The organism is Pseudoscardovia suis (assembly GCF_002797875.1).
GTDB lineage: Bacteria > Actinomycetota > Actinomycetes > Actinomycetales > Bifidobacteriaceae > Pseudoscardovia > Pseudoscardovia suis.
In genome coordinates this window covers 1-115,343 of record NZ_PGFC01000001.1, presented here as the reverse complement: position 1 = coordinate 115,343, position 115,343 = coordinate 1, and the positions used below count along the sequence as shown (strand labels likewise).

The window sequence follows — 115,343 nt, the reverse complement described above, 5'->3', positions numbered from 1 at the left end:
ACACGGAGGTGTTCACTTCATCGACGGCCTGCTCGGCGGCATTGGCGTCCTTCTGTTCGACGATGCGCAACACCTGTCCGTTTTCGTCGCGGATCACACGGCCATAGCCGAAGGGTTCGGCGAGTTTCGTGGTGAGCACGGTGGCAGCATTGTGCTGCTGGGCATGGTACGCGGCAAGTCCGCGCAACGTCGCGGCGTCCAGCAACGGCATGTCAGACGCCGCGATAAGCACGCTTCCCTCGAAACGCCCCTGCGCGCGCAACTGCTGCACCGCGCATTGCACGGCGCGACCGGTGCCGGGCTTGTCATCCTGGTTGATGACGACCACGGATTCGTCATAGTCGCGCGCCGCCGCGGCGACACGATCCGCCTGGTAGTGCACGACGACGGCGGTCGTGGCGGGTTCCAAGGCATCGACGGATGCCATGACACGCTGGAGGAACGTCTTTCCCGCGAAATCGTGAAGCACCTTAGGCGTGGAGGATTTCATGCGCGTGCCTTCGCCGGCGGCAAGGATGATGGCGACATCAAGGCGGGACGCCACCGAGGATGTTGATTCTTGAGATTGCGCTTGTGAGATTTCGCTCATCGTTTCGGTTCTTCCCCGAATCCGCGAGGATTCGAATATGACATTGTCTGCAGCGGCCCATCGTCGGTATCACGTTGTCTGATGCGACCGGGTCTGAGCACAAAAGCGGCCCGTGCGACCGGCTCCGGCGATAGCCGGAATCGACCGCGCGGGCCGCGGCAATTCCTCCAGCCGACTCGCATCACTCACGCTCGCCCTACCCTGTGATCACGGCGGACCGCAAGGCTGGGATTCAGCGGACTGATTGAGTCAGGTCGGACGGATTGAAGTCGTTCTCTGCTAGAAATTGTAACAGCGGGAGCCGGACATGGCAGCCTGTGTCATATCCGTGTGCGAATCGGCCACCTTCCCCAATCTCGTCCAGACAATAAGCGTCACCAGCCAACTTCGGCAAGCCGCCAGATATGAGTACGGGTCTCGCAATTGACTCGCGAGACCCGTTTCGAAGTTCCCCCACCTGGACTCGAACCAAGACAAAGGGTTCCAAAGACCCGTGTGCTGCCATTACACCATGGGGGAAGAGCGCTCGGTAAATCTCCGAGCACACAATTTTTATATTGTACACCATCCCGTGCCCTACCGCATACCACACAGGGCAGGCCACGGGATGGCACGTTCACCGTAAAGAACGCACCGCCATCAGACGGAGAAGAAACATCAGGCGAAGAGGAAACCCTGGCCGTGATGCGTCGGATAGGTGTCGAACAGTTCCGCGACAGAACCGTCGTTGAACACCGCCTGGATGGCGCTTGCCAACAACGGAGCGATGGACAGAACGGTGAGGCCGTCCCAACGCTTCTCCTGCGGAATCGGCACGGTGTCGGTGACGACGACCTCGCGGGCGCCGCAATTCTTGAGGCGCTCGACGGCCGGGCCGGAGAACACGCCGTGCGTGGCGACAACGGTGATGGACTTGGCGCCAGCTGCGCGCAGCACCTTGCATGCCTCGGCGATCGTGCCGCCGGTATCGATGAGGTCATCAACCAGCACGCAGTCCTTGCCTTCCACCTCGCCGACGACGCGGTTGGCGACCGCCTTGTTCGGGCGGGTGATGTCGCGCGTCTTGTGCACGAATGCGAGCGGGCCGCCACCCAGGCGCTGCGCCCACTGCTCGGCGACGCGAATACGACCGGCATCCGGGGAGACAACCGCGACATTCGACAGGTCGAGGCGATCGCGCACATAGTCAACGAGCACCGGCATGGCGATGAGATGGTCGACCGGACCATCGAAGAAGCCCTGGGACTGCGCGGCGTGCAGGTCGACGGACATGATGCGGTCCGCGCCAGCGGCCTTGAGAAGGTCGAACATGAGGCGGCAGGAGATTGGCTCGCGGCCGCGGTGCTTCTTGTCCTGGCGGGAGTATCCCAGCAGAGGGCACACGGCGGTGATGGAGCGGGCGGACGCACGCTTGGCGGCGTCAATCATGATGAGCTGCTCCATGATGAACTTGTTGATCGTCTCACCTGCATGGGTCTGCAGCACGAACACGTCCGCGCCTCGCACCGACTCCGTGTAACGCACATACATCTCGCCATTGGCGAAATCGTATTCCGTGGTCTCCAGTACGTCGATTCCCAATTGTTTCGCCACATCGGCGGCAAGCTTCGGATGGCACCTGCCGGTTACGAGTATGAGGTTTTTATCAGGTTTTCCTGCGAGGACTGCGCTCACCGTATCTCCAAACTTGTAGATTGAAGCTGACCTAATTCATAGTAGCGAGCCTCGCTGACAGCACACCGACACCCGCCAATACCGCCGTTCACACGGCCACGATCTCCCGGGATTCGTCGGTTCCGCGGGGGTGGTACAGACCATGCTTCGAGATGTATTGCACAACGCCGTCCGGCACGAGGTACCACACGGGTTCGCCCGCTTGGGCACGCCGCCGCACGTCGGTGGACGAAATGGCCAGTGCAGGGATCTCGATGACGTCCACGCTGCGCAGCGGCACACCCGCCTTGCGCAGGTTCACCTCATAACCGGGGCGCGAAACGCCGACGAAATGCGCGATGTCCCACATTTCGTCGGCATCCTTCCACCGCATGAGCTGGGGTATCACGTCGGCGCCGGTGATGAAGAACAGTTCGGCGTCCGGATACAACGCCCGGAAGTCACGCAGCGTGTCGATCGTGTAGGTGATGCCGGGGCGGTCGATGTCAGCACGGGAGACGACGAAGTTCGGGTTCGACGCCGTGGCGATGACGGTCATCAGATAGCGGTCCTCGGCGTTCGTCACGTCGCGGTCGAGCTTGAACACCGGCCTGCCGGTGGGCACGAAGATGACCTTGTCGAGGTCATAGACCCAGGCGACTTCCGACGCAGCGACCAGATGGCCGTTGTGGATGGGGTCGAAGGTGCCGCCCATGATGCCGATGCGCGGCACGTCATGGTAGTTGCCTCGCGCCGAACGGCGGCGCGCCAAGTGAATCTGAGCGCCTTTGCGCACGGGTGCCTCCATGCGGCTCAGCGCTCCGCTCCGCCCTTGGCGGGGTCTGCGTCATGCGACGGATCCTCGTGGCTGCGGATGTCGGAATCCGCATCGTCGTCCGCGGCGTCATCCGAAGCGACATGCGGATGCGCCTCTTTGTTCTCGGCCTCGATGCGGTCCATGTCTTCGTTCCACTCGTCTTCGACCACGCGTCGGATCTCGGCGAAGGTGGGCAGCAGGAACTCGGGCTGGTATGCCTTGCGAATGGCGGCGATGCAATCGGCTATCGACACGAGGCTGTCGGCCATGTCAGAGGTTTTGTCGTCGTGCTCCCACTTGCGAAATTGCGCGATGCGTTCCTCGCCCCAGTCGAACTGCTGGCTGATGTAGTCGTATTGCCGTTCCGGCGGGGTGACGACATCCGGCGCGTCCTCCTCCGGCCATCCGATGAGGATGGCGTCGGCGTATTCCAAGGCGGCGCGTTCGATGGCCGAGGGAATGCCGTCTTCGATGTGCACCAGGAACACGTAGCGCACCGTGCTCAACCGGGCCGACGACAGCCTCAGGGGCGCCTTGGGGTCGTCATCCATCATGTGGCGCATATCGCCGATCGTGTATGTCATTACTTTCTCACCTGTCCGTTGCCGTAGGCAATCCACTTCGTGGTCGTGAGCTCCTCAAGTCCCATCGGGCCGCGCGCGTGCAACTTCTGCGTGGAGATTCCCAGTTCTGCGCCCAGGCCGAACATGCCACCGTCCGTGAAGCGCGTCGAGGCATTGACCATGACGACCGCGGAATCCACGCGCGCCGTGAACTCTTCGATGGCGGCGTAATCCTCGGAGATGATGGCCTCCGTATGCCCGGTGGAATGCGCCGTGATGTGGCGTATCGCCTCGTCGAGGCTGCCGACGACCTTGATGCCGATCTGGTAATCCAAGTATTCCGTGTCCCAGTCCTCGTCGGTGGCAGGCACCACGTCGTCGCCCATGAGGCCGGCGTCGCCAAGAATGCGGCGGGTCTCGTCATCGGCATGCATGAGCACATGGTGTTCGCGCAATGCAGTGGCCGCGAGCGGCAGCTCCTCGGACGCCACGTCCTTGTGCACGAGCAGCTTCTCCGCCGCATTGCACACGCCCACGCGTTGCGTCTTGGCGTTGATGAGAATCGGGATGGTCTTACCGAGGTCCGCCGCCTTGTCGACGTAGATATGGCAGTTGCCCGAACCGGTTTCGATCGTGGGCACCTTGGAGTTCTCCACGACCGCCTTGATGAGGCCCGCGCCGCCACGGGGCACCAGCACGTCGATGGAACCGCGCGCCTGCATCATCGCGGTGGCGCCGGGACGGCCGATGTGGTCGACGCTTTGCACAAGCGCCGGGTCGAAGCCCTGTTCCGCAAGCGTCCTGCCAATCACGTCGAGGGTGGCTTCGTTCGTATGCAGCGCCGCATGGCCTCCACGCAGAATCACCGCATTGCCGGACTTGAGGCACAGAGCGGCAACGTCAATCGTGACGTTCGGACGCGCCTCGTAGATCATGCCCACGACGCCCATCGGCACGCGCACCTGCGTGAGCCGGATGCCATTGGGAAGGTTGTTGCCGCGCACGACGCGTCCCACCGGGTCCGGCAGCGCCGCGACATTGCGCACCCCCTGCGCCGTGGATTCCACACGCGCCTCATCGAAGCGAAGCCTGTCGAGCAACCCTTGCGACATGCCGGATTCCTGCGCCGCGGCATAATCCGCATCATTGGCCTCACGGATGGCAGTGGCATTGGCCACCAAGGCATCGGCGATGGCCAGCAACAGCGCGTTCTTCCTGTCCGTCGAGGCACGCGCAAGGTCATGCTGGGCGTCCTTCGCCTGGGCAGCCATGCGCCGCACGGTCACCAAGGCATCGGCCACGGCATTGCTATCATCCATATCGAACCTCCCGGATCCAAAATTTCGCATGTCGGCGCCCTGACGCCACGCATTCGCGCGACATCACACGACGTTGAAGAAAACACAGGAACGCAAGGCGGCACACGCCACGCACCCGCTACGTGTATCTACCACATCATGCCACCACCACCCAACCTCATGCGAATCCGGCAACGACGAACCGGCGTCGCGGCAGCGCTACCGCCAACAGGCATATACGACGGGTATATACATGGTCGCATATAAACTGAGATGCGTTGATTCTCCATTCCTCCGAGACAAGGATTCGTCGTGGAACTCTTTCACAGCACCCGAAGCACCGCAAGCCAGGTAACGAGCAAGCAAGCGATCCGCAAGGGAATCGCATCCGACGGAGGGCTGTTCGTCACTGATTCCCTCGGAGACAAGCCCGTGGACGTTGCTGCGCTCGCAGGCAAGTCCTACCAGCAGATTGCCCGCACCGTGCTTGCCTCGCTGCTGCCTGATTACACGGACGCCGAGCTTGCCGACTGCGTTGCCGGCGCTTACGGCGACCAGTGGGACGATGCCGCGATCACCCCGCTCAAGCCGCTGGGCGATGATTTCATCCTCGAACTGTTCCACGGCCCCACGAGCGCGTTCAAGGACGTTGCACTGCAAATCCTCCCCCGCTTCATGGCCAAGACCACGGCGGCCGCAACGGATCCGAATGCCGCGAACGAACGCATCATGATTCTCACCGCCACCTCCGGCGACACGGGCAAGGCGGCGCTGGCCGGTTTCGCAGACGTGCCGGGAACCGGCATCACCGTGTTCTACCCCGATGGCAAGGTTTCGGAGGTGCAGCACCTGCAGATGGCCACGCAGAAGGGCCAGAACGTGCAGGTGTGCGCGGTGCGCGGCAATTTCGATGACGCGCAGAGCGCCGTGAAGGCCATCTTCGGCGACGGCGAGCTCGCCTGGGATCTGGCGAACAACGCACACACGGTGCTGTCTTCGGCCAACTCCATCAACGTCGGCCGCCTCGTGCCGCAGGTCGTCTACTACTTCGCTGCATACGCCCAGCTGCTGGAACGCCAGGAGATCAATGCGGGCGACGAAGTGGAGTTCTGCGTGCCCACCGGCAACTTCGGCGACATCCTCGCCGGATACTACGCCAAGCGCCTGGGCCTTCCCGTCGCCAAGCTCATCGTCGCATCCGACAAAAACAACGTGCTCTACGACTTCCTCACCACCGGCACGTATGACCGCAACCGCCCGTTCTTCACGACGATTTCGCCAAGCATGGACATACTCATCAGCTCCAACCTCGAGCGCATGCTCTACTACTTCGCCGACGGCGACACGAAGCTCATCGCGTCTCTCATGGATTCCCTCGCCAACAACGGCCGCTATGACGTGCCGGCCGACCTGCTGGCAAAAATCCAGGCGGTCTTCGGCGCCGGCTGGGCGGATGAGGATCAGATCCGCGCATCCATCAAGGATTGCTGGGACAAGAACCACTATGTGATCGACCCGCACACGGCATGCGGTTACCACACGCTGGCCAACACCCCGCGCACGCCCGGCGTGCCGCGCGTGCTGCTGAGCACCGCAAGCCCCTACAAGTTCCCGCGCGCTGTGCTTGAGGCGCTGGGCGAGCCGGCTCCCGCCAGCGATTTCGCCTGCATGGATGCCCTCGCCACGCTTTCCGGCACTCCGGCCCCCGAAGCTCTGCGCGGCTTGGAAAAGGCGCAGGTGCGCTTCACCGATGTGATTGACGTGCCCGACATGACCAATTACGTGCGCACCACCGCCACCCGCTTGGCTCAGTAGCGAAAGCCAAGGCAGAAGCGCACTAGATGCACGGCAGGGCTGGTAGGGCCAATTAATATCTGTTGACCCTACCAGCCCTGCAATCTGTTTTGCTCAACTAATGTGCGCAACTAATTGTCCCCGGTGCCGTGACTGACACCGGGGACAATTTCATACTTCTGCACCTCTGCGGCTCCACACCTCTGCGGCTCCACACCTCTGCGTCATGGCACAGGGCGCGGCTACAGAAGCTCTACAGAATCGCTACAGAATCTGCGGGGCGGTGGTGAAATCACGCAGCGTACCATCGGCGGCAGCGGCAAGCCCCTCCCACTGCGAACGCGAGGAATCGTCGAGCATGGCGAGCGCTTTCATGCCAATGCGTTTGGCGGTGCGCACGCCGATCACAATGTCTTCGAACACCGTGCACTCCCCCGGCTCCACGCCCATGCGGTCAGCGACGAGCATATACAGGTCCGGATGGTCTTTGTTAAGACCGCCGACCTCCTCGATGCCGCACACCGCATCGAACAAGCCATCGACACCGAGATGAGCGAGCGTGGGATCGCGCAGGCTGGGCATGAGCGTGCTTGCCACGCCGAGTTTGGCGCCAGTGGCGTGCAAATGCTCAAGGTAGTCGCGAGCACCGGGCTTCAAGCGCACTTTCGTCGTGTATTCCTCGAAGGCGAGGTCATTCCACTCCTGCATGATCGCTTGAGGGGTTTCGTTGAGGTTGAAACGACGGATCGTGTAATCCGCGATGTCAGGGAACGCCATGGGGCTGACAGCCTGTTGGTAATCGTCGGGCACATCGATGCCTCGTCGGCTGAAGAAAATCTCATCCACATCATCCCACACGCCCAACGAGTCGAGCAGCGTGCCGTCGAGATCGAATATGGCTCCTTTGCCTGCGTTGGGTGTGTTGCTACTCATGGCCTGTATGCCTCCTGTGGTGCGCACGATTGCCGGTTGTCTCATTCATCAGGTTGATGCGTATTCATCAGGGTAATGCGTTCGGGTTCCGTCTCAGATGCCTGTGGGTTCGATGATCGCTGCCAATCCCAACAGCACGACGAGGAACAGAACGTTCACCCCCGTGTATGTGAGCAAGTACTTGCCTTTTTCACGCCTGTAAGTGCGTGTCACGGACTTGTATGAGATCAGCGACGCCATTGACGCGATGAGCGTTCCCATGCCACCAAGGTTCGTGCCGATGATGAGAGGACGCCACGCGTCAGAGAAGCCGGACAACAGCAGCGTCGTGGGCACGTTCGAGATAAGTTGGCTGAAGCCCACACCGAGGCTGATCGGATGGCTGCCCACGAGGGATGCCGCGATGGTGTAGAACTGCGGCACGCGGCGCATGTTGCCGATGAACACGAAGAACGCCGAGAACGTCAGCGGCAGGAAGTAATCGACATGGCGCAGCGTACGGTGGTCGCAGACGATCATTACGACGATCACCAGGGCCAGCATGAGCCATTTGTCGACGATGCCGTCCACGCCGAGGAGGCAGATCACGAACAGCACGCCGTACACCCATGTGCGCCAACCGCCAAAGCCCATGGTGCGCACTTCGTCCGGCTGCATGTCGGCGCTAGGAGCGAGCACCGAGCGTTCGATGTCATTGGAGTCCACGGTATCGAAATTCGTCAGCTTGCGATTGCCGAACACCACGCACACGATGAGGGTGAGAAGCACGGCGGCGGTGAAGGAATACGGCAGCATGATGCCCATGAACGCCGCCGTTGACAATCCGGACAGCTGATGCAGATACAGGTTGTGGGCATTGCCAACCGGGGTGAGCATGGATCCGACGTTGGCGCCGATGGTCATGAGCGTCACCACAAGGCAGGTGTGCTGGCGCATGTTCGCCATTGTCAGAACGGAGATGGCAAACGGCACGAAGGTGACGAGCGCCACGTCGTTGGTGATGAGCATCGCCGAGAAAAACGTGAGCGAAATGAGGGTGAGCACGAGGCCGCGCTCGGTGTGCGAACGCCCCAGGAGCTTGGAACCGATGATGTGGAACAGCCCCACGCGCTGCCATCCGCACACGACGATCATGAGAGCCAGCAGCTGCACGATGGTGTTCATGTGAATGTACGTGGCGTACTGGGCGTCCGGGTGCACGATGAAGCATGAGGCTAGTGCAAGCACGAGGGCGACGGCGAACACCGTCTCGTCCTTGAGCCAGTCGGCAATCTTGCGTCGCATTCCTCTCCTTTTTGCAGGCCAATAGGCACTATGATATCGCGCCCTCCGCAGTGGGTCCGACCACTGTGGAGGGCGCATGAGCCCTACGGCGGCCTCGAAAAAGCCGACCACCATTCCCTGATCGCTAGGTGAACGCACGGTTAACTGACCGACCGAACGAGTGGTCGGACAGTCATCACAATTCGCTGGATTTCAACAATTCCTTGGCGTGTTTCAGCGATGCCGCGGACTCACTTCCCGACAGCATGCGAGCGATTTCACGTACCCTGTCGTCGCCGGTGACCTTCGCGACCCCGGTGGTGACCTGTCCGTCCGCGTCCTTGGATTTCGCGACCACGTATTGCGCCGACGCCCACGAGGCGACCTGCGCCAAATGAGTGACCACAATCACTTGGGCGCCCTGTGCCAGGCGGGCGAGGCGTTTGCCCAGTTCGGCGGCGGATTTGCCGCCCACACCCGCATCCACTTCATCGAACACGAACGTGGGCAGCGCTTGCTCGGTGCCGTTAGTGCCTTTGGTACCCTTGCCGGCGCCCTGGCCACGCTCAGCGCGCGCATCCGCCGCCGCCAATTCCATGGAAAGCATGAGCCGGCTCAGTTCGCCACCGGATGCCGATTTGCCCAATGGCAGCCTGCCCGCGCCTGGGAACGGCGTGAAAAGGAACTCCACGGCATCCCCACCATGCGCGGCAAGCTCTTCGCACGCCTTCACCTCGGCTTCGAAACGAGCGTCCGGCATGGCCAGCGACGACAATTCGCCGTTGACCTGCTCCGTCAGGTGCCGCGCTTGTTCCTGCCGAACGTCATGCAATGCGTCAGCCGCGTCGTGGGTAGCCTGCAGGGCTTCGTCGCGGTCGGCTTCCAATCTCTTGATGCGCTCGGGGGAATCATCAAGGTCTTCAAGTTCCAGCCCCGCTGTGCGGCGCCATTCGATGACATCCGCGAGAGATGGCCCCCAACGGCTCATCAGGTCTTCCAAGTCGTGGATGCGGCTGTTGATTGCGTCAAGGTCCGCTTCCTCACCGTCGTCATCAACCATCGACGACAGTTGGAACACGATGTCATCGACTTCCGCCGCGGTTGATTCCAGACGGGAAATGATGTCGTCGAACACGTCGACACCCCGCACGGCACGCAGCGCGTCCACCGCCTGGCGAAGGGCTTCCTGAGCGCCACTGGCATCCGTGGCGTCCACCAGCTGCGATGGGTCAAGAGCTGACAGGGCGACGCCTATCCCCCGGGCGATGTCGGCGGCGTGCTCCAGACGGTCGCGCTGCTGACGAAGCTGGTCGTATTCGCCATCCACGGGCGCGACACCATCGATGCGGGCGATGGATTCACGCAGGTAATCAGCACGGGCGCGAGCCTGTGCCTGCTGGTTACCCACGGCGTCGAGGCGGTCTTGGGCGGTGCGATAGGCATCCCATGCCTGTTCGTATGCTGCCAGCTGCTCGCCATCGCCGGCGTAGGCGTCGAGGAATTCACGCTGCCGGGCTGCCGATGCAATGCGCAGCTGGTCCGCCTGACCATGGATGGTGATGAGCTCGCCGGCGAGCGCAGAGAGCACGCTGCGCGGCACCCCGTGCCCGGAGAGCACGCACCGGGAACGCCCTGAGGCGGGAACGGACCGCGAGATGAACAATTCCCCGTCCTGCACGTCGCAGCCTGCGTCCTGCGCGATGGCGCGAGCGGCGGGATTGTCAAGCACGGTGAACACCGCCTGAGCCCACGTCGCATCCGCTCCTGCGGACACCGCTTCGCTTCTCGCAGCGCCTCCGGACACAAGCCGCAAGGCATTGAGCAGCATGGATTTGCCGGCGCCGGTCTCGCCGGTGATTGCCGTCATGCCTGCCGCCGGGGTCACGAGCGCGTGGCGAATGGGGCCGAGGTTGCGTATTTCGAGTTCCTCAAGCATGGCGCTCCTTCAGGGACGGGTCACGCAGCGCCGAAGGCTCGGACGTGGACGGTTCGGACACGGACAGTTCGTGGGTTGGGGATTCACGGGATGGGGATTGGGGCGCGGCATGAGCGTCAGATTGCGCGAGCAGGATTTTTTCGTCGCACGATGGTTTCTTGGGACCGGCTTCGTTCCACCGGTTGTGGGCGGCGCGTTTGCCTTGCTCTCGCCAGCCGATGACAGGAAGGTTGAATTTGCTCACGAGTCGCCGGGTGAACGGCACGTTTTCCAATCGAGCCAGGCGCAGGCGCTCCTGTGCTGCGTGCACAACGATGCGCGTGCCATTGGGCACCATGCCTTGGCGGCGCCCGTCGCAGCAAATCCACGCGCCTGATGAATCGGCCGATGATCGCAGCACTTCGATGCCGAAGGTGGAATCAGACCCGATGATGAGCGGTCGGGCGAACAGCGCATGCGCTGCAAGAGGTGTCAGTTCCAGCGCCTCCACACCCGGCCACACGACGGGGCCACCGGCGGAGAATGCGTATGCGGTGGAGCCCGTGGGCGTGGATACGATGACGCCATCGCAACCAAACGAGCTCATGGCAACGCCATCCACGTCGATTCCCACTTCGATCATGCTGCCGCGGTCGGTGTGTTCCAGCACCACGTCGTTGAGCGCCCAATCATGCAAAGGCTCGGATGCGTGCGGCTGCCAGATCTGCACGTCGGCAATCATGCGTTCGTCAATCGTGTAATCGCGGCTTGCAATACGCTTGACGGCTTCGTGGAGTTCAAAACTTTCGAATTCTGCGAGGAACCCCACATGCCCCAGGTTCACGCCCAGCACAGGCACGCGCGTGCCTTTGACAAGCTCGGCAGCCCGCAATATCGTGCCGTCGCCGCCCAGCACGACGACGATTTCCGTGTCAGGATCGACGGTGGCGGTGGATTTTCCCACGGGGATGGAATCGATCTTATCGATGAGACGCACGTCGAAGCCGCGTTGCTGCAGTGCGTTGATGGTTTGCGCCACGACAGGAGAGCCTGAAGCCAATCCGGGGTGTGTGACGACCACGGCTTTGCGAATGCCGGTGCCATCCAACGCACTGCGCCGGCCGGCATCGTTCGCAGTGGTGCCGTTTGCGTCGCTATACGAATCCATGCGTTCTCCTTCTACGTTCATCCGCGCCTATGCCCAGCCTATGCACAATCACCGGCGTGACCCGCAGCTCATGCGCTTCGGATTGCACACCGGTGGTTGTTGGTTCCTGATGCCATCTTAAACTCGACCTTCAGGCTGCGGATCGGAGCGATCGAGCACGCCCGGCCATTGGAGCCACAGTAGGAATTCCTCATTGCCGTGCGTGCCTTCGATGGGCGATGGTGCGAGGCCACGTTGCGAAAAGCCGTGTCGGCGTGCGCATTCGCACACCGTGTCGATGGCCTTGCGTCGCAGCTGCGGATTGTGAACGATGCCATTCTTGCCAAGGTTGCCCTTGCCGACTTCGAATTGCGGCTTGATGAGCAGTATGACCGTCGCCGGTTGGCGGGAAGGCGCCAGAATCCTTGCAATGACGGGTATGACGTATGTCAGCGAAATGAAGGACACGTCGGAAACGATCCACGAGGGAATGTATGGCAGGTCGTCTGCGGTGACGTCGCGGATGTTGGTGCCACTCATGTCGATGACACGCGGGTCATGTGCGACGCTCGGCGCGAGTTGCCCGTGCCCGACGTCAAGCGCTATGACCTGGCTGGCTCCCCGCTGCAGCAGCACTTGGGTGAAACCGCCGGTGGATGCGCCGATGTCAAGGCACGGGGCGCCATCAACGGACGGCAAGTCGAATGTGTCGAACGCGCCAACGAGTTTCCATGCCCCGCGTGACACATATCCGTCGTCATTGACCACGCGCAGATCATCTTCAGCGGTGACTTTGACGGACGGCTTGCCCACCACCGCACCATTGAGCAGCACGCTTCCGGCATCGATGAGCGCCTGCGCGCGCGTGCGAGACGAGGCCAGACCGCGCTCCACGAGAGCCATGTCGCAACGACGCGACGCGACCTGCGAAGATTTCATGGCATCGGAAATCCGATGTCTGCGCAGCCCATCGTTCATCAATGATGCTTCTTCCCGTGCTTGTTGTGGTTGCCGTGCTGAGCGTATTGGTCGCGTGGGGATTGGTTCCAGTCTGATTGCGGGGCTGTATGGGTTTCGGAATCGTCTTTCAGCTGGTCGAGCTGCGCGGTGAGCTGCGCGAGCACATCCCGGTATGCCTCGATCTGCTGGTCGTAGGTTCCCTCATCCGCTGCAGCAAGATGGGGAAAGCGTGAATCCAAGGACTCCTGTGCGGTTGGCTCCGCTGCCTCGTCGTTCACTTGACGCTGTCCCCGTCCGTGACATCCCCAGCCGCCGTGTTCCCGGCTGCGGTGTCGCAGCCGCGCAATTGCTGAGGGAAATCAGGAAGCGACACCTGTGAGGCGTCCACTCCCTCGACATCCACCGCATGCCACATGCAGGTGCATGCGGCGCGCAATGCGTCCAGCGTGTCAGGCGCGGGGGTGTCCACGCCGTCGATTGCCACGGTCAGTTCGCCCGTGCCATCGCCGCGCATGGTGAGCGTGGCAACAGCCGCATTGCACTGGTACGTTCCGTCGGCACGGCGCGTGACAGCAGGTTGAGGCATGTTGAGGCCGCGCAAATCCGTCGTCACATATGTCGGCCGGTGAATCGGGTCAGCGCATATGATCTGCTGCGGCGTCGCAACGCCGGTGAGCACCACCAAGGAGTCGTATCCTCCCCTGTTCGCCGCCTCGATGTCAGTGTCCAAACGGTCGCCGCAAGGCAGCGACAGCTCCACAGGCACCAGATCGTCGGTAAGCGAAAACAGCATGCGGGATTCGTCATACATCGCGGCTTCCGGCTTGCCAGCGCTGGCTTCGGGTGTCACGCCCGTGGCGACAGTGACTGGAATCTGCATGGCGCCGTTCCCCGGAGCGATGCCGCCTTCGCGTGGAATCGTCAGGTCCTTGTTGGTCACGAAATACCGTGCACCCGCATGGATGGCATACGATGCCTCGGCCAATTCCGCCCAGCTGAGATCCTGATGCCACGATTGGATGACGGCATCCGGTTTGTCAGCCGCCTTGTGCACGACGCGCAGGCCGTTCTTTTCGATTTCCTCACACAGATGCTCGCGGCCCACCACAAGAACCTTCGACCCCTGTGGCAATGCGGCCGCCAGCATGCGTGCCGCCACAATCGCGGATGTGATGACCTGATTGTCGGCAACCGTGAGGCCGAAGCCCTCGAGCTGCTCGGCAACGGTGTGGGGATAACGGGATGGGTTGTTCGTCGTGTATGAGATTTTCATCCCCAGCCGCTCGGCATTGCGAATGCCCTCAGCAGCGTGTTCCACGGGGTCCTTGCCCCGGTACACCACACCGTCGAGGTCAAGCAGCGCGAGTTTGTATAGCTGGCTGAGCGGCGCGCTCGTGGATTTGAGCGCGCCGGGACCGCCAAGCACCGGTTCAGTTGACCGGTTTGCGCGAATGTCACTCATGGGAGTCTTCAGAATCGTTCGAATCGGAAGCGTCAGAGGCGGAATCATCAGAGCCAGAATCATCCGAATCGGCAGAATCATTGTCCTGTGCCGCGGTGGAGTCTGCGGTATCGGAGGCACCTGCCTCGGGCGCCGGTTCGGCCGCGTCCTCCGCAGCGGGATCCTCATCTGCAGCGACAGCAGCATCCTCGGCTGCAACTTGGGCAGCGGCGGGATCTTCCACGTCGGCAGCAGCTTCCTGCGATTCGTCGGCATCCGTCACGTCATCATCGGTCGGCTGAGGCATCTGGGATGCGGATTCGTCAACGGTGGTGTCCGCGTCGCCGTTGGCCGCCGGGAATTCGTCGGCGTCTGCATCGGCATCGGCGTCCTCAGCGTCATCAGCCGCCGGGAACTGATCAGCGCCAGTCTCTGAGGCATCAGAATCATCTGAGCCCTCGGCATCTTCGGTGTCTTCGGAATCTTCGGAATTGCGCGCAGCATATTCAGCTTCGCGCTGTGCACGACGCTCCTCAGCCTCGCGCTCCTCTTCCTCCTGCGCCTCGAGGATGTCCTCGGCGGTCACAATGCCCGTGCGCTGCATCTCCTCATCGTTCAGGATCTGCAGATCATTGTCGATGAACGTGTCGTCGGCAATTTCCTCATCATCGGCATCCGCGTACTCATCCTCGAACGTCTCGACCGTGTCTTCCAGGTCCTGGGCTTCCTGCTCGCGACCAGCTTGCTCCAACAGGTTCTGCTCAGCCTGCAGAGCACGCATGCGGTACGGGCCAGGAAGTCCGCGAGAACGAGACAGACGGCGGATGACCTCGATGGCCTTGTCCCACTGGCCGAGATCGCCCAACGCACCGGCATACACGATGAACATCTCCGCCTTCGAATCGGCGACGAGGTTCTTGGCGTCCTCGCTCATCGCCAGTTCGATGGCCTTCTCCGGATGGCCCAAGGCACGTTCGCAATCAGCCATGAACGGCAGATAGTCGGGGTAACGGTTCATGCGGTAGGCAGTGCGGAATTCGCGCAACGCCGTCTCATACTCACCCACGCGGTATGCCACCAAGGCATACGTTTCACGGGCGAAATCCACTCGGGATGCCTGGTGGGCAGCCCACTTGGCGTGTTCGAGAGCGAGCTTGGGATCGGATTCCACGAGGGAATCCGCAGCGAGGATGTGCAGGCCGATGTTCTCGGCATGCTCCTTCGACAGGCCGCGCAGACGCTCGCGCTCGTCCTCCGACAGCATGTTCCACATCATGCCTTCCGGCATCTTCGGCTCACCGGGACGAGGAGCCTTGTACGGGTTCTGCGAAGGATACGACACGCTGCCATCGGAATTGCGACGGCCGAAACGGTAGTTGGAATCCGAATCGCGACGATAGCGGTGCTCGCGCTGGAAGTCACGGCTGTCACCGCGTCCCTTCTCGTAGGAATCACCGTTCGAACGCTCGCCACGGTCATCGCGGCGGAAACCACCACGGCGGTCATCGCGATGGAAGTCACGGCCACCCTTGTGGAAATCGCGACGGTCACCGCGGTCGTCACGGCGGAAACCACCGCGACGGTCATCCCGGCGATCATCACGGCGGAAGTCACGACGGGAATCCTGCGAATACCGCGGATTGCCGCCCTCTCCACGGTCGCCGCGCTGATTGTCGCGACGGTCATCACGGCGGAAACCACCACGGCGATCATCCCTGCGATCATCACGGTCGCGGAACGAGCGACGGCGATCGAAATCACGACCACCGCGGCCGCCACGATCATTGCGGTCGAAACCACGGCGATCGTCACGGTGGAAGTCGCGACGCCCCTCGCCGTCCCGGCGATCATCCCTACGGTCGCCGCGGAAGCCTTCGGAACGGTCATCGCGATGGAAATCACGCCTGTCGTCATCACGGCGGAAACCACGCCCGCCACGATCGCCACGGTCGGAACGGCCACCGAACTTGCCGCGGCCACCGCGGAACCCATCCTTGTGGAAGTCGCGACCGGAATGGAAGTCCCTGCGTTCGCGACGCTCGGAACCTTCGCCTTGGCCTTCGCGTGCGCCATCGGAACGGGCATCATCGAAGCGGCGCGCACCATTCTTGCGATCGCCATAGGACTTATGGAAACCGCCGCGGCCACCGCGATCTCCACGACCGCCGCGATCGAAGCCTCCACGGCCACCGCGGTTGAAACCACCGCGGCCACCGCCGCGTCCGCCCTTATGGAATCCACCGCGGCCTGCCCCGCTGTGACCGTATTCACCATTGCCGCGATCATTGCTGTTTTCGCTCATAAAATCCTCTTGTCTTGTCGTCAAATTGCTTGTTCGTTATGTATGAATTGTTGCTGCACCGGGCTGTGCCCGTCCCCATCGTGGAACGTGAGGAAGCCCGGTTGTCTGGACACCCAGGGCTTCTGAAACCCAAAGGCATCTGGAAAGTATCTGGCAGTCTTTCGATATGCCGTGATGCATATCGCGATGTTTCGATGTTTCTCGGGCTCCGTCTTGCTCGAGCGCGGACTGTGGCGACCACACCATGATTACACACCATGATGAAGTGGCTCCACAGTCCACACGAGAACGGAGCGCGAATCGTGCTAACGGATCGGTATCAAAATGAATCAGTACCTGCCGGCCGATCGTTGCCGGCTGGCAGGCGTGGATCTCAATCGTTGTCGAGTTCCACTGCGCCGAGGGCTCGCTTACCGCGACGCACGACCGCAAAGCGGCCTGACAGGAAATCCTCCTCTTTCAGCTCAGCGTCGATGTCTTCGACGCGCTCGTTGTTCACATACACTCCGCCTGCCTTGATGGTCTTGCGGGCGTCGGAAATCGACTTGAACAGGCCAGCGCGCATACCGGCCTCGGCGACACGGATGCCAGGCTTCGCGGTGGCGAACACCGCATTGCCATCGGAATCCTTGACCTTGACGCCTTCAAGTGCGCTTTCCAAAGTGGAAGCACCAATCTTGGAAAGGTCACCATGGCCGAACAACGCGCCTGCAGCGTCGATTGCCTGCTGCGTTGCGTCCTCGCCATGCACGAAGCTGGTGACTTCCCACGCCAGCGTGCGCTGCGCCTCGCGAGCGCCCGGGTTCGTCTCGACTTCGCCGGCAAGGCGTTCAATCTCATCCTTGGGCAGGAACGTGAAGACCTTGAGCAGCTTCACGACCTGGTCATCGGGCTGGTTGAACCAGAACTGGTAGAACTTGTAGGGGCTCAGCATCGTCGGATCAAGCCACATGGCATTGCCTTCGGACTTGCCGAATTTCTTGCCTTGGGAATCAGTGATGATGGGGCTGGTCATCACGTTCACGGACGCTCCCCTCACCTTGCGGATCAGGTCGAGGCCGGACGTGAGGTTGCCCCACTGGTCAGCACCGCCGGTCTCCAGCACCACGCCGTATTCGTCGTACAGGTGCAGGAAGTCGTTGCCTTGCAGCACCTGGTAGCTGAACTCGGTGAACGAGATGCCTTCCTCGGAGTTGAGTCGGCGGGCGACGGTCTCCTTGCTGAGCATGGTGCCCATACGGAAGTTCTTGCCCACATCGCGAAGGAAGTCAATCACCGACATGTTCGCGGTCCAGTCGTAGTTGTTGACGAAACGCACGGCATTGTCGCCCTCGGTGTCGAGGAAACGCGAGATCTGCGTGCGCAGACGCTCAACCCATCCAGCGACGATCTCCTTGGGGTTGAGGGTTCGCTCACCGCTTTGGCGCGGATCGCCGATAAGGCCCGTCGCGCCGCCGACCAGCGCGTATGGCTGGTGACCGTCCGCCTGAAGGTGGCGCATGACGATGAGCTGCACGAGATTGCCGATGTGGAGCGATGGCGCCGTGGGGTCAAAGCCGCAATAGTAAGAAATGGGATTCCCGTTGAGAGCGGCTGCAAGCTGCTCCTTGTCGGTGGACTGGTTGATGAGTCCGCGCCACTCCAGCTCCTCCATAGGTGTGGAGAAGCCGGCGTCCCTGTAATTCCTTACCTGGGCCATGATGCTCCCTCTGTTGTTGTCATGCAATGCCGTGCCGGCACGTACCGCGATGCCGTCGCACAGACATACTCAATCTTCATTATTGTGCCAGCTCATGCCGACAGCGGCGCGGCATGCAATCTGGGCTGATGCCCCATTGCTGACCGGGTGACGCCAGAGGGTCATGTAACAACAGGCACACAGTCGCACCGTTATGTGCCAGCCGCCAGCCGCACACAACCGCCCGGGCCAGCACCAGCCCCACAATGCGTGAGCCACCACTCACACATAACGAGCCAACCAGCACTCCCATGACACAGCAACCGCAGAAAACAGCCAATCCCTGATACACCACCGACAACACACCCCGCCACCCGCCATATGTGCCAGTCACCACTCACACATAACGAGCCAACCAGCACTCCCACAACACAACAACCGCACAAAACAGCCAATCCCTGATACACCACCGGCAACACGCACCCCGCCACCCACCATATGTGCCAGCCGCCGCTCACATACAACCGCCCGGGCCAGCACCAGCACCACAATGTGCCAGCCACCACTGTCACATAACGCGCCAGCCAACACTCCCACAACACAACAACCGCACAAAACAGCCAATCCCTGATACACCACCGGCAACACGCACCCCGTCACCCACCATATGTGCCAGCCGCCGCTCGCACATAGTGCCCCAAGCCGGCAACAGCCCCACAATGTGTGAGTCACCACTCGCACACAACGCCCACCAACCGGAAATCACACCGCGATGCGCCAGCAGTCACTCACACACAGCGCCCAAAACCGGCACAAGCCCCACAATGCGTCAGCAGCCACCACACAACAGACAGTCCTGTATGGGCAGCCCATCACAAGCCGCCCACCACAGGCCGCCAATAGCAAAGAGCCCATTGCACGAAGCCAATCGTGCAATGGGCTCTAGAGATACGCTCTCAGGTCACGCCATGCCGGGGAAGTACACGCCCTTGAGCTTGTAGATGCTCTTCTTGGTGGACTTCTTCTTGGCGATTTCCACAAGAGTCTTGCGATCCTTGCGAGATGTGCCGAATTCGCCGTCTTCGACGTGCGCGTCGTTAGATGAAGGATCCTCTGCGCTCTCGGATTGATCACTCTTGGCGGCGTTGGCGACGACTGGAGTCGCAGGCTTCGGCAGTGGCGTTACAAATGCCGAGTGCATGGCATCAACCTTGCCACGCAATGCCGGCGGGATGAATACTTGGCCAGGCGCCGTGCCGAACAACGGATCAGAGACAACCGGGGCAGGTTCTTTCTCGGCGATTGGTTGTACCGAGGATTCCTGAGGATTAGGTGTAGCAAACGCAGAGGCATCAGGAACCGAAGGCACAGATGTTGACGACACTGCTGCTGATGCTGCGGGCATCGGTGACACGACTTCCGCCGTCTGCAAGATTGGTGTCCGGACCGACATGGGAGATGTGGAGAATGCAGGTGTTGGAACCGCGTTGCCAGCACCAGACGCATTGGCACCAGATGCATTGACAGGAAGTTTTCCAAACTCCTCGCCATGCTGCACGAGATGCTGTTCCTCCCGCCCCCACATTGCTGATGCCTCGCTCATCAACGGAGTGGCTTGAGCAGCCGCAGACTCAGAAGAAGGCGCAGCGATCTGCATGGGCTGAGCAGCAGACGCAGGTGAAGGCGTCACAGCAGTCACGGGTTGGGGGGCAGGCACAGGCGACGACACCGCAACAGTCACGGGTTGAGCAGCAGACGCAGGTGACGACGCCGCAACAGCAAACACGGGCTCAGCGGCAGGCTGTTGCGAGGCAGACAGCACTGGCGCAGATGGTGAATCGGACGTGTGCGCAACAGATGGAGCCGCTGCTTGGGAGAATGTTGCCGGGGGTACTGGGACCGGAGGCGTCGCAACTGGAGACGAAAGGACCGGAGGTGTCGCAACCGCAGATGCAGATGCCTGTGCCGCGGAAGCGCTGGGTTGTGCAACTGCGGGCGCAGCGGGATGCGCCTGCGCGACAGGGTGCGACGGGACTGCGGGAACCGCAATTGGAGCTGGAGCCGCCTGCATTGTCAGAATGGGCGCTGACAATACAGGTGCCTGCGCTTGCGGCGCAGAGAATGTCTGAGATCCACCAAATGCTTGCGCGGGCATCGTGGCCTGATGCTGTGTGGAAACCACGGGGGCCTGCGCAAAAACCGGCGCGGAAGCCAAGCTAGGCGCGGAAGCCAAGCTGGGTGCAGAAGAAGCAACCGGAGCTGCAGCAACAGGGACACTCTGTGAAGAGACTGGGGCAGAAATAGAGATTGGGGCAGGAACCTCAATCGGTGCGGAATGCGCGGGAACGGCCTGTGCCGCTGCGGTTTCAGCATGCGCTGTTGGGGCAGGACCAGCTGCAGCAGGCACTGCATGAGCTGCGGTCTCCATCGCAGCGGCATCACCAGCAACGACTTGTGCTGGAGCCAACTGTGCAGGAGCGGACTGTGCAGGAACTGCCGACGTCTGGGCGGACTGTACCGAAGACTGAGCCTGATCCTGAATGGCGTGGATAGGAGCTTCCTGTGCCGCAATCACATGTGTAGGAGCAGTCTGCGCTGGATTGACCTGTACCGGGGCAACCTGTGCAGGAGCAGGCTGTGTCGGAGTGACCTGTACTGGAGCGGCCTGTGCAGGAGCAGGCTGTACCGGAGTGACCTGCACTGGGGCAGCCTGTGCAGGAACGGCCTGAACGGTAGCAGCCTGCGGCTGAACAACCGGCGCTGGCATTGTCTGCATCGGTGCAGGTTGTGCAGCAGCAACAGGAGCGGCAGCCGCATAGGAGGCCGGCAGGAATTCCCGCGAGGGAGCAAAGGCATTGGCACTGGCATTGGTATGCGCTTGTGCCAATTCCGCGGAATCCACAGAGATACCGGTGGCGGCATTGCTCAACGTGTAGCTGTCCTTGCCTTCCGCCCGCTTTCGAGCAAGATCGGTGCCTTGCTCAAGCAACACAGGATCGGGAAGGAACTCTTCGCCTACGGTCATCAACGGAGAATCCGACAGGGGGCGCAACCCCTGAGTCGCCATGTATTGTTGGCGCTGCACAGCAGTGGAATCGTTCACTTCGGGGGCGAACTGACGATTGCCAACGAAATCCCCCGTGTCTTCGAAGGTATTCACAGCGCGAGCCTGATAGATATCCGCACGCTGAGCACCGCTTGCGCTGGCACGACGCACAATCTTCAGCACGACCACCACGAGCAATGCCACAAGCACTACCGCGAGCACTGCCCTGGCTGCACGTTCAGCAACGGACTGTTCGAATCCCATGCTGCTCAGCAACGTATCAACCTGATCGGAACTGCCAGTGACAGCGCCAATCACCATCGTGGTGTCTTCCACCGCCACATACACGACGATTCCGCTTCCCGAGTATTCGGTGATTGTCGCGGAGCCTGAACGCTTCTCTGACTTGATGTTCGCGGAACCCTTGGAAGCCCATGTAGTAAGAAGTGCATTAGCCCCCGACTGGGACGCAGTCAAATCGGACTTCGAATCAAATTGCAAGAAAACCGCCGCATTCCCGCCATTCGCCTGTATGGCCATTGCGGAGGAACGGACCCCTTTCATTCCGGACGTATCGGCGTTTGACTGCACGGTATAGCCATTGTCCGCCATGACATCGTTGAACGCGGATTGGGAAGGAACTTTGCTCAGACCGGGCACCGGAATCGATTCAAAAGAGGCGACGATTGACTGAAGCGGAGACTGCGAGTCTGAACCACCAGCGGCCGACATCACCGTCCCCTCGTCCAGCGGTTGTGCCTGAGCGGGAACGACGAATAGTGATGAGCACAGAAGGACCAACGAAGCCATCGCCACCACAAAGCATCCAAACAACACGTACGAGTGTCGCATCACTTCTCCCTCCCGTGGTTACCTCTTCTGGAGTCGCCTGCACTCTGCCCGCCTGCCAATACGGACACGATCACAGACGCTTCTGCTGCGCAAGCCCAAGGGAACCCCCTGCGTTCTCTGCCGCCCATACGTCATGAAGCGAACGCTGCCCATCGCACTGTCGAAATCGAATCCCATCAGGAATCCAGCACAACAGCACTCAGCCTCGAACGCTCGAAACATCCACGTCTGTCAATCTCACCTTTGCGCAGTCTTGGCAGGAAATCTCACCTTCGGTTGCGCATAGAGAATTGGAAGCACATGAATCCAGGCATCTTAGCCTTGTAGCTTCAGGAACACTCCCGCATCCCTACACCTATGAGAAATAATAGTCCACGATTGGCTCCACGGAAAACACATGCCCATGTTCCGCCAGAGATGCCTATCGAATCTTGCTGAATGTCGAACATTGTTCGATACCAATCCGCGCGGGTAACTTACCCACGCGTAATGCGCGACACGCAGAAAAATGCACAGTTATTTTTTCACTGTGCGTGTCGCGCCCACACCAAGCATCGTATCAGTCACTGTCCGGCATGGGGACATGGCGCCGTTCGGGAGGTATAGGACGCCGCTTGGCAGTGAACACATCTACGTCGATGCGCCACACCATGACCGAACGCACCTGCTGGTCGGTGAAGGTCGCCGTAGGTGCGCCCGCCCCATCGGCCATGCCAGCCTCATGCGCCATGAGCAGCGAAAGCCCATGCGCCGCCTCGCGCACATCATTTACGATCGTCGCCGTGCCCGTGCCGACCACGGATGCGTATGCCCTGCCCCAATTGCACAGCGTCCTGCCGGGAATGGTTTGCGAACCATCCGCAATGAGGTCGAAACTCACGTCTAGGCCGCGTTCGCCAGCAGCGCGCAAAGCATCCGCCTTGCGCCCAATCGGCGACGAATGCAGATACATCACCAGCCGGGGCTGGGCGATTGATGCAGCGTTAGCATCAGCGAGGCGCGCAGGCTCCGACCATTCATAGCCGAAATCGACAGGCACCACTGTCAACCCCTCGGCATCGCTATAAGCGACATTGGCAACATGGGCTGCATCGATAATGCTGTGAATCTCTTGTAGATCCGTCACTTCCCTGTCGGCACGTCGCATGCGCCTGTGGGATCCTGCAATGGTGCGTTCGTCGTTTCGTCGTGTGCCTGTATTCATGCTGACCAATCTACCGCGCATTGGGTTACGCATGTGTGCAGGGTGTTACCGTGGAGCACGCCCCCATGGCATGCCCACCGATGGCATGCCCACTCCGGCACACCCACCCTGGCTGTCCCTGACTAACATCCTGGCTGTACACCCATAGCATGACGCCCGGTGGACGGACACCTCGACGAATCACTGCAAACATGTGATTCGCGAAAAGCCATCGTCAACCGGGCGTCATGTGGATGGAACCGCTCCATCCGAGCAGTTTGTCAGTTCAATGAACCTTCGGGCTTGTATGCCGTGCCGTCAGAGACCGATGCGGCGAACTCCTTCGCAGGCTCCAGCTGCTTGCTGGCCTCGGCAATCTGCTCACTGACACGGTCGAATGCCGTGCCGCCCTTGCCCCGGCGGGAATCGACGGAACCTTGGGTGCTGAGGACCTCGCGCACCTGTGGCGCCTTGTCGGCCGGCAGGAAGTCGGCGAAGACCTTGGCGAAATCATCATCGGCAAGATCCCACAATTCCACTCCCCTGCTTTCAGCGATTTTGACGCAGGCGCCGGAGAGTTCATGCGCATGGCGGAACGGCACACCGTTCTTGACGAGCCATTCGGCGATATCGGTGGCAAGTGCGAAACCGGTCGGCGCTTCTTCTTCCAAGCGATCCTTATCGAAACGCATCGTGGCGACCATGCCAGTGAAAGCCGGAAGGATAACTTCAAGCTGACCAACCTGATCGAACACGGCCTCCTTGTCTTCCTGCAAGTCGCGCGCATAAGCGGTGGGAAGCCCCTTGAGCGTGGCGAGCAGACCGGTAAGGTCGCCAATCAAACGACCGGCCTTGCCGCGGGTAAGCTCGGCGATATCCGGGTTCTTCTTCTGAGGCATGATGGAGGACCCAGTGGAATACGCGTCATCGAGCTTGACGAAAGCGAACTCCTGGGTATTCCAGATGATGATTTCTTCCGAGAGCCGAGACAGGTCTACGCCGATCATGGCGGCGATGAAGGCGAATTCCGCCACGACGTCACGCGATGATGTGCCGTCGATGGAGTTGTCGGTCACACGGGAGAAGCCAAGTTCCTTGGCGACCGCCTCGGGATCCAAACCAAGGGTGTTGCCTGCAAGCGCTCCAGAACCGTAGGGGCTGGCGTCGGCACGCTTGTCCCAGTCTGACAGACGCTGGATGTCGCGCAGCAACGGCCAGGCATGGGCCATGAGCTGATGGGCAAGCAGCACGGGCTGAGCATGCTGCATGTGCGTGCGGCCAGGCATGGCGGTGTGACCGGCTGCCTTCGCCTGATCGATAAGGGCCTGGATGAGGCCGATAAGCAGCGAAGCAATCGTGCGGGAGTGACGGCGCAGCCACATGCGAATCAAGCAGGCAATCTGGTCGTTGCGGGAACGTCCTGCACGCAGCTTGCCGCCGAGTTCGTCACCGGCGATTTCAAGGAGACCACGTTCCAATGCCGTGGCTTCGTCCTCGTCTTCTTCAATGGGAGCGAATTCACCGGAATCCACGCGACGCTGCAATTCGTCCAACGCTTCTTCCATATGCTTCAACTCATCGTCGGAGAGCAATCCCGCCCTGCCCAGAGCACGCGCATGGGCACGTGACCCGGCAATGTCATCATCCGCAAGAATCCAATCGAACTGGGTTGATTTGCTCAATCGTGCAAGGGCCGGGGACGGACCAGAGCTGAAACGCCCTCCCCACAGCGCGATTCCCTCATGGGGCTCATTGCCTTCGGAACGGGACGCATCAGTGGTCCCGCTGGCATTGGTCAGTGTCATTCTTCCTCCAGATCGGTTGTGCTCGGCATTTGCTATGTTGCCCTGCGGCGTGAGGAATCCACGCCGCAGGGCAACTCATCAGCATGTGTTTATTCGACAGTGTTTTCGGGAACTTCGATGGCGTTGCCGAACTTCACGTCGCGTGCCGCGGCGACCTTGCTCGGCAGGCCGTAGATCTCGATGAAGCCCACGGATGCATGCTGGTCGAAGGTGTCACCAGAATCATAGGTGGCGAGCTTGTAGTCGTACAGGGAGGCGTCGGAACGACGACCCGTCACGACGGCGCGGCCGCCATGGAGCGTCATGCGAATCTCGCCGGAGACGTAACGCTGCGTGTCTTCGATGAAGGCATTGAGCGAATGCACGGCGGGCGAATACCACTGCGCATCGTACACAAGCTCGCCCCAACGCTTGTCGATGTCGCGCTTGATGCGGTGCTGCTCGCGCTCCAAGCAGCAGTTCTCGAGCTCCTGATGGGCGGTGATAAGCGCCACGGCGCCCGGAGCTTCATAAAGCTCACGGGACTTGATGCCCACGAGACGGTCTTCGATGAGATCGATGCGGCCGATGCCCTGTGCGCCAGCACGACGGTTCATCTCTTCGATGGCCTGGAGAGGCGTGACGTCCTTGCCGTCGATCTTGACCGGAACGCCCCGCTTGAATTCGATGGTGACTTCATCTTCGACCGGCGGGAAGGAAGGATCATCCGTGTAGGAATAGACGTCCTTGGTCGGAGCATTCCACGGATCCTCGAGGTAACCGGTCTCAATGGCACGGCCCCACACATTCTGGTCGATGGAGTACGGCGACTTCTCGGTCTGCTCGATCGGAAGCTTGTGATCCTGCGCGTACTTGATCTCGATGTCGCGAGTCAGCTGCAGATCGCGAATCGGGCTGATGGCCTTGAGCGTCGGGTCGATGGACTGAATCGACACTTCGAAACGCACCTGGTCGTTGCCCTTGCCGGTGCAACCGTGTGCGATGGTGTCGGCGCCGAACTGATGGGCAGCACGCACCAGATGCTTGGTGATAAGCGGACGGGAGATGGCGGAGACGAGCGGGTACACGCCTTCATACATGGCGTTCGCCTTGAGCGCGAGCATGCAGTACTCGTCGGCGAACTCGTTGCGAGCATCCACGACGTATGCTTCGACGGCACCGCACGCGAGGGCGCGTTCCTTCACCGTTTCAAGGCTTTCGCCACCCTGGCCCACATCAAGGGAGACAGCCACGACATCCTTGCCGGTGCGCTCCTTGAGGTAGGGGATGGCGACGGAGGTGTCGAGACCTCCCGAATACGCCAGGACAATGCGGTTCTTGTCTGCCATGTTGTGCCTTTCGGTTCTCATTCCCGAAGGAATGTGTTGTTTATTGTGTTATGCGTGCTATGCGCTGAAGTTAATGGTATGCCTTATTTGCCTCAACGGTCGGTCGGAGCGTCTGATGCGCCAGCGCTGCGTTGGTCAACCGCGAGGCTGAGCAAGCGTTGCGCCGTGCGCTGGGCGCCATCGGCGTCGCTGGTCACGATCATGACTGTATCGTCCCCAGCGATTGTACCGAGCACAGAATCCAAGTTCGCCCTGTCCAGCACACTGCCCAGGTATTGCGCAGCCCCGGAAGGAGTGTGCAGGACGACGATGTTTCCCGCCGCTGCGACGGAGAGCACCATGCCGGTGAGTGTTTTCGACAGCAGCGGATCTTCTTTTGCAGGTGCAAACAGGGTATCGCTGCCGGATGCATCGGTAGCGGAGGAAGTATGCGTGTGCGGTGGCAGCGGGAGCTCATATGCCACGCTGCCATCGGCCTTCCGCGTCTTGACGGCATGGAGCTCATCAAGATCGCGGCTCAACGTGCTCTGCGTTACATCGAGTCCCTGCTCGGCGAGCATGATCAGCAACTGCTGCTGGGACGTGACGATGTGCTTGAGCAAAACATCCTCGATGACGCTCAGGCGTGCGGCCTTGGTCATGGGACGTTTCATGTTGAGTACAGGCCTTTCGCTCATGCGCACTCCCCCAACAGCGACGGATCCTCACGTTGCCAAGCGATGAGCCAGGTCATGAGGGCTTTCTGCGCGTGCAGTCGGTTCTCCGCCTCGTCCCACACGACGGACTGCGGCCCGTCGATGACGGATGGCGTCACTTCCTTGCCGCGATATGCGGGCAGGCAGTGCTGGAACAATGCATCCGGCTTGGCATAGCTCATGAGCTTGTCGTTGACCTGATAATCCCAGAACGGCTTGGAACGAATCGCATATTCGGCTTCCTCGCCCATCGACACCCACGTATCGGTGAACACGCAGTCAGCGCCATCAACCGCTTCACGCGGATCAGTGGTGACGAGGATGCTACCGCCATTCTGCTCAGCGATGCGCTTGGCATCGTCGACGATGTCCTTGCGGGGCAGGAAGCCTTGCGGCCCCGCCACGCGCACATCCATGCCAGCCACAGCACCTGCGAGAAGGTATGAGTTGGACATGTTGTTGGCTGCATCTCCGACGTAGGCGATGGTCTTGTTGTGCAGCTCGTCCACACCGCCGCGGAACTGCGCGATGGTGAGGAAGTCGGCGAGCACCTGGCAGGGATGGAAATCATCGGTCAGAGCATTGATGACCGGCACCGTGGAATACTTCGCCATTTCTTCGACACGGTCCTGTCCGTAAGTGCGCCACACGATGGTGTATGCCATGCGCGTGAGCACTCGTGCGGTGTCAGCGACCGGCTCGCCACGGCCCAGCTGGGAGCTGGACTTGTCGATGACCAGCGGGTAGCCGCCCAGCTCGGCAACGCCGATGGAGAAGCTGGAGCGAGTGCGAGTGCTGTTTTTGTCGAAAAGCACAGCCACAGCCTGCGGGCCGGCAAACGGCTGGGAATAGAAACGGTTTTCGCGGAACTTCATGCCCAGTTTGAGGATTTGCTTCTGCTCTTCATGGGTGATGTCGTCATCGCGAAGCATGTGACGCAGCTGATGTGTCATGAGTCTTCCTTCTTCCGATGATTCCGCGCCTCTGCGGGGTGGCGCCGGCAATGCGGCTGCAGTTACCCAGCAGAGAGGCGCGGATGTTACGTACCAAGATTAATAGTTGTGTGACGGGCTCTGTGCTTCGGCTCAGTCATCCAGCGGATTCAGTCATCCGGCAGATCAGAGGGGACCTTGGCCAGAATGCTCACGGCCTCGTCCACATCGCTTTCCGACACGACGAGCGGCGGTGCCATGCGAAGGGCGTGAGGCGCCACCGGATTGACGATAAGACCGTGTTCCAACGCCCAATTCGCAGCCGCATGCGCGCACGGATGCGCGAGCACGACAGCATTGAGCAATCCCCTGCCGCGAGACTGCGTGAACAACGGGTTGCCGCATGAGGCGAGACCGTCACGCAACTGCTTGCCACGTTCCTCTGCGTTGGCGAGCAATCCCTCGGATTCGATTGTGTCGATGGTCGCCACGCCGCATGCACAGCCCAAGGGGTTGCCTGCGAAAGTCGACCCATGGGAACCGGGAGTGAACAGGGATGAATTGCGCTTGCCGAATGCGATAAGCCCGCCCATGGGGAAGCCACCAGCGACGCCCTTGGCGAATGTCACGGCGTCAGGGATGATGCCGCCGGAGAGGTCTTCGCGCTGGAAAGCGAACCATTTGCCGGTGCGTCCGATGCCGGTCTGCACTTCGTCGATGATGAGCAGTGCGCCGTGTTCGGTGCACAGCTGGCGTGCGGCCTTCACAAACTCGGCGCCCACCGGGAGCACGCCCGCTTCGCCTTGGATGAGTTCCATGATGACCGCGGCGACGGGCCCCTGCTCATCGCTGGCGTCAAAAGCATCCTGCAGCGCCTGCACGTTGCCGGCCTCGACGAACTGTGCGCCAGGCACGAGCGGCTCGAACTGTTCGCGAATCACCGGTTTCCACGTGATGGACAATGCGCCGAGGGTGCGGCCATGGAACGCATGGGTCAGGGCGATGATGCGCGCTGGTTTGCCTGTATTGTTGGGAAGCGTATTGCCATGCAGCTTAGCGAGTTTCATCGCGGCTTCGTTCGCCTCGGCGCCGGAATTGCCGAAATACACGAGGGAGCCTTCGGGTGCGCCCGCCTTCTCAATCAGCTTGGAGGCCAAGGTGATCTGAGGCACGGTGGCGAAATAGTTCGACGTGTGCGCAACCTTGTTGGCCTGCTCGGTGAGCGCCTTGATCCATGCAGGATGCCCATAGCCCAGCGAGTTCACTGCGATACCGCCAAGGAAGTCGAGGTATTCGTTACCGTCAACATCCCAGATGCGGGTGCCTTGCGCGTGGTCCATGACGCGCAGCGGCGTGCCAAACACGTTCATGTGAACATCGCTGTATTGCTGAAGCAATGCGGCGTCTTTAGGACCGAGCTGCTCCAACGTGGTGTCGTCAGATTGTGCCATATTGGCTCCTCATTTCCATTCCTTCTCCAGGCACGACCATTGTGCCGATGCCATCCCGTGTGAAGATTTCGTTCAGCAGCGAATGCGGGCGTCGCCCATCAATCACGTGGGCTTCCTCCACTCCGCCGTCGACTGCGCGGATGCACGCCTCCATCTTGGGACGCATGCCGCTCTCCAATTCGCCCATCATGTCTTGCAGTGTGGAAGAACCGATGCGGCCAACGAGGGAATCCTTGTCAGGCCAGTCCGCGTACAGGCCTTCGACATCCGTAAGAATGACGAGTTTGCGAGCGCCCACGGCTGTTGCCAATGCGGCTGCCGCAGAATCGGCGTTCACGTTAAGCACCTGCGTGACGTCCTCCTCGTCCGGCGCCACGGAGCTCACCACAGGAATACGTCCTGCTGCGATGAGATCTTCCACCGCGGATGCATCCACACTGATCACGTCACCCACCAAGCCGATGTCAGTGGGCTTGCCGTCGATGACGGGCTTGCGCTTGACAGCGGTGAACAATCCGCCGTCTTCGCCGCTCATGCCGATGGCAAGGGGGCGATGGGAATTGATCAGGTCGACGAGTTCACGCGACACTTTGCCGGTAAGCACCATGCGCACGACGTCCATGGCCTCGGGCGTGGTCACGCGCAGACCACCCTTGAACTCCGACTTGATGCCCAATGCCGCAAGCATCTTGGAAATCTGGGGGCCGCCTCCATGCACGACGATGGGATGCATGCCGACTTGGTGAAGAAACACCATGTCTTCGGCGAACGCCTGCTTGAGGCGTTCGTTGACCATTGCATTGCCGCCGTACTTGATGACGACCCTTTGTCCGGAGAATTCCTCAAGCCATGGCAACGCCTCGATGAGGACCTCTGCCTTCTGGTCGGCCGTCAGATCGGCGTGGACGTCGATGTGGTATCCCGGGCCTTTCAATTCGCTCATGTAACTTCTTTTCGTTTGTTTGGCTGTACCGACGCAAGCGGACTGACTGCCAATCCGGCAATCGTCCGCTGTGCGCCCGGCTCAGGATTCGTAATCCGCGTTGATGTGAACGTACTCGTGCGTGAGGTCGTCCGTCCACACCGTGGCCTCGCCGGTGGAACCGGTGTTGAGGTCGATGTCGATGTGCACTTCGCGTTCCTCCATGTGGACGAGGTCGCGGGGCTGCCCCGGCTTGCCGCCGTCGCACACCCGCACGCCATTGACGTCCACGGTCACATCGTTGGGGTCATAAGGCGCCACGTCTTCTGGCACGATGCCCAGTGAGCTGACGACGCGGCCCCAGTTCGGGTCATTGCCGCAGATGGCGCACTTGAGCAGGTTGCTTGCCGCCACTGCGCGTGCACATGCGAGCGCCGCGTCTTCGCTTGTGGCGCCGGTGACCTTCACTCGGATGTCATGCGACGATCCTTCGCCATCGCCCACGATCTGACGGGCGAGGCTTGCGGTGGCCTTGGCGATGTTCTGTGCGAACTCCTCGGGGTCGGGGGTGACTCCGGAGGCGCCGGATGCGAGGAGCAGCACAGTGTCGTTCGTGGACATGCAACCGTCCACGTCGATGCGGTTGAAGCTGTATTCGGCGCCATGCTCCAATGCCGCATGCATCTGTTCCGGTGTCACGACAGCATCGGTGGTGATGACGCAGATCATCGTCGCCAGCTGCGGCGCAATCATGCCCGAGCCCTTGACCATGCCGCCGATGCGATACCCTGCGGCTTCGATCTCGACGGTCTTGGGATGAGTGTCGGTCGTGAGGATGGCGACGGATGATTCATGGCCTGCCTCAGGCGTGCTGGCAAGCGTAGGGTATGCAGCCTTCATGCCGTTGAGCAGATTGTCGAGCGGCAGCAGGTCACCGATCATGCCTGTGGAGCACACCGCGACGTCAGAAGACTTCGGGAATCCAGCCAAGGATGCGAGGGTCTCGGCTTCCTTGGCCGCCTGGTCGTAACCTGCCTGCCCGGTGCATGCGTTTGCGCAGCCGGAGTTGATGACGACGCCGCGCAGATGCCCATCAGCGATGGCCTTGCGGGACCACTGCACGGGAGCAGCGCAGAAACGGTTCGATGTGAAGACGCCAGCGGCAGCATCAAGCGGTCCATTGTTGACGACCAGCGCGAGGTCTTTCTTGCCTTTGACGGCAGAGATGCCCGCTGCGATGGATGCAGTGCTGAAACCTTTGGGGAATACGACGCTCACGGTGCTACTCCAATCTTGGTGAGGCCGGTGGACTCGTCGAGCCCAAGGGCGATGTTGAGTGATTCGATTGCTTGACCAGCAGTGCCACGGTTGAGGTTGTCGATGGCGCTGAACGCATAGAGCCTCTGGGAATTGCGATCGACCGCCACTTGGATGTGCGCGGCGTTCGAGCCGAGTACATTCGCCGAGGCAGGCAGCATGCCTTCGGGCAGTACGCAGATGAACTGCTGGCCTTCATAGGCGTGGAGCCACACGTCGCGGATCTGTGCGTCCGACAGATCCTTGGCCTTGTCGGTCAGCGGTGCGCTGACCGTTGCCAGGATGCCACGCGACATGGGTGCGAGGATTGGTGTGAAACCAAGCGTGAAGCGATCCGCGTCGGCTGCGGAAAGCCCTGCGGCGTGCGCGAAGTTCTGCAAGATCTCGGGAATGTGGCGGTGCTTGCCTGCCACGGAATATGGCAGAGCGGATTGCAATGCTTCGGACGCCAGAAGATACGGCTTCTTGAGACTCTTGCCGGCGCCGGAGTAGCCGACGACCAGATCCGCGACGATGCCTTTGGGGTCCACAAGCCCTTCAGCGATACCCGGCTGCATGGCGAGCGTGGTCGCCGTCACGTTGCAACCAGGCCCCGCAATGCGCTTGACACCGGGAATGCACTCGCGCTGACGCTTGTAGGAGCCATCGGGGTTCTTGCCGATGATGAGCTCGGGCATGCCATACGTCCAGTGCTCGTAGAAATCGCCACCGTAGAAGGCATCCCACGCGCTCTTTTCCTCAAGGCGGTGATCAGCCCCGAGGTCGATGACAATGCTGTCAGGGTCGAGCTGCGCAGCGAGCGCACCCGATGCCCCATGCGGAAGGGCGAGGATGATGACATCGTGCCCATTGAGATTCTCCGGCGTGGAATCCTGCACCGTAAGGCCAGCAAGCTGCGGGATATACGGCGCGAACGGGGCAAAGCTCTGCCCCGCGGAGGAATGCCCCGCCACGCATGTCACTTCAAAATTAGGGTGCTGCGCAAGGATGCGCAAGGCCTCTCCACCTGCGTACCCTGTAGCGCCAGCCACTGCTACCGTGAGCTTTCCCACAGCCGCTCCTTCCATTCCATCTGGCTGCGGCACCGTGCGTGCCGCTCGCCGGCCACCGCATCGCATAAAGAATATGTGAATATATGCATAATTATGCATATGATTTGCGTGAATTCAAAATCGCGACACGCCATCGTGCCACACACACGCACATACGATGGAGGCAGCTGACACATGAGGCTGGTGCGCGCCACGGCGCGTATGGCCCGCGCCTCCTGGCGCAGCCGCACCGATACCGTCCACAGGTGCGGCGGGCGGCTGACACGGCGACTCCCAACGAAACGATGGGGGCAGTGGCCTGTCCGATACGGTAACCGGTCAGGCCACTGCCCCATGGGTCTTGTAGCGTTACTGCTGCCTGCAGCACAGGGGCTGGTATCCGATCATGCTTTCGCAATGCCCCGGACGGCGTGATGGTCACGGCCCTTTCGCCCGCCGCGCCATCAGGGTCGATAATCAGGTTGGACTGGTTCGAGAACGACGGGGAACCATACGCCGCCGACTAGGGCGCCATCAGGGTCGATGATCAGGTTGGACTGCTTCACCTTATCGGGCAAGGCATTCGAGGGGAGTTCCGGCCATCCGCCGTCGGGGATGTCGGATTGCGGCCGTTCGACCAAGGATCCAGCGCGCGACGCCACGCCCACCAGCATGATGTTCACTGCGTAAATGGCGACGGCGATACCAAGGACACGCACCGTGACGCCAGAGGGGCCGATATCGGCCGTGACGGGGTGCGACGGGAAGATGCCGCAGTACAGCTCTATCGTCAGCAGGGCGAGGCTCGCAACACCGCACCCCGTATACGAGAGCACCGCGGCAAGACCCGCATGCCGCCGGCAGTCCGAATACCGCCATCCTCTGCCAGCTATGCCAGTGTATCTGCCCCGGCACAGCACGCACGCGGCCAGGGGCTGCAGGGGGCCCGACGGCCCTTGACACGTGGTACCCCCGTCACCCAGCAGGTAGAAGGATGCCGTAAGCTCGTAAAAGTTCCAGCCAATCAGCGGCCAGAACATCTCACGCCCGCTCCTCACTGTGTTGATCCCGCCGGCATCGAAACCCTCGCAATTGAGCTCGATACACCACCCGGCAAGCGCGCACGCCACCACGATAATCACGAACCGGGCGTAGACCAGGGCGCGCAGCGTCTTGGCGGTCTTCAACGACTCGCCCACCCGACGGCATTCGATCACCGCTTGATCAGCGACATCACCGTCACGGACGGCTGTGTTCCACGGCAGTGACGCACCCGTCCGCACCGGAGGATGGTCGTCAAAACAGCATGACGGGCAGGCGAGCTCGCACGCCTGATACCACTTGCGGCACCATGGGCACCGGACGTACGGTCCGAAACCCGTGTCGTTCAACCGACGGGACCAGTGCGTCAACACAACCGCCGCCACCAGCCATATGACATTCGCCGTCAATACCATGTCAATACCACGCCTCTCACCCTTTCGCCCCGGTCGCATTCGCAGGCAATGATGTCACGACAGCGCAGCAGACGACAGCGAGGACAGCGACGACGAGCCTGGCCGCGGAACGCATTCCCGATGCGCGGTTCCGCACTCCAAAATAAGGATGCTGCGCAAAAATAAGGGTGCCGCGTAAGGATGCGCAAGGCCTCTCCACCTGCGTACCCTGTAGCGCCAGCCACTGTTATCGTGAGCTTTCCCGCAGACTCCCCCCTTCCGTTCCATCTGGCTGCGGCACCGTGCATGCCGCTCGCCGGCCACCGCATCGCATAAAGAATATGTGAATATATGCATAATTATGCATATGATTTGCGTGAATTCAAAATCGCGACACGCCATCGTGTCACACCCACGCACATACGATGGGGTTAAAAAACCTCAAAAACCTCAACGAAGAAGCAATCGGCATCTGGCAACAGCGCCATGCTGCAAGCCACCCTGCCAACATCATCGAGACGCTGCGACCACCGGCAGTCAGACGCCCGCAGCACCCGATGCCCAGCCAACTGCAGCCAAATACAGCCCCGCAGCCGGCCGCAGCCAACCGCAACTGACCACAGTCAACCGCAGCCGGCCGCAGCCGATCACAATCAACCGCAACCAACCCAACCAACCGACCCGACCAACCGATCTCAAAGGAGAGCACGGCAATGACGCACATGACCATCACCCACGCGCACGCCGCCGACGGCACCGCACTCACCGCAGCATACGCCGAGAACACCTCCGCCAACGTTGCATTCGCACTCGTCTTCCCCGGGCATGACCTTCCGCGTTTCGTTCACTGGGGACGCCCATTGCCCCACCCGGAAACCGTCGCGGCCCTCTATGACGCGCTGCATCCGCAACGCGTGTCCGGGGCTTTGGACAACACCGCATGGCCAAGCATTATCCCCACGCAATCGGAATCATGGATCGGCGCCCCTCGCATCGACATCCGCCGAGACGGCACCGAAGCATTCTGCAACTTCAGCGTCACCGCCATCCGCCCGTCCAACACCGACATCCACCCGTCCGACACCGACACCATCCGCCCGTCCGACACCGACACCATCCGCCCCTCCGACAGCCCCGTCCGCACATCCGTTCCCTCAGCGTCCGCATCCCCATCCCTCAGCGTCGACGCCGAAGACAGCGAGCAGCACATCGGCCTGCACTGGGACTGCGAACTGACCGACTCGGGCCTGATTCGTCAACGCGCCACCATCACCAACCTCGGCGAAGGCGCGCTTGACGTCAATGGCATCGAGCTGGGCTACCCGCTGCCCCAGCAGGCAACCGAGATACTCACCACCACAGGCCACCATTTGCACGAACGCTCACCCCAGCGCCAGCCGCTCACCATCGGCCGCTTCGAAAGACTGTCGATGGCCGGGCGCCCCGACTTCGACGCATCCCTGCTGCTGACCGCCGGCACGCCCGGATTCGGTTTCGAACGCGGCGACGTGTATTCAGTGCATGTCGGCTGGAGCGGCAACAGCGTGCTGTCCGCGGAACGCCTGCCCTACGCCCAAGGCGTGATTGGCGGAGGCGAGAAGCTGTTCGGCGGCGAAATCACGCTCGCGCGCGGCGAGCATTACACCACGCCGTGGGTGTATGGAGCGTTCGGCACCGGGCTGGATGAGGTCGCGCACCGCTTCCATGGATTCGTGCGCGCACAGCACCCGAATCTGACACGCAAGCCGCGTCCGGTCATCCTCAATACGTGGGAGGCCGTGTACTTCCAGCATGATTACGACACGCTCGCCCGACTTGCCGACAAGGCAGCGGACAGCGGCGTGGAACGGTTCGTCGTGGATGACGGATGGTTCGGTTCAAGGCGAGACGACACTTCGGGCTTGGGCGACTGGTGGGTTTCGCAGGACGTCTGGCCTGACGGCCCCAACAGTCTCAAGTCGCTGGCGGATTACGTGCATCGCAAGGGCATGGAGTTCGGCCTGTGGTTCGAGCCGGAGATGGTGAATCCGGATTCCGAAATGTTTCGAAAGCATCCGGATTGGGTGCTGCGCCCCACCCCCGCACGCCTGCCGTTGCAAGGGCGCTCCCAGCAGGTCGTCGACCTGACGAATCCGGATGCCTACGACTATGTGTTCGGCGCCATGGACCGCTTGGTTGGCGAACTGGGCATCGACTACATCAAATGGGACCATAACAGGCTGGTCACCGAAGCTGTGTCGCCGCGCACCGGCCGTCCCGCGGTGCACGGGCAGACGCTTGCCGTGTATCGAATCTTCCATGACCTGAAATTCGCGCACCCACGGCTCGAGATTGAAAGCTGCGCGTCCGGCGGGGCTCGCGTGGATTTGGGAATCCTGCGCTACGCCGACCGCATCTGGACCTCCGATTGCGTCGATCCGGTGGAGCGCGCCGACATTCAGCGCTACACGTCGCTTCTGGTGCCGCCCGAGATGATGGGCGAGCATGTGGGGGCAAGCCCGGCGCATTCGACGCATCGTGCGACAAGCCAGGACCTGCGCATGGCAATGGCGTTCTTCGGCCACCTGGGCATCGAATGGAATTTGCTCAAGGAGCCGCCCGAGAATCTGCATAGGCTCGCCACATGGGTGGAGGCTTACAAGAAGCGCCGCCGCACGTTTGCTACGGGAACGGTTGTGCATGCCGACACCGCCGATCCAGCGGTGCGGTTGGATGGCATCGTCAGCGCCGACCGGTCATACGCCGTGTACCGCTTCACCCAGCTCACCACATCGCAGACATACCCTGCCGCACCGGTCAATCTTCCAGGGCTTGCCCGCGATGCCGTTTACCAAATCAAGCCGCTGCCTGTCAGCGCGGACCTCGACGCCACCGGCATCGGCAACGGGCAATCGTCACTTGGTTGGTGGACGTCCCACGGAGTGCTCCTGCCTGCGGTCGCCTTGGAAACATACGGCCTTCGACCGCCGAGCCTGCACCCCGCCCAGGCTGTGTTGTTCGAAGCCGTGCGGATGTGACCGCCCGTTATGAAAGTGGCTTCGAACAGACCATGCCGTTCGAAGCCATGCTGTTCGAAGCCATATGAAAAGCGACGCTGTGACATGAGGCTGTGCGCACTGTCACAGCGTCCACAGCGGCAAGACAATGACGCGGCTGTCCGCCGCGTCCACCGTCTGCCCCGCCGTACTACGCCGAATACACGCTTGCGGAGGCGCTGGATGAGCTGCTGGCGCTTGTGCTGGGTGCCGGAGCCGAACCCGACCCCGAGCCAGAAGTGCCGCTGATGGACTCCAGCAGCTGCGTGTACATGCCGCTGCGCACCAGATAGAACTGGAACACGAGCAGCACCACGCTGAGCACGATGGAGGCTATCGCAAGGCCGCGCCCCTTCATGTGAAACACACGCGTGCGGTGCATGGCGAAGCATCCGAGCACCAATCCCACGAATGGCATGAAGAACGTGGTGATGAACGCGATCACGGACAGCGAATCCCACCTGCCATACCATGGGTTCTGCGCAGGATCGTCAAGGTTCACCGATCCATACGGGGTCCACATGATGTTGCCGTTGCCAGTGCCATCGCCATTGCCTTGGCGCGCACCATTGCGACCATCCGTCTGCTGCCCTGAGAACTGTCCTGGGAACGCGGGAGCGTTGCCAAGGCTGTCTTGACGTCCGTTGCCCGCGCCAGCGTTACCTCCATTGCCGGCGCCCTGCCGACCGTATCCGTTCAACGGAAACGCCTGAGGCGTATTGGCGGCAGGGGAATTCGCAGAAGATCCCGACCCCTTGGAGCCGGAATCAGGCGCACCATAGACATACGGGTTCCATCCCGGATAATCGCTTTGCATGGCGCCATATGCCGGCCGCGACCCCTGTGCATCGCCCGCGGCCTGTGCACCACCTGCAGGAGTCTGTGCATCGCCCGCCGCACCAGGGACATTGCCCTGCGCTTGATCCCACGCTTGACCCTGCGCTTGATCCTGTGCATGATCCTGTACGTTTTCGTAAACGTTCCCGTAGGCGTCATTCCCGTTGGCGTTTGTCATGGCCGTGCCTTCCTCATCGGTTCACCGTTCACTGTGTCAGCAATTATAGGAATCTTCCTGAAAACCACCTGAATGCATCATGCTCACAGCCGAATCTCCCGCCAAATCGCTATCCGTTGGTTCGCTGCCCAAGCCCCGCACAACCCCAGCATGGCGAAGGCCGGCCATGCCTTCACATGACCGGCCTTCCCTGCATTCACAGCCGCATCTGCCGCTATGCGCGCAACTGTGCTCCCAGCTTCGCGCATTCATCGACGATCGCGGCACGCAGCGCGTCGGAATCATCGCTGGAAAGCGTCTTCGTGGGCGAGCGGAACGTCACGGCGTATGCCAGCGACTTCTTGCCTTCGCCCAGCTGGCCGCCGTTGAATACGTCGAACAGCCGCACGTCTTCCAGATCATCACCAGCTGCCGCACGAATCGCGGCCTCGACCTGATCGGAGCTCACGGCATCATCCACGGTGAACGCGAAGTCCTGCTTGACGGGCGGGAAGGTCGAAACCGGCTTGGCCTGCAGCGGAGCGTACGCCACGCCGGCGAAGATGTCGGAAAGGTCAAGCTCGAACGCAGCGGAATGCTGCGGGAAGCCCAGCGCTTCGTTGACGCGCGGGTGGAATTCACCCACGCGACCCACCATCGTGCCGTCGGCAAGCTGCACCGCAGCATAACGACCGGGATGCCACTGTTCCGGCACTGCCACGCCTACAGCAGGCTGCACGAGACGCAGACCGGCGCCCAGGCGGTCGGAGATACGGCGCACGGCTTCCACCGCGTCGCTCCAATCCACGGGACGCTTGTCGCCCAGCCAGCCGTCGTCCTGCGCCAGGCCGGTGAAGATGCCGGCCACATGCAGCGGCTGCTGGGGCAGGCCTGCGTCAAGCGCCGCGAGCTGCTCGTCGGTGGGCTTGACGCCACCGGGCAGGGCAGGCACTGCGGGCGCGTTCGGATCAGCGAGGAACACATGCCCCAGTTCATACAGGCTCACGTTGTCGATGCCGCGGCGAATGTTGCGCTGCACGGTAAGGGCCAGCGTGATGAGGATGTTGCGGCGTAGGAACGGCCTGTCGCCGGCGAGAGGATTGGCGATCTCCACGCTGTAGGGCTTCTCAGTGGCGGGGTCGAACGCGAATGCCTTGAAGTCGGCATCGCCCACGAACGGGTAGGTCAGCGTTTCGACAAGCCCGTATTCCGCCAAAGTGTCGGCCACCATGCGCTTACGCTGCTGGTCGGCGGTGAGCCCCACGTTGCCAGCAGGCACCGGCGGAACGGTCGTGGGGATGGTGTCGTAGCCTTCGATGCGGGCGACTTCCTCGACCAAGTCGCACGGCTCGGTGAGATCCGGCCTCCAGCTGGGAGCGGCAACAGTGAGTTCGCCATTGCCACCGCCGCCCAAGCGGCAGCCGATGTCGGTGAGGATCTCGGAGATGCGGTCGATGCTCAGGTCAAGGCCGGTCAGACGCTCCACTTCGCTTGTCTTAAAGCGAATGGTCTGGCGGTGGGGCACCGTGTTGTAGTCGGTGGGCGTGTTGCTCGCCTCGCCGCCGGCGACCTGAGTGAGCAGCTGCGCCGCCATCTGGGAAGCGGCGGGCTGCAGTTCGGTGTCGACGCCACGTTCGAAACGACGCGACGCCTCCGACGGCGTCTTGTGGCGGCGTGCGGAACGCGCGATGGTCACCGGGTCGAAGTGCGCGGATTCGAGCAGAATGTTCTTCGTTTCGCTCGTCACCTCGCCATAGAGGCCGCCCATGACGCCGGCAAGGCCGATAATGCGGCTTCCCTGCTTGCCGTCCGGTGAATCGGTGATAAGCAGGTCTTCGGTGGACAGTTCATGCGTCTTGCCATCGAGGGTCGTGAGCTTCTCACCTTCCTCGGCGCGGCGCACCACGATTGGCGGGCACAGCTTGTCGAGGTCGTAGGCGTGCATCGGCTGGCCCAGGTCAAGCATCACGTAGTTGGTCACATCCACGGCGAGCGAAATCGGGCGCATCCCGGCGCGCAGCAGGCGATGCTGCAACCATGACGGGGATTTTGCGGTCGAATCGAACCCGCGCACGATGCGCGCATAGTAGCGGTCGCATCCGGGCACGCCGTGAATCGGATTGGTGTCGTTCACAATCACGTCCACGTCCGTAGGGCTGTCTGCCGCCAGCACGGGGGCTGCCGCATTGAGAGCGTCCACCGGATCGGTGAATTGTGCGCCGGTGGAATTGTGGAATTCACGGGCAACGCCGCGATACGAGAACGCATAGCCGCGATCAGGGGTGATGTTGATCTCAAGAAGAGGCTCATCCATGTGCAGCAGCTTGATGGCGTCGTCACCGGGCTTGATGGCGTCGTATTCCTCCTGCGTGTAACCGCGCTCCGACAGCAGAATGATTCCGTTGTGGTCGCTTCCCAAGCCAAGTTCCCGCTCGGAAGCGCACATGCCGTTGGAAATGTGACCGTAGGTCTTGCGCGGCTGAATCTGGAAGTCCCCAGGCAGCACGGCGCCAGGAAGGGTCACGACGACCTTTTCGCCGGCACGCATGTTCGGTGCACCGCACACGATGCCACGTGGCACCTTGTTGCCGTTCTCATCGGTCTCGTTGTAGGCGTCGCCCACGTCCACATGGCACCAGTTGATGACCTTGCCGTTCTTCTGCGGCTCAGGCGTGGCGTCCACCACGTAGCCCACGACGATGGGGCCGGTGACCGACGACTTGTGGATTTCCTCTTCCTCGAGGCCGACGCGCACGAGGTCCTTGGCGAGCTGCTCGTAGGATTCGTCCTGCGGAACCGCCACATGCTCACGCAACCAGTCGATGTCAATGAAAGGCATTGCTCACTCCCCCATCACGAATTGCTTGCTGAAACGCACGTCGCCTTCCACGAGGTCGTGCATGTCGTTGATGTCGTGGCGCAGCAGGAGCGTGCGCTCCATGCCGACGCCGAATGCAAAACCGGAATACACATCGGGGTCGATGCCGGCGGACTTGAGCACATTGGGGTTCACCATGCCGCAGCCGCCCCATTCAATCCAGCCGGGGCCGCCCTTCTTGTCGGGGAACCACAGATCCATCTCGGCGCTCGGCTCGGTGAACGGGAAGTAGCTGGGGCGCAGGCGTGCCTTGGCGTCCGGTCCGAACATCGCGACGGCGAGCTTGTTGAGCACGCCCTTGAGGTCAGCCATCGTCAGGTGTTTGTCGATGGCGAGCGCTTCGCATTGGTGGAAGACCGGGGTGTGCGTGGCATCCAGCTCGTCGGTGCGGTAGACGCGGCCGGTGCAGGCGATGTACAGCGGCACGCCGCGTTCGATGAGCGAACGCACTTGGTCGGACGACGTCTGCGTGCGCACCACGATGTTGGAGCCCACAAAGCCGGCGGCATCCTTCGCCTGGTTGCCCTTGACGTAGAAGGTGTCCTGCATCTGACGCGCCGGATGGTCGGGGCCGAAGTTCAGGGCGTCGAAGTTGTACCATTCCGTTTCGACCTCGGGGCCGTCGGCAATCTGCCAGCCCATGGAGACGAAGAAGTCTTCCACATCCTCCAGCAGCTTGGGCAGCGGATGGCGTGCGCCCAGCGGCTTGCGTTCCACCGGCTGGGTCATATCGACGCGCTCAGCTGTGAGCGCCGCTGCCTCGGCTTCCTGCTTGAGTTGCTCTTCCTTGGGGCCGTAGGCGCGACCAAAGTCGGCGCGAAGCTTGCCGAGCGTCTTGCCGGCGTCCTTCTTCTGGTCCTTGGGCAGGCCGCCGATGGCCTTGGAGGCCGCCGCGAGTGCGGAATCAGCGCCAGCGTATTGCGTGCGCACCGCGTGGAGTTCGTCAAGCGTCGTCGCGGCGTTGACCTTGGAGATTCCTTCGTTGATGGCCGCCGTCAGCGCGGCGGCGTCAAACGTTGAGCTATCTACCACTGGATTACCTTTCTGGTTCCCTGGTTTCGGGCGCTGCCGCCGACACGGGCGGGCGCGGCGTCCATGAAAAACATTGTCATGGTCAGACTCGACATGGCCAGGCGTCCTGTGAACGTGCTGCAATTGCATCACGAGCGCATCGCGAGTGCACCACTACATGCACTGCGAACGCACGGTGAAACACACGGTGAAACGCGCCATGAGCACCATGAGCGCACCGCAAGCAGGCCGCAGCCGCGCCACGCATTCACGAATGGCGCGGCCCTGCACGCTGTCGCGGCGGGTTCCACCGACCAACTGTAGCCGAGCGACAAGCGTTCAGCGCGCCGCGCTCCGCATGGCGAACGCATAAAGCAGCACGGCTGCACTTGTGGCGACGTTGAGCGATTCAGCCTTCCCATATATAGGTATGGTCACCACGTCATCACACCGGTTGACGGTGCCCTCCTCAAGGCCACGCGCCTCGTTGCCGAAGAGCACAGCGCGGGTCTGGGATGTCTGCGCGCCATCGGTGGCAGCAAGCATGTCGGGCAGGCCGATCGGCGGACGCTGGGACGTGCCGTAGACATCGGCTGCGGTTACATGCACGTTGCGTTCGGCGGCCCACCCGAAGAAACCGTCGACGCCGAGCCTCACCACGGGAATGTGGAAGAGAGACCCTGCCGTGGCTCGCACGACCTTGGGGTTGGTCACGTCCACGCAATCATCCACAAGGATGACCCCGGAGCATCCCGCGGCATCTGCCACGCGAACGATGGTGCCGGCATTGCCTGGATCGCGCACCTGCCAGCAAGCGGCGACGAGACCGCCGCGCCCGTCACCGTCGGCAGCAAGCCGTTCATCGATAGGCTTAGTGGCAACATGCTCAACCGCTTCACAGTCCATGACCGCGGCGATGCCTTGGCAATCGGCGCTGATCCGATCCATCACGGCGCCGCTGCAAGGGTGCACGTAGATTCCTTCACGGTCCGCTTCGAAGGCAATCGCCTCCGCGGCGCTGTGCGAATTATGCATAAGCGAAGCGCTCACATACAGGTCATGCACGGCGGATGGCATGAACCGCACCGCTTCCCGCACACTTTGCGGCCCTTCCACCAAAAACTTGCCGATCTTGCGCCGCGTATGGCGGGACGCAAGATCGGCAACATGACGGATGCGGTCGGATTTGGGATTCTCGAGCACTGCAGAACTAATGGGCATGCACCCCATCATAGGGCCGCTACCGGCTCTTGAAGTACTTGAGCAGTCGGGACTCGCGAATGCACAAGCCGATGAACAGCGCCATCACCACGGCACCGGCGAACATCGCCACCGGCACCCGCACACACTGCTGCATCACAGTCGCCGTGTCGGCGGGGCACAGCCTCACGCAAAGACCTGCAAGCAGCATGCCGGCCGACAAGGCCGCGAGCCCCGCCCACGTCAGCGTTTCCAACGTGATGCCCAACAGCAATGATCCGCGCGACTGCCCGGCATGAAGCGCGCCTGCGTATTCCAGGCGCCGCCGTATGACGGCAATGGCACCGCATGCCACGCCAACGCCAAGGCCAATCCACGGCGCGATGCGCGTGGCACGCGATTGGTAAGAGGCTTCGGCATCCCAAGCGGAATAGCTGTTGTTCACGCTGAGCACACCCACGTTCTGGGATGATTGGTCAGCCACCACTGTCGTATACAACAATGCGTCGAGCTGGTCATCCACCGGCCATTGCTGCGCCCAGCATTCCTGGAACTGGCCATCGGATGCACTTGCGGGCACAAGGAATGCGAACGAGAAGCGTGTGTCTCGCCCATCGTTGGGCCAGTCGAATACGCCGCCCACCGTCATCGTGCCCTTGTTGGTAGGCACCACCGATCCGTCGGTGATGCCGAAGAGGTCAGCGAGTTCGTCAGAAACCCACACCTTGCTGGCATCCGCGGTAACGGATGAGGATCGCTCGGAGTCAGCAATCAACTGAATCATGCCGGGGCTCACCTCATACACCGGCACTTCTTGACGCGGAGTTGCCGTGGGGATCACGGAATCACCGGACCGCAACGCGCCGGATTCACGCACGGCATCAGAATCAAGGCTCAGTCCGTCGCATGCCACACCGTCCACCGCGCCGCCCAGCACGTCGCGCACATCGGCCATGGTAGAGACTCGCGTCACCGCTTGGTTCTGCAGCGCAACAATGCTGAGCGCATCATAACCGCCAAGCAGCAGTGCCGCCACAAGCATGATCAGCAGAAACACTAACGCGTGGGTGACGCCCAGCGACAGGTTACGGTGGGCTTCGGAGCACACGCAGCGCAAACGCATCCGCCTGTTCGGATGGTTCGCCGCCATACGCATCGGCGCACTGTCTTCGGCAGACCGATCTGCTGTTGTCTGATTGTTTACTTCAGTTTCTTGCAATGCGGGTTCTTGCAATGCAGGCGCAAGTTCCTCAGCCGCTTTATCGGGACTCTCGGACTCCTCTTCGGTCTCATCCTCCGCAGGCGCATAATCCGCAAGGTCGATTACACGATCACACGCATCGCGCGTGTGTGGGTCATGGGTGGCAACGAATACGATCATGCCCTGCCCTGCAAGGTTGCCCAGCACACGGCTCACGGATTCGGCGGTGCGGGTGTCAAGCTGAGCGGTCGGTTCGTCCACGAGGAGCATGTCAGGGTGAGAGCATACGGCACGGGCAAGCATGAGACGCTGTGCCTCGCCGCCGGAAAGTTCGGCAAAACGCCGATCGGCGACGTCTTCAAGAGAGAACAGCGCCAATGCCTCCCGTGCCTGCGCCTCAGCCTCCTTGCGACTGAGTCCTTTGGCAAGCAGCGGGAAGGCGACGTGGTCAAGAGCACTGCGGTTTGCCACGCCGTAGGGGTTTTGGAACACCCAGCCCACGCGGCCGATTCCTTCGCGCTCGATGTGGCCCGCCCACGGCTTCTCCCACCCGGCAAGGATGGAGAGAAGCGTTGATTTGCCGCAGCCGGACGGACCGCACAGCGCCACCACCTGCCCAGGCTCCACCGTGAAGCTCAGGTGTTCGAAGAGGATGTCAGTTCCAGGGAACCGGTGGGCCACATCCACCGCTGTCACTCGCATGTCGCGCTCCTCAAAGCCGACCCGACCGTGACGTTGTGCATCGCATCGATGTCGCTGCCATCGGTGGCAGTCACCAGACTCACGCCCATCTGAGCTCCCGCAATCGAAACATGCACGGTCTTGCCATCCACGATGATGCACCCGTTCGTGCCTGTTTCATCCATGCCATACACCGCGGCGGCAGGCACACGCAACACATGAGTGGAGTCTCCCGTCGAAATACTGCCGGAGACTCCCGCAAGCAAAGAATCAGCGCTCTGCGACTTCCATGATTGAGAAGCAGAAAGAGCATCGAGAAATGCCCGGTCGGTGATTTCCGTTTGTCCTGCGGGCAGCGTGGCGCTCAGGCCATACAGCGTCACGGTGCGGTCAGCATTCCCCACCGAGGCGCCTCCAATGGTGAGCTTCTGCAACACGCCGGGAACCGTTGCAAGCTGGGAACCCGCCATCACTTGAGCACCGAGGCTGGCAGACCAACCCGACACGCTCACGGACCCTTCAGGTATCCACAACACGTCAGCGATCGACAGGCTGCCGTCCGCTGCGCCTGCAGCTCCAGCGGACGCCAAAAGCTTGCCCCAAGCGTTCCCAGTGTTCCAGCTGTAGGTGGCGCTGTTCGCGTCTGCAGGGTAGCCAAGCCTCACCAATTCATCGTTGAGGGCACGCACATCCTCACCCGTGTCGTAATAATGCAAGTCTCGCCATAACGGCTGGCTCGTGGCGAGCGCCATCACCGGTCGTCCGTCAACCGCAAATGCAGCTTTACCGGACTCCAGCCCGGACGCACTCCAATCCGCGGTAACCATGCCGCTGCTGTTCGAAGTAAGTGTGCGCTCGGCTGAAAACGTAGGTGTGAGAGTGATCTGCCGGGTTTCACTCCATTCCTGGGTCTCCACTGGAGCCAAAGTGACCTCCTTCGCCTGCTGAAGCAGCGCCGGCGTGCGATCAGGCAGATACACGGCACACACTCCTGCGGTAATGCATACTGCTGCAACCACGAGCACACACACCCAAGCCATCGAGACTCCGTGCCTTGCACGGGAAGGCTTCTGGCTCTTTGTTGATTTTCCCATGGGTGTCCCTTTCTATCCATGTCTTTGTGCGACAGCGCCGTCGCCTACCTCACAGCTCGCCTATCCCATCAGCCGAAGGGCTTCCATGTGGGCAGGTTGTCATTAGGACCATAATCCACGCCCATTCCGTTTGCAGTCTGGCATTCGCGGATTCCCATGTCCAACGGGTCGAAGCTGAACACAGTCATGTCCCCGGTTTCGCCATACTCATCCCATTCCTTGAGATACTGCTCCTTGGTATAGCTGACCGGCATCAGCCCCTGCTTATGGAAGCAGTCGACTATCGCCTGCTGGGAATCCGTAAGAAGCGCATCATTGGCGAAAGCCAGATTGTACAAATCGTTGACGTTGATAGTGTAGACCGAGTAGCAATACACCTCATCCTGTGTTAGTTTCTTGCTCTGCTCCGTCGAAAGACGCGCACTGGGATCTCCCCTCGGCAGATCGTGTATCCCGTTAGGATAGGTCACCAGCTGCGGCGCCACATAGCCTTTGTCGACCAGGCACTGCTTGTAATTGTTCCACGCAGCCTCATAATCCGCGCGGCTCACCACCCCGCCATTGTCCACGGCACGCTGCAACATCGCCGTCTCCTCATCCGACCGGGCGTACTCCTTGTCCTTATAATCCAACAGGAACTTAGCACGCTCCTCCAACGAGGAAGCGATCTTCTCCTCCCCCTGCCGCGAAGAGGATTGCTGCGAAGCGCCCGCGGAGGACAACGAAGGGGAAGCCCCGCCCGACGCGCCGCCGCAACCCCCGCACGTCACCAGGCACACACAGGCCACGGCACCTGCAACCACACGAAACATCCCCCTCACCATCATCTCTACCTCTCCATGCTCCGATTCAACGATGAATCCTCCAACCGTGATAGCCTCTCCTCCCGTCAGCCGAGTGGCCTCCATTCAGTCTTCAGCCCATTATCGTAACTCCAACCATTTGCCACCAGACACTCGGACGCATTCGGATCATCGAAATCTATGTGGTACGCAGACTCTTCATTCGCAGAAGCTGATGCGTCCTGCGGTGAAGCTGAGTCATCTCCAGACGCAAGACGATCTCTCCGCTCCTCGACGTCGTTTTTGAACTGCTCCTTCGTATAGCTCGCAGGAGCCACCCCTTGCTTATGAAGGCAGTCAACAATTGCCTGGTCATTATCCGAGGTCAGCGTCTCGTTTCCAAACTGGAGACTATACTGGTCATTCACCTGCATGGTGTATGTCGAATAGCAATACACGGCGTCAGCCTGCGCCTTTTCGCCCTGCTCCTGCGTGATCCCATTGCTGTTGGTCGACGGCAAGTCATACAAGCCATGCGGGTACTTGTACAATTGCGGCGCCACGTAGCCTTTGTCGACCAGGCACTGCTTGTAATTGTTCCACGCAGCCTCATAATCCGCGCGGCTCACCACCCCGCCATTGTCCACGGCACGCTGCAACATCGCCGTCTCCTCATCCGACCGGGCGTACTCCTTGTCCTTATAATCCAACAGGAACTTAGCACGCTCCTCCAACGAGGAAGCGATCTTCTCCTCCCCCTGAGAAGACGAGGAAGCAGATGGCGAACCCGGACCGGAGGAAGACGACCCACCGCTGGCACCAGCGCCACAAGCCGAACACGCAAGCGCAAGCATTACCGCGACGGCTCCAGCAACAACACGCGGACTCCTCATCATCTTAAGATTCCTCCCGCAGATCAAAGCATTCAATTTTCGAGACCATACTTGACGTAATCGCCCGCCACGGACTTTCCGCCTTGTTTATTCGCTCGGCACCATTGCCTCGAGGACGTCCTCGTCCAATTCCTGGACCCGTTCTGCGACGCTTCGCAGAATTCAGTGTCCTGCAGCGAATAGATATGCACCTCGGAATTTGTCGTCGTCACCTGCCATGCGCCATGCCAATATCCACGCTCTATCGTGCCTGACGACTCAGGAATCTGAGTCTCGTAATACGCGCCCGCATTAGCCACGCCCGTACCACTGAACCCAATTAACAAGGCGAAAAGACCTGCAACCATCGCAAGCGATGCCCTGCGGCGTACGCCGCGTGCATCCGCCATCGACCGTGTAACCGTTACATCCGAATGATTAATACTCCACATATGTATCGTGCTCCCTCTGAGAGAACCGGCAACTTCTTCGTTACCTGATGAATTCCCTTAGACGTCAGTGTATCAGATGTGTCTTGCGCCAAGACCTGAACTACTAGAATCATCACAAATTCTTCACTATGAATTCTCTATTCTCCATTAATAAATCCCTCCCTGCACTAGCTTTCAATCAGAGTCCTGGGTCTTACGCACAACGAGGCTCAGACCGAGAAGCAGAAGCACCAATAACATATAAGCGGTAGCCCGATGATACGTCACCGACGTCAAGGAAAGTACAGATGCTGCCATGACCACGAGTTCTCATGAAAGCCGCTCAAGGAGATATATCCATTCAAAGACGGCGCAATCCTTCTGACCCGCGCCCTGAGAAGATGAGGAACCGGATGGCGAGCCCGAACCGGAGGAAGACGACCCGCCGCCGAAACCCACCTCACTTCTGGAATGGATACCAAACCGTCTCAGTCGGATCAGTGCCATCCAGAAATCCGTAACCGTATGTGGCAAGGCATCCGCGAATCTGAGGATCCTTCATATCAACCGAATACGACGAAGTAGGGCTACTCGCTTTCTGCGACGCAGCCTGTTCTTTCAACCATTGCTCCTTCGTATAGCTCGCAGGCACCATCCCCGTCTTGTGGAAGCAGTCCACCAACGCCTCCTCCGAATCACTCAGCAGCCCCGGATTCCCGATCTGGACTTGATACACGCTATCGACATCCGAAACATACTTGAGCATGCAGTCGCTAACATCGGATCCCAATCGACCCATCTGTTCCTGGGTACCGCCGGTTGTGTTCTCACCTGCGAGCTGATACATGCCATTGGGGAATTTATGCAGCACCGGGGCGGAATACCCGCGATCCACAATGCAATTGCTGAAATCATTCCATGCTGATTGATAATCGGCAGCCGACACCTTGCCGTTCTTCGCTGAACGAGCAAGGATTTGCTTCTCGGAATCGCTTATCGACGCTTCACCCTGCACACGATTGTTCACGTTGACGATGTAATCCTTCAGCGAAGCAGCCAGCTTCCCAGATGACGAGGAGGAGGCAGTGGAGCCGGCATCACCCGCGCCCGTCCCAGGGGCAGCGCCACCACGCCCGCAAGCGCCTCCCGACAACACCACCACCGCACACAACAGACACAGCAACCATCTCCATGCGCCACGAAGGAACAGGTGTCGGCTAGTTGACATCCCGCACCATTCCATAAGGTTCTCTCCTCTCTCGGCACTTTCCAAGATAGCCTGCTCAGCTCTAGCCGACTGCCACTGCCGCAGTTAGCTACAGAGTATGTCAGCGGAGAGCTGAGCAGATCAATCATCACTCTGGTCACAGCTAAATTCGGTGATAAATTGCATAATCGAATCGAGCATCTGAACTGCCGTAGACATCGACACGGCATTGACGCCCTGGCGGAACTGTCATATATTCCTTGAAAATTCCGTCTTGTCCAACTTCGCAATAGCTATACGTGCCAAGAGCCGTACTATGCACATGGGAGTGTGTCGGCGACACCTCCCATGTACCTGTGTAATCACCTTCCGACCATGAACCAGAGCTCACCGCGTACCGTGTCGTCGCATTTGCAACTGTCACGCCGCCAAGACACAGGCCGGCAGACAGAAGCAACGACGATACACACGCCGCAGCCTTACGAATGTTTCGCAGCATCGCGAACCACATCCTTCCTCCCCATGGCATCCCCGCCATGGAATCTGATGAGAGGGCGAGTCATCTTTGCTCTCCCCACTTCCATTACAGCACTCAGAGACAAACAACACACGCCGACCGAGGCAACAAAACGTTACGCGGACTAGCACCATCCGACACGCATCCTTGTAACAACCCATCAATGCCTTCTCTCTGTGTCACTGTCCATCAAGACGCAGAAGCTTGCATAACGGGGTTCCGGCGATTTATCATAACCGCAGTGGTGTGACGAGAGTGCACCCACAACGACGTGGAGGAGAGACCGTCGATGATACCCCAAAAATTCCTAACAGGCTATGCACGGCAAACCGGCCAAAATACAGTTCGCAATGCGACCGAATGCCCAACGGCCACGTACAAACTCGCAGTTCTTGATAATGATCAGTTCGCTCTCACTTACCTGAAGGATTACCTTTCGACACATAACACCCCTTTCGAACTGGCATTCCACTCATTCGACGGAATGAGCGCCTTAGATCGCCTTATCGACCACCCCAAGGAACCTTTACCTGACTGCATTCTTCTGGCACAGCCTTTTGACGATTTCCATGTGCCGTTCATCTGCAACAGGCTTCGACTCGCGTCGGCGAAGACCCCGATTCTAGGCATGGTTATGAAGATGTCCGAATACCATACCTGTGAACTCAAACGCAATGGCGCTCAAGGGGTCGTAGAAAAGACGACCCCGCAACAGGTACTTGCCGTCCTGCACAAAATGCTGACACATGAAAGGCAGGCACAGGACGGTTTCCGCACTTGCCAAGAAGCGCACATCGATCTTGCAACACGCATGCACCCAACCAGCCTTCCGCCTCGCGTCGAGGAGTTCATTCTTAAGATGGTCTGCAACCATCGCACAGCAACGCAAGTTGCGAAAGAAATGGGCATTACTGCTACGACCGGACGCAAATACACCATGCTGCTTCGCAAAGCCATGGGAACGCAAAGCACGGAACAGGCAATCCAGGAATGGATTAATGAAAACACCGAATTAGTCGAAGAAGATCACGAGGGGACCAAAACGGAACAACCTACGCAAGCGCAATGAAACTACGCGCCCCGAAGCCGTCACCCGCCCGTCACTGCGCGTAGCGGGAGAGGAACAGCGCCTCCGTGACGATGTTGTTGCGCAATCCGCTCAGGGAGATGGATTCATTAGGGCTGTGCGCATTGGCCTGCGGATCCTCGGGACCGGTCACGATGACCTGCGCTTGCGGGAAAAGACGCTGCAATTCGGGAATGAACGGGATGGAACCGCCTTCGCCCTTGTTCACGGGCGTGACGCCGAAAGCGTCGCTCATCGCCTGCTCTGCGACGCCCACTGCCTTGCAATCCGGGTCCATCGCCCACCCCATGCCGTTCTCACCATTGGCAACGCTCACCTGAGCGCCAAAGGGGGCGTGCGACACCAAGAAGTCCGCGAGCGCCTTCTGCGCCTCAGCGGGGTCCTGCGCAGGTGCAGTGCGCAGTGACAGACGGAATCGTGCGGTGTTGGCGATGACGTTGAACGAGCCGTCGACGGGGTGGGCGTCGAAGCCGATGACGCTCACGGACGGCTTGGTCCACACACGCTGCGCCAAGGAGCCGGTGCCGGCGAGCCGGTAGCCGGGCACCGTGGAGGAATCCGCGCGGAACGTGGCTTCGTCAAGGTCGCGTTGCAGGCCTCCGACCGGCTCCTGCGATTCCAGACCGGGCACCGCAAGGTCGCCGTTGGAGTCATACATCGAGGAGATGAGCATCGCCGAGAGCGTCACCGCGTCAAGGATCGGACCGCCGAACTGCCCCGAATGCACGGGGTGCTCGAGCACCTTCACCGTTACATCCACGTCGGTGTTGCCGCGCAAGGACGTGGTGAGGCTGGGGATGGACGCCGACCAGTTGCCCGAATCCGCCACGATGATTACGTCGGATTCGAATTCATCGCGATGAGCTTTGAGGAAGGGGATGAAGCTCGGAGAGCCCATTTCTTCCTCGCCTTCGAAAAACAGCTTGATGTTGCACGGCAGATCGCCGCCCAGCGCATGAAGCGCCCCGGAATGGATGGCGATGCCACCGCCGTCGTCTGCGGCACCCCGCCCATACAGGCGGTCTCCCACTGTGGTCGCCGTGAAGGGATCGGTGCGCCATGCCGCGCGGTCAGGCACCGGCTGCACGTCATGGTGAGCGTAGAGCAGCACGGTGGGAGCCTGAGGGTCGACTACCTTTGAGCCCACGACCTCCCATGCCCCAGGGGTTCCGTCAGGGTTCTCGGACTGCACGACGTGCGCATCGTCGATGCCCACGAGCTTCATCTGATCGGCCACGAATTGCGCCGAACGCTTCATATGCTCGCCGGTGATGCCTTGCGCCGAAACGCTCGCCAAGGCAATCTTGTCCGACAACATCGCCACGATGCGATTCCAATCGTCGTTCACCCGTTCTCGGATGGTTTCCACGTTCATCGCTTCACCCGTCATGTCATTCACCTCTGTTGTTTCACCGACGTCTGTTGTGCTTTTACTTTTATCTATTCTACGAATGGCTGGGATGGGGATGGCTGGGATGGCTGCAACGCCGCCAATCACACCATTGGGAAAGCCTACGGGATGGCGTTGAAGCGTCTAGGTATAAACGTAACCTGTTCGCATGACACTCTTCAGGAAATCGAGCGACAAGGATTCCTCCGACTCCGCGCAGGTGCCGCCGCATTCGGACACCGCCGAAGCCTCACAGACCACGGACTCCTCCATCGCCGGCAAAGGCCGCCCCACCCCCAAGCGCAAGCAGGCGCAGCAGGCTGGCTTGCGCCCGCTCGTGCCCAAGGACCGCAAGGCCGCCAAGAAGGCAGAGAAGGCGAAGTATCGTGCCCGTCAGGACCGCGAATACGAGGCCATGGAGACCGGCGACGTGCAGCACATGCCAGCCGCCGAGCGCATTCCATGGCGTGTCTACGCACGTGATTATGTGGACGCCCGCTGGAACTTGGGCGAATGGTTCCTGCCGGTGATTCTTGTGGCGCTCATCGCCTCCATCATCGTGCAGCAATGGTCCCAGGTCGTGGCGTTTGTGCTCATGGTGGCGATATACGTTTACATGCTTATCGCCATCATCGATGCTGCCGTCATGTGGCATGGACTGAAAAAGAAGCTCATCGCGAAGTTCGGCGACAGAGCCGTCGCCAAGGGCCAGCGCACTGGCTTCTACTCGTGGAGCCGCGCTCTGCAGATCCGCGCTTGGCGCATGCCCAAGCCTCGTTACAAGAAGCGCGGACACTGGCCGGACTGATGCCCGCACCCGTCGACGCCGCAATGGTTCATTCGTTCCATTGCGGCGTTTTTCATTGGGCATTGTGTTCGCTCTGTTTGTTTTTTGTATTCTTTGAGCCTCAGTGACATTTCATCGTCATTGCCCACCTCAGTGTCATTGCCCCTCAACATTTTTTATTTTATCCCATAATTAAACATTCCCATTCGCAAGCAAAATCAAATTCCAGTCGCATTTCATGCAGCTACGACAGCCCCACCCGTGTCTGGCAGCCCCGCGCAGAGCACAGTGCAGAGCACATGTGCAACATCGTGCTTTCATTTCGCTCATTTCATTTCGCCATGAGGGTAAACGCAGCATCTGCGCCACCGTGCCCTGCCACGATTCGATAAAATACGCCCATACGGCACAGCACACGCACCCATGGCATGGCGAATCCTCACCGTGTCACCAAGCCGCAAGGAGGGCTCATGGCAGACCCGGACCACTACGAACCGTCACACAGCGCACCCCAGTCGGCAGCACCGACTGCACAGGCTGCGCAGGCTGCACCGACCACGCATCATCAGACCGCATCCAACCCCACTACACCGGCCACATCAACCACACAGGAAGCAACCGAGAGTGCGATCATAACTCCCTCCCCCGCGTTCACCAATGACATACCGACGCGCACCGATGTGGCGATCATCGGCTCAGGCCCCGGCGGTTACTCATGCGCCTTGCGCGCCGCCCAACTCGGCCTGCATGTGACGCTCATCGAACGAGACGAACATGCCGGCGGCACATGCCTGAACCGCGGATGCATTCCCACGAAGGCACTGCTAGACGCCGCCCACGCAGCATGGGAGGCACGCCGCGGCGAACGCCTCGGTTTCGGCACGCGCGCACAGCAGCCCGATCGCGAGCGCTTGCTCGACTTCCAGCACAATGCCGTGCGCACGATGGTCGATGGACTCGAATCCCTCATCAAGGCACGGCGCATCGCATTCGTGCACGGGCAATCCGCCATCGACACAGCCACCACCGCTGCGAGCGCCACGGAGCCTGCGGCAGGAGACGCGCAACCCATGCGCACCGTAACGATCGACTCTGCCGATGGAACGCGGCATCGCATCAGCGCACGTCATGTGGTGATCGCAACCGGCGCCACTCCCCGTCCACTCGCCGAAGCGCCCTTCGGTGGCCGCGTGCTCGATTCCGACGCCGCATTGGAACTGCCCGTCATCCCCCGCTCCGTCATCGTCATCGGATCGGGAGCCGTGGGATTAGAATTCGCCAGCTTCTGGGCCGCGATGGGCAGCAGCGTCACGGTGCTGGTGCGCCATGGCCGGCCGCTGTCGGATTGGCCGCGCCGCGTGGGGGCGTCGCTCAAACGCGGCATGACGGCGCATGGCGTGACATTCATGGACTACACCGCCGTCGAATCTTGCACTACCGACGACGGCACCACGACGGTCACCGTCTCCACGCGCAAAGGCACCGCCGCCCTCTGCGCTGACTACTGCCTCGTCGCCATCGGACGCACGCCTTCAACCGACGCTCCGTGGATCGAACAAGCGGGAGTGGAGCGCGATTCCCGCGGATTCATCGTCACGGACCCGTGGGGGCGCACCACGTCGTCGGACATGGCGTCGGGCATGGCGACGGGCATATGGGCGGTGGGCGACGTGACCGCCGGCCGACAGCTCGCGCACCGCGCTTTCGCACAAGGACGCGTGGTCGCCGAGACGATGGCAGGGCTTTCACCCGCCCCGGTGCGCGACGAGCTCGTGCCACGCGTCGTCTTCAGCCTTCCCGAGGCTGCAAGCGTGGGACTGGACGCCGACCAGGCGAAGTCCGGTGCATTCGGAACCTTCAGCGACGTGCGCGAAACAGCGATTCCCATGGATGGCAACGCACGCACCGCAATCGCCGGGGACACAGGCGTCATTGACATCGTGACGGGCGTTGATGGCAGCGCCCCCGATTCGCCGCGTCTGGTGCTCGGCGTGCACATGGCCGGCCCGCATGTCTCGGAATTCATCGGTGAAGCGCAGCAAATCGTGCGCAATCGAATCCACCTCACCGAGGCTGCGCTGGCGATACATGCACACCCCACTTTCAGCGAAGCATTGGGCGAGGCATTGCTCAAGGCGGACGGCTCCCCCTTGCACACGATGTGAACGAGGCGGCGTGAACGCAGGCGGCGCTACACAGGCTCAGAGAACGCAAACGCAGCGAACAGCGCAAGGAAGGCCACAGCGCCGCCCTATACAGCCACCTCGCTAATATGCAAAACAGTTGAATCCACCCACGAGCAAAAGGAAGCGCATGGCCACGAACGACACGAACGCCAGGAAGAACGACGGCAAGAAGCCCAAGAAGGAAGGCCGCCTGCGCGGAACCATCAAGCAGCTCAGCGCCGTCTACGATTTCACACGCCAGCAGGACTCCCACCTTCCGCTGCTGATGGCGTTGAGCTTCGGAATCCCCGTGATCATCTCGATCATCGTGCCGCTCGTGTGGTACCGCACCAGCATCCCCGGTTGGATCCTCACCGTGCTTCTGGGCATCATGATCGGCTTCACGGTGGCCGTGTACGTGCTCACCAACCGTTCGAACACTGCGATGTATGCGATGGCCGAAGGCAGGCCGGGCGCCACCGCGATGGTGATCAAGAACATCAACAACAAGGCATACACGTTCAATGAAGAGCCCATCTGGGCTGACCCCCGTTCAAAGGACATGATCTGGCTGGGCACGAGCTTCAGCGGCATCTTCCTCATCGGCGAAGGAGACTATGGCCGCGTGCAGCGCGCCATGGACCGTCAGGAGAAGACCATCCGCAAGATCACCCAGGGCTCCGACATCCCGATCTACCGCATCAGCGTGGGCAATGGACCCAAGCAGGTGCCGCTGCGCAAGCTGCGCAGCAAGATCGTGCGCGGCCACAAGATCAAGCTGCGCCGCGACGAACTCGAAAGCCTCAACAACCGCCTGCGCTCCCTGCGTCTGCGCAACAACACGATGAACATGCCCAAGGGCATGGATCCCTCCCGCGTGCACGTCAGCCCTCGCGCAATGCGCGGAAAGAACTGACGCGGCGACTCGCTGTCGCAACCGTCGCAATCGACCAACCGTCCCGACCATGCATCGCGTAAGGGACGCGGCCCGTGCTTCTTTTCGAAATTCGAAAGCGCTCCTTGATGGGGCGCTTTCTTTATTGATTTCGCAACGGCAGCGCAAGCCAATGACCACATCGCAATACATCAACTCGCCACTGTTTTCAATACTTAAACGCGTCCCGAAACATGTTCGTAACGTAACGAGCGACTTTGCGAAACTCGGAACCCTACACTTTACCTTGTATTCCTCAAGACGAAAGGATTGTCAGATGACTGACATCAAGACCAAGGAAGACGCCGAGGCCCTTATCAATAAGGAAGGCATCGAGTATGTCTCCGTGCGCTTTACCGACCTCATCGGCGTTCAGCAGCACTTCACTGTGCCGGCTGCGGCGTTCCTGCACGACGCTTTCACCGACGGCATGCCGTTCGACGGTTCCTCGGTGACCGGTTTCCAGGCGATCAACGAGTCCGACATGAACCTCAAGCCGGACGTGACCACCGCTTACATCGACCCGTTCCGTAAGCACAAGACGCTTGATGTCGCCTTCTCCATCGTCGACCCGATCACCGATGAGCCTTACAGCCGTGACCCGCGTCAGGTCGCCGCAAAGGCTGAGGCATTCCTCAAGTCCACCGGCATCGCCGACACCGCATACTTCGCTCCTGAGGCTGAATTCTTCATCTTCGACAAGGTTCGTTTCGAGAACTCCATGGCTCGCTCCTTCTACGAGGTCGACTCCATCGAGGCTCCGTGGAACTCCGGCAAGGATTACGAAGACGACGGCACCCCGAACATCGCGTTCAAGAACAAGGTCAAGGGCGGCTACTTCCCGATTCCGCCGATCGACCACTCCCAGGATCTGCGCGACGACATGGTGCACAACCTGCAGGCCGTCGGCCTTGAGCTCGAGCGTTCTCACCACGAGGTGGGCGGCGCTGGCCAGCAGGAGATCAACTACCGCTTCAACTCCCTGCAACACGCAGGCGATGACCTGATGAAGTACAAGTACATCGTGCATGAGACCGCTGCACAGGCCGGCAAGGCCGCAACGTTCATGCCGAAGCCGATCGCTGGCGACAACGGCACCGGCATGCACTGCCATCAGTCCCTGTGGAAGGACGGCAAGCCGCTGTTCTTCGACGAGAAGGAATACGGCGGCCTGTCCAAGATCGCACAGTGGTACGTCGGCGGTCTGATCAAGCACTCCTCCTCCGTGCTTGCCTTCACGAACCCGTCCCTGAACTCTTACCACCGTCTGGTGCCTGGCTTCGAAGCCCCTGTGTGCATGGTTTACTCCGCACGCAACCGCTCCGCCGCCATCCGCATCCCGCTCGCTGGCAAGTCCCCGGCTGCAAAGCGTATCGAGTTCCGCGCGCCGGATCCGTCCTGCAACCCGTACCTCGCCTTCTCCGCACAGCTCATGGCTGGCCTCGACGGCATCATCAACCACATCGAGCCTCCGGCACCTATCGACAAGGATCTCTATGAGCTTCCTCCGGCAGAGTACGCCAACATCAAGCAGGCTCCGGGCTCCCTCGACGAAGCGCTGAAGGCTCTGGAAGAAGATCACGACTTCCTCACCGCCGGCAACGTCTTCACCGACGACCTCATCGAGACCTGGCTCGACATCAAGCATGCTGAGATCGACAAGGCTCGCCTGCAGCCGACGCCGCTCGATTACGAGCTGTACTTCCACATCTGATCGCCTGCCGTGTGAACTGAGCTTGGTGCTTGGTTCGGCGGCATGAATCGCGGAAGCCTAGGACCCGGTTGGAATCCAGATGATTCCAACCGGGTCCTTTCTTTATCTGCGGCAGCCCCTGCTGCTGCATCACAGAATCGCAATTCATGCTGCAGCCACAGACAATCCGCAATCACACTACAATGGAGTCGCCAAAGAAAGGAGTTCCCATGGAACAGCCCATTGTGACGGACATCGAACTGCTGAGCAAGATCTCGCGCCCAGCGACTCCCGCTGATTCGCAGATCATCGAGGACCTGCGCGACACGCTCGCAGCGCATCATGATGAATGTGTGGGACTCGCGGCCAATATGATCGGTTCGCTCACCCGCATCATCATCGTCTCGACGGAAAAAGGCGATGTGGTGATGGTCAATCCCACGATCACCAAGCGCACCGGCATCTATATGACGAAGGAAGGGTGCCTGTCGCTGACGGATGTGCATCGCGCCACGCGCTTCGAAAACGTGACGGTCGTGTGGCAGGATGCTGACTTCACGCGCCATATGCGTGGATTCTCCGGCTACACCGCGCAGATAATCCAGCACGAGGTGGACCACCTCGACGGCAAGATCATCTAGCCGTTATTCATCTAGCCGCTATCGATCTACTATCCAGTCACTGGCAACTGCAGTCAGCAAACTCAGACATCGGTCACTCTGGGCCGTTGGCCGCCGCCCACTCACAGGTGGTGGCCAACGGCTCAGCCAAGCGACGGGCGTTCGCGCTGCATAAGGGCGCGCGCCACATTTTCAAAGGTCTTCGCCACAGAGGATTGCGCCAGCTCGCCGTTCTCATCAAGCACCGCCGGCCTGCCTGATTCCGCGGTCTCGCGTAGCTCGGGCACCAAGGGCAGCTGGCCAAGCAGCGGCACGTCATAGCCCAACGCATGCGTGAGCTGGTCGCTCACCCGTTGTCCGCCGCCTTCGCCAAATATGCGCAGCTTCTCACCCTTGTGTTCGAAATAGCTCATGTTTTCGATGACGCCGTCGACTTGCATTGGCATTTGCAACGACACAAGCCCGGCGCGCACCGCCACCTCGGATGCGGATGGCTGCGGCGTGGTGACTACCACAAGCTCGGCGTTGGGCAGCGCTTGAGCCACGGAAATCGCCATGTCGCCGGTACCAGGCGCCAAGTCGAGAAGCAATACGTCCGGGTCTCCCCACCACACGTCCGACAGGAACTGTTCGAGCGAGCGCTGCAGCCTGGGGCCGCGCCACAATATCGCGCGGTCGGAGCCGGCGAACACGCCAATCGACATGAGCCTCACTCCCCACGCTTCGGGTGGCACGAGCATGCCGTCCAGATCGGTTGGCTGATCCTTGACCCCGAACAGGCGTGGCAGTGAGAAACCGTAGATGTCTGCGTCGATGGCGGCCGTGTCGTATCCAAGCGCGGCGAACGTGGCGGCCAGGTTGGCAGTCACCGAGCTTTTGCCCACCCCGCCTTTGCCTGAGGCGATGGCGAAAATGCGGGTCTTGGCGCCTTTGCGGGTGAATGGATTCGCCCGACGTTCCGCTTTGAGCCTCGCCACAAGCGCCTTGAGCTTGGCAGATTCCATGACGCCGGTTTCAATAGTGAGGCGAATCCTCCCATGCGGATAATTCACCACAGCGGCACGGATGCGGCGGCGTATCGTCTCCGACAGCGGGCAGCCGGGCACCGTGAGCTCCAAGTGCACGGTCACGTCCCATGCGGGTGTGCCATCGTCAGCATCCGCAGTGTGCGCTGCCGGCGCGACATCCACGCCGCCGACCATGCCCAGGTCCGTGATGGTGCGACCCAGTTCTGGGTCGATGACATGTCGCAACGCCTCCAGGATGTCATCATGCACCTTCTGCGGGGTTATGCCTCGCGCGGATGCATCGGAATAGTCTTCAGCACCGGCACCAGCACCGGCACCGTCACCAGCACCGTCGTGAACACCATCGTGTGAAGCCATGCAAGAAGCCATGTGCCAAGTCCTTCCATAGGTGATGCGCCATCAGGTGATGCGCCAAAGTGTTATACGACATGATGTGATACGACATCATGCGATACGCCATCGTTCAATACGACAATGCGATGCGACAATGCGAAGCGACCGAATGCGCCGCGCGTCCGATCACCGCACGCCACCGTTACTGTAACCGTTTCACCACGCGCCACACAAGGGCGCGGATGCAGCGCGAATCTCAATCTCCACGATTCCATCACAATTGACGCGAATTTTTCGTATCTTTTCAGGCTGGCTGCCGTATTATTAGTGCGGAAAAGGCCCTCCCGCAACCATGCATTGGGCCCAGGCGAAGGAGCATTGCAATGAGCGACGAGCGCGATTACGGTTCGAACGGCACCGCTGGATATGTCCCCGGCACTGAGGCGCCCAACGGATACGGATATCACGATCCAAACGCATCGTCCACGAATTCCGCATGGCAGGGTTCGCCTTCCGCCGCCTATTCTGGCGCCTCTGCGACTCCGTCCAGCCCATCAGGCGCCATGGATTTCGCAGGCGCTGGGAACTCTGCGAATCCTGCGAATCCCCAATCCTCATACACCGGCGTCAGCGTGCCGTTCAACGCCAATGCCATCTTCAACGCGAATGCCGGCACCCCCACCAAAGCACCGCGTGGCATGGATTTCGAGTCCATCATGGATTCCCAGCCAAGCTCGGCAGACTCGTATACGACCGATGGTGACAATGCCGTCGATGTGAAGCGCCGCAGCCTGCTCAACGAAAAGCTGACGAACGGACGCCGCGTGGAGCTCATCGTTTCGCTTGTGGTGTCCATCGCCATGATTTTCGTGCATAACGCAATGCGCACAGGAGCCGCCGGTGTCATCACGGCGACGATCATGAACGCGGCATTCGTGGTGTTGCTCTTCAGCCTCGTCCGCACCTGCTTCAAGTACGATCTGGCATTCGTGACCGGTCTGCGCCGCGCCGTCATCATCATCCTCACGCTGCTCGGCGTTGCTTCCGCGGCAGGCCTCGTCTACTATGCCCTCGACGTGCCCGGGGTGTTCAACCCCACCAGCGTGCAGCTGTCGGCGCTGCAGGTGCAGGGCAACAGCACCGGCAACGGGCCTTACACCCTCACCGGCAAGGCACCGAGCGGCAACACAATGACGTTTTCGCTGACCCAGGACGAATACTATGCGTGCAACACGGGTCTTAGCGGAGTGGACACGAAGTACCGCTCCGCAACGATTTCGTACCTTCCTCACACGAAGACGCTGACATCCCTCACCTGCGGCTCATCGAAGTGATGCAGTTCGGGATAAACAACGCCGTCGCACGGTTTGCTGTGCGACGGCGTTTTGCTATGTTGCGGCGGTTCGCTGCTACGCGGTTCACTGTGTATATAGGGTTCACCGCTGCGCGGTTCACTGTGCGGTTGCGGTGAACTCCCCTGTTTCCAGCAGATGGGCGAACTGGCTTTGGTCAATCATGGGGATGCCCAATGCTTCCGCTTTTGTCACTTTCGCCGCTCCCGGCGCGGTGCCAGTGACAACGACGGTCGTCTTCTTGCTCACCGAGCCGGTGGCCTTCCCACCACGATTCTGGATGGCTTCTTTGACTTCCTCACGCGAATAGCCGTCGACCGTGCCAGTGACGACAATGATCTTGCCTTCCAGCGTCTGAGGCAGCGTCGATGCTTCGACCGCAGCAGTGCCCACGCCCGCCAAGCGCCATGCGGCGAGGATGCGCCCGCGCCAATCCTGTGGATCCTTGGCGTGTTCGAACCATTCGTGGATGACCGTCGCCTTTTGGTCACCGATGGTGTCGACTTCGGCGAGTTCCTCGACCGTCGCATTCGCCAGCGCATCAAGCGAACCGAATGCCGATGCGAGGATGCGAGCGGTGGGCGGACCCACGCTGCGGATGGATAGCGCCACGAGCACCCTCCACAGTTCGGCGCTGCGAGCGGCTTTGATTTCATCAAGCATGGCGAGCGTGTTTTTGCTTGGCTCGGCATCAGATTCCGTCTGCCCCTTGGACGGCGCGTTGTAAAACGCCCTCACCTGTCTCCACAGGCCTGACATGCCGCGCTTGCGGCGCACCTCGCGTTTCTTGCCCGTCGTGGGATCGATCACGGTGCGCACTTCGACGATGGGAATCTCACGCCACACGCGCACATCGCGCAGTTGCTCGGCGGTGAGGGCAAACAAATCCGCTTCGCTGCTCATCACCGGCGTCTGCATCGCAGGCAGTTCCAGCCCCGCCTCAGGCACGTACGGCTTGGGTTCCTCACCGGGGGCGACTTTGATTTCCTTGGTATCGGGGCAATATGCCGCCACGGAAATCGGGCGATCCTCCTCGGGATTCGTCAAAGCGATGGCCGCCTGCTCCCCCAAGTGCTCGATGTCGAGGGCCTTGCGCGAGGCCAGATTGATGACGCGTTGGGTCAACTGCGCAGGGCACGATTCGATGTTGGGACAGCGAATGTCCACGTCGCCTTCCCTCTCGGGAGCCAGCGTGGCGCCGCAGCTGGGGCATGTGGTGGGCATGATGAATTCGCGAAGGTCCGGGTTCGACTCGCGCAGGGCGAGCACGGGTCCCACGATTTCAGGAATCACATCGCCTGCCTTGTGCACGATCACGGTGTCGCCGATGAGCAGGTTCTTCATCTTGACGACCTCGGCGTTATGAAGCGTGGCATGGGAGACCGTGGAACCCGCCACGTAAACGGGGTCGAGCACCGCCACGGGCGTCACGCGGCCGGTGCGCCCCACTTGCACGATGATGTCGAGCAGCTTCGTGTTGACATCCTCAGGTGGATACTTGTAGGCGATGCCCCATCGCGGCGCACGGGATGTGGCGCCCAGACGCCGCTGGAGCGCCAAGTCGTCGACCTTGATGACGATGCCGTCAAGCGCGTGTTCGATGTCGTCGCGGTGCTCGCCGTAATACTCCACCATGTCGATGATCTCATCGAAGGTGCTGACCTTGCGGTTGTGCGGGGACACAGGCACTCCCCACGTCGTATACAAATCATAGGCCTGGGATTGGTCCTTGATTTCCTCATGGGAGGGACTGGCGTCGGCACCCCACACGAGGCGGCCGATGCCATGCGCATAGAAACTCAAGTGGCGCGATGCCGTCACTCGAGGGTCTTTCTGGCGCAATGAACCCGCCGCCGCGTTGCGCGGATTGGCGAACGGCACATGCCCCATCTGCTCCTGCTGTTCGTTGAGCGCACGGAATGTGTCGAATCTCATGAACACTTCGCCGCGAATCTCCACAAGCTCGGGAATGTCTTCCGCGGAACCCTGCAGGTTCTGCGGGATGGTGGCGATGGTGCGCACATTGGGTGTGATGTCTTCTCCGATCACCCCGTCGCCTCGCGTCAGGCCCTGCTCGAGCACTCCGTTGCGGTAAATGAGGTTGAGCGCCAGACCGTCGATCTTCACTTCGCAGGTCATGGGAAGTGGCTTGCCCTGAGGCCAGTCGAGGTCCTGCCGCACGCCGTCGTACCAACCCCTGATTTCGTCGTATGAAAACACGTCGTCGAGCGACAGCATGCGCGAGGGGTGGCGCACCGAGGCGAAATCCGAGGACACCTGCCCGCCCACACGATGGGTGGGAGACTGGGGATCGTCGAGTTCGGGGAATGCCGCCTCGAGCCTTTTCAGCGTGTTCATGCGGTTATCGTACGCCGCGTCGGATGACGTGGGGGCGTCATTGACATAGTAGGCGATCTGATCGGATTCGACCCAGGCGCTCACTCGCGCCCACAAGCGAGCCGCCCGCGCCGGAGTGAGAGTGGTGACGTCCAGCAACGTGAGACGTTCGGCATCGGAATCCGTGGGCTTGAGGGCGCTGATCCATTCATCGCTGCCCGGTTGTGCTGCAGGCGCATCCTGCGCTGTGTGTTTCGTGGATTCCGCGGATTCCTCATGGTTTGTGGAATCCGTGTGCGCTGCGGAATCCGTGTGTTCTGTGGATTCCGACGGCGCAGCCGCCTGGCCACGCGAGGCATTCCGCGACTTCTGCACCACCGGGTCTGTCACCTTCCCGTCTTCGGTGAGGGCGTCGAAATCCCATGCAAGTTGCTCATCAGACATGTGTGCCTCCCTGTTTCGCCAGCAGTATCAGCGTATACCGTCACCGCCGGCACGTGCCAAGCGCCTCACCGGGCGCGTCTTACCAAGCGTGTCTTCTCATGCACCCAACGATTGACGGAACTGCCAGTCCTCGGCGCCCATGCGCGTCACGGAAGTGTCGTTCATGCGCGACGACGCGGTGGCGAGATTGGCTCCGGGGATGAACAATCCCATGTCCACGCACACGCGCTCCGCGTCACGCACAATGTCGGTCAGTTCCATATGAGGCCACACGGGGATGCCCTCGCTACGCAGCACCTGCACCGCTTGGTCCACGGAGCGGGGCACGGGGATGTTCTGCGACACCGCGTTGGCAACGAGCTGCTGCAGCTCCTGCTGGGCGGGCGGCATCTGACCGGGATTTATCTGAAGGCTGAGCAGATAGCATGCCGCAGCCACATCGAACCTGTCGCGCATCCATTCGGCATAGGCGAGCCTGTAGTAGGCATAGGATGCGTCATCCCTCGCGAGGGATACCCGCAAAGCGTTGAGGGAAGCCGCATACACGGAATCCCAATCCTGCGCCACCGCCATCTGGGTGGCGAGCAGCATATGCGCGGTGGAATACGCGGGGGCGTATTTGACGAGCATGTTCATGTGCGGCAGTGCGTCCTTGGGGCTTTTGACCTGCGCGATGAAGTTCGCCAATGCCATATGCAGTCCGAACAGCTTGTCGGGAATCAGCACGACCTTTTCGCCATGCATGGCGAAAAGCCTGTTATACACCACACGTTCCGCATACGAGTTGAAGTAGCGCGGCACGCCGTCCGCTGTCGCGAAGAAAGCATCCATGCGAGCGACGGCTTCCTCGGCTACCGCAATGGCGCCTTCAGCATCGCCCATTTCAAGATGCGAGCGCGCTTCCTCATCGGCGGCCTCCAAGTTCCGCGTCGCATGGAACGGCAAATCCGGCAGGTCATGTCCGTCGATGATCGCCGAGGTGACCTGCGGCGCCATCTGCGTGAGCTCGGGGTCCCCCAATGCGTCAACGATGCGCATGACGTGGCGCGCCTTGTCGGCGGAGGTTGTCGAATCATCCGAAGCGATGCGATGGAAGTCCGTCACTGCACGCTGCAGCAGGTCGGCGCGTTGAATGGCTAGGCCGGTGACATCATGGCATCCCAGAATCTTCGCAACATCCTCGGTGAAAGGCATATCGCTCATCTCCGGCACCTCTTGGGCGCCGGCCGGGGCGAACTTGGTGCTGTGGATGTCGAACGACGGTTCGATGGGCACCAACCTGCCGTTGTCGTCAAATGCCATGCGCGCATTGAACGAACGGTACAGGTCCAAGGGGTCAGAAAGACCCCGCGTTTTCAACGCATCGAGGAATTTCTCGCGGGTGAACGTGACGGTGACGAGTGGTTTGAGCAATGAGAACGAGTCCATTTGCTCCGCGCCGCCGTCAGCATTGGCGTCCGTTCCTTCCGCAGGGTCCTGCGAGCGCACGGACAGCGCGTAGCCCATCGACGGGGAATCTGTGGCGCCGCCGGAATGGGTGTCTGCTTCAGCCATAGCGGATGCAGCGGTCTCCGATGAGGATTCCGCTCCAGCGGATGCCGATGCCGTGGCGGATTGCGATGGGGAGGAATCGGCTGCCGCTGCGGAAAGCGGCGCCTGCGACGCACCTTGGGATGCGACGCCGGCTGCGTCGGAATCAATCCGCAGCGATGCATGGGAATCCATGTCCTTGGGGTCGGAACGCGATCCTGTCGGCGTGTGCGCCGCATTGCCTTGGTCGCCCAAAGGTCCGAGCAACTGGGCTATCAGCGTGGTCATCGCCTCGGATTGTTCACGCACCGCCTCCTCGAGGCCCAAGGAATCAAGCCTCACCGACACGCTCGTGACCGTGGGGTCGACGCCGAATGCCATCGCGGCAATAATCATGCCCATCCGCAGGTTGTAATCGACCGCCATGGCGATGCGTTCGCCTTGTGACGTCTCCACCCACGAGTCGCTGCCGGTGTCGAAGCGTTTCGTAGGCATGAGCGCGTCGCCCGCCGCCGTCATCTCGATGGCGACGCAACCGTTCCTGAGGTTGGAGCGGAAGTCCAAGTCATGGCGGAAAGGCGTGCGGATGCCATGCAACAGCGACACGAGCACCTTGCGATACACCCATTCCGAACCGGTTGTCTGCAGGGAGTCGAGGTCCGGGTCCTGGTCTTGCTGCGCTTCATGATCCGTTGACGGGAATGGGTGAAGCATGTATTCCCGCACCGCCTTGACCCGCGCCCGGGGAGCCAGCGAGACCACGGGGTCGCTGTGAATTTCCCCGGGGCGGGCGGCTTCCCGCATGGGGTCGCTCAGAATCGACAGCGCCGGATTTTCAAGCAATGCAAAATCCAGTTGCGCCGCCTGCTGCTTCGTGATTGTGGATTCCGTGGGAAGGAACCCATACTGCTCGTTGATCTTGAGCGCTTCGTCAATGGCGAGGAAGCGGTTCACGGTCCCTTCGACGCGCAGCGCGGACAGGCATTGCGCTGGGGTCAGGTCGTCATGCCACAGGAAGTACACCCTGCCGGAGTTGCTCGACTGCATGGTTTCGAGGGGCTCGCGCCCATGCCGGGCTTCAAGGCCGGACATGGGCTGGAGGGCGCCCACGTCGTTCATGATGTCCACGAAATACTCGTCGAGACCGGACACATTGCCGGCGTCGGAACGGGTGTCGCGAATGTCGGCGGCTGCTGCGCGAATGGCCGCCAACGGGGCCTCCTGCGCCAGATGCGCCACGATGTTGTCGGCACCGAAAGGCTTGGGGGCGCCATGGGAATACAAACCGCTCAATTCGACGAACGCCACGGTGAGCGCATCGCGGTATTCCAGCCTGCACCGGTTTTGCACGCGAATGCCCGGCCTGATATCCGTGATGGTGTAGCGGTCATGCCATTTGATCCATGTGCCCACTCGCACAGGCGAGGACGAATCCATCGGCATGGTGTATATGCCGCCCACAACAGCCTGCGCGATCATGTCGTCGTCCGCCTGTGGCGTGCCATTGAGCCAGCTGACGGGCACGTTTTGGTCGTGCTCTTTCTCGAACAGCAAGCTGGGATCGAGACGAGAGGGACCAGTGGCCGCGGACGAACCGACAAACACCCTGCCTTGCGCATCGGCAAACGCCAACGGCACGAAATGCGTGCGGTCGAGGAACATGCCGATGCAAAATCCCCTGCTTTTCGCCGAGGGAAGCTGGGCCCACCCGTAGTCGTATGACGGTTTGAAAGAACCGCTCGGAATGCCAGCGATGACCTTGCTTTTGATGAGCGGCGTGAGGGTGATCATGTCCGGATATTCCTTGCGCCACTGTGCAATCCGGTTCATGCGCTTGAGCACACCGCCCGGCTCCCCATGATTGCCGCCGGCGGCTGCATCCGCCACCGCCTCGGCCATTGCCTTCGCCGTCTGTGCTCCCCGAGCTGCCGTGCGCATGGCGCGGCCAACCGCGTCACCTGCCGAAGCGGCCTTTCCAAAGCGCCGGGGTGCGTGGTTTCCTTGCGAAGAACGGGGAGAACTAGCCATGCCTACCATTGTCTCTTTTTTCGCCGACATCCGTTGGCGAATCAGCTCATGGCGCACAGCGAACCCTGACCATTGGAATTACCGGAACGGCCGCGGAACAGATACCTCCGCGGTCCCCCAATCCACCCCTACCCTCCGCCATCGGCGACAAAATCAAGGGTCGCCGAACACGGAGGATACAGACCCTTAAAAAGGGAACCTAACCTCCCTCTTCGGCGACAAATCCGAGAGTCGCCGAACACGGAAGTTACACACCCCGAAAACAAGTCCCAAACCTCCACCATCGGCGATACCACCAACCACTCGCCGAACACGGAGGACAGACCGATTCCTCAAACCGACCTATCCTCCGCCATCGGCGACCCAACAACCACTCGCCGAAGACGGAGGATACAGATCATGAAAACGAACCCCCTAACCTCCGTCTTCGGCGACACCTGTCCCAACCCCGCCGTCACACTCCCGTTGCCCATGCCACCGCCCAACCCGCACCCTCTTCCCACCACACATCGCCGGGTATCGTGCGGCACCCCTAGAATGTTGGTGTGAAGAACAGGACACCCTTGCCCACATTGCGGACCAGAACGTTGCTCATGGCGGCCGCGGCGATTGTGCTGCTCCTCGAGGTCTTCGTGTTCAACCTGCCTCATTGGATCAGCCTGACCAAACCCGCGCCCAGCGCCGCGTCCCAAGACATGAGCACAGGATTGCAACGGCTCGATGACGGCACCGCCCGCATCGAAGACACATCCGAGGCCTATTTCGACGCGGATGCCGACGACCACAGCGTGGAGTACATACGCCTCGAGCCCTCATCCTCCACCCGTTACGCCTACACGGTGTCCAACGACACGGCGACACGCATCGACGTGCTTCCCACCGGGTCCGACGAGTGGATCACCGGCACCGTGGATTCGTTCTGTTACCGTGTGGATTCGAGCACGTATTTGAAGAACCGCACCGGCTACTCGGGGCCGGTGAGCAAAGTGCGCGTGTGGTTCCAAGAAGCCAAGGGATCGCGCATCCCCGTCACCAGCGTCACCGTCAATGCCCGCGTGCCATTCCGCATCAGCATCCAGCGGGTGCTGTTCATGCTGGCTGTCATGTTCCTGCTCATCGCGCTTCGCCCCCGTTCGCGACTTCACCGAGTGAGCCTGAACACGCACGATACGAAACAACGCGTCGGCTTCTGGGCGATCATTGGCGTGCCATGCGCCGCCGCGTTCACCTGGGCGTTGGTAGGCAACGGCTTGGTGCAGACACCGGCGTTCTTCCATTATTCGAATTCGTACGCCTACGATTTCAACCAGTTCCAGCAGACGGCGAACGCAATACTCAACGGGCACACCTACCTTGACCTGTATGTCTCGCCGCAATTGCTCCAGGCGGACAACCCCTATGACGCCGGCACGCGCGAGACACTGCTCAGCCGCGGCGCCTACCCGATTTTCTGGGACCATGTGTTGTATAACGGGCATTATTACTCGTACTTCGGCGTGGTGCCGGTGATTCTGCTGTTCCTGCCGTTCCAAGCGCTCACCAGCCTGTGGACGGATGGCGGCCTCATGCTCAGCACCATCACCGCAGGCGCGTTCATGCTGTGCCTGGCGGTGCTGTTCGGCGCGCTTGCAACGGTGCGCTTCGTGGAACGCCATTTCCCTGACGCGAGCATTGCCACGGCGATGCTGTGCTTCGTGCTGCTGTTTTCCGGTTCCACGATCATGGCTCCCATCTGCCGCGTGGACTTCTACACAATCCCCTTCTGCGCCGGCCTGTGCACGGCGGCCATCGGCCTGTATCTGTGGCAAAGCGCACTGCGCGTGGCCGACCCCGCCTTGGGACTGACGCGCAGAGGTCACACGCGCACCCGCGTGTGGACCGTCGCCGATCGCGACTGCGATGCAACCACCATCAAGGTGTCGCTGCTGCGCTTGTTCTTCGGCTCGTTCTTCATGATTGCCACGCTGGGATGCCGCCCGCCGCTGGCTGCGTTGTGCATCCTGCTCGTACCGATGATCATCCAGATCGCCACGCAACTCAACCGTCGCGCCGCCGCCATGAAATCCTCGGCCACGCAATCCACAACGCGACGCCATCTCCCCGCCGGCACGAAGGACGTGATCATCGCAGCTCTGGTCTGCGCCATCCCCGTGTGTTTGGTGCTCGCAGGGCTGGGGTATTGGAACGCAATCCGTTTCGGCAGCCCGCTGGACTTCGGTAACGATTACCAGCTGACCGTCGTGGACCTCAAGAATTACCACGAGCCGCTCAACGTGCTGGTTGAGATTGTGTTCTACTACCTGTTCCTGCCGCTAAGCTTCACGAAGGAATTCCCGTTCCTCACCTCACCACAGACGGCATTGAGCTCGTGGCAATGCTACGAACCGATCATCGGCGGCATGTTCTTCATGACCCCGCTGCTGGTGTTGGGATTCGCTTTCCCGTTCCTGCGCAAGAAGCTGCGCGAGCATAATGGCTGGCTCACGTGCTGGCTGTGCGCGGTGACCGGTGTTCTGATGCTCCTGTTCATCAGCTACAAGGGCGGCCTGCTGTGGCGTTACAAGATTGATTTCGCCATCTACATGTGCATCATCGCGATGTTCGTGCTCGCACTCGTGCTGCAATGGGCACGCAGCCGTGAATACCGTGGCTGGGCGAAGGCGGTGCTGGTGATTGTGCTTGTCGCCACTGTGGCAAGCGGCATCCTGTGTCTGCAGTCCGTGTTCGTGCGCAATGTGTCGTACCCTCTGGTGACCGATCAGCCCGGCATCTTCCACACCGTGCGCAGCTGGTTCCAGTTGCTCATCTGACAGCGCTCGGCTCCACGCACTGATATGCCCGGTACAGCCGCGGACCTATGGTGTTCCCATGAGATTTTCGTCGAGGGTCAACGCAGGTGCCATGAATCCCATTGCCGCGCAGGCAGCGGCAGCCAAAGCCGCGGGGCATCCGCTAGGCCAGCTCAATGACTCGAACCCCACGCACCATGGCTTGGCACCGCAATTCCTGCCGGAGACGTATACCGCTGATCCCCGCGGACCCCTGGGCGCGCGCCAAGCGATTGCAGATTTCATCAATGCCTCACGCGGGCGTGGCGTCGATCCCGCCAACGCCCCTGCCGCCCCTGACGACGATGCCTCCCCTTCCTTCTCTGCCGCCCCTGCCGTGGACCCGTCGAACCTGTATGTGCTCAGTTCCACGTCCGAGGCATATGCGTGGCTTGCGATGCTGCTGTGCGATCCGGGAGAGGCGATTCTCATGCCCAAGCCCGGATACCCGCTCATCGAATCCATTTGCAATCTCACCGCCACGCGTGCCATCCCCTACCAGCAGTTCTTCGACGGCTCGTGGGCGCTCGACCTGGCGTCCATCGAGAACGCGCTGCGCGAAGGCAACGGCAGCGTCAAGGCCATCGCTGTCATCAACCCCAACAACCCGACCGGCGCCTACACGAAGCCGGGGGAACGCCAGCGCCTCGTAGAGTTGGCGAAACGCTACGATGCCGCAATCATTGCCGATGAAGTCTTCTATGACTTCACGCTCGAGCCCTTTGACGGCAATGCCCGCTGGGCGGGTGAACAGGGCGTGCTCACGTTCTCGCTCGACGGATTCTCCAAGATGCTCGCCGCACCGCACGCCAAGGTCGGCTGGATCGAGGTCTCTGGTCCCGCAGAGGATGTGGCGCAGGCCGAACGCCACCTCGATATGATCTCCGATGACTTTCTGCCCATGAGCAACCTCATCGCCGATCGCATCCCCACCATGCTTCAGGAGGCGGCAACGCAAACCGAGCGTGTCGCTGCCCGTGTGCGAGGCAACATGGCGGCGCTGCACCGTCTGCTCGACGCCGACAAGCAATCAGGCGACGGCGTGGTAGACGTGCTGCGCAGCGAAGGCGGCTGGAATGTGCTCCTGCGCTTCCCCTCCTCCATCGATGAGAACGCACTGGGGCTGCGTCTCGCCCATGACTTCCACATGAATTGCCAGCCAGGCTACTACTTCGACATGCAGTCCAATGGATTCCTCTCCATTTCCCTGCTGCCCGAACCCACGCAGTTCGAACGCAATGTGCGGATTATCCTCGAAGCGGTGCATCGGGAACTGGCCTGAGTGATTGCAGCAGTGTGCGCATTGCCGATACCGCCCAATAGCGAAAAGGCGCGGGGCCTTGCAAGTAAATCCCTGCAAGGCTCCGTGCCTTTTATGTTCCTTTATGTTCCACAGTTGCGGTTTCGCAAGAGGAACCCACGACGGTTGTGAACCGTCTCTGTTGCGCCTGCTTGTGCTACGCCTGCTTGGTGGAAGCGTAGTAGGCGGCGCCGATGATGCCGGCATCGTTAAGCAAGTCAGCGGGCACAATCGGCGTGTTGATCTCGATGTAGGGGAAGTACTTATCGCTCTTCTTGCTCACGCCGCCGCCGACGACAAACACATCCGGGCTGAACAGGTGCTCGAGCATCTGATAGTACTTGGTGAGGCGCTTGCCCCACTTCTTCCAGCTGAGGTCCTCGCGCGTGCGGGCGGCATCGGAGGCATACTGCTCCGCTTCCATGCCACGCAGCGGCAAATGACCCAGCTCGGTGTTGGGCACGAGCACGCCATCCATGATGATGGCGGTGCCGATGCCGGTGCCGAGGGTGGTCATGAAGACCAAGCCCTTGCGGCCCTTGGCGGCGCCGTACTGCGCCTCGCCGACACCTGCGGCATCCGCGTCATTGACGACGACAACGGTGCGACCGGTGCGTTCCTTCAACAGCGCATGAATGTCAACGCCCACCCACGACTGGTCGAGGTTCGCCATGTAATCGAGCGGCTTGCCAGGCTTGATGGGAGCGGGGAACGAAATGCCAATCGGAACACCGTCCGGCACATCGAAATGATCGAGAATCTGCTTGATGATGTCGGCCACCGCTTCTGGAGTGGACACTTCCGGAGTGGGGATGCGCAGGCGTTCGTCCGCGAACTTGCCCTCCTCGAGATTCACCGGTGCACCCTTGATGCCCGATCCGCCAACGTCGATGCCGAATGCCTGTGCGCTTTCAATCATGATGCCTCCCAGTATTGCAGCGATGTTGCCGCAATGGCCAGCAATATCCAGTGGAAGCCCCACTGGCAGTGTTCATTATCAGGGCTTGTTAATTCAAGTCAACCGTTCCTTCACTGTACCGCATCAAGCGGTCTGACGCACCGACGGTACCTGATTCCAACGCGGCACAGCGCGCCATAAAAGGGGCTGACGACTTAATGGATTAATGAAAGGGTGCCACCAACGATGTTGATGACACCCTTGCTTTTGAGGTGACTTCTGAGACGACTTTTGATGGGGCTTCCGATGCAGCTTCTGCGGTGACTTCCAGCGCAATTAGCACAGCACTGTCATCCGCCCGTCAGCCGCCAGCCATCAGCCCGTAGCCGTCAGCCGCCTGTCGTCAGCGCTTACGCCTCGGTCGCACCTTCGGTGCTGGCAGCGGCCTGCTCAGCCTCAGCCTTCGCCGCCTTGGCCTCGAGATCGAAGAGCTGCTTGGCATGCTCCTGGATGCTCATGACCTCGTAGTCTCCGGCCTTAACGGCCTCGATGGCGAGCAACGCTGCGGAGAATTCCGTGATCGTGGTGAACTGCGGCACATCGGCGGCGATTGCAGCGGCGCGGATCGAGTAACCGTCGGCACGCGAACCACGAGAGTTCGGCGTATTGAGGATCAGGTCGATCTTGCCTTCCTCGATAAGCTGCACGACGTTCTTGCCCACGGAGCCTTCGGCGCGCGTCACAGGGGCGCTGCCGGTCGGAGTATCCATGCGGCCGCGAATCTTGTCGACGATCTTGGACTTGATGCCGTAACGGCGCAGCACGGATGCGGAGCCTTCGGTGGCATAAAGGTCGAAGCCGAGTTCCTGCAGACGGCGGGCGATGAGCGGCAGATGGCGCTTATCGGTGTCGTTGACGGAGAGGAACACATTGCCGCTCTTGGGCAGGCCGCCTTCGTATGCGGCGAGCTGGCTCTTGGCGAATGCGTGCGGGAAGTCGCGGTCGAAGCCCATGACTTCGCCGGTGGAGCGCATTTCCGGTCCGAGCAGCACATCGACGGTCTTGCCGGCTTCCGTGCGGAAGCGCTTGAACGGCAGCACGGATTCCTTGACTGCGATCGGCTGGCCAGGGCGCATGTCGCCGCCATCGCCGTGTGCAAGCAACAGACCGCGGTCGCGCTGCTGCTGGATGGTTTCGCCGGCCATGATGCGGGCGGCGGCCTTGGCGATTGCCGTGCCGGTTGCCTTGGAAGCGAACGGCACAGTGCGGGACGCGCGCGGATTGGCTTCGATGACATACAGCGTGTTGCTCATGTAAGCGTACTGCACGTTGATGAGGCCTTGCACGCCCACGCCATCGGCGATGGCATAGGTGGCTTCACGCAAGCGGCGAATCTGATCGGCGGACAGTGTGTTCGGCGGGAGCGAGCATGCGGCGTCGCCGGAATGCACGCCGGCTTCCTCGATATGCTCCATGATGCCACCGATATACAGTTCCTTGCCGTCGAACAGCGCGTCGACATCGATTTCGATGGCGTCCGACAGGAATTTGTCGATGAGCAGCGGGGATGCGAGACGTCCGGAGACGACCGTATCGGCCTTGGCTTCGGCGAGTGCGCGGTTGACGTAGGTCTTCAGCTGCGCGTCGTCATAGACAATCTCCATGCCACGGCCGCCAAGCACGTAGGACGGGCGCACGAGCACCGGGTATCCGATGGAATGTGCGGCGTCGAGCGCCTCATCCAGCGACAGCGCAGTGCCGTAGCGCGGCGCGTTGAGGCCCTTCTCGGCCAGCACCTTGCCGAAAAGCTCACGGTTCTCCGCCAAGTCGATGGATTCAGGTGTGGTGCCCAGGATCGGCACGCCTGCCGCCTTGAGTCGGGCCGCCAGAGACAGAGGCGTCTGACCGCCCAGCTGCACGATGACACCCTTGACGGGGCCCATCTTCTTTTCCGCTTCGTAGATTTCGATCACATCTTCGAACGTGAGCGGCTCGAAGTACAGGCGGTCGGAGATGTCGTAGTCAGTGGAAACGGTCTCGGGGTTGCAGTTGACCATGATCGTGTCATAGTCCTTGCCCAACTCCTGCACCGCATGCACGCAGGTGTAATCGAACTCGATGCCTTGGCCGATACGGTTGGGGCCAGAGCCGAGGATGATCACGGCCTCGCGCTTGCGCGGACGCAGCTCGCTTTCGTCTGCGTAGCAGCTGTAGTAATACGGCGTTGCCGCGTCGAACTCGGCGGCGCACGTGTCCACGGTCTTGTAAACCGGGTGCATGCCCAGCTTCCAGCGCTGCTCGCGGATCACGTTCTCGCCGGCATCACCCAGATGGCGCAGATGCGCAATCTGGAGGTCGGAAAGGCCAGCCTGCTTTGCCTTCTTCAACAGGCGCGGCGTGAGCTCGGCGGCATCGCGCACGTCGAGGGCTGTCTTGTTGATGCCGATGAGCTGTTCGATGAACCACGGGTCGACCTTCGTGGCGTCGAAGATCTGCTCAAGCGTGGCGCCGCCCCAAATGGCGCGCTGCAACTGCTGGTAGCGATGCTCCGTCGGGGTGTGCGCGGCCTCGAGCAGCTGCTTGGTCTCCTCCGGCGTGGGCTTGTCGCCGTCCCAGCTGAACGACATGTGGCGCTTGTCGATGGAGCGCATGGCCTTGCCGAGGGATTCCTGGAAGTTGCCGCCGAGCGCCATTGCCTCGCCCACGGACTTCATGGACGTGGTGAGCGTCGTGTCGGCGCCAGGGAATTTCTCGAACGCGAAGCGCGGCACCTTGGTGACCACGTAATCGATCGTCGGCTCGAAGCTGGCGGGCGTGGACTTGGTGATGTCGTTCTGAATCTCATCCAGGGTGTAGCCCAAGGCGAGCTTCGTGGCAATCTTCGCAATCGGGAAGCCGGTCGCCTTGGATGCCAGCGCGGAAGAACGGGAGACGCGCGGGTTCATCTCGATGACGATGATGCGCCCGGTCTTGGGGTTCACCGCGAACTGGATGTTGCAGCCGCCGGTATCGACGCCCACGCCGCGGATGATGGCGATGCCGATGTCACGCAGCTTCTGGTATTCGCGGTCGGTCAGTGTGAACGCCGGGGCGACGGTGATGGAGTCGCCGGTGTGCACGCCCACCGGGTCAACGTTTTCAATCGGGCACACGACGACCACATTGTCCTTGCGGTCGCGCATGAGTTCGAGCTCGAATTCCTTCCAGCCTTCGATGCCCTCTTCGAGCAGCACTTCGCTCGTCGGGGAGTAATGCAGGCCGGCTCCGGCGATGCGGTGGAGCTCCTCGGGATTGTGGGCGATGCCCGATCCCAGGCCGCCCATGGTGAACGAGGGGCGCACGACCAGCGGGTATCCCAGGTCGTCGGCGCACTTGTCGACTTCTTCCATCGTGTGAGCGATTTCGGAACGGGCGGATTCAGCACCCGCTTCTTCGACGACCTTCTTGAACAGCTCGCGATCTTCGCCACGGTCGATTGCCTCGAGGGAGGCGCCGATCAGCTCGACGTTGTATTTATCGAGCACACCAGCCTTGCCCAATGCCATTGCAGCGTTGAGCGCGGTCTGGCCGCCGAGCGTCGGCAGCAGCGCGTCGGGACGTTCCTTGGCGATGATCTTCTCGAGGATCGGCACGTCGATGGGCTCGATGTACGTGGCGTCGGCCATCTCGGGGTCGGTCATGATCGTGGCCGGGTTGGAGTTGACGAGGATGACGCGGATGCCTTCCTCGCGAAGGACTCGGCAAGCCTGGGTTCCCGAGTAGTCGAACTCCGCGGCCTGACCGATCTGGATCGGGCCGGAGCCGATGACCATCACGGAATGGATGTCGGAGCGCTTAGGCATTGGCGTTACCTTCCTTCTTGTTGTTCTTCATCAAGTCGCAGAAACGATCGAACAGGTACGCGGCGTCATGCGGGCCTGCGGCGGCTTCGGGGTGATATTGCACGGAGAACGCAGGGATGTCGAGGCATTGCAGGCCTTCGACCACGTTGTCGTTCAGATCGATGTGGCTTACGCGCACACGACCGTAGTGTCCGTCGCCGAACGGGCTGGGAACCGGGTCGCCGATGGGGGCATCCACGGCGAAACCATGGTTGTGGGCGGTGACCTCGACCTTGCGAGTGGTCAGGTCCATGACCGGCTGGTTGATGCCGCGATGACCGAACTTGAGCTTGTAAGTTCCGAATCCGAGGGCACGGCCCAGCAGCTGGTTGCCGAAGCAGATGCCGAAGAACGGATAGCCGGCGTCAAGGATGCGACGCAGCAATTCGACTTCCTTGTCCGCGGTGCTGGGGTCGCCCGGACCGTTGGAATAGAACACGCCATCGGGGTTGATGGCCTGCACTTGTTCGAACGTGGTGTCTTCCGGCACGATGTGCACGCGGCAGCCGCGCTCCGCCATGCGATGGGGCGTCATGGACTTGATGCCCATGTCGAACGCCACCACTTCGTACAGCGGGCGCTTGCCTTCAAATTCGCCGCACGGTTCGACGATGTATTCCTCGGGCGTGCTGACTTCCTGACCCAGATGGGCGCCGCTCATGAGCGGGGACGCCTTGACTTGCGAGAGAAGTTCATCGATGGTCTTGAGGCTGCCGTCGGCGTTCGTCAAAGCATCGCCCGAGAAGATGCCGGCGCGCATCACGCCTGCGGAGCGCAGATGGCGCACGAGCTTTCGGGTGTCGATGCCGGACATGCCCACGATGCCATTGCGGACCAGATCATCGTCAAGGCTGCCGTCGGCGCGCCAGTTGCTCACATTCGGGCTGGGCACGCGCACGATGTAGCCGGCGACCCAGATGCGGGAGGACTCCGGGTCTTCGTCATTGACTCCGGTGTCGCCGATGTGCGGGAAGGTCTGCACGACAATCTGACGGTCGTAGCTTGGGTCGGTCAGCGTCTCCTGGTAGCCGGTCATGCCGGTGGCGAACACGATTTCGCCCAGCGTCTGACCGGTCGCGCCGTAGGGATCACCCACATAGACCTGGCCGTCTTCCAAAACAAGAACAGCGTCATTTACGGAATAGGAATCTGCAGTAGCGGCTTCAACAGAGTCGTTCACACTCACCATGGCCCCTCGTCGTTATGGAATCATTCTTTACAACTATACGCAGCGACGCGGATTTATGCGCCGCCGCGCGCCTGTCCCCCACAATGGCGTGCGGAGGAATCAGGCAAAAATAAAGACCCGAAGCACAAGCAACGGGTCTTCACAATCAATGGTCATCCCTGCGATTCATCGGAGGGATCGTCGGACGGTTTGTCGGTCGAATCAGCTGACGGTTCCGCAATCGGATCGGTGGAACCATCAGCTGCGATATGATCGCCGCCGTCGTGCGGACCGGACTGGTCTGCAGGGTCGGAAAGATCGGCATCCCAATCGTCCCAGTCATCGGAGGACGGGGATTCGGAGTCGGAACCCTCCGTCGAAGAATCATCGGCGTCCCCATGACCGTCGGCGTTGTGCCTGTCAGCCTGGGACTGCTCGGATTCCGCGGCGCCCTCACCAGCATCGCTCACGAGACGGCCCTCGGAATCAACGTCATCCTTGTGGGCTGCAATCGCAGACAGCAGCCCGTGGATGAACGACGGGGATCCGGCATCGCTCATCGTCTTGGCAAGAGCGATTGCCTCGTCGATAGCGACGCCATCCGGCACCTCTTCGTTGAAGAGGATTTCCCAAGCGCCGATGCGCAGGATGTTGCGGTCGATGACCGGCATGCGACCGACCTTCCACTTTGTGGAATAACGGTTGAGCATGCGGTCGACGACCTTGCGATGGTCGGCTATGCCACGGCAGATTTCAATCGCGTATTCCGGCAGCGGCGTCTGCGCTCCCGGGTAGGCGATGCGTTCTTCGAGAAGGGACGCGATGTCCTGATTCTTCTCATCTGCTTCGTACAGGGTGTTGAGAGCCCTTTTGCGTGCGGTTGACCGAGCCATGCCTTACAGCAACCTACCTTCGTGACGATGATGCGTGATGGGATTCGACGTAATGGAATTCCGGGAAATCAGTTCTCGCGGCCCAGGTAGGAGCCGTCGCGGGTATCAACCTTGACGCGGTCGCCTTCGTTGATGAACAGCGGAACCTGGATCTCGGCGCCGGTCTCAACGGTAGCGGGCTTCGTGCCGGCGTTGGAGCGGTTGCCCTGCAGGCCAGGCTCGGTGTGCGTGATGGTCAGGACCACGGAGGCGGGCAGTTCCACAGCGATTGGAGTGCCGTTGTGGGAGGAGACGATGCAGTCGGTGCCCTCGAGCAGGTACTTCTCCTGGTCGCCCAGCAGGGAGGCCGGAATCATAATCTGGTCGTAGGTGGTCATATCCATGAACACGAGGTTGTCGCCGTCGCGGTAAGAATACTGCAGAGTGCTGTTGTCGACGGTCTCGAACTCCATCTTGATGCCCGCATTGAACGTCTTGTCCACGATCTTGCCGGAGATGACGTCCTTGATGGTGGTGCGCACGAAGGCGGGGCCCTTGCCCGGCTTCACATGCTGGAACTTGATCACCTGCCACAGCTTGCCATCGAGGTTGATGACGGAACCGTTCTTGATGTCATTAGATGTCTGTGCCACGTTATTCACCTATCAAATGTGCGTATAGCGGAAAAATGCGTTTTTATTATGCCACGACCCCTAACATTTGGCAGTCGGTTGCACCATGAGCGCAACCGACCGCCACAATAAACAGGGAATCCCGGCATGTGCGGACGCAGCCGGGATTCATGCCGCGATGCCCTCAGCCGCGGTGCAGAAGCCGCCTCGAGATGGCATTGGCTACGTATTGGACGACCTGCACCAGCACGATCATCACGATGACCGCAGCCCATGTGGCGGTTTCGTCGAACTTCTGGTAGCCGTAGCAGATGGCGAAGTTACCCAAACCGCCGCCACCGATGTAGCCGGCCATCGCCGACATGTCGAGCACTCCGATGAACAGGAACGCGTAGGCCAAGATCAGCGGCGCGAGGGACTCGGGAATGAGCACCGTCGTGATGATCTGCAGGCGCGGCACGCCCATCGAACGCGCGGCCTCGATGATGCCCGGGTCAGTCGTGACGAGGTTCTGCTCCACCAAGCGCGCCGTGGCCATCGTGCACATGATGACCATCGGGAAGATGGCGGCCGTCGTGCCGATGGAGGTTCCGATGACGAGCGTGGTGAGCGGCTGCATGGCCGCCAGAAAGATGATGAACGGGATGGGTCGGATGATGTTGATGATCACATCGAGAATGCGATAGACGATGCGATTGGCGAACAGTCCGCCCGGGCGGGTGCCCCACAGCACGACGCCCACCACCAGGCCCAGCAGACCGCCGATGAGCAGCGTGATGACCACCATGATGAGCGTCTGCCAAATGGCGGAGACGAACAGCGGCTTCAATACCGCCCAATCCTGATGGATTGCCAACGTCGTTGCATCAGAGCCAAAAGCCGCCGTATGATGCGTCGCCGACGCTGCCGCGAATGATGTCGCCGAAGCTGCCGCGAAGTGGGATGCGGCTGCCACTTGTATGAACGCGCTCATGCCTGTGCCTCCTTGTCATCGCCATTGGCATCCGTCGTCTTGCTCGTTTCGGCGCTCGTTTCGGTGTCCGTTTCATTGGGAGCGTCGCCGCTCCCCGACCGGGATGCGAGCGGATCGTCCAGCACATTGCTGAACACCGAGGCACGCAACGCCTTCTCATAATCAACGGGAGCAGAGGCGGTGCCAAAATCCACGATGTCGCTGTCGGAACGCAACGCGGTGATGAAATTCTCCACGTTGGCGCTCTCCCCCGTGATCTCATAGGTGATGGCGCCCAGCGCGTGCCCGGCCACATCGTTGACGCCGCCGTTGAGCAGCGAGGTGGTAACCGGACTGCTGGCGATGAGCTTGGAAATATGCTGGCCCGATGGCGTGATGCCACGTTCCGGCACGGGTTCGCGCAGCACGACGGTGATGATGCGCCCGTCGTAATGGCGATGCAAGTCGGCGACCGTTTCGCGCGACGGGGCGCCGTCGAGCACCGTTGAGATGAAATGCGATGTGACGGGGCTCTGGGGGTTGGCGAACAGAGAGAACAGGTCGTTCTCTTCGACCGCCTTGCCATGGCTCATGACGAGCACGCGGTCGGCGATGCGCTTGATCACGTCCATTTGATGCGTGATGAGTACGACGGTGACGCTCAGCTGGCGGTTGACGCGACGCAGCAGGTCGAGCACATCCTTCGTGGTCTCGGGGTCAAGTGCGCTCGTCGCCTCGTCGGCGAGAAGTATGCGCGGATGCGTGGCGAGCGCGCGAGCGATGCCGACACGCTGCTTCTGCCCGCCGGAAAGCTGGCTGGGATACTTGTTCGCGTGCTCGGTGAGCCCCACGAATTCAAGCAACTCGGCGACTCGGCGGTCGCGATAGTCCGCACGCCAGTGGTCGCGCACCAGCGGGTAGGCGATGTTGCCGGCGACCGTGCGGGATTCAAAAAGGTTGAACTGTTGGAATACCATGCCGATTTTCTGCCGGATGGGGCGCAGCTTGCCTTCGCTCAGGTTCGTGATGTCCTGTCCCATGACTTCCACGGTGCCGCTCGTGGGGCGTTCCAGCGCGTTGATCATGCGCACCAATGTGGATTTACCGGCGCCGGAGTATCCGATGATGCCGAAGATTTCTCCTTCGGCAATGTCGACGCTCACGTCATCGACCGCTTTGGGCAGCGGCTTGCCTTGTTTTGCTGCCTTGCGCGCAGTGCGCGGATCGGCGAAGACCTTGGTGACGTGACTGAGCCGGATTATTGTCTCGTGCGACTGCTTCACGCCGGCATCGGCCGGCGCCCCCTCAGGCTGCGATGATGCAGCTTGAGGCGATTGTGTTTGTTCGCTCAATTTGAGCCTCCTCACATGGGGGAACAAGGCCGGCGCCACGCTTGTGCAAGCAGGCTACCGGCCTCATGTGGTATGCGATGCCGGCTTTGGCGGTCGGCGTTGGTGGGAAATGCCACTGCTGGTATCGTTTCCGACAGGGTTCAGGCTTACTCCTGGCTTTCGATCTGCTTTTGCAGGTCAGCGAGGATCTGCTGGAGCTGCTCAGGCGTGTAGTTGTCCGCCAGGGATGCAGAACCGCCGGACTGCTCCTGCAGGGCGTTCTCGACGTCCGGGTCAGCGGAAAGCTTGGCGATCTTCAGGTACAGCTCATTGTTGGCGTCTTCCTTGCGGGCCGCCCAGATGTTGATGTACGGGTGGGCTTCCTCCGTGTCGGCGGAATCCTGATACAGCGCATCCGTGGGCTTGAGGCCGGCGTCTTCGACGTAATCGTTGTTGATGACGCCTGCGGCGATCTGCGAATCGCTCAGGGAGTGGGCGATCTTGTTGCCGTCGAGCGTGGTGACCTTCACCTTGGACTTGTCGGTGTCGATGTCAGCGGGCGTGGAGAATGCGGTCCAGTCGTCCTTCAGGGTGATAAGACCTGCGGACTTGAGCACGCCGATGGCACGGGCCTGGTTCGTCTCATCGTTGGGGATGGCGATCGTGTCGCCCGCCTGGATGTCGTCAACGGACTTGTACTTGCTGGAATACAGGCCGAGCGGATAGACGGCGGTGCCGCCGATCGGCTGCAGGTCAGTGTTGTTCTTTTCATTGAAGTTGGCCAGATACAGGATGTGCTGGATTTCGTTGAGGTCGATCTGGCCTGCTGCGAGCGCCTTGTCAACAGCAGCGTAATCCTGGAAGTCCTGGATCGTCACGTAGATGCCCTGTTCCTCGGCCTTCTGCTGCAGCACCGGCCACTGCTTGTCGGTGGCGCCGATCACGCCGATGACCACCGGGTTGTCCTTGGTGCCCTTGGCTGCGTTCTTGCCGGAGTTCTTCACATGCACGCCCACAAGCACACCTGCGACGACGAGCACAACCACGACGAGAGCAATGATGATGTTGCGCGCGGTGTGGTTGACGCGCACCGGCTCCTCCGGTGCGGCGGATTGTGCATTTGTCGGATTCTTCTGGGGTTCCTGTTCCTGTGCCATGATGTCCTTCTTTCTCGTTGGTGAATGCCTGTGATTCAGATGCGTATGGTTTGGATGCTCTTGATACAGACCACTTTCTGATGTGTGTCACACCATACGTGACGATTCGCGGTAAAACCGCCGCGCGCCTATACGACTTCCTTATGGCGCCTTCAAACGCCCTGCGCACACAGTCGAGTCCAAGTAAATGTTTTCCTCAAGCGAACGATTCCCCAAGCGAACGATTCGCCAGACGCTCACCGTCGATCCGCCGCAATCCGGCTTAGGATGATGGAATGGCTGGATTGGCGACAACAATGAACAACAAGGGAACAGCTCCAGAATCGGAGCAGCAGACGGCGAACGCTCCACGCACCTCTATCAACGTCCCAGCTCCCGCTAACGCCCCAGATCCCATCAACGCCCCAGCAACGTCTTCGAAGGGGACATCGCCACGGGATTCTTCCCGCAACAAGCCCCAGCGGAAAACATCGCACAGACGCGGGATGACAAAAGCTCAGAAAGCAGAGGCAGCGCAGAACAGGGCTGCGAAGCGGTCCGGGTTCGAACGTGGTTCACGCAGTTTCATCATGAGTCGGATTCGCGGCACCGACACGTCGATTGAAACCCTGACGCGCTCGTATCTGTTTGCACGCGGTCTGCGTTTTCGCAAAAACGACAAGCGGTATCCAGGGCACCCGGATATCGTGCTGCCCAAATGGCACACGATGGTGTTCATCAACGGATGCTTCTGGCACATGCATGACTGCGGCAATTGCAAGATTCCCAAATCTCACGTGGAATTCTGGACCGACAAGCTCGAACGCAACAAGGCGCGCGACGCCCGCCAGCATGCGCAGCTTCGCGCGCAAGGCTGGCGGGTCATTGTCGTGTGGGAATGCGAGCTGAAAACAGTGCAGGCGCGTGCCGAACGGCTTGAGAAACTGTATCGACAGATCACGGATGGCAATGACGCAGAGCAGCCAGGCAGCGCGGAGCAACCAAACAGCACAGAGCAGCCAGAGTGATGCAGCGCTGCCTGCATCACTGCATCGCTGCATCGCTGCGCTGCCCGCATCACAGCGCCATCTGGTCACAGCGCCCTAGTCACTGTGCTATCTAGTCACTGCGCTGCGATTTCGCGCAGCACACGGCGCGCGGCATTCTCGTAGAACGCGACGCCCGTAGGAATGGAGGAATCCAGACCGATGAACTTGGGCGAATGGATGTAATGACGGTCCGACCGGCCGTTCGAGCCGATGAAAGCGAACACGACGCGCGTGCGGGAGCCGAATTCAGCGAAATCCTCACCCGGCATCTGTTGCACGATCGGCGCAAGCCTGGCATAGCCACCCTGCTTCACATCGTCGGCGACGGCAAGGCCAAGCGCCGGGTCGGATTGCATGACGGGCTGCGCGTGCGGCCAGTCGATGTCCGCGGTGATGCCGTAGGCCTGTGCCACGCCTTGCACGATTGCGAAGAAGCGTTTGCGCACCAGCTCGGCGTCATCATCAGAAAACACCCGCGCCGTGCCGATGAACTTCGCCTCGGGCGGAATCACATTCCACACGGACCCCGCGTGGACGCTCGTCACCGACACCACGGCGGGATGCAGCGGCGAAATATTGCGGCTCACGATGGTTTGCAGCGATGTGATCATCGTCGCCATCGCTTCAATGGGTCCGGTGCCGGATTCCGGACGCGCGCCATGGGAGCCCTGGGCGTGAAGCGTCACGCCGAAGCGGATGGAGCACGCCATCATCGGTTCCTTGCCTACGGCGATTTCATCCGGCTGGTAGTCGGGCATATTGTGGGCGCCGATGATGGCCGACAGCTTCGGCAAGTTTCCTTCGCCGGAATCATCCCTATCGGCGTCGCCGGTGTCAATGGCGTTGCTGATGACGCGCAGTGCGCCGAAGCTCGTTTCTTCCGCAGGCTGGAACAATACGTCCACCGTGCCTGCAAGGTTGCGACGGCTGGCAGGCGTTGCAAGACGCGATGCCGCGCCAATCAGATAGGTCATGTGCAGGTCGTGCCCGCAGGCGTGCATGAATCCGTCTTCCTGTGAAATGAATGGCACGTCCGCCTGCTCCGTGACCGGCAGTCCGTCGATGTCGGCGCGCAGGGCGACACGCGGACCTGGCTGGCCGTCGAGGGTCTTCTCGCCGCGGATGCGAGCGATGAGGCCGGTTTCCAGCTGAGGGGTGGGAACGATATCAATTCCGATTTGCTTCATGAGGCTCTTGAGATACGCCGTCGTGTGCACTTCGTGGAAGCCAGGCTCGGGGTGACGGTGCAGGTAATGGCGGATGGCGCGCAGCTGATCCGGCGTATAGCCGACGGAAGGATCGTAATCAAGCGGAATGTGTGTCTGCGGATCAAGCAGCGCATCCAGTTGCGCCACATCACCCCAATCTAGGCTTGCTTCCTCGGACTGCTGCGCTGACGCGGACTCGCCGCTCACGGTGTCTGTGCTCATGGTTCTCCTTGCCTGCTTCGATGACGCAACCAATCGTAACCCGCGGCGCATAGGAACCAAAGTCATCGTCTCTGATTCTCGATTCGCGCAGGTGCTGCGCCCGTGGGCGTGCTGGGGTTGAGGTACGGGTATCCGGTAGCCCAAAAACAAACCCCTAACCTCCGTCATCGGCGACCCAATCAACCACTCGCCGAAGACGGAAGTTACACACCCTCAAAACGGATCCCTAACCTCCCTCATCGGCGACACAATCCGAGAATCGCCGAAGACGGAGGTTACAGACCCCCGAAACCGACCCCAAACCTCCGCCATCGGCGAACCATAATCCACTCGCCGAAAACGGAAGATAGACGACACCCCAACCCGTCGTAACCTCCACCATCGGCGAACCATCAAGGGGTCGCCGAAAGCGGAAGTTACACACCCTCAAAACGAACCCCTAACCTCCCTCATCGGCGACACAATCCGAGAATCGCCGAAGACGGAAGATACACACTCCCAAAACAGACTCCTAACCTCCCTCTTCGGCGACACAATCCGAGAATCGCCGAAGACGGAAGTTAGACACCTCCAAAACGGGGACCTAACCTCCACCATCGGCGAACCATGATCCACTCGCCGAAAACGGAGGTTGTGGGGCCTATACGACTATGCATATCCGCACAACGGGCGAGAAAAACACACAGCGGGTGATAAAAAACGGGGCTGACCGGACTTTCGCCCAGCCAGCCCCGCGTACCGGCGTTCCCCAACCCGGCACGTCTGGATTACGCGCCCCAACACGCGTCAGCCCGCTAAATCACGGACCTACTTTCGCAACGCAACGTTTCATTGCCATGCCGCACGACCGATGCGGCTTTTCGCGAAAGTGCTTTCACCTTATCAACCGGCATTCAGCGACGCCACCGAAAACGCCGCAATTGCTTATACCCGCTTTTTATGGCAGGTTCAAAGACACCGCGCGCAGTCTTGGCGCCGCCAAGCAACATGAGGCACCGCCAAGCGCCGCATCAGACATCGTCAACCGCGAACGGTGCTTAGCATGGAACCATGATCGACCACATGACCCTCAAGGCAAGCAACATCGACAAATCCATCGCTTTCTACACCGCAGCCCTCGCTCCGCTGGGCTATGTGCCCAAGGCACACCACGAACCCACCATCGGATTCGGCGTGGATGATGGCACCGCACACTCCGATTTCTACGTCTCCCCGATTGAACCGGGGCGCACCGTTGTTCCCACGCACATCGCGTTCCTCGCGCCCAGCAAGCAAGCCGTGGAAGAATTCCACGCCGCGGCTCTTGCCGCCGGCGGCACCGACAACGGCAAGCCCGGTCCCCGCGCCTACCATGACGGCTATTGGGCCGCGTTCGTGCTCGACCCGGATGGCAACAATATCGAGGCCGTCGTCAATTGGGCGGGATACCAAGTGCCGCAATCCCGCTGAATCCCGCCGTCGATTTTCACTGTTGAGTTCCCGTTGGATTCCTGCGGTTTTCTGTTGACCCCACAGGAATCCTTGCCTGCAGGAATCCCGGGAATTCCCATTGAGTTCCCAGTGGACCCTGCAGGAACCCCTACGGATTCAAGCCACCCGCCGCGACGCACCGACTCAGTGGGATGTAAACCACCACAATGCGCCGATCACCACGACCGCGACGACCACCAGCGCCACGATGGCGATCGTGTTGCGTTTGCGCACGGCGCGGCGCCGTTGTTCCAATTCGAGCGTCGGCACTGCGGCGCGCGTGAAATCAACGCGCGTACGGGCGGATTCCAGCTCATGAGTGTCGGCTTTCGCATCCGCGAGCCGCGCCTGTGCCTGTTCGATGGTGGCGACGTCCGCGTTCACGCGGTCCACGTTGCTTTCGAAATTCGCAAGTCGCTCCTCATGATTGGCTCGCGCCGAATCATAATTAAGCGCGCCCGTCACGATGCGTGAGCCGAACGACCGCGCCTCCTGCTCGTCCTTGGCGGCGAATTGCACCAGCATCACGTCGTTGCCGGACCAGACCTCCAAAAACAGCTGCTGTGCGTTGTCTTCCTCGCCCATCACCTTGTTTGCGAGTTTCGCCGACCTGCCGCCGCTTTCGGTGCGCGGATAGTCGATGCTGGCGCGCACAGCGTCTTCGGCACCCAATACACGCACGCTCGCCTGCCCGGAGTCCAATCTCAACTTCGCATGGTTGTATTCGAGGCGGTCCACATACAACGTGGCGTGCGCAAAACGCGCAACGGGCTGGCCGTACTCGTTTTTCTCGCGTTCGACGAGCTTGCGCGCATCCGCCACGGCATCCGCATGTTCCTTCTTCGCACGATTGAGCGCCGATTCCGCTTTTTTCACTCGGCTTTGATATTCGCCGTTGACTCGCTTGTATTCGCGGGTGGCGGCATCGTATTCACGCATCGCGCGCGATGGACCGTTGCCGGGCGCCTCGGACACCCCGCCGCCATGCGCCACATCATTGCCGGCAGGCGTGCGCTGCACCATCTGACCGCCCGTCCTGTTGGCTCGGGGTTGCGGAACCGATGGCTCGGCCCGCTGCACAACCTGCGACCGACCTGCAACCTGCGACCGACTTGTGCCTTGCAGCTGATCTACAACCTGCGGTTGCGATAGGCGCTGCGGCTGCTTGATCGACTGCGGCGTGACCACAGCGTTCGCCTGCGGCTGAGAATCCTCGGTCCAATTACGACGGGGATTGGTGCTACTTCCCGTGCTACTTCCCGTGCTACTTCCCGCGTTGCCTGCGCTACCGCTGCTTCCCGCCGTTCCACGGGCAGAGGAGGATCCGCGCACTGCCCCATCACGCTGAGTTTCGTTCATATCGCTTCCTGTCCCTCGCAATCCTCATTGAGTCCACCTACCATCATGCCACGCGCCGCCTCATGGATCAGCGAATTCACGATAGAGTGGAATGCAGCACAACGCTCAGAAGGAATCGCGTATCACGCGATCGTGCATCCACAACATGCATCCACAACAACGGAAGGATAATAATGCCCGAAGGATTGCAAGCTTCTCTTTCGCACTTTGACGAGACGATTGCCTCATCCGTCATGCAACGGGCACGCGATTACTGGCGCCGCGGCCTCGTGTCCATCAACGAAACAACCGATAGCAACGCCGAAGCCAGCGCCACGGTGCATGTGGGAAGCGCGAATTTCACCGTCACCCTCACCATCGCCGACGCACAGCCCTCCACCACCTGCACATGCAGTGCACCGCAGCCATGCCGCCATGCCGCCGCAGCCATGCTGGAGCTGCGCGACGGCAAGTCCCCCGCGCACCTGAACCAGGATGCAGTGGACCGTGCAATCGCCCGCTCCACCACGGACATGGCAGACATCCCTCACGAAATGTACGACGCGCTGCTCGCCGCCATCGTCGCCAAGCACGACATGAGCTTCGTCGGCGGCCTGGGTCCCGAATCATTCACCTTCATCTGGACCTCGCGTTGGCAAGACATGCCGGCTGATTCAACACCCAATGATTTCACCCACCTGTACTCCATCGACGAAGCCACGGACATCATTCACCGCTCGCTGACGGATTTCACCGCGCCCAAGCCCGGCCAAAGCGCCGAAGACCGCGCGAAGGAACTTGAAAACACGCCGATCGCACGAGGCTCGGCGGTGTTCAATGGCGTGCACACCGTGCTGGAAAACGCCATCAAATCCACGGATTGGGAGAAAGCCACTGCCAACATCTGCCTGTGCATTCGCACACTGGCGCAAATCGTGCACGTCTTCAACGACAAGGACGGCATCGCCCGCTCCCACGCGCACGCGCTCATGCTGCCCGTCACCCGCTACTTCACGTGGATGAGCGAAGAAGCAGCGCCCGACGTGAGCGGCAACGCGCTGAACGAGCTGATGAAAGCCGGCACCGACGACATGGTGATGCACATCTTCTCCGGCGGCATCCCCGTCTTCAGCTGCGCCCTGCCGTTCGCCCGCTGGGATGACACGAGCATGTGGGCGTACGAGGCCATGGAAACCGCTGACAAAGCCCTAGGCACCGACACCAGCGTGACGGCGTGCGAAAACCGCGGCTTCGACATCGGCTGGTCCCGCCATCGCCTGATCGCGCTGCGCCATGACGTGGCGGCACTCGCCGGAGACTCCATAGCGCTCGCTGAGGCACGCAAGGAATTGGGCGACGACGTGACCGCTCAGACTTTGAAGCTGGCGAGCGACGTGCTGCGCGGCGACAATGACGCGGCGGTGCAGATCGTGCGTTCGGTGAATAAGGCGAACCAAGCGACCGTGGATTCCGCCCGCACGGCGAACGAAGCGCTGCTCATGACGCTCGACATCAATCCTCGTAGCGAGCTGGGCGTCAGCGGCTGGCTGGGCGTCACCGAAGCCGTGATGCAGGCGGCGCTCGACAAGGAAGGCCTCGAGGAGCTGTATACCAATAACATCCTCAATGCCACGGTGAAGATCGGCATCCTGTATGTGCCGCGCATGGCACGCCTCGTGGGGCAGGCTGCCTGGCCGGCGAAGAACACGGAGCTGATGACCAAGTGCGGCCGCCAGCTGGTGCAGCGCCGGGCGATGCTTGCGGATGTGAACGAACAGCTGCGCAAGCAAGGCAAGAATCCCGTGCCGCCGGTCGCCTTGCGCAACCCGGCATACGAGCTGCTTATCATCCAAAATCGCGATGCCGATGCGGCGCTCGATTACATTCGCGTGACGGGTGCTGTTTCCAAGGAGATGCTCGACATCGTGGCTGACAAGTCCCCGGACGAGGCCCGCAAGATCTCCGACAGGCTGCAGGCTGCGCAGAAGGCACGCGGCGAGAAGCCCACTGAGCTCATTGATTCGAAGGAATACGATGTGCTCGATGCCGCAGACGCTGCCGCAGCTGCAGTGGATGCGATTTTGCGCCCCGACGCTCACCCGGCCGAGTGACCCACTCCGCCTGCTGTGATTCCAAACCAGTGTCGGCTTGGAATCACGGCTGCCATATGCCCATATGACATATGCCCATATGAATAGACCTATGCACTATGCGTTTACATGCGAGTGCATAGGTCTATTGTTCATCGCCTCCCCATGGCGTTGTCAGCGATCGCCATTCTTGTGCTCATACTGATGGGAATAGGCGGATTCATGCGATTGGGGCGCTGGCGTTGGATTCTGGGATGCAGTGGGATCTTGCCAGTCGGCCGTCGTCTGCTGCCCATAACCCGAGTATTGATCCCCCGCCGCAGGCGATCCGTCAGCGGCAGGCGTTGCGGGATCATCAGGAGTGTATGCGTAAGGGTCGAGGGTGGACTCATCCGCAATGTAGGAGGCTGGCTGATATTCCTGCGACTGGTATCCCTGCGGCTGATACCCCTCTTGGTACCCCTGCGCTTGGTTTCCCTGCGGCTGGTATCCCGGTGCCTGATAGTCCTGGGATTGGTATCCCTGCGGCTGATAGCCATCTTGGTTTCCCTGCGGCTGGTATTCCGCCGACTGGTATACCGGCGCCTGATATCCCTGCGGCTGATACCCCTGCGGATGCCCCTGTGATGGATACCCCTGCGGCTGGTAGCCTTGCGGCTGATACTCCGCTGCCTGATACCCCTGCGGCTGGTACCCCTGTTGCGACTGGTAGTACCCTTGCGGCTGATAGCCCGGCTGGGAATCTGGCTGAGAATACGACGGGGCCGGATACGGGACTGCAACGGCGGTAGGAACCATCCCGCCCGCCAAATCAACACGCGGGGAGTAAGCGAGCGTAGTCTCGTACCACGATTCATCCACATGCTGCGCATCAAAACCCTCGGGCAGATCCGCGGGTTCGTGCGCACGCGGCAGACCAGCAAAAGGTGTGCCGGGAGCCTCCGGGTAGATGCACCCGCCATCACCGACAGGCACGCGTTGCGCCAGCTTGACGCCAACCACTCGCGCCAGCGCCTCCACGAGCAGCATCCATACGCCCGACAGCAGGAAGCACCATGGCATAGGTGCGATCGCGCCCCCCATATTGGCAGAATTGCCCGCCTCGGCATCCAAGAAGAAGCCATCACCACCCGTGCCCGATATATGCAACCGCAGCGAAAGAACCATGAAGCCGAACTGCAGCGCGGCCGCTATGAGCAACATCGCAACCGGAGCCTTCCACACGTGAGACCATTCGCCGGATTGCACATCGGCGCGATACCGTTTGCCGGCTCGCAGCGCCAAATACAGCGTCAATAGCACGAAAGCTGCGAACACCACCCATTTGAACCACGCACAGCTCATCGTGGGGAATGACCCCAGCCACGCACCGGTGAACAGGTCATGCAATTCCCCATTCGCCGGCTGGCTGCCATCGCCTACGTCGGATTGACCCAGCGGATGCAACTTGTACGTGCCGAAGCAGCACAACATGAACAGATACAATGCCAATTCTGGCAGCAGCGGAATCATGCCCACCCACATCTTCACAGGGTTCGAGGCAAGCCACTGCGCCGCCGGGTTCGAAGCATCCATGTTTGCCCCGGCATAATCGCTCATCGAATAGCACAGCAGCAGCGAATACACGAACGCCGCCACGGCAAACAGCCCGGAACCAAACACAAGCGTTTCCACCACAGTGCGCACATAACCCGACTGCCGGTGCATCCAACGCCAAGCGGCGTGGAACACGCTTGGCGCTCCAGAAGCACGGTTGCCCAGACTGATGCCAATCGCCGCACCCACGCCGGGCAGAATCCACGCCATGAAGACGGTGATGTACGTGAACGCGGAATAATGCGACATGAAAGTGATCACAAGAAAACTCGCGGATTCATTATGCCTGCCTACAGCCAGCAGCACCGAGATGATTGCCGACGCCCAGATAGCCGTTTGGATACCGCCATAGAGAGCGGACCTTTTGACGCGACGCAAGGCACCGGACTTGGCGATGATGTAGGCTCCGAACGCTGCCCCCAGCAACATCGCCACTCCTGCGATGCCTATTCCGCCGCGAAGCGTCGCTTCATACGACACCGTCGAGCTGTCTCCCGAGTCAGAAAGAAACATCTGCATACTGCTGCCGACGTCCATCGTCAAGTCGCAGTGAACGCTTCCGCCGATGCCTAGCCCCAAGGCGAGCGCAAACATCGTGAACATGCCCGGTTTCAAGCTGTCAATGACGTTTTGGATCATGCCTGAAAGCCCTGAGGAATCATCCAATCCGCCTGTGCCCAGTCCACCTGACCCCAATCCGCCAGAGCCCATGCCGGCGCTCTGCATTGCGGATGCCAATGAGCTGAAAGGCACCAGCTCCAGCAGAAGCGTCACGAGAGTGAATGCAATCGCCGCAGCCACTGCGAGCAGCGCAGCAAAAATCGCCGCACGGTTCAGGTCTCCCCAGCCATGGCGAGCGCCACGTCCAGCGGATTCCGAATGCAGCGTCATGCGAAACTGCGGCTGCTGCGGCGCCAGTTGCGTGAATTGCGCCTGCTGCGGTTGCTGTGGTGACTGTTGCGGTGGCTGCGAGAACTGCTGACTCCACTGCGGCACTTGCTGGAACTGCTGTGGCTGCTGGGGTCCCTGCGTCTGTTGCGGCTGTTGCGGCTGTTGCAGCTGCGGCTGTATGGGCGCCCCGCATACCGCGCAATACAGCTGCCCTTCTGGCACCATCGCGCCACATACCGAGCATTGCATATATTCCCCTCTCACTCCATGTCACCGGCGCATTGCGACGGCGCCGTGCACATTGAACGTGCACATTCACCATGCACATTCACCACGCGCATTGTCATACCATCGTACCCTAAGCGGATTGCATCGCAGGCAATACACCGCAAGCGGAGAAAACCGCAGACGGCCGTCATGACAGCAACCGCAGGATATCGCCACGCGTCATGCGACCAATTGAGGGTGGCGCAGAAGCATCCCCATCTCCGTCGAAACCGTCGAACAGAGCGGCGTCAGCGATTTTTGCATCTGCATCGCTCATCGCGCCGGCACTGCGATCCACCGTCGTGAACGCATGGGCGAGGCGGCTCTTGCTTTCCTGCAGGTCATGCACGCGCTCTTCCACCGTGTCAGCGGCAATGATCTGGTAGACATCCACGTCATGCGTCTGGCCGATGCGATGCGCCCTGCCGGTCGCCTGATCCTGCGCCGCAGCATTCCACCATGGGTCTGCGTGCACCACCACGGAGGCACCAACGAGGTTGAGCCCCGTATTGCCCGCTTTCAGAGAGATAAGCATGACGGGAGCCCCTACCCCGGCATTGAAATCATTGGCGAGTTCGATGCGACGTTTCTTCGGGGTGGAGCCCACGAACTGCACGTTGTCTATGCCTGCTTTATCCAAGCTCCTGCTAATGATGTCAAGGAACATGGTGAATTGCGAAAACACGAGCACCCGCCTGCCCGAATCGATGGCGGTGCTCACGATGTCCACAATGGCGTCGAGTTTGGCCGATGATGCCGTTGCATTGTTATAGACAAGGCGCGGATCACAGCAGATTTCACGCAGACGCGTCAGTTCAGCGAGCACAGGCAGCGTCATGCTCGACAGCGATTCATCAGGGTCGCCGTCAAGCATTGCGCGCAAGCGATGCTCCTGCGCTGCATAAAACTTGCGTTGCGCGCCTTCAAGCTGCACTTTGACCGTCGTTTCCAACCGTTCCGGCAGATCATGCAGCACCTGAGACTTCAAGCGTCGTTTGATAAACACCTGCGTGATGGCACGCAGCCGCAGCGCCGCGGGCACATCCGTGCGACCATCCTCGATGGCCCGCACAATCGGCCCTTCGAAATAGGAGCGGAACCAATGGTAGTTGCGCAACAAGCCAGGCATCAGAAAGTCGAAAATGCTCCACAGTTCGCTCAGCTTGTTTTCGATGGGCGTGCCGGTAAGCGCAAAACGATGCTGCGCATTGAGGCTCTTGGCCGCGTGCGTCATCTGTGCTTGCGGATTCTTGATGTATTGCGCCTCGTCAAGCACGACAGTGGAAAACATCGCATCCTTGTAATCATCGATGTCGCGACGCAGCAGGTCGTAGGACGTGATGATCAGTTCCGGCCGCTGCGGCGCGTCGTCCGATTGCGTGGATTGCACAGATTCCACAGGTTGCGCGGACTGCGTTACATCATCGCCAGCCACGGCGTTTTCTGCGTTGCCATCCGCCCCTGGCGTCACACTGCCTTCCGACACCCTCGCCACTTTGCGCACAACCGCCCGACGCTGGGCCTTGTTGCCGGCGGCGACCTCCACGCGAAGATCAGGCGCGAACTTCGCGCATTCGGACGCCCAGTTATACACCAAGGACGCCGGGCACACGACAAGCGCCGTACCGTCATGGCGCCGCGCGAGAAGAAGCGCAATGGTCTGCACTGTTTTGCCCAAGCCCATCTCATCGGCAAGAATGCCGCCGAAGCCCTTGTCATACAGTGTCGAAAGCCACCGGAATCCATCCAGTTGATAGGGGCGCATCGTCGCATTCAGGCTTGCCGGCGCGCTGTAGCGCTCAGGGTCTATGACCTCCATGTCGTGCACATAGTCGCGGAACGACTCGTCTTCGACCACCTCGTCATCGTCCAGCGCCTGCGCCACGAACGCACGGGAGGCCGGCAGTTGCGCGCCACCGTTGGCGATGTCATCATCCGTCAGCCCCAAGGCCTCGGCGGCGTCGCCGAATTTCATGAGCTCGTCGCTCGTATGGGAATCTTCAAGGTCGATGAATTCTCCATTGCTCAAGCGGTGGTAGCGGCGGCGCCTGCGGTAGCTGGCAAGCAGTGCAGCGACCTCGCTTGCGGAAATCTCATCAGCCATCGGCGAGACCTCCAGCAAGTGGGACTTCATGGACACGCCGAAACGCAAGTGTTTAATCGCACGGGGCTTGATCGCATTGAATGCATCCGTCGCATACACGGTGCCCGCCTGGCGCAGCGCATTGAGGCCATGATGCATGAGGAACATGATGGCGTCGGCATCATCGTCTTCGATCAACGCCAGCCCCTGGTCACTGACCGCAGGGAAAAGCTGGCGCACCATGTCGATGCCGATGCCCTCTTCCGTAGTGTTCCGGAACAACTTCGTCATGGCCCTCTGCTGGCTCATCCGCGCATGGACCACGCCCTGCCCGGGAATGAGCTGCACGGATGTGCCGGGATATCCGGCGACGAGCTCACAAGTGACGCCATTGTCGTCGCGGTCGAGGTAGAACGCGAGGTCCGGGTCGATCATATGACTTGATTCGCTTCCCTCGATTGTGGGAAGGGTGAGCCTCACCCCCGCGGATTCCAGAGCCGGCACAACGGAATCCTCGAACATCGCCCAGTCCGACGCCGAGACGTACTGCTCGCCCGAGTCCCCGCACAAGGCATTCAACGACGACTCAGCGCCGATGAAACCTTGGGAGAGACGGAAGAACGCCACGATGCCGTTGGTCTGGGGAGATTCCACCACCGCATACGAATGATGCACACCATGTACGAACGCTTTGATATGCGTGGCGGACATGAACGTCACACCCCGCGCCGTGCTGAAATCCTCGGCGCTGTATGGTTCGCTCGTTTGCTGGATGACAGTGGGATTGCCCGGAAGTTCCGCCTCAACCGTGACAAAAACGGCGGGGTCTCCTTCGAAAATCGGAGCATTGTGCATGGTGCTCGGATCCGAGTAAGGCGTGCCGCTGTGGCACTGGAACATGAGTGAGCTCGGGATGGCGGGACCAGCAATGGCGGAGCTAGGAGTGACAGAATCAAGCGCGACAGAATCAGGAGCAACAGAATCAGAGGCAGCGGAATCAGAGGCAGCAGCATCGGCAATCGCCTCACCTTCACGGCGCGCCACGCCCCTCCGTCGTTCCTCCCCGGCCGTTTGCGCTTGTATCGCCTCGAGATTCGCCGCCGCGTGAAGGCGCGCAATGGCCAGCGGACTCCTGCGGTTCGTCAAAAACGCCGGCGCATACCATTCGTCGCCAGGCGCCTCGCTTTGCACATGCGACCCATGGAGATCAAGCAGCTCACACACTTCAGGCTCACTGATGCGCAGTTTCTTGCCAAGTTCTGGCGCATAATCGCCGGACGCATAATACCGAAAACTCATGGTGCTGACCGTGAGCCGGGTGTCTTCCAGACGCAGCAGATACGCATAAATCCGCCGAGAATACGCATCAAGCAGCTGCGGTGCATGCACGAATGCGAGCTTCTTGCCATAGGCATCGTATTTGCAATCGCGAAAATCCCGGATGAGTCTGGATAGATCCTGCACCACGTATGAAAGCTGCCCGCAGTTGATGCGCAGTGAGAGCTCCCATCCGCCCGAACCGTATTCCAGATGCGGCTGCAGATGCACGCTTCCTATGGTCGGCACGACTGCGGATGATGCTATTGTTGCCTTTCTGCGTCCACGGCCTTTCGACGAACCGGCAGCGTTGTCTTCCAATTCGCGCAAGGATTCCAACGCACTCCGCCGATTTTGCCGACGCACGCCGGTTTTTCTCGAATTCGCCCGTTCCATCACCTCTTGCAATGCCGATGATGTGCGGCGGGCAGATGCCCTTGTTGACCGGGGTTTCGCTGCCGCCGGTTGCGCCGACAGCTCAGGCAGCGACATGCGCATGGCTCCTTCCGGTTCGTCCGTGTGAAGTCCCCAGCGCAGTGATGCGGTCGAAAACAACTGCGGCGCGATGATGAACAATTCGCACAGGGCGACCTCATGCGCACACAGCATTTCATGGGAATTCTGCGTGGCATTGGCGCTGCGCTCGGGTTGTTTTCCGACGGAGTGACTTCCGACGGAGCGTATCCGCGATGGGCGTGGCGATGACGCAGCGGACGGCATCGATGACCGCGACATGCGGCCTCCCCTGCTACCAAAGCTCACCCCATCCGACGCATCTGCATCGTCGTAACCTATGATGTCGTCACGATCGCCGAAATCCGCAAAATCGTCATAATCGTCCTCGGATTCCCGCCGCCAACCGCCATCATCACCGACGCTGCCGATGCCGCCGATGCCGCCGAGTTCAGCCCTCTGAGCGGCATAATCGTCACGACCGCCTTCGCTCACATCATGCGGCCTGCCTTGCGAATCCAGCCAGATTCCCGACCTGTTAAGCAATCCGACCGGGCAATCGCATCTGGCACCGCTCACTTCCATCGAGCCGTCAGCACAAGGGGTGATGGTGAGCGCCACCGGCCTCCAATCATCACCACGCTTGCCGCGAGCGCGCACGGCTCCAGCCGTCGCCCCACCCGTCGGCTCGGAATTATCGCTTCGGGGCGCCGCAGCAAGATTCACCTCACCATGAATCCTCACCACACGGCCGCCGAAATCCATTACGTCGCCAATGTCTATGCCGGTGGCGCGAATGTCCGTGGAATACAGCGACAGCCTGGCGCCGCTGATGTAATCGTCGGATTCTGACTGGGCGCGCAAGCAATCCTGCCACAACTGCGGTCTGATGCCTGCACGAATCTGCTGTTGTATTGCGATTCGTTCAGCAGAATCAGCGGCGTTCATGCTCGCGTGCATCGAGCCGCGTCGCCAACCGCGGCCATCGCCGTATTCAGAATCCCTCTCAGACACACAAGCCTCCCCGCGCTATCGCTACTTTCCACATGCTATACCGCCGTGCCAGCAATACGAAAAAACGCTCCAAGCATAATTACTTGGAGCGTTGCGGCCCCATGCGTCACGCGATGTATCAACACACCGCGCGGTTCATGGGAGCCGCATCTGATAAAGGGCCGACCAGCTCATCATCAGCTTTCAAACTGCGCCTGATTGACGTCGGACTCTTGCTGCTCGGAAGCAACAGCGGCGGACTGCGCCACTTCGGTCGATTCCACTGTGCTGGTGGTGGAATCTGCAGCGCTGGTGGATGCCGCGCCATTAGCGAATCCGCTCAGCTGGGTTGCGGCATCAGTAGCCTGGGTCTGCGGTGCCGCATTATGAACCGGCATGGCAATGGTAGGAGCATCGGAACCCGGCTGTGCAGCGAACGAGTCAACGCCAGGCGTTTCAGACTGCGCAGCCGCAGCAGGAGCCGGTGCGGCAGGCGCATCGACCGCTACCGTGCCGGGCAGCACGAACTTGTAAAGCGCTGGCAACGCAGTGACAAGCTGCTGACCGATGAGGCGCGACAGCGCTTCGACGATGAACACGCACACCGGCACCAGCAGCAGAATGCTCGGTTCCACCCTGAAAGCGGAGCGCTCATCCGATACTGTCATCTCGATACCTTGGAACAGCACCCACATCACCAGCATCACGCCGAAGGAAGCAACAGGGGCTTGCCATGCCTGGTCCCAGCCGGCTTTCGCCGGATCATACTGGTTGCGCAACGCCTCGCGCATCACCAGATACAGCAGCACGAGCACGAACAGCACGAGCAGAACCCACCACACCCATGCATACGAATGCATTCCTGAGAACGCGGAGTTCTTCTTGATGAGATTGGCAAAATTGAGGCTCGTGGTTGAACTGCTGCTCGACGAGCTAGCCATTTCGACGCCACCGAAGGTCAGTATCGAAAGCAGTGCAATCACCGCGGTGCCAAATCCCACGGAACACACGCTGGCAAGAAGATACTGGGAGGATGCGGAGGAGGAGTGGCCCACCTTGCCAGCGATAAACATCACCAGCATCGCGATGAACACAACGGCTGCGCAGAAGGCGAACACGATTTCGAAGAATTCGACAAGCGTGCGCAACCAGCCACGCGTATGGGACTTCCACCACGAGTACGCGAGGAACACGTTGTTACGCCCCGCAGACGTGGCAGAGGCAAGCGCGGATCCCGCCAGAGCGCCAAGCGCAGCAAGGATGAAAGGCAGGAAGAATGTGCGGGCTGTCACAAAGGTCATGCTGGCGCTGGCGCCGAAGCCGGAAGACGACTTGACAACGCTAACGGCAGCAAGGATGAGGCTCACGACACCCACGGCAAGTCCAGCCACCGCAGACGACACAACGCCAGCCCAACGGAACCGGATGGCGCTCTTCCGCGACAGCATATACACGCCGAACGCGCTGCCCACGACGAGTGCAATGCCTGCGAATCCAAGCACGCAAATCGACATTGATATCTGATCGGCGATCGTGGACATCATGGATGACACCAAATCGGAGTCGGAGAGTGCGCCGTCATATTCAAGGGATAGCTTTGCCGAGCCTCCGAGCGCAATCAACAGCAAGCCTACGAAAGCCTTGAACGGGTTGATATCATCCCCCGCGTCCCCCAATACCGATGACGCGAATCCGCTCATGGCACTGGGACGGAAGACCATGCATAGCAACAGCACGATGAGGTTCACAACAAGAGCGGCTGCAAGTCCGATTCCCACACCCTTGAAAGCAACCTGCCACACCTCCGGGCGGCTCAGATCGTTCTTCAGCTCAGCGACCTGCGGGTTGGACGCCGCCTGGGAAGTAACCGGCTGCTGCGTGGGCTGAGCCGCGGCAGACTGCTGCGCGAACGGCTGCTGTGCGAACGGCTGCTGTGCGAACGGCTGCGTGGGCTGCGGCTGAGCAGGCTGTGCAACAGGCTGCTGAACAAACGGTTGCTGTGAGGCAGCAGGCTGCGCGACAGGCTGAGCAGGCTGCGCGACAGGCTGAGCAGCATACTGCGGTTGCGGCGTGGACTGAGACGTTTCCGGCTGTGCAGCGGCAGGCTGCGCATTCTGCACTGCGGCAACCTGGAATCCGCAGTTATTGCAGAAGCGCGCACCCTGCACCAAAGGCGCGCCACATTGAGGACAGAACATAAAAGCTCCCTTTCGAGTTCTCGGAATTTCGCAATCAACATCATGGTATCTCACGGAATCTGTTCGATTCGAGAGAGTACAACGGCAATCCGCAAAAATTGTGATAGTGGAGTGAATCTGCAATGAAATGGCGCCACGAAGATGCCACGAGACATCACGGAAACGTTCCATGTTCCGCGACGTCAATCCCAAATCCGGCATGGCGACACGCCGCCCACACGACACGCCATACACAGCACACACCGCACACCACACACGCCACACGCCACACACCGCACGCCGCACACCGCACACCGCACACCGATAGCATCAATACAACAATGGCCCGCGCCACAAGGCACGGGCCACTGTTCAAGCAACGCGATGCATCACAGCAATGCCATGCACACGAAGTCGAGAATGAACAAAGCGGCGACGACCCAGATGACGGCGGAAACCTCCTTGGCCTTCTTCTTGCAGGTCATCACGATGCAGTACGTGATGAAGCCGCCTGCGATGCCGTAGGAAATCGAGTACGAGTACGCCATGAACACGGCGGCAAAAAACGCCGGGATGGCCTCGTCGATGTTGTCCCAGGCGATTTCCTTGAGGCTGGATGCCATCATGCAGCCGACGATAACGAGAACGCCTGCGGTTGCGGCGCTCGGCACGGCCGAGATGAGCGGCGACAGGAAGATCGACAGGATAAAGCAGATCGAGACGACCACGGAGGTCAGGCCTGTACGGCCGCCTGCGCCGATGCCCGCGGCGGATTCCACATAGGTCGTGGTGTTCGAGGTACCGAAGATAGAGCCGATGGACGTGGCGATGGAGTCGGCGAACAGCGCGCGATCCATCTTGGAACTGAAACCGGAGCCATTCTCAATCGACTTCTCGTCTTCCTCAGAGAAGATGCCAGTGCGGCGACCGGTGCCGATGAACGTGCCGATGGTGTCGAAGGTATCGGACATCGAGAATGCGAAGATCGTGACGAGCACGAGCGGGATGCGGGCCGGGTTCGAGAACAGCGCCGGGAATCCCTGCGCCGAGAAAATGGCGCCGAAGGTAGTGGGCAGCTGCGAGAATGCCTCGCCGATCGACACGGAGTTAGACATGGAGGTCAGCCCCATCGGCACACCGATGATTGCGGTGATAACGATGGTGAGCAGCAGGCCCGCCTTCACCTTCGTGACAGTGAACACGATGGCGAGAACCAAGCCGATGAGGAACAGCCACAACGTGGGGGTGTTCAGGGTTGCCAGGCCAGGCGTTGCGCTGATGGCGCCGCCGTTGGCGGCTTCGCTCGGGTCACTGGGGGTGAACTTGATGAACCCGACGTTGAGCATGCCCACATAGGCGACGAACAGGCCGATGCCAGCACCAATGGCATGCTGGAGCACCGGCGGGATGGACTTGATAATCATCTTGCGGATCTTGGTGACCGTGATGAAGATGTTGATCAAACCGCACAGGAACACCATGCACAGCGCTTCCTGCCACGTGAAGCCCAGGCCGAAGCACACGGTGTAGGTGAAGAAGGCGTTGAGGCCCATGCCGGCTGCCTGCGCGTACGGCACGTTGGCGAACAAGCCCATGATGAGCGTGCCGATGACGGCGGCGATGATGGTGGCGAGGAACACGCCTCCCCACGGCATTCCGGTCTTGCTCAGGACCTGCGGGTTGACGACGATGATGTATGACATCGCGAAGAATGTGGTGAGGCCTGCGGTTATCTCGGTGGATACCGTGGTGCCGTTCTCCTTGAGATGGAAGAACTTCTCCATGTGCTATGGCTCTCCTTGTGATGGATCTGAAGGCAATCACTGGTGATTGATGAATGCGAATGACGAGAGCCGCGCAGCGTTGGCGCGGTCACGAGAGCCGCAACCACATGCGCCGTCACCCCCGCCAAACACGTTCACACTATCACGCGACGCAGTCAGCGATGATGGGCACAGCGCAACCTGTTCATCTTAGATCGCGCGCGTGCCATGACTGCTCACTCTGCGCCCGTTGACACGCCCGCTGGCATGCCAACGGGTGCCACGCGTAAGCCCGCGCGAACACGCAAACACCACTGCGCCACAGCAGCATAACCGCAATACTCGGTGTGAAAGCCAGGTGAGGCCAGTGGTTGCCGATGCACCGACATCATCAATCGTGGTCTACGCGGTCTGGAAGTCAATCATGCTGGGACCGTCACCGTCCTTGCCGCCTGCGGATTTGCCGCGCATAACCTTGATCTGGGTACCGATGGCCTCCTGAAGCTGACTGACATGCGAGATGATGCCAATGGAACGTCCCTGCTCCGCCAGCTTTTGCAGTTCCAGGACCACGTCTGCGCGACAATTCTCGTCCAACGTGCCGAAACCCTCGTCAATGAAGAAGACCCCCATCTCGATGCCAGCGGCGCGCGTCTGCACAACACGCGCCAATCCTAGCGACAGTGCAAGCGAGATGAAAAATGTTTCGCCTCCTGACAGGGTTTCTACATCGCTGTTCCTGTTTGTGCGCGCATCATAGACGCTAATCGGAAGACCCTGCTTGGCACCGCCTTTTGATTTGTTTCCCAAGCTCAGGCGGAAGATGCCATCATGGATGCCTTTGAGGATGATGTTGGTCTCGTCAAGCACTGCTGTGAAGATCTGCTGCACCGCGTAGGCCGAAATCGTCAATCTATTGGGATTTTCTCCTCTGTAGTTCTTGCCACACAGAAGCTGACTCATGCATTGGTATGGCCATGCTTGTGAACGGGTCTCCTCCCATTCGTCGGCTGCCTTATCGATCGCCTTGCGCTTGGTTCCGAAACCCTCATACGACGATTTGGCGGACTCATACTTGCTGTTCGCATCATCATATGCGTGGGACGCATCATCAAAACACTCACGCAACGCCTTCTCATCAACAGCATCGATGAGGGCCCCCAGATGCGTCAACATGACGGGAGCGGATTCCCCGGATGCCAATTCGGTGGTTTTGTCAGCATCGGATAGGCCTGTGTCGGTATCTGCGGCACTAAAACCTGCAATGTCAAAATCTGCGGCGGCAGGAGCAGCGGCATCAGGAGCAGCGGCGCCAAGAACGGCATTGCCAAGAGCAACCGCATCAGGAGCAGCGGCGCCAAGACCAACGGCACCGGTCTCCTTGACCTTCCACAAATCGATGCATTCAGGCAACGCGTCGATGTCAAGCAGTCGCAGAGTACGGTTGCTGTCTTCAGTCAGATGGTCCCGCAGATCATCGAGCGCCGCCTTCAATTGGTCGTCTGTCGAACGCACATCCTGCTCGTACTGACGTACCTGTCCATCCAAGTGATCAAGATCCTTCGCGTCGAGGATTGCCGCGAGCGCCACATCCAAGGAAGCGAACCCACGCTCCGAAATGACTCTTGCAAGCTTGTCCCGAGCCGCTTCAAGATCCTTTTTCTTCTGGGCGAGAACATCACTGCAGGAGCGTTGCGTTTTCTCGGCTTCATTACGCTTGGCGATCTTGTCCGCTATGGCGTTAATACCGGAAGCGATCTTATCGTTAGATTCAATCTGCTCATTGAGATCAGCAATGCGCGCGGACAACGCGTCTTTGTCTTTGCCCACACACGCTTCACGTCTCTTGTCGACATCCTCTTGCTTGGTCGTTGCTTTTCCTTGTTGAACACGGAGGTCATTCGCCGCTTTGTCACGAGCCTTCTGCGCAACGGCGAGGGCGTCCGAGGCAGCTTTGAGCGACTGCAGTTCCTCCTCGACCTTTTCAACCGCCTTCAGATTCTTCACGGCGATGTCATGGTTTGTCTGCGCCTCGTTAGGCGTCACACCTTTGAGGCTTTCGGTCAGGCTTGAAATCTTGCCTTGGCACTGGTTGAGTTTGCTTTTCGCATCCTCCCATGCAGCCTTCGCTTCCTTGAACTTTCTGCCTGTATCGTCTATCTCGTCGGCATTGGATACAGCAATGACATGAGGATGCATGGTCGAACCGCAGACCGGGCACGGTTTGCCGTCTTCGAGGGCAATGCCGAGCTCAGCGATGCGCTGCTCCAGCTTCACTTGTTCGTTGCGTTCCTGCGCAGCATCATGGGTCGCCTTGGCCTCTTTCTCGTCGTTCTCAAGCTCAGTCCGCTCTTTGAGCAACCTGTCGAGGGTTTCGAAGTCAGCAAGCGTCTTGGCAGCGGCATCGAGTGCGCTCTGTACGACGGGTTTTGTTGCAACAACGTCTTTGGCGCTTTCATAGTCGGCGTTGATCTTCTCGGGATCGCCGCAGGATGCGAGTTTTGCCTCGGCTTCATCCAAGGTTTTCTTTGCCGACGCTACACCGTCCTGCAAGTCGGCAAGTTCCTTTTGCGCACGGTCGAGTTGATTGAGCTGGTCGAGGTCGGCAGTGCAACGGTCGCGCTCAGCCCGCTCCTTGGTTACTGCAATCTGCGCCTTCTGCGCCTCGGATTGGCGTTCTATCAGCGTCTCCTTCGACTCCATGGCAGCGAGCTTGTCGGTGGCGTCCTTCAACGCATGTTCTCTGTCAGCTACCGCTTTCTCGGCATCCTTGACGGCATCATTGGCGTCAGACACCGGAATGGCATTGCGTGCTTCCTCTACGCGGGCACAAATCTTACCGATCCGATCTTTGTCTGCCATGAGCATGGCCTGCCTTTCAACAAGCCCCTGCTGCTTGCGCAAATCTTCGGTGAGTTTACCCACCAAGGTGAGATCGACTTGGGCTTCGTCCCGTCTGTGTTGAGCTGCCTCTCGCACGTCGGCGCCTTGCATCACCACAGTGGAAAGCTCGATATCTATTCTGTCGAGAATAGCGTCAAGTTCATTCCGCTTATCGGCGATGTTATCGATGGGCAACTCCACCAGCTGATCGGCTTGAGACCCATTAATGGACTGGCTATTCCACCTCTCCAGTCGCTCCCCCAGGCTGATGGAAGACTCATGGGTATCGTCATCATCAGCGTCATCAATGTCATCAGCGTCATCAGATGTGATGTCATCGGAAGACGCAGCATCGTTGAAACCACTGGCATCATCATGGTCATCAGCAGCACCCGCACCATCAGCATGCTCTTCTGTGGTCGCCGCTATGGCCGACGCGGTCTCAGCGCCATCGACGGCATCACGATCAGGTTCATCCTCTTCGAATGGGAGGTCCGGCAACGCGCCTTGCAGTTCGGAGACTTTGCCGTGCAAAAGAGCGCTGGAATGCGCGATATCCGTGTCCTTTTCCTTTTCCATCTCCTGCAGGGCGTGTTGAATGCGGTCATAGACTCCCAAGCGAAAGATATCGATGAGCATACCGCTGCGTTCCTCCGGCTTGGCATGGAGAAACGATTCGAACTGCCCTTGCGGCAGACAGATGACAGTGCGGAACTGACTGGCGTTCAGACCGACGATTTCCTGAATGGCACTGTTAGCCTGTCTGCTGCCGTTCGCCACCACTGTGGCGCCCTCATCATCGCGAGCGAATCCGATAAGAACTTTGCCCGCGCCGCGCACATCAGGAGCATGCTCTGCCTTTTCCTGTGCCGCCTTATAACCATCCGAATCGAGTCTCTTGACGGTCACCGCCTCAGTCACTGGCACCCATGCAGATTGCGGATCGTCGAGATGGCCCTTCTTAGGATGGGAGTAGCCCGGATTGCGCTTGATGTAGTACGTTTTGCCGTTCTCACTGAAAATCAGTTCAACGCAGCTCGCCTCTTTGTTCGCGCCCAAAGGCAGAAAGCGCGAACGCATACGCTCTTTGCCTGCACTCCCATCATTTCTTGTTATTGTGCTGAATAGCGCGAAGCAGATTGCGTCAATGATTGTGCTTTTGCCGGCACCGGTGTCGCCGTCGATGAGAAACAGGCCGTTCTTTGACAGTTTGCCGAAATCAATGAAGAACTCATCTTTATATGGCCCGATGCCTTTGATGGCAAGTGCTTGAATCCTCATGGCAATTCCTTCTCTCGTTCCTTTTATCTACTGCCAGCTACTCTGCTGCATTCGTGTTTTTGCGTGACCGCTCCGTGTGCTTATCTTCTGCATCGGATACCCGTGCATCCGACGTCTCCCCTTGTGGGATGCCCTGTGCTCGACGAAGCGCTTCGCCCAAGACATCCCTTTCGCTTTCATTCGCATCACGATGCCCATTGGTGACGTCATGCACAAAGGAGAGCATGATGTCCATCGGATCGTCAACATTGCGGCGGATGGCATCGCCGTCAGCTGCAGCCTGGTCTTCTTCACCGTAGGGCATGACCGAGTAGGACAGCACACTGCTGAATGCGGCATGCACCTCACCCCACGGATCCTTGTGTTCCTCGGGGTCATAGGTGCCTTTGATGTTGACGAAATCCTCCCGGTATTGAGCATTGTCAGGACCGAGAATCTCATTGAGGTCGCCTCGAATATTGACGATGCGACGCTGGCCGGATTGGACGGAACGCTCAGCGATGTCAGTCACCTTGCCGTTTTCGACCGTGACGATGTCCACGACACGGTAGTTGCCTTCCTGCGGCTCGGATTGCTTGACGTCATCGGCGTCATAGGCAAGCAGCGACCCGCAGTAACGCGCCTGAGGAAGACGCCCATCCCCTACGATGGTGACAATCTGCGGTTTGTGGATATGTCCGAGGGCAAGGTAGTCAAAACCCGTGCCCGCGAAGTATTCGCTGGGGATTGCGTCCGCAGTCCCGATAACAAACGGTGACTCTGATGCGGCATGCTCCGTCTCACCGCCGGAATAATTATCAAGTCTCTCCCCGATCTTTCCACGCATGCGACTTGCCACATTCGCATGCATCATGAGAATGGCCGCGAGGTGAGAGTCCTGCGCGCGACGCATGGCAAGATCCCGTGCCGCCAGCTGAATGGCGGCACCAGTGACGGACTGGGTGGTCTCGTCCACAGTCGATTCCTCAGGCAGATCCGGGTTAGACTCATGCATAAGTCTGTTGATAGGATTACGCGCTGAGCTGGGGTACAGGTAGGGGAAAGCGTATACGGCAAGCCTTTCATCGCCTCGTTCGATCATCACTGGCTGAGCCACATCTTCGACCGACGCGCAGATGTGGAGGTTCGGCGTCACCAGTCGGGAAAGATACCCCAGCATGGGAGCGGAGTCATGATTGCCTGGGATAAGGATGACATCCACGGCAGGTTTGCCATCGCGCTCGATGCTGACAAGCTTGGTCAGTACGTTGTCGAGCATGGTCATCTGCTGGTCCCCGGGACGTTTGGTGTCGTAGACATCACCGCAGATGAGCACTACATCGATATGCTCATCGCGCACGGTGTCGATGATCCACTGCAATGCCCGCTCTTGGGCATCACACTGATCATAGCCATTGAGCTTGCGCCCCAAATGCCAGTCAGATGTATGCAATACCTTGATCATTTCCGTCTCCCTTGGACTATCCGCATTCCCAAATCTGCAGCCGTATCTTCAGCGAACGAACATTGCCTCGTCACCCATCTGCATCGTGCGGGTTCCGTTTGCCGCCGGCCTTGCCAATCGCTGTTTTCTCTCAAGTTAACCAGTTATTTTGCACAATGCAAAGGTGCACGACTACTTGCTCAAATGGGCTACAGCCACAACGCTTTTTAGCGTGTTGCAAAATTGCGCAATTGCAAAATTGTATGCGTTGCAGCATGCATTTCTCCATTTGCATACGTTTCAACACAATTTGCACAATATTCATTCCAAAATCATCAAATTCTTACCCACCCATGCCCCACCAAACCTCCCTCATCGGCGACTCACGGCACTCGCCTCAACAGACATGACGATCAGCCCTACACACAACGTCCCACAAACGACAGACTCAAAGCAGCAGAACCACAGCCCTGCAGCATCACACAGCACCACAACCCCACAAAACCAAACGCCACAGCACCAAACGCAGTGGGGCGCCGCAACAAGCGACACCCCCAATACAAATACTGTCAAGGCTCCCAACTGGGAAGCGACCCCAACAGCACAACACCGCAGCCAGCCCATCAGACCAGCCGGCACGATGTCAGCGCAGCGGCTTGACCAGCGGGAACGTGATCGTCTCGCGGATCGTGGCACCCGTCAACGCGATGAGCAGTCGGTCGATGCCCATGCCCATGCCACCTGCCGGCGGCATGCCCACGCCCAGCGCCTCGAGGAAGTCCTCATCGATGTCGCCAGCCTCCTCATCGCCCGCCAGCGAATCCTTCGCCTGGTCGAGGAAGCGTTCACGCTGCACCACCGGATCGTTGAGCTCGGAATAGCCGGTCGCCAGCTCGAAGCCGCGCACATACAGATCCCACTTCTCAACCACGCCCGGCTTGGAACGGTGACCCTTAACCAGCGGCGACGTCTCGACCGGGAAATCGCGCACGAAGGTCGGTTCGTAAAGCTTGTCCTCGTAGAAATGCTCCCACAGGTGCTCCACGAGCTTGCCACGGTTCTCGACCTCATCGCGCTCCACATCGAGCTTGTCGGCAATCTGCGCCAGCTTCTCTTGCGGCGTTTCAGGCGTGATCTCTTCCCCGAGCGCCTCGGAGAGGGAATCATACATGCTCATCTGCTTCCATTCGCCACCGAAATCGTATTCCGTGCCGTCGAGCAAAGTCACCTTGTGGCTACCGAACACATCCATTGCGGTCGTCTGGATGAGCTCCTTGGTGAGCGCAGCAATCGTATCGTAATTGCCGTAGGCCTGGTAAGCCTCGACCATCGTGAACTCCGGCGCATGCGTGGCATCCACGCCCTCGTTGCGGAAGTCACGGTTGATCTCGAACACGCGCTCGATGCCGCCTACGAGGCAGCGCTTGAGGAACAGTTCCGGCGCGATGCGCAGGTACAGGTCAAGGTCGAACGCATTCATGTGCGTCGTGAACGGGCGCGCCGCAGCGCCACCATGAATGGTCTGCAGCATCGGCGTCTCGACCTCAAGGAAGTCATGGCTTTCGAAAGTGTGACGCAGCGACGAAACTGCCTTCGAACGATTGCGCACCATGTCGCGGATCTTCGGGTCGGCGATCATGCCGATGTAAGGCTTGCGCGTGCGGGTGTCTTCATTGAGCTCCTTGTGCAGGGCCGGAAGCGGCTGCAGCGCCTTCGCGGCAATGGCCCACTCGGTAGCGAACACCGACAGCTCGCCGGTCTTGGAGGAAATCACACGACCACGCACATACAGGTGGTCGCCCAAATCAACGAGCTGCTTGAAACGCTTGAGGGAATCCGGACCGACCTCCTTCTTGGAAATCATGCCCTGGATCGTGGTGCCGTCGCCCGACGCGAGCTGCACGAAGCACAGGCCGCCCGTGTTGCGCAGGAACATCACACGGCCAGCGATTCCCACAACGTCCTCAGTTTCGTCACCCGCCTGCAATGCGTTCTCGTACTTGGCGCGCACCTGCGGAATCGTGGCGGTCACATCAAGGGTGACCGGGTAAGGCTGGATGCCTTCCTTAAGCATGAGTGCACGCTTGGCCACGCGCATCTGCACCTGCTCGGAATGACCTTCAGGGTCGGATGCGTTGATGGCGTCATCGAGTTCTGCTCCGGCATCAATGCGCTGGGCGATGGCGGCGTCCTGGTCGAGCAGCAGCTGCGCATGGTCGATGCTGCTGCGAGTCTGCTGCTCCTTGGTTTCCTCGGTGGTAGGGGTTCCCGCGGTTGCCGATGCCGCCGCGGTTGATGCAGGCTGATTCTTATCGTTTTCGTTAGTGTTAGCCACAATATCCTCGCTGCTCGGTGTATGCCTTGTAGTAGGCCGCTGGCGCCTTGCGAATCTTCAACAGCGCCATGACTCTTGAACCTCTTCATATTACGTTTGGGCGGCGATAGGACGCAACGCGGGGTAGTCGGGAGCCATTGATACAGCATATGCCGGCGCTCCGGGGCGTCCCGGACGGTGCCGGGGCGCCGGAATTACCGCGAGGCGGCGCAACCGCCACCGAGGGATCACGGGAGCGCACCCTCAACAGCAACTACACGTCCCACCCCACCCGCACGGCAGCACAACCACCGCCGAGGGCGCAAGGAAGCGCACCCTCGACAGCAGATACCTCTGCACCAGGCCACTCAATGGAGCCCAACCACCACCGAGGGTGCACAGGAATGCACCCTCAACCACGATTAACACCCCAAGCACCCAGCCCCGCAACGGCAACCCACCCTGAGGGCGCACAGAAGTGCACCCTCGACAGCAGATAGACCCGCACCAGACCACCCAGCAGAATCCAACCACCACCGAAGGTGCACAGGAATACACCCTCAACCGGATTCACCCCCACTCCTGCCGCTACTCTGTCACCCAACTGCCACCGAGGGTGCAGCATTGCGCACACTCGACAGCAATTACACGACCCAACCCACCTGCACGGCAGCACAACCGCCACCGAGGGCACAAGGAAGCGCACCCTCGACCGCAGATAACCCAACGCTAGGCCGCTCAACAGAATCCCACCACCACGGAGGGTGCACAGGAGTGCACCCTCAACCAAGAACACCCTGTCCCCAACCTTCAACTCAACCGCACAACCGACGCCGAGGGTGCACAACAGTGCATCCTCGACCGGGTCTGCCCCACTCCTGCCGCTACTCCGTCACCCAACTGCCGCCGAAGGTGCAGCATTATGCACCCTCAACAGCAATTGCACGACCCAACCCACCCGCACGGCAGCACAACCGCCACCGAGGGCGCACAACACCGCACCCTCAACACCGATTAGGGCTCCAGACACCAAGTCCAGCAACAGCAAAACGCCCCGAGGGCACACAGAAATGCACTCTCAACCAAGAATACCCCGCCCCTACCGCCGCCTCAACCGCACAACCACCGCCGAGGGCGCAAGGAAGTGCACCCTCGACCGCGATTAGCACCCCGAGCACCCAGCCCAGCAACACCAATCTGCCCCGAGGGTGCACAACAGTGCACCCTCGACCGGGTTTGTCCCCACTCCGGCCGCCGTCCCACCATCCAACTGCCGCCGAAGGTGCAGCATTGTGCGCACTCAATAGCAATTGCACGGCCCAACCCACTTGCACGGCAGCACAACCACCACCGAGGGCGCAAGGAAGTGCACCCTCAACAGCAAAGTAGCCCAACGCTAGGTCGCTCAACAGAACCCCACCCACGCCACGCACAGCAATCAACCCCGCAGTGTGACGCCACTCACAATTCTGCGCGAAAGCCTGCTAGCTGATAGTGTCGTGCCCGCAGAGATGCGCAGGTGTTAGCCCCGACATCTCCGCCATCGCTGCGGAGAGGAATACATGGCGCGCAATACACGTCAGCACACGTCACCATCCGCCCCCCCAACAAGCACAGACCCTGGTCTTTCAACAATCTCCCCAACAAGCTCAACAAGCTCAACAAGCAGCCCAAGCAGACCAACAACCCCAAGCTCCCCACCAACCCCAGCAGCCGACACGCGACCCGCTCAACAACCGCTGGATGCGTGCCGTCGTCCCCGCGCTGCTCATTCACGTCTCCATCGGCACCGTGTACTGCTGGAGCGTGTTCAAGCAGCTCATCGCCGACCAGATGCACACGGCACCCGGCACCATCGAGTGGGCGTTCTCCCTGGCGATTTTCTTCCTTGGCATGTCCGCCGCGTTCCTCGGCCCCGTGGTGGAGAAGGACATCCGCCGATCCGCGCTCATCAGCCTTGTATGCTTCGTCGCAGGATTCGCCGGAACGGGCGCGAGCATCGCAGCCGGATGGCTGCCCGGCGTGTTCATCTGCTACGGCGCGATCATGGGAGTCGGCCTGGGCGTAGGCTATCTCACGCCGGTGAAGAACCTCATGCTATGGTTCTCCGACAACAAGGGTCTCGCCACGGGCATCGCCGTCGCAGGCTTCGGATTGGCGAAGGCCATCGCAAGCCCCGTCATGACCTGGCTTATTTCTTCCGTTGGCCTCACCAACATGTTCTATGTGCTGGCTGCCGTGTATGCGGTCATGATGTTCCTGGGATTCCTGCTCATTCGCCGCCCCGCCGGCTACGCATATTCCGCGGCGGCGCGCGTACGCAGGCGCACAGTGATGCGGCGCCCGGTCTTCTGGGCCATCTGGGTGGCGTTCTACCTCAACATCACGTGCGGTCTGGCGCTGATTTCGCAAGAGAAAGACATCCTCCATGATGCACTCGCCGCAATGCCGCGATTCGCAGGGCTTGATGCCACGGCGTTCGCAGCTGCCACGGCAGGTTTCATCAGCATGGTGCTGGCGGTGGACGCAGTGTTCAACGCCGCCGGACGTCTGGGGTTCTCTACCCTCTCGGACCATTGCCGCCGGCGCGAAACCAGTTATGTGGTGATTTTCGTCATGTCGATCGCCGTGTGCGCCATGCAGGTGGCGTTCCATTCGATTGACAACGCGACCATGTGGATGATTCTCATCATGCTGTTCCTTGTGAACGCAGGCTACGGCGGGGGCTTCTCCACGCTGCCAGTGCTGCTGGAACAACATTTCGGCATGGCGTCCGTATCGACCGTGCACGGACTTGCGTTGAGCGCATGGGCGTTCGCAGGGCTATCCGGCAACCAGCTTGCATCGTTCGTGGTTTCGCATGCTTCGGATCCGGCGCATCGCTACGCTGCCCTGATGCCGATTCTGGCGGTGCTGTACACGGTTGCACTGGTGGCGATTCTGCTGGTCATGTGGGACCGTGATAAACACAGCTGGCAGCGAGCGCAGCGCGGATTTCAGCCGAAGCGCTAGCGTCCGGCTTCGCGCCGTTCACCGAATTCCATCCGCGGCCGAGGATGCATTATTGTGCACCCTCAACCTGGATTACCCCCGCGCCGACCGCCACCCACACCCTAATCTGCTGCCGAGGATGCATTATTGTGCACCCTCAACCTGGATTACCCCCGCGCCGACCGCCACCCACACCATAATCCGCGGCCGAAGATGCATTATTGTGCACCCTCAACCCGGATTACCCCCGCGCCGACCGCCACCCACACCATAATCCGCGGTCGAGGATGCATTATTATGCACCCTCGACCGCAGATAGACCGCAATAAGGCCACCCGATGGGACCTAACTGCCACCGAGGGCGCACCATCGCGCACCCTCGGGTGAGGACCAAGGCGTTCCGCATCGTCAGACCATCATGATGGATGGAAGGGGATGGAGAGCATGACGCCCGGTGACACGCACATGCACGGCCTGGGGCGCGATGACCTGCTCGCCCTGCCCGTGCGCTGCGGCTTCGAGATGGTGGAGACGAACGTGATGGCGAGCGTGTACGGCAAGGGCCATGGGTTTGCCATCCGTGCCAGAAACCTGAAGAAAGACTGCATAGCTCGACAGTTGCGCGCGGGACGGCATCGTCCTGTTCGCGGACAAAAAGAAAACGGAACGTCTGACAGTGTCGGCCGGGCTCAAAGTGCCCGGTGGAATAACAGACTTTCCGTTTGATACAAAATTACGTCGCCCCCGGATGCGGTTCGCATGGTGGGGATTGGCTTGTTTTCAAGGGTTTCCAGCTCATGGCGTGAACGCCTGACGCCGGCTTGTTCTGGCATGTGGCGTGTGCGGAGGCGCGGTTCACCGATGGTGGCCGCGCCCTTTCGTTTGCCTGGCTGCGGGCGTGCCGGCCTGCCTGGTGGTGTCGCCGACGGGTTCCTGCCCTGGGTGCGCGCCCCGGCCTGTGCGTTCCGGTGCGGCCGGAGCCCCGGGCGTGTCGCGGTTCTCGGCGTGTGCGAGGGAGCGGTGGGCGTCGCGCTCGATGAGGTCGAGCTGGCGCGTGGCTTCCTGGTTGCCGGGCGTGTGGCGTTCCGCGAGCGTGCGCAGGCTCGCTGTCTCGCTGAGTGCCTGCCGGGCTTCCTGTGGCGTGAGGTCGCGGTGGAATTCCTGGCTCCATGCGGCGGCGAACGCCTGGGGGTCGTGCCCGTCGTAGAGGACGGTGCCGTCCCGGCTGATGACGGTGAGCCGGTCCATCAGCCCGCTGTCCGCGATCAGGGGCACGTTTTTCTCAAGGTTCGCGATGGTGGTCTCGTGCGCCGCGGGCGGCGTCCACCGGGCGACGCCCATGGCCGCGAGGTCGTCGTAGAAGCGTGCGAGCGTGCCCAGGCGGCTCAAGGCGGGCGGCACGGCGAGGAGCACGGCGTGCGTGCCCCGTCCCAGGGCGATGGCCTTCCCTGCTTCGTCGAGCACGGTGGGCGCGTTGCGCCATGTGCCCTCGATCACGCAAGAGACGCCGTGGTCGTCCGCGTATTTCACCGCCATGCCGGTCCATATGCCGGCGGCCTTCGCTGTGATGCCGGGCATGGCGAGCGGGTCGTTCTCGACGAGCGCGTCGAAGTCGGGGTGGTACTGGCGGAAGTCGTCGCCCACGACCGGCAGGATTCTGCCGCCGTACAGCTTTTTGACGAGCTCCTGGCCGCGTGTCTTGCCCGCGCCCGGCTGCGCGCCCAGGAACACCGTCGTGGACGGCAGGGAGCGCACCGCCTGGGACCTGATGCGCGGCAGGATGCGTTTCCTCCACAGCGCCTCGTAGTCGGGTTCGGTCACAGCAGCGCCCCCAGTTCCTTGCGCCTGGCGTTCCACCGGTCCATGGTCTCGATCTGCTGGGCGCGGTCGAACGGGTCGACCTCCTCGCGTTCCCTGTCGAGCGCGATTGCCGCGTCCATCCATTTCTTCTCGGCCTCCGTGTCGCCGGCGGCCTCGGCCTTGTTGGCCAGGGCCATGTACCGTCCACCAAGCCTGGTGCCGGCCTCGTAGAACACGTCGTACAGCGCGGCCCCGTCGAGCAGCGGGTGGCCGTCCTGCGGGAATGCGTCGTATTCGCCTGTCGTGGTGGTGTCGCCCATGTCGTCTCCCTTTCCCGGCCGCCTCGTGCGGCCGCCACCCACCATCATCCGGCGCCCGGCCGCGTGGCGCAAGCGCGCCATGTGGAGGAAGCGTGAAGATTCCACCACGAAGACGGTAAAGGGCCGGGACCCTCGCGGACCCCGGCCCTTCGAATTAGGACGAATCTCATTCCAAACGGACGTCGGCCCGACCCCGAGACCGGGGCGTAGCAGTGGCCTTCGCCTGATAGGAACCCTACCACGATTCCTGTAGAATCTCCGACATATAGGAACCAAAGTTATTGCTTATAATCCCCGCAGGCGTTGTGGCCGTAAGCGTGTCGGGGTGTCGAACTTGGTGGCATATAGGAACCAAAGTTATTGCTTATAATCCCCGCAGGCGTTGTGGCCGTAGGCGTGTCGTGGTGTCGAACTTGGTTCCCGTGTCTTCATGG

At 60.6% G+C, this 115,343-nt stretch carries 72 protein-coding genes, 1 tRNA gene and 3 pseudogenes (1 of these 76 running past the window's edge); 16 read left to right on the top strand and 60 right to left on the bottom strand.

The annotated features are described in order from the left end of the window. From glmU to CLV65_RS00370, 6 genes are all read right to left on the bottom strand, one after another. On the bottom strand, positions 1–589 hold the 5' portion of the coding sequence (glmU, locus tag CLV65_RS00395; RefSeq protein ID WP_094691134.1) for a bifunctional UDP-N-acetylglucosamine diphosphorylase/glucosamine-1-phosphate N-acetyltransferase GlmU. 866 nt of this gene lie to the left of the window's left edge; only the first 589 of its 1,455 coding nucleotides appear in the window; it begins with the start codon at positions 587–589; its stop codon lies off the left edge, out of view. 448 nt (positions 590–1,037) lie between these two features. Continuing rightward, a tRNA-Gln gene (locus CLV65_RS00390) sits at positions 1,038–1,108 on the bottom strand. Positions 1,109–1,246: 138 nt separating this feature from the next. Continuing rightward, positions 1,247–2,263: a ribose-phosphate diphosphokinase gene (locus CLV65_RS00385; protein WP_094691135.1), complete on the bottom strand. Its 1,017-nt coding sequence runs from the start codon at positions 2,261–2,263 to the stop codon at positions 1,247–1,249. 88 nt (positions 2,264–2,351) lie between these two features. Next, the gene (gene nadD, locus CLV65_RS00380; RefSeq protein WP_094691136.1) at positions 2,352–3,050 is read right to left on the bottom strand and encodes a nicotinate-nucleotide adenylyltransferase; all 699 of its coding nucleotides are present in this window, start codon (positions 3,048–3,050) and stop codon (positions 2,352–2,354) included. Positions 3,051–3,055: 5 nt separating this feature from the next. Next, the gene (locus tag CLV65_RS00375) at positions 3,056–3,643 is read right to left on the bottom strand and encodes a hypothetical protein (RefSeq protein WP_094691138.1); all 588 of its coding nucleotides are present in this window, start codon (positions 3,641–3,643) and stop codon (positions 3,056–3,058) included. Next, positions 3,643–4,941: a glutamate-5-semialdehyde dehydrogenase gene (locus CLV65_RS00370; protein WP_094691140.1), complete on the bottom strand. Its 1,299-nt coding sequence runs from the start codon at positions 4,939–4,941 to the stop codon at positions 3,643–3,645. Before CLV65_RS00370 ends, CLV65_RS00375 begins: the two co-directional genes overlap by 1 nt. 291 nt (positions 4,942–5,232) lie before the next feature. On the opposite strand from CLV65_RS00370, the gene thrC reads away from it, so the two are divergent. After that, positions 5,233–6,735 carry a threonine synthase gene (gene thrC, locus CLV65_RS00365; RefSeq protein WP_094691142.1) on the top strand — a complete coding sequence of 501 codons (1,503 nt, stop codon included), beginning with the start codon at positions 5,233–5,235 and terminating at the stop codon, positions 6,733–6,735. A gap of 243 nt (positions 6,736–6,978) precedes the next feature. On the opposite strand, the gene CLV65_RS00360 is transcribed toward thrC, so the two are convergent. The 21 genes and pseudogenes from CLV65_RS00360 to CLV65_RS09135 form a co-directional block, all read right to left on the bottom strand. Then, positions 6,979–7,647 carry an HAD family hydrolase gene (locus CLV65_RS00360; protein WP_094691143.1) on the bottom strand — a complete coding sequence of 223 codons (669 nt, stop codon included), beginning with the start codon at positions 7,645–7,647 and terminating at the stop codon, positions 6,979–6,981. 93 nt (positions 7,648–7,740) lie between these two features. Beyond that, a complete protein-coding gene (locus CLV65_RS00355; protein WP_094691144.1) occupies positions 7,741–8,931 on the bottom strand; it encodes an SLC13 family permease in 1,191 nt (396 codons plus the stop codon). A 175-nt stretch (positions 8,932–9,106) separates the two neighbouring features. Beyond that, positions 9,107–10,846 (bottom strand): DNA repair protein RecN, encoded by a 1,740-nt coding sequence (recN, locus tag CLV65_RS00350; RefSeq protein ID WP_094691146.1) that lies wholly within the window; start codon positions 10,844–10,846, stop codon positions 9,107–9,109. Next, positions 10,839–11,993, bottom strand: a complete 1,155-nt coding sequence (locus tag CLV65_RS00345) for an NAD kinase (protein ID WP_094691147.1) — start codon at positions 11,991–11,993, stop codon at positions 10,839–10,841. The genes recN and CLV65_RS00345 overlap by 8 nt, the downstream gene beginning before the upstream one ends. 117 nt (positions 11,994–12,110) lie before the next feature. Then, entirely contained in the window at positions 12,111–12,911 is an 801-nt protein-coding gene (locus CLV65_RS00340; protein WP_094691243.1) for a TlyA family RNA methyltransferase, read from the bottom strand. Between the two features lie 38 nt (positions 12,912–12,949). Further along, positions 12,950–13,171 carry a hypothetical protein gene (locus tag CLV65_RS00335; RefSeq protein ID WP_094691149.1) on the bottom strand — a complete coding sequence of 74 codons (222 nt, stop codon included), beginning with the start codon at positions 13,169–13,171 and terminating at the stop codon, positions 12,950–12,952. Between the two features lie 35 nt (positions 13,172–13,206). Next, complete coding sequence (locus CLV65_RS00330) at positions 13,207–14,394, bottom strand: HAD-IIA family hydrolase (protein ID WP_094691151.1); 1,188 nt, start codon at positions 14,392–14,394, stop codon at positions 13,207–13,209. Between the two features lie 565 nt (positions 14,395–14,959). Further along, positions 14,960–16,675: pseudogene (locus CLV65_RS09165) on the bottom strand (tetratricopeptide repeat protein); the annotation flags it as partial. A 373-nt stretch (positions 16,676–17,048) separates the two neighbouring features. Then, positions 17,049–18,374, bottom strand: a complete 1,326-nt coding sequence (gene tyrS / locus CLV65_RS00315; protein WP_094691154.1) for a tyrosine--tRNA ligase — start codon at positions 18,372–18,374, stop codon at positions 17,049–17,051. 940 nt (positions 18,375–19,314) lie between these two features. Continuing rightward, the gene (locus CLV65_RS00310) at positions 19,315–22,209 is read right to left on the bottom strand and encodes a hypothetical protein (RefSeq protein WP_157847171.1); all 2,895 of its coding nucleotides are present in this window, start codon (positions 22,207–22,209) and stop codon (positions 19,315–19,317) included. 601 nt (positions 22,210–22,810) lie between these two features. Beyond that, positions 22,811–23,398: a pyridoxamine 5'-phosphate oxidase family protein gene (locus CLV65_RS00305; protein ID WP_244569136.1), complete on the bottom strand. Its 588-nt coding sequence runs from the start codon at positions 23,396–23,398 to the stop codon at positions 22,811–22,813. 317 nt (positions 23,399–23,715) lie between these two features. Next, the gene (gene argH / locus CLV65_RS00300; protein ID WP_094691160.1) at positions 23,716–25,239 is read right to left on the bottom strand and encodes an argininosuccinate lyase; all 1,524 of its coding nucleotides are present in this window, start codon (positions 25,237–25,239) and stop codon (positions 23,716–23,718) included. 89 nt (positions 25,240–25,328) lie between these two features. Further along, positions 25,329–26,567: an argininosuccinate synthase gene (locus CLV65_RS00295; protein ID WP_094691161.1), complete on the bottom strand. Its 1,239-nt coding sequence runs from the start codon at positions 26,565–26,567 to the stop codon at positions 25,329–25,331. A 92-nt stretch (positions 26,568–26,659) separates the two neighbouring features. Next, positions 26,660–27,244 (bottom strand): arginine repressor, encoded by a 585-nt coding sequence (locus tag CLV65_RS00290; protein WP_094691163.1) that lies wholly within the window; start codon positions 27,242–27,244, stop codon positions 26,660–26,662. Further along, a complete protein-coding gene (gene argF, locus CLV65_RS00285; protein WP_094691165.1) occupies positions 27,241–28,215 on the bottom strand; it encodes an ornithine carbamoyltransferase in 975 nt (324 codons plus the stop codon). Before argF ends, CLV65_RS00290 begins: the two co-directional genes overlap by 4 nt. Positions 28,216–28,364: 149 nt before the next feature. Continuing rightward, positions 28,365–29,645, bottom strand: a complete 1,281-nt coding sequence (locus CLV65_RS00280) for an acetylornithine transaminase (protein ID WP_094691166.1) — start codon at positions 29,643–29,645, stop codon at positions 28,365–28,367. After that, positions 29,632–30,588: an acetylglutamate kinase gene (gene argB, locus CLV65_RS00275; RefSeq protein ID WP_094691167.1), complete on the bottom strand. Its 957-nt coding sequence runs from the start codon at positions 30,586–30,588 to the stop codon at positions 29,632–29,634. Before argB ends, CLV65_RS00280 begins: the two co-directional genes overlap by 14 nt. An 81-nt stretch (positions 30,589–30,669) precedes the next feature. Further along, positions 30,670–31,845 (bottom strand): bifunctional glutamate N-acetyltransferase/amino-acid acetyltransferase ArgJ, encoded by a 1,176-nt coding sequence (argJ, locus tag CLV65_RS00270; RefSeq protein ID WP_094691168.1) that lies wholly within the window; start codon positions 31,843–31,845, stop codon positions 30,670–30,672. Beyond that, positions 31,842–32,936, bottom strand: a complete 1,095-nt coding sequence (argC, locus tag CLV65_RS00265; RefSeq protein WP_094691170.1) for an N-acetyl-gamma-glutamyl-phosphate reductase — start codon at positions 32,934–32,936, stop codon at positions 31,842–31,844. Before argC ends, argJ begins: the two co-directional genes overlap by 4 nt. Before the next feature lie 443 nt (positions 32,937–33,379). After that, a complete protein-coding gene (locus CLV65_RS00260; RefSeq protein ID WP_094691171.1) occupies positions 33,380–34,372 on the bottom strand; it encodes a hypothetical protein in 993 nt (330 codons plus the stop codon). A 158-nt stretch (positions 34,373–34,530) separates the two neighbouring features. Further along, a pseudogene (locus CLV65_RS09135) lies at positions 34,531–34,659 on the bottom strand (N-acetyl-gamma-glutamyl-phosphate reductase); the annotation flags it as partial. 405 nt (positions 34,660–35,064) lie between these two features. Here CLV65_RS09135 and CLV65_RS00250 point away from each other — a divergent pair. Next, complete coding sequence (locus CLV65_RS00250; protein WP_094691173.1) at positions 35,065–37,368, top strand: alpha-galactosidase; 2,304 nt, start codon at positions 35,065–35,067, stop codon at positions 37,366–37,368. A 169-nt stretch (positions 37,369–37,537) separates the two neighbouring features. Here CLV65_RS00250 and CLV65_RS00245 read toward each other — a convergent pair whose 3' ends face one another. From CLV65_RS00245 to CLV65_RS00190, 10 genes and pseudogenes are all read right to left on the bottom strand, one after another. After that, entirely contained in the window at positions 37,538–38,401 is an 864-nt protein-coding gene (locus CLV65_RS00245) for a DUF4190 domain-containing protein (protein WP_094691174.1), read from the bottom strand. 214 nt (positions 38,402–38,615) lie between these two features. Next, on the bottom strand, positions 38,616–41,219 hold the full coding sequence (gene pheT, locus CLV65_RS00240) for a phenylalanine--tRNA ligase subunit beta (RefSeq protein ID WP_094691176.1): 2,604 nt from the start codon (positions 41,217–41,219) through the stop codon (positions 38,616–38,618). Between the two features lie 3 nt (positions 41,220–41,222). Continuing rightward, complete coding sequence (pheS, locus tag CLV65_RS00235; protein ID WP_094691177.1) at positions 41,223–42,290, bottom strand: phenylalanine--tRNA ligase subunit alpha; 1,068 nt, start codon at positions 42,288–42,290, stop codon at positions 41,223–41,225. A 318-nt stretch (positions 42,291–42,608) separates the two neighbouring features. Then, positions 42,609–43,490, bottom strand: coding sequence for a TrmH family RNA methyltransferase (locus CLV65_RS00225; protein ID WP_094691179.1), 882 nt, complete (start codon positions 43,488–43,490; stop codon positions 42,609–42,611). 1,272 nt (positions 43,491–44,762) lie between these two features. Continuing rightward, a pseudogene (locus tag CLV65_RS00215) lies at positions 44,763–45,372 on the bottom strand (ABC transporter ATP-binding protein); the annotation flags it as partial. Next, entirely contained in the window at positions 45,363–46,391 is a 1,029-nt protein-coding gene (locus CLV65_RS00210) for a hypothetical protein (protein WP_094691180.1), read from the bottom strand. The pseudogene CLV65_RS00215 and the gene CLV65_RS00210, both read right to left, overlap by 10 nt. A gap of 122 nt (positions 46,392–46,513) precedes the next feature. Continuing rightward, positions 46,514–47,257: a hypothetical protein gene (locus CLV65_RS00205; protein ID WP_144441868.1), complete on the bottom strand. Its 744-nt coding sequence runs from the start codon at positions 47,255–47,257 to the stop codon at positions 46,514–46,516. 77 nt (positions 47,258–47,334) lie between these two features. Beyond that, entirely contained in the window at positions 47,335–48,123 is a 789-nt protein-coding gene (locus tag CLV65_RS00200) for a hypothetical protein (RefSeq protein ID WP_144441869.1), read from the bottom strand. A 29-nt stretch (positions 48,124–48,152) separates the two neighbouring features. Next, positions 48,153–48,419 (bottom strand): hypothetical protein, encoded by a 267-nt coding sequence (locus CLV65_RS00195; RefSeq protein WP_144441870.1) that lies wholly within the window; start codon positions 48,417–48,419, stop codon positions 48,153–48,155. Between the two features lie 571 nt (positions 48,420–48,990). Further along, positions 48,991–49,758: a hypothetical protein gene (locus tag CLV65_RS00190; RefSeq protein ID WP_144441871.1), complete on the bottom strand. Its 768-nt coding sequence runs from the start codon at positions 49,756–49,758 to the stop codon at positions 48,991–48,993. Positions 49,759–50,543: 785 nt separating this feature from the next. Here CLV65_RS00190 and CLV65_RS00185 point away from each other — a divergent pair. Then, positions 50,544–51,323, top strand: a complete 780-nt coding sequence (locus tag CLV65_RS00185; protein ID WP_094691185.1) for a response regulator transcription factor — start codon at positions 50,544–50,546, stop codon at positions 51,321–51,323. A gap of 31 nt (positions 51,324–51,354) precedes the next feature. Here CLV65_RS00185 and CLV65_RS00180 read toward each other — a convergent pair whose 3' ends face one another. After that, positions 51,355–52,731 (bottom strand): dipeptidase, encoded by a 1,377-nt coding sequence (locus CLV65_RS00180; protein WP_094691186.1) that lies wholly within the window; start codon positions 52,729–52,731, stop codon positions 51,355–51,357. Between the two features lie 169 nt (positions 52,732–52,900). On the opposite strand from CLV65_RS00180, the gene CLV65_RS00175 reads away from it, so the two are divergent. The 5 genes from CLV65_RS00175 (at position 52,901) to CLV65_RS00155 (ending at position 58,951) form a co-directional block, all read left to right on the top strand. Next, positions 52,901–53,539 (top strand): DUF3043 domain-containing protein, encoded by a 639-nt coding sequence (locus CLV65_RS00175; protein ID WP_094691187.1) that lies wholly within the window; start codon positions 52,901–52,903, stop codon positions 53,537–53,539. A 449-nt stretch (positions 53,540–53,988) separates the two neighbouring features. After that, the gene (locus CLV65_RS00170; protein WP_158216097.1) at positions 53,989–55,683 is read left to right on the top strand and encodes a dihydrolipoyl dehydrogenase family protein; all 1,695 of its coding nucleotides are present in this window, start codon (positions 53,989–53,991) and stop codon (positions 55,681–55,683) included. Positions 55,684–55,831: 148 nt separating this feature from the next. Then, on the top strand, positions 55,832–56,599 hold the full coding sequence (locus CLV65_RS00165) for a DUF4191 family protein (protein WP_094691189.1): 768 nt from the start codon (positions 55,832–55,834) through the stop codon (positions 56,597–56,599). 295 nt (positions 56,600–56,894) lie between these two features. Continuing rightward, positions 56,895–58,331, top strand: a complete 1,437-nt coding sequence (gene glnA, locus CLV65_RS00160) for a type I glutamate--ammonia ligase (protein ID WP_094691190.1) — start codon at positions 56,895–56,897, stop codon at positions 58,329–58,331. Between the two features lie 209 nt (positions 58,332–58,540). Next, complete coding sequence (locus CLV65_RS00155; RefSeq protein WP_094691191.1) at positions 58,541–58,951, top strand: peptide deformylase; 411 nt, start codon at positions 58,541–58,543, stop codon at positions 58,949–58,951. 122 nt (positions 58,952–59,073) lie between these two features. On the opposite strand, the gene CLV65_RS00150 is transcribed toward CLV65_RS00155, so the two are convergent. Then, complete coding sequence (locus CLV65_RS00150) at positions 59,074–60,222, bottom strand: Mrp/NBP35 family ATP-binding protein (protein ID WP_420848393.1); 1,149 nt, start codon at positions 60,220–60,222, stop codon at positions 59,074–59,076. Between the two features lie 452 nt (positions 60,223–60,674). Here CLV65_RS00150 and CLV65_RS00145 point away from each other — a divergent pair, with 452 nt between their 5' ends. After that, the gene (locus tag CLV65_RS00145) at positions 60,675–61,625 is read left to right on the top strand and encodes a hypothetical protein (protein ID WP_094691193.1); all 951 of its coding nucleotides are present in this window, start codon (positions 60,675–60,677) and stop codon (positions 61,623–61,625) included. Between the two features lie 117 nt (positions 61,626–61,742). On the opposite strand, the gene ligA is transcribed toward CLV65_RS00145, so the two are convergent. Together ligA and CLV65_RS00135 are read right to left on the bottom strand one after the other, a co-directional pair. Continuing rightward, positions 61,743–64,424, bottom strand: coding sequence for an NAD-dependent DNA ligase LigA (gene ligA, locus CLV65_RS00140; RefSeq protein WP_094691194.1), 2,682 nt, complete (start codon positions 64,422–64,424; stop codon positions 61,743–61,745). A 96-nt stretch (positions 64,425–64,520) separates the two neighbouring features. Continuing rightward, positions 64,521–67,982: a tetratricopeptide repeat protein gene (locus CLV65_RS00135; protein WP_144441872.1), complete on the bottom strand. Its 3,462-nt coding sequence runs from the start codon at positions 67,980–67,982 to the stop codon at positions 64,521–64,523. Between the two features lie 593 nt (positions 67,983–68,575). Here CLV65_RS00135 and CLV65_RS00130 point away from each other — a divergent pair. Together CLV65_RS00130 and CLV65_RS00125 are read left to right on the top strand one after the other, a co-directional pair. Then, positions 68,576–70,792, top strand: a complete 2,217-nt coding sequence (locus tag CLV65_RS00130) for a hypothetical protein (RefSeq protein ID WP_094691196.1) — start codon at positions 68,576–68,578, stop codon at positions 70,790–70,792. 58 nt (positions 70,793–70,850) lie between these two features. Then, positions 70,851–72,092, top strand: a complete 1,242-nt coding sequence (locus CLV65_RS00125) for a pyridoxal phosphate-dependent aminotransferase (RefSeq protein ID WP_094691197.1) — start codon at positions 70,851–70,853, stop codon at positions 72,090–72,092. A 175-nt stretch (positions 72,093–72,267) separates the two neighbouring features. Here CLV65_RS00125 and ppgK read toward each other — a convergent pair whose 3' ends face one another. From ppgK to CLV65_RS00085, 8 genes are all read right to left on the bottom strand, one after another. Beyond that, complete coding sequence (gene ppgK, locus CLV65_RS00120; protein WP_094691245.1) at positions 72,268–73,029, bottom strand: polyphosphate--glucose phosphotransferase; 762 nt, start codon at positions 73,027–73,029, stop codon at positions 72,268–72,270. 389 nt (positions 73,030–73,418) lie between these two features. Beyond that, positions 73,419–76,850, bottom strand: a complete 3,432-nt coding sequence (gene carB / locus CLV65_RS00115; protein ID WP_094691198.1) for a carbamoyl-phosphate synthase large subunit — start codon at positions 76,848–76,850, stop codon at positions 73,419–73,421. Further along, positions 76,843–78,078 (bottom strand): glutamine-hydrolyzing carbamoyl-phosphate synthase small subunit, encoded by a 1,236-nt coding sequence (gene carA / locus CLV65_RS00110; RefSeq protein WP_094691199.1) that lies wholly within the window; start codon positions 78,076–78,078, stop codon positions 76,843–76,845. The genes carB and carA overlap by 8 nt, the downstream gene beginning before the upstream one ends. Positions 78,079–78,230: 152 nt before the next feature. Then, positions 78,231–78,950, bottom strand: coding sequence for a transcription antitermination factor NusB (gene nusB, locus CLV65_RS00105; RefSeq protein WP_094691200.1), 720 nt, complete (start codon positions 78,948–78,950; stop codon positions 78,231–78,233). Between the two features lie 68 nt (positions 78,951–79,018). Further along, positions 79,019–79,582, bottom strand: a complete 564-nt coding sequence (gene efp / locus CLV65_RS00100) for an elongation factor P (RefSeq protein WP_094691201.1) — start codon at positions 79,580–79,582, stop codon at positions 79,019–79,021. 163 nt (positions 79,583–79,745) lie between these two features. Next, a complete protein-coding gene (locus tag CLV65_RS00095; RefSeq protein ID WP_244569145.1) occupies positions 79,746–80,348 on the bottom strand; it encodes a methionine ABC transporter permease in 603 nt (200 codons plus the stop codon). 182 nt (positions 80,349–80,530) lie between these two features. Next, positions 80,531–81,796 carry a methionine ABC transporter ATP-binding protein gene (locus CLV65_RS00090; RefSeq protein WP_420848394.1) on the bottom strand — a complete coding sequence of 422 codons (1,266 nt, stop codon included), beginning with the start codon at positions 81,794–81,796 and terminating at the stop codon, positions 80,531–80,533. A gap of 215 nt (positions 81,797–82,011) precedes the next feature. After that, positions 82,012–83,001 carry a MetQ/NlpA family ABC transporter substrate-binding protein gene (locus tag CLV65_RS00085; protein WP_094691203.1) on the bottom strand — a complete coding sequence of 330 codons (990 nt, stop codon included), beginning with the start codon at positions 82,999–83,001 and terminating at the stop codon, positions 82,012–82,014. Between the two features lie 485 nt (positions 83,002–83,486). On the opposite strand from CLV65_RS00085, the gene CLV65_RS00080 reads away from it, so the two are divergent. Beyond that, positions 83,487–84,008, top strand: coding sequence for a very short patch repair endonuclease (locus CLV65_RS00080; protein ID WP_094691204.1), 522 nt, complete (start codon positions 83,487–83,489; stop codon positions 84,006–84,008). 95 nt (positions 84,009–84,103) lie between these two features. On the opposite strand, the gene CLV65_RS00075 is transcribed toward CLV65_RS00080, so the two are convergent. Then, positions 84,104–85,459: a M20 metallopeptidase family protein gene (locus tag CLV65_RS00075; RefSeq protein ID WP_094691205.1), complete on the bottom strand. Its 1,356-nt coding sequence runs from the start codon at positions 85,457–85,459 to the stop codon at positions 84,104–84,106. Between the two features lie 1,050 nt (positions 85,460–86,509). On the opposite strand from CLV65_RS00075, the gene CLV65_RS00070 reads away from it, so the two are divergent. Then, the gene (locus tag CLV65_RS00070; protein ID WP_094691206.1) at positions 86,510–86,908 is read left to right on the top strand and encodes a VOC family protein; all 399 of its coding nucleotides are present in this window, start codon (positions 86,510–86,512) and stop codon (positions 86,906–86,908) included. Positions 86,909–87,073: 165 nt separating this feature from the next. Here CLV65_RS00070 and CLV65_RS00065 read toward each other — a convergent pair whose 3' ends face one another. Beyond that, entirely contained in the window at positions 87,074–88,288 is a 1,215-nt protein-coding gene (locus CLV65_RS00065; protein ID WP_144441873.1) for a hypothetical protein, read from the bottom strand. A gap of 173 nt (positions 88,289–88,461) precedes the next feature. On the opposite strand from CLV65_RS00065, the gene CLV65_RS00060 reads away from it, so the two are divergent. Then, positions 88,462–90,378 (top strand): SWIM zinc finger family protein, encoded by a 1,917-nt coding sequence (locus tag CLV65_RS00060; protein ID WP_094691208.1) that lies wholly within the window; start codon positions 88,462–88,464, stop codon positions 90,376–90,378. 153 nt (positions 90,379–90,531) lie between these two features. On the opposite strand, the gene CLV65_RS00055 is transcribed toward CLV65_RS00060, so the two are convergent. From CLV65_RS00055 to lysS, 7 genes are all read right to left on the bottom strand, one after another. Further along, a complete protein-coding gene (locus tag CLV65_RS00055) occupies positions 90,532–93,069 on the bottom strand; it encodes a hypothetical protein (protein WP_094691209.1) in 2,538 nt (845 codons plus the stop codon). Between the two features lie 190 nt (positions 93,070–93,259). Continuing rightward, entirely contained in the window at positions 93,260–97,978 is a 4,719-nt protein-coding gene (locus CLV65_RS00045; protein WP_100346257.1) for a DEAD/DEAH box helicase, read from the bottom strand. A 176-nt stretch (positions 97,979–98,154) separates the two neighbouring features. Continuing rightward, positions 98,155–100,155 carry a zinc-ribbon domain-containing protein gene (locus CLV65_RS00040; RefSeq protein ID WP_158216098.1) on the bottom strand — a complete coding sequence of 667 codons (2,001 nt, stop codon included), beginning with the start codon at positions 100,153–100,155 and terminating at the stop codon, positions 98,155–98,157. Between the two features lie 368 nt (positions 100,156–100,523). Continuing rightward, positions 100,524–101,918, bottom strand: a complete 1,395-nt coding sequence (locus CLV65_RS00035; RefSeq protein ID WP_094691211.1) for an NCS2 family permease — start codon at positions 101,916–101,918, stop codon at positions 100,524–100,526. Between the two features lie 381 nt (positions 101,919–102,299). Beyond that, positions 102,300–106,061: an AAA family ATPase gene (locus CLV65_RS00030; RefSeq protein WP_094691212.1), complete on the bottom strand. Its 3,762-nt coding sequence runs from the start codon at positions 106,059–106,061 to the stop codon at positions 102,300–102,302. Positions 106,062–106,098: 37 nt separating this feature from the next. After that, positions 106,099–107,505, bottom strand: coding sequence for a metallophosphoesterase family protein (locus CLV65_RS00025; protein WP_094691213.1), 1,407 nt, complete (start codon positions 107,503–107,505; stop codon positions 106,099–106,101). Between the two features lie 622 nt (positions 107,506–108,127). Beyond that, positions 108,128–109,705: a lysine--tRNA ligase gene (gene lysS, locus CLV65_RS00020; protein WP_244569146.1), complete on the bottom strand. Its 1,578-nt coding sequence runs from the start codon at positions 109,703–109,705 to the stop codon at positions 108,128–108,130. Between the two features lie 1,836 nt (positions 109,706–111,541). On the opposite strand from lysS, the gene CLV65_RS00015 reads away from it, so the two are divergent. Then, the gene (locus CLV65_RS00015) at positions 111,542–112,810 is read left to right on the top strand and encodes an OFA family MFS transporter (RefSeq protein WP_094691215.1); all 1,269 of its coding nucleotides are present in this window, start codon (positions 111,542–111,544) and stop codon (positions 112,808–112,810) included. Between the two features lie 423 nt (positions 112,811–113,233). After that, positions 113,234–113,515, top strand: a complete 282-nt coding sequence (locus CLV65_RS00010; protein WP_144441875.1) for a hypothetical protein — start codon at positions 113,234–113,236, stop codon at positions 113,513–113,515. 129 nt (positions 113,516–113,644) lie between these two features. On the opposite strand, the gene CLV65_RS00005 is transcribed toward CLV65_RS00010, so the two are convergent. Both CLV65_RS00005 and CLV65_RS08635 read right to left on the bottom strand, forming a co-directional pair. Continuing rightward, complete coding sequence (locus CLV65_RS00005) at positions 113,645–114,610, bottom strand: zeta toxin family protein (RefSeq protein WP_157847169.1); 966 nt, start codon at positions 114,608–114,610, stop codon at positions 113,645–113,647. Next, a complete protein-coding gene (locus CLV65_RS08635; RefSeq protein WP_157847168.1) occupies positions 114,607–114,909 on the bottom strand; it encodes a hypothetical protein in 303 nt (100 codons plus the stop codon). Before CLV65_RS08635 ends, CLV65_RS00005 begins: the two co-directional genes overlap by 4 nt. Positions 114,910–115,343: the final 434 nt, after the last annotated feature.

What these genes read in the sequence shown, in the direction of transcription:
- CLV65_RS00125 (WP_094691197.1), top strand. Translation starts at nt 70,851, where the DNA reads ATGAGATTTTCGTCGAGGGTCAACGCAGGTGCCATGAATCCCATTGCC.
- CLV65_RS08635 (WP_157847168.1), bottom strand. Translation starts at nt 114,909, where the DNA reads ATGGGCGACACCACCACGACAGGCGAATACGACGCATTCCCGCAGGAC.
- CLV65_RS00130 (WP_094691196.1), top strand. Translation starts at nt 68,576, where the DNA reads ATGGCGGCCGCGGCGATTGTGCTGCTCCTCGAGGTCTTCGTGTTCAAC.
- glnA (WP_094691190.1), top strand. Translation starts at nt 56,895, where the DNA reads ATGACTGACATCAAGACCAAGGAAGACGCCGAGGCCCTTATCAATAAG.
- CLV65_RS00210 (WP_094691180.1), bottom strand. Translation starts at nt 46,391, where the DNA reads ATGGCTTGGGTGTGTGTGCTCGTGGTTGCAGCAGTATGCATTACCGCA.
- CLV65_RS00305 (WP_244569136.1), bottom strand. Translation starts at nt 23,398, where the DNA reads ATGCGACGTGCCGACAGGGAAGTGACGGATCTACAAGAGATTCACAGC.
- CLV65_RS00310 (WP_157847171.1), bottom strand. Translation starts at nt 22,209, where the DNA reads ATGGCTTCGTTGGTCCTTCTGTGCTCATCACTATTCGTCGTTCCCGCT.
- CLV65_RS00055 (WP_094691209.1), bottom strand. Translation starts at nt 93,069, where the DNA reads ATGGTGCCAGAAGGGCAGCTGTATTGCGCGGTATGCGGGGCGCCCATA.
- CLV65_RS00015 (WP_094691215.1), top strand. Translation starts at nt 111,542, where the DNA reads ATGCGTGCCGTCGTCCCCGCGCTGCTCATTCACGTCTCCATCGGCACC.
- CLV65_RS00280 (WP_094691166.1), bottom strand. Translation starts at nt 29,645, where the DNA reads ATGGCACAATCTGACGACACCACGTTGGAGCAGCTCGGTCCTAAAGAC.
- CLV65_RS00085 (WP_094691203.1), bottom strand. Translation starts at nt 83,001, where the DNA reads ATGGCACAGGAACAGGAACCCCAGAAGAATCCGACAAATGCACAATCC.
- CLV65_RS00060 (WP_094691208.1), top strand. Translation starts at nt 88,462, where the DNA reads ATGCCCGAAGGATTGCAAGCTTCTCTTTCGCACTTTGACGAGACGATT.
- argB (WP_094691167.1), bottom strand. Translation starts at nt 30,588, where the DNA reads ATGAGCGAATTGAAAGGCCCGGGATACCACATCGACGTCCACGCCGAT.
- CLV65_RS00145 (WP_094691193.1), top strand. Translation starts at nt 60,675, where the DNA reads ATGAGCGACGAGCGCGATTACGGTTCGAACGGCACCGCTGGATATGTC.
- CLV65_RS00360 (WP_094691143.1), bottom strand. Translation starts at nt 7,647, where the DNA reads ATGAGTAGCAACACACCCAACGCAGGCAAAGGAGCCATATTCGATCTC.
- pheT (WP_094691176.1), bottom strand. Translation starts at nt 41,219, where the DNA reads ATGCCTTTCATTGACATCGACTGGTTGCGTGAGCATGTGGCGGTTCCG.
- CLV65_RS00175 (WP_094691187.1), top strand. Translation starts at nt 52,901, where the DNA reads ATGACACTCTTCAGGAAATCGAGCGACAAGGATTCCTCCGACTCCGCG.
- CLV65_RS00370 (WP_094691140.1), bottom strand. Translation starts at nt 4,941, where the DNA reads ATGGATGATAGCAATGCCGTGGCCGATGCCTTGGTGACCGTGCGGCGC.
- CLV65_RS00290 (WP_094691163.1), bottom strand. Translation starts at nt 27,244, where the DNA reads ATGAGCGAAAGGCCTGTACTCAACATGAAACGTCCCATGACCAAGGCC.
- CLV65_RS00345 (WP_094691147.1), bottom strand. Translation starts at nt 11,993, where the DNA reads ATGGATTCGTATAGCGACGCAAACGGCACCACTGCGAACGATGCCGGC.
- ppgK (WP_094691245.1), bottom strand. Translation starts at nt 73,029, where the DNA reads ATGATTGAAAGCGCACAGGCATTCGGCATCGACGTTGGCGGATCGGGC.
- CLV65_RS00095 (WP_244569145.1), bottom strand. Translation starts at nt 80,348, where the DNA reads ATGGTGGTCATCACGCTGCTCATCGGCGGTCTGCTGGGCCTGGTGGTG.
- CLV65_RS00170 (WP_158216097.1), top strand. Translation starts at nt 53,989, where the DNA reads ATGGCAGACCCGGACCACTACGAACCGTCACACAGCGCACCCCAGTCG.
- CLV65_RS00035 (WP_094691211.1), bottom strand. Translation starts at nt 101,918, where the DNA reads ATGGAGAAGTTCTTCCATCTCAAGGAGAACGGCACCACGGTATCCACC.
- CLV65_RS00190 (WP_144441871.1), bottom strand. Translation starts at nt 49,758, where the DNA reads ATGTCAACTAGCCGACACCTGTTCCTTCGTGGCGCATGGAGATGGTTG.
- CLV65_RS00025 (WP_094691213.1), bottom strand. Translation starts at nt 107,505, where the DNA reads ATGATCAAGGTATTGCATACATCTGACTGGCATTTGGGGCGCAAGCTC.
- recN (WP_094691146.1), bottom strand. Translation starts at nt 10,846, where the DNA reads ATGCTTGAGGAACTCGAAATACGCAACCTCGGCCCCATTCGCCACGCG.
- tyrS (WP_094691154.1), bottom strand. Translation starts at nt 18,374, where the DNA reads ATGGCCCAGGTAAGGAATTACAGGGACGCCGGCTTCTCCACACCTATG.
- CLV65_RS00340 (WP_094691243.1), bottom strand. Translation starts at nt 12,911, where the DNA reads ATGAAATCTTCGCAGGTCGCGTCGCGTCGTTGCGACATGGCTCTCGTG.
- CLV65_RS00245 (WP_094691174.1), bottom strand. Translation starts at nt 38,401, where the DNA reads ATGACAAACGCCAACGGGAATGACGCCTACGGGAACGTTTACGAAAAC.
- CLV65_RS00030 (WP_094691212.1), bottom strand. Translation starts at nt 106,061, where the DNA reads ATGAGGATTCAAGCACTTGCCATCAAAGGCATCGGGCCATATAAAGAT.
- CLV65_RS00070 (WP_094691206.1), top strand. Translation starts at nt 86,510, where the DNA reads ATGATCGACCACATGACCCTCAAGGCAAGCAACATCGACAAATCCATC.
- CLV65_RS00075 (WP_094691205.1), bottom strand. Translation starts at nt 85,459, where the DNA reads ATGAGCACAGACACCGTGAGCGGCGAGTCCGCGTCAGCGCAGCAGTCC.
- argH (WP_094691160.1), bottom strand. Translation starts at nt 25,239, where the DNA reads ATGACACTGACCAATGCCAGCGGGACCACTGATGCGTCCCGTTCCGAA.
- carA (WP_094691199.1), bottom strand. Translation starts at nt 78,078, where the DNA reads ATGGTGAGTGTGAACGACTCTGTTGAAGCCGCTACTGCAGATTCCTAT.
- CLV65_RS00135 (WP_144441872.1), bottom strand. Translation starts at nt 67,982, where the DNA reads ATGGCTAGTTCTCCCCGTTCTTCGCAAGGAAACCACGCACCCCGGCGC.
- CLV65_RS00010 (WP_144441875.1), top strand. Translation starts at nt 113,234, where the DNA reads ATGACGCCCGGTGACACGCACATGCACGGCCTGGGGCGCGATGACCTG.
- CLV65_RS00205 (WP_144441868.1), bottom strand. Translation starts at nt 47,257, where the DNA reads ATGTTTCGTGTGGTTGCAGGTGCCGTGGCCTGTGTGTGCCTGGTGACG.
- CLV65_RS00185 (WP_094691185.1), top strand. Translation starts at nt 50,544, where the DNA reads ATGATACCCCAAAAATTCCTAACAGGCTATGCACGGCAAACCGGCCAA.
- CLV65_RS00080 (WP_094691204.1), top strand. Translation starts at nt 83,487, where the DNA reads ATGACAAAAGCTCAGAAAGCAGAGGCAGCGCAGAACAGGGCTGCGAAG.
- CLV65_RS00355 (WP_094691144.1), bottom strand. Translation starts at nt 8,931, where the DNA reads ATGCGACGCAAGATTGCCGACTGGCTCAAGGACGAGACGGTGTTCGCC.
- nadD (WP_094691136.1), bottom strand. Translation starts at nt 3,050, where the DNA reads ATGGAGGCACCCGTGCGCAAAGGCGCTCAGATTCACTTGGCGCGCCGC.
- CLV65_RS00165 (WP_094691189.1), top strand. Translation starts at nt 55,832, where the DNA reads ATGGCCACGAACGACACGAACGCCAGGAAGAACGACGGCAAGAAGCCC.
- CLV65_RS00180 (WP_094691186.1), bottom strand. Translation starts at nt 52,731, where the DNA reads ATGACGGGTGAAGCGATGAACGTGGAAACCATCCGAGAACGGGTGAAC.
- CLV65_RS00375 (WP_094691138.1), bottom strand. Translation starts at nt 3,643, where the DNA reads ATGACATACACGATCGGCGATATGCGCCACATGATGGATGACGACCCC.
- ligA (WP_094691194.1), bottom strand. Translation starts at nt 64,424, where the DNA reads ATGTCTGATGAGCAACTTGCATGGGATTTCGACGCCCTCACCGAAGAC.
- CLV65_RS00250 (WP_094691173.1), top strand. Translation starts at nt 35,065, where the DNA reads ATGACGCACATGACCATCACCCACGCGCACGCCGCCGACGGCACCGCA.
- CLV65_RS00155 (WP_094691191.1), top strand. Translation starts at nt 58,541, where the DNA reads ATGGAACAGCCCATTGTGACGGACATCGAACTGCTGAGCAAGATCTCG.
- CLV65_RS00065 (WP_144441873.1), bottom strand. Translation starts at nt 88,288, where the DNA reads ATGAACGAAACTCAGCGTGATGGGGCAGTGCGCGGATCCTCCTCTGCC.
- CLV65_RS00330 (WP_094691151.1), bottom strand. Translation starts at nt 14,394, where the DNA reads ATGAGTGACATTCGCGCAAACCGGTCAACTGAACCGGTGCTTGGCGGT.
- CLV65_RS00200 (WP_144441869.1), bottom strand. Translation starts at nt 48,123, where the DNA reads ATGATGAGGAGTCCGCGTGTTGTTGCTGGAGCCGTCGCGGTAATGCTT.
- nusB (WP_094691200.1), bottom strand. Translation starts at nt 78,950, where the DNA reads ATGGCTCGGTCAACCGCACGCAAAAGGGCTCTCAACACCCTGTACGAA.
- CLV65_RS00295 (WP_094691161.1), bottom strand. Translation starts at nt 26,567, where the DNA reads ATGGCAGACAAGAACCGCATTGTCCTGGCGTATTCGGGAGGTCTCGAC.
- CLV65_RS00225 (WP_094691179.1), bottom strand. Translation starts at nt 43,490, where the DNA reads ATGCCCATTAGTTCTGCAGTGCTCGAGAATCCCAAATCCGACCGCATC.
- argF (WP_094691165.1), bottom strand. Translation starts at nt 28,215, where the DNA reads ATGACACATCAGCTGCGTCACATGCTTCGCGATGACGACATCACCCAT.
- CLV65_RS00040 (WP_158216098.1), bottom strand. Translation starts at nt 100,155, where the DNA reads ATGTTCTGTCCTCAATGTGGCGCGCCTTTGGTGCAGGGTGCGCGCTTC.
- CLV65_RS00260 (WP_094691171.1), bottom strand. Translation starts at nt 34,372, where the DNA reads ATGGTATTGACGGCGAATGTCATATGGCTGGTGGCGGCGGTTGTGTTG.
- carB (WP_094691198.1), bottom strand. Translation starts at nt 76,850, where the DNA reads ATGCCTAAGCGCTCCGACATCCATTCCGTGATGGTCATCGGCTCCGGC.